This window comes from Micromonospora sp. CNZ309 (assembly GCF_002846525.1).
This window is the reverse complement of sequence record NZ_PJNG01000001.1, coordinates 5171775-5286097: the sequence shown is the minus strand read 5'-3', so window position 1 is coordinate 5286097 and position 114323 is coordinate 5171775. Positions and strand designations below refer to the sequence as shown.

The window sequence follows — 114323 nt, the reverse complement described above, 5'->3', positions numbered from 1 at the left end:
TCCAGGCCGGCAGCCTGGACCGCGAGCGGCAGCAACGAGGTCTCGGTCATTCCCGGCGAGACGTTGACCTCCAGCACGTGCGGCTGCCCTGCCGAGTCCACGATCAGGTCGACGCGGCTGAGGTCGCGCAGGCCCAGTGCGGTGTGCGCGGCCAGCGCGACGTCGGCCACCGCGCCGGCCACCTCCGGTGCCAGCCGTGCGGGAGTGTGCCAGGTCGTCCGGCCGGCGGTGTAGCGGGCCGCGTAGTCGTACACCCCGTTGCGGGGCACGATCTCCACCGCCGGCAGGGCGCGCGGCCCGTCGCCCAGGTCGACCACGGAGACCGCCACGTCCATGCCGGGCACGTACCGCTCGACCAGCGCCGTCGAGTCGTACGCGAAGCAGCCGACCATCGCGGCCGGTAGGGACGCGGCGTCCCGGACCACGGCGGCGCCCAGCCCCGAACCGCCCTGCGTGGGCTTCACCATGAGCGGCAGCCCCAGCCGCTCGACGATCCGGTCCAGCACCGCCACGGCACCCAGCTCGGAGAACCGGTCGTGCGGCAGGGCGACCCAGTCGGGGGTCGGGATGCCCGCCTCACGGAGCACCGCCTTGGCCGACGGCTTGTCCCACGCCAGCCGCGACGCGCGGGCGTCGCACCCCACGTACGGGATGCCGCAGAGGTCCAGCACGCCGCGCAGCGACCCGTCCTCGCCGGTGGCGCCGTGCAGGGCGATCACGACGGCGTCCGGCGGGTCGGCGTCCAGGGCCGGCAGCAGCGCCACGTCGGCGTCCCGCATCTCGGCGTCCATGCCGACGGCCCGAAGTGCGTCCAGCACCCGGCGCCCGGACCGCAGCGAGACGTCACGCTCGTAGGAGAGCCCGCCGGCGAGCACCAGCACCCGCAGGTCGGCGGTGGCGGCGGGGTCGGTCACGAGGGAACGCTCGGCAGCGGTGGGAACCATGCCGGAATCATGCCAAGTCGGGTCCCGGCGTGTCCGAGCCGGCCTGCCCGCGTCGCGCCCCGGGACGGCCGACCGCGCCGAAGACCCGCCGCATGGCGATGTCCTGCTCCATCACGCCGGCCAGTCGGCGTACGCCTTCGCGGATCCGTTCCGGCGAGGGGAACGAGAAGTTGAGCCGCATGTTGCCGGTGCCGGTGCCGTCGGCGTAGAAGCCGGTGCCCGGCACGTACGCCACCCGGGCGGCGATGGCCCGGGGCATCATCGCCTTGGAGTCGAGACCGTCGGGCAGGGTCGCCCAGACGAAGAGGCCGCCGGCCGGCGTCGTCCAGGTCGTGCCGGCGGGCATCAGGTCGTCCAACGCGGTGAGCATCGCATCGCGTCGTTCCCGGTAGACCTCGCGGTAGACCTTGAGCTGTTCCCGCCAGGGCATGGTGCCGAGGTAGGTGGAGACGGCCGCCTGCGCGTAGCCGCTCGGGCAGAGGATCTGCGCCTCGCTGGCGATGACCAGCTTGTCGCGGACGGCGTGCGGCGCGAGGATCCAGCCGACCCGCAGGCCGGGAGCGAAGGTCTTGGAGAAGGTACTGAGGTAGAAGACCCCGTCACGGCGCCGCGCGCGCAGCGGCGCGGGCGCGTCCCCGGCGAAACCCAGCTGACCGTACGGGTCGTCCTCGACCACGAGCAGGCCGGCGCGCTCGCAGATGTCGAGCACCCGCTCGCGCCGTTCCTCGGTCAGCGTCACGCCGGTCGGGTTCTGGTAGGTCGGGATGGTGTAGAGGAACTTGACCCGCCGGCCGGCGCGCGCCTGCTCGGCGATGGCCGCCTCCAGCGCCTCCGGGACCAGCCCGTCGTCGTCCATCGGCACGTGCACGACCTGCGCCTGGGCGGCCTGGAACACGCCGAGCGCGCCGACGTAGGTCGGGCCCTCGGCGAGCACCACGTCCCCGGGGTCGAGGAAGAGCCGGGCCACCAGGTCGAGGGCCTGCTGACCGCCCACGGTGACCACCACGTCGTCCGGGGAGGCGCCGCACGCGGCGTCGATGCCGGAGAGCGCCATCACCTCGCAGATCCGTTCGCGCAGCTCCAGGGTGCCCTGGCCGATGCCGTACTGGAGGGTGGTGGCGCCGTGCTCGGCACCGAGCCGGCCGAGCATCTCGCCGACCGCGTCGAGCGGCAGCGCCGCGATGTAGGGGGCGCCGCCGGCGAGCGAGACCACCTCCGGGCGACTGGCCACCGCGAAGAGCGCGCGGATCTCCGAGGCGGTCATGCCCCGCACGCGACGGGCGTACCGGTCGGTGTAGTCGTCGAGCGTCGTGCCGGTCATGACATCACCTCGATGGCTGCTCGGGTGGCTCCCACCCCGGCGTACCCGGGACACCGACGACCATGGCGACGCGGGACGCCGGGTGTCGATCCTAGTCGCCGCCTCCCAGGATGCCACCGTGACGGCGGTCGGCGTCCACATCGCGGACCCGGCGGGCGCCCCGACCGGAGGGGCATTCGCGCGTCCCCTCCCGCCGCGTCCGTTTGCGGCGTACGATCGCTCGTCGGGGGCAGGAAAAGCGGCGTCGTCGTTCCGTGCCGGTCTCACCTCCGAGCCTAATGTGGGGATGCACCAATGTCGCGACGTCTGGTCAGCTTGACCCTGGACACCCTGGAGGACCTGCCCCGTCCGTGCCGGCAGTGCGTCTACTGGGAGCTTGATCCGGTCTCGGCGGACCGGGCCTGCGCGGCAGGCGACCCGGGGCTGGAGAAGGAGGCCTGGGTCTCGCAGACCCTGCTGGAGTGGGGCTCCTGCGGCAAGCTCGTCTACGTCGACGGCATGCCGGCCGGGTTCGTCCTCTACGCCCCGCCGGCCTACGTGCCGCGCTCGATGGCCTTCCCCACCTCCCCGGTCTCCGCCGACGCCGCGCTGCTGATGACGGCCAACGTGGTGCCCGCCTTCGCCGGTGGCGGGCTGGGCCGGATGTTGGTCCAGGGCGTCGCCCGGGACCTCACCAAGCGCGGCATCAAGGCGATCGAGGCGTTCGGCGACGCCAAGTTCGGCGACGCGGCCGACCCCGCCGGCGCCTGCGTCGCCCCGGCCGACTTCTTCCTCTCCGTGGGCTTCAAGACCGTCCGCCCGCACCCGCGCTACCCCCGGCTGCGATTGGAGCTGCGTACGGCGCTGAGCTGGAAGTCCGACGTCGAGTACGCGCTGGAGAAGCTGCTCGGCTCGATGAGCCCCGAGACGCTGCTCCGCCCCGTCCGCCCGGCCCCGGCGACCCGCTCCACCGCCGGCTGACCCCGCAACGGGCGGCGGCGGGCTCAGTCCACCACCGTGCCGGCGGCCACCACCGCCCGCAGCTCGCTCACGTCGATCGAGCCGGTGGGGACGTCCCGCTCGACGGGGATGTACATCCGCTGCACGGCGGCGACGATGGCCTCCGCCACCCGGTCCCGGAACCGGGGGTCGACCAGTCGGCTCCGGTCGGCGGGCGAGGTGAGGTAGCCGACCTCGACGCGTACGGCCGGCATCCGGGTCAGCCGGAGCAGGTCCCACGCCTTCGCGTGCGTACGGCAGTCGCGCAGCCCGGTGCGGGCGACGATCTCGCGCTGCACCAGCCCGGCCAGCCGCTCCCCGGTCGCCGAGGTCACCCCGTTGTCGGTGCCGTAGTGGTAGGTCGCCACCCCCTCGGCCTCCGGGTTGGCGTGCCCGTCGACGTGCAGCGAGATGAACACGTCTGCGCCGAGGGAGTTGGCCAGCTCCGCGCGGTCGACGTCCGGCAGGCACTCCTCCGGGGCCGGCCCGCGGGTGAGCTGTACGCGGACGCCGGAGGCGGCGAGCCTGCCCTCCAACCGGCTGGCAAGGTCGTGCACGAGATCCGCCTCGGTCCACCGCAGCGACCCGTCCGGCACCAGCACGCCGGGGTCGGTGCCCCCGTGCCCGGGGTCGATGACGACGGTCCGTCCCACCAGCGTCGGGCCGGACTGCCGGATGGCGTCGGACTCGCGGAGCCACTGCGGGCGCCCGCCGACGACCTTGCGGCCGAGCCGGCGCAACGCGTTCATGGTGTGCGGGCCGCACGAGCCGTCGGGCGTCAGCCCGACCTCCCGCTGGAACTGGGCGACCGCCCGGGAGGTCCGTACGCCGTAGATGGCGTCCGCGCGCCCTACGTCGTACCCCATCTCCAGCAGCCGTTCCTGGAGCGAGCGGACGTCCTCGCCGGTGAGCGGCTCCGGTACGGCGTGGTAGAGGGTGCGGGCGCCCAGCCGCCAGCGGGCGGCGTCCAGGGCCCGCCAGGTCTCGGCGCCGACGCGGCCGTCCACGCTGAGCCCCCGGGACTGCTGGAAGGCCCGCACGGCGCGTTCGGTGTGCGTGTCGAACTCGTCGGCGTCAGGTGCCGTCGGGGTGAGAAGGTCGAGGCCGGTGAGCACCGTACGGATCTCCGTCACCGCGGGTCCACGGTCACCGGGTCGGATCGGACGCACGCACGACCCCCTCTGCACGGACGGTTGCTGGCCGGGCGGCCCCGGGTTGAGGTTATGCGCTCCGGGGGCTCCGGGGCCCCACGTCGGGAAAAACGCGTCGACCCCGTGCCCGGCGGACCGGGTACGGGGTCGACGCGTGTCGGTGCTGCTCAGAGCGCCGATTCGATGAGCTTGACGAGCTCGCCCTTCGGCTTGGCGCCGGCGATCGACTGCACCGGCTCGCCGTTCTTGAAGACGGTGAGGGTCGGGACCGACATCACCCGGTAGGCGCGGGCGGTCTCCGGGTTCTCGTCGATGTTGAGCTTGACGATGGTGACCTGGTCGCCCATCTCGCCGGCGATCTCCTCCAGCAGCGGCGACACCTTGCGGCACGGGCCGCACCACTCGGCCCAGAAGTCCACCAGAACCGGCTTGTCGGACTTCAGCACGTCGACGGCGAAACTCGCGTCGGTGACCGACTTCGTTGCTCCCACTATGACCCTCCTCCGGAATGTGTTTCGGTTGTTCAGCCCTGCAACGTGGCGATGAAGCGCTCGGCGTCCAGCGCGGCGGCACAGCCCGTGCCGGCGGCGGTGATCGCCTGCCGGTAGGTGTGGTCCACCAGGTCGCCGGCGGCGAAGACGCCGGGCACGCTGGTGCGGGTGCTGGGCGCCTCGACCTTCACGTAGCCCTCGTCGTCCATCTCCACCTGGCCCCGGAACAGCTCGCTGCGCGGGTCGTGGCCGATGGCCACGAAGACGCCGGTGACGTCGAGGACCTTGGACTCGCCGGTGTGCGTGTTGCGTACCCGCACCCCGCTGACCTTGCCGTCGTCGCCGAGGATCTCCTCGACCACGGTGTTCCACTCGACCTTGATCTTGTCGTTGCTCAGTGCCCGCTCGGCCATGATCTTGCTGGCCCGGAAGGAGTCCCGGCGGTGGAGGATGGTGACCGAGTCGGCGAACCGGGTGAGGAAGCTCGCCTCCTCCATCGCCGAGTCACCGCCACCGACGACCACGATGTGCTGGTTGCGGAAGAAGAAGCCGTCGCAGGTCGCGCAGGACGAGACGCCGTGGCCCAGGTACTCCTGCTCGCCGGGCACGCCGAGCGGACGCCACGCGGAGCCGGTGGCGAGGATGACCGCCCTGGCCCGGTACGCGGTCTGGCCCACCCACACGGTGCTCACGGCGTCGGAGCCCACGCTGCCGGTGTCCTTCAGCTCGACCCGCGTCACGTCGTCGGTGAGGAACTCCGCGCCGAACCGCTCGGCCTGCTTGCGCATGTTGTCCATCAGCTCGGGGCCGAGGATGCCGTCGGCGAAGCCGGGGAAGTTCTCCACCTCGGTCGTCGTCATCAGCGCACCGCCGGACTGCACGCCCTCGATGATGAGCGGTTTGAGGTTGGCGCGCGCCGCGTAGACCGCCGCCGTGTAACCGGCCGGCCCGGAGCCGATGATGATCAGGTTGCGGACCTCGTCCACTGCCGTCTCCCGATTCGTGTTGTTCGTCATCGGCGCGCACCGATGCCGATCCGATGCCGACGCCCCCCGGTGCCGGCACTTCGATGTGCAGAACGTCATCGTACGAACCGGGGATTCCCGAGCCGGTCATCCGGTGGGTCAGGTCACGTGGACGGTCAAACGTCCGGTGGCCGCGAATTCACCCTACCCGCGTGCGGTAGCGGCTGTCCGAGCCGGACCCGGGGACCCCGCATTCCGGGCCGCTGGCCCAGGCCCAGCCCGCCCCCGTGGCGTCGGTGAAGCGCACGATCAGCGCCGGGCGCCCCTGGAAACGGGCGTAGTCGACCACGTCGACCACCAGCGGACCGTTGCCGTGCTCGGCCTTGATCGCGCCGATGCAGGCGCCCAGCGCGGCGGGGTCGGTGAGCCGCTCGAGGCCGAGGGCGGAACTGGGCAGCCGCCCGCCCTCCGCCTGGACGCCGGGCTGCTCCCCGGGCGGTCCGCCGGTGAACGGCCGTGCCTTCGGCGACGACGGGAAGGCGGCCAGCGACTCCGGCGTGTAGTCCGTGCCGCTGCGTACCGACGGCTCGCCGGAGATTCGGAACGGCGTGGCGGTGGCCGGGCCGGCTGCCTCCTCGCGGTGGGCGGAGCCGGGCAACGCCGTGTCCGCGGCACCGCCGGTCTGCTGACCCCTGGTGAACTGGTTGACGCCGAGGCCGACCGCCGCGATCGACACCGCGGCCAGCGCGACAGGCCCCGCCAGCCGGCCCCAGCGGCGCCTCCGTCGGCCGGGCCCGGTGGCCCCGCCGCGACCCGGTTCGGAGCGGGGTACGCCCGCCGGACGCCTGCCGGAACCGCCGAGCGGCTGCGTGGGCACCGCGCCGGCGCCGATCCTGACCCCCGGCTGCGCCCCGGCGTGTTCTGCTCCCGCGCCGCCAGCCGAAGGACCCGGCTCGACGTCGTCAGACCCCGAAGAACCGGGCCCCGCAAGGACCGGCTCGGAGTCGCTGCCCGGCCCGTAGGACGCGGCGCCGGTGGCGGTGGCGTGGGCCAGCACGGCGGCGATCCGGTCGGCGACGTCAGCCGGCATCTCGGGTGCGGCGGTGCCCCAGGCGGCCAGGTCCGCCCGGACGTCCGCCACGGCGGGGGCCAGCAGCGCGTACGCCTGCGCCCAGCCGGCGTCCTCGTCGACCAGGCGGGCGACGAGTTCCTCCTCCGGGGTGCCGTCCAGCGCCCCGCCGAGGTAGTCGGCGAGCAGGTCGTGGTCGACCTCCCTGAACCCCCCGGCCGTCACGCGTCCTCCTGGTGGGCATCCCGCCGGGGCCGTCCCGACCCCGATCGGACGCCCTCGGACGACTGCGGGTTCCCTCGGGTGACGGCCGGCACGTTCGGACCCGCCGTCGGGGCCGGCTCGGCCCGCTGCGGGGTGGACCGCTCCTCGGCCCGCTGCGGGGCGGGGCGGGGGCGCAGGTGGCCGAGCTGCGTCGCCAGGCGGGCCCGTCCCCGGGCGCAGCGGCTCTTGACCGTGCCCTCGGCCACGCCGAGGATCCGGGCCACCTCGGCGACGGGATAGCCCTGCACGTCGACCAGGATCAGCGCCGCCCGCTGCTCGGCCGGCAGTTCGGCGAGCGCCTGCCGGACCACGAGCGCCGTGTCGTGGTCCTGCGCGGGTGCCGCCGGCTCGACGCCCCCGGTGCCGGAGTCGGTGTCGCGGACCCCGTCCGGCAGCGGCACCGTGGGGTGCGCCTGGCGGCGGCGGATCCGGTCCAGACAGGCGTTCACCACGATCCGGTGCAGCCAGGTGGTGACCGCCGAGTCGCCCCGGAACCGGCCGGCCGCCCGGTGGGCGGACAGCAGGGCGTCCTGGAGTGCGTCGGCGGCCTCCTCGCGGTCGCCGAGCGTACGCAGGGCCACCGCCCAGAGCCGGTCGCGGTGCCGGTGGAAGAGCTCGGCGAAGGCGTGCGGGTCGCCGGCAACGTGGGCGTGCAGGAGATCGAGGTCGGCAGCCCCGGCCGGCGGCGCCGACGACGAGACCGGTGGACCCACCGGTCCACCGGTCGCTCGTTCCCCGCGTACGCCCATCACCACGTCCGGCGGATGCGGTGCCCGGAGCGCGGTGGCCGACTCACGATCCCTGGACCGTGATCTCCTGGACGCCGAGCTTGTAGCCGCCGTCGCTCGACGGCAGCTCGGTGATCCAGAACAGCAGGTAGCGGTACTTCTGGTCGGCGTTGAAGCCGTTGAAGGTCATCTTGGTGCCCTCGTGCTCCTCGAACGGCTGGCCGATCGCGGTCTTCTTGTAGTCCGCGAAGAGCTGCGCGTCCCCGGAGGACGACGACGGCCGGTCGGTGGTGCCGGCGTAGAGCTGGGCGGAGGCGCCCCGGGCGGACAGGAGGACCTGGACGGACTTGACGGTGTGCTCGCCGCCGAGGTCGATCCAGACGCCCATGCCCTTCTTGAGGTTGCCGAAGTTGGCCCGCCCCCGGTAGGTCTGGGTCTCCCAGCCCTCGTCCTCGTTGCCGTCGAAGACCCTGTCGGCGTTGCGGACCTCGGTCCGGTCGCCCTCCGGGTCGATGATCCGGGCGGCGCTGATCTTCAGCGGCCCGGCCGTGACGGCGGCCGGGGTCGCATCGTCGCCGGGCGCGCTCGACGAGGGCGCGGCGACCGGGTTCGTCTGGGGGTCGTCGTCACCGCCGCGCAGGGTGGTGATGCCGATCAGTAGGCCGACGAGGGCGACCGCCAGCAGGCCGGCGATGCCGATCGCGACCTTGCGCCCGCCGGCGGCGGCCAGCGGCGACGGCTCCTCGCCGGTGTCGGCCGTGAAGCGCAGCGGGCCGGCGTTGTCGAGGAACTGCTCGTCGGCCGGCACGTCCAGCCGGGCCAGCTCGGCCGCGAGAACGTCCGACGAGGGCGGCTCGATCTCGGCGTCGAGCAGGTCCATGGTGAGGTCGTCGAGGTACGCCGGCACGCCCGCCCGGACCTGCCGGGGCGCGGCGAGCGCACCCCCCGCGTCGCGTACGGCGTCGGGGATGGCGGCCCGGCCGTGGCCGGCGGTGGCGCCCCGCAGCGGGGCCTCAGCGTGCGGCCAGTGCCCGGTCAGGGCGAAGTAGAGGACCCCGCCGATCGCCCGGACGTCGCTTTGCTGGCTGTCGGCGCCGTCGGTGCGCGCGTCGGCCAGCACCACCCGGCCGTCGTCGCTGATCATCACCGTGCCGGGGTGGACGTTGCCGTGCACCATGCCGGTGGCGTGCACCGCGGCGAGGGCGCTGGCGACCGCGTTGCCGATGGTGGTGGCGCGCGCCGGGTCCAGCGGGCCGTCGACGACCAGTTCGCGCAGCGACTGCCCGTCGACCCACTCCCGCACCACGTACGCCCGCTCGGCCTCGTCGATCGCGTCGTAGACGCCGACCAGGTTGGGGTGGATGACGCGGCTGGCCGCGACGGCGCCCTGGAGCATCTCGGTGGCCGAGTCGCCACCCGGGTAGCGCAGCACGACCGCGACGGGACGGCGCAGGATGACGTCGACCCCGCGCCAGACCAGCCGACCCGCGCTGTCGTTGTTGATGTGCTCGACCAACTCGTAACGCTCGGCGAGGATCTCACCGGCCGTGGGAGCACCGAAGGTCATGACCTGAGGAGCGCTCTCCTCCGCCTCCTGACCTTCGCCGACCTGGGTCACCCGTCCTCCCTCGGTGATCGTGTCGATCGATGGACCCGCGCTGCTGGGCATGTGGCTTCCCGCTCTGCCTTCGAAGGAACCGGTCGACCGGTGTCGACGCGGAGCGTCGGCGCCTGCCGTACCCGTCGAGAGCGACCTTACCCGGGTTGGCCGTCTCCCCGACATGTCATCTTCGCGCCGCTCCCGGGCTGTGCTGCCGGCAGGCGGCCGGCTTGTCCGGTTGCGCCCGTTGTCGGCCACGTTGCTGGCACATGTACTGGCCAATCTAGAGGTTGACCGCAAGCACCCGCAGAGAGGGGGCCGGCCGGTGCGGCGATCGCGCCGACGCCGCCGGGTTCCCCCCCGACCGGCCCGTCATGCTCATCCGTACGGTTGGTTATCCACAGGCCGATCCGGTGGCTGAGCGGTGAATCGCGGAGTTATCCACAGGCGCATCCCCAGGCTGGTGATCCTCGTTCACAGAGAGTGGAGTCCGCGCGCAGGACGGCCGCCGGCCGGGGAGTCGGGGATCGGTCAGCGGCCCAACCGGCGCCGGACCATGCCCACGACCTCGGTGATCTCGCCGATCCGCAGGACCATGGCCAGCCCGAGGTACGTCCCGCCGATCACCACGCCGCCGACCACCAGCTGCACGATGGCCTCCAGGCGGCTCGGCGTGTCGTCGCCGGGCAGCAACTTGACCACGATCAGGCCGACGACCGCCGCGCCGAGCGCCGCGACCAGGACCCGGCCGCCGGTCCGCATGATCTCGCCGAGGCCGATCCGGCCCACCCGGGGGCGCAGCAACCAGGCCGAGGCGACGGCGGCGGCCAGGTAGGAGACGGCGTTGCCGATCATCATGCCGGCACCCACGAAGCTCGCCGAGAAGGCCACGTAGAGCACGACCTGCACCCCGATACGCAGCGCCACCACCGGAATGTTGATCAGCGCCGGGGTACGGGTGTCCGGCAGCGCGTAGAAGGCGAAGGTGAACAGCTGGCTCACCGCGAACGGCACCAGGGCGAGCGCGGCGGCGAGCAGCACCACGGAGGTGGCGGCGGCGTTGTCCGCGGTGAAGGCGCCGTGCCGGAACAGGGTGAACGCGATCGGGGTGGCGAGGACGGCGTAGCAGACGGCGATCGGCGCGAGCACCGCGGTGACGGTCCGGGTGCCCCGGGACAGGTCGGCGGCCACGTCGGCGTACCGGCCGTCGGCGGCGGCGGCGCTCATCCGGGGCATCAGCGCGGTGATGATCGAGACGGCGATGATGCCGTGGGCCGTCATCAGCAGCAGGAAGACGTTGTTGTAGATCAGCGGGCCGGCGGCGCTCTCCCGGCCGGCCCGGTTCAGCAGGTTGAACAGCACGATCAGGCCGATCTGGCTGACCGCGACGTAGCAGAACATCCAGGCTCCGAGCCGGCCCAGCTCGCGCAGGCCCAGCTCGCGGAAGTCGAAGCGCAGCTTCCAGCGGAAGCCGACCTTGCGCAGCGCCGGCAGCAGGCCGGCGGCCTGAACGGCGACGCCGAGCAGGGTGCCACCGCCGATCAGCAGGACCCGCCCGGTCGTCATCTCGTCCGGCTTGATGATCTCCGCACCGAAGATCGCGATGTAGAGGCCGGCGGTGGCGATCACGACCAGGTTGTTCAGGATCGGCGCCCACATCGGGGCGGCGAAGTGGCCCCGGGTGTTGAGCACCGCGCTGATCAGCGCGCTGAGGCCCGAGAAGAAGATCATCGGAAGCATCAGGCGACTCAGCGCTGTGACCAGCTGCGAGTAGTCGCCGGTCGACTCGCCGCTGCCGTACAGCCAGGTCAGCCACGATGCCGCCAGCACCGCCAACACCGCGGCCACGCCGAGCGCCAGCACCGCCAGGGTGAGCAGCCGCTGGGCGTACGCCTGGCCGCCGTCCGCGTCGGACTTGCGCCGCCGCACCAGCACCGGGATCAGCACGCTGGTGAGCACGCCGCCGAGCAGGAACTCGTAGACCATCCCGGGCAGGATCTGTGCGGTCGTGTACGCGTCGCCCACCAGCGCGCCGCCGAGCGCCGCCGCGATCACCAGGTTGCGCAGGAAGCCCGTACCCCGGCTGACGAGGCTGCCGATCGCCATCACCGCGCTGTTGGTCGCGGCGCTGGCCTCGGCCACCTGCTCCTGCGGCGGCGCGGTCGACTCCAGGGCCGGCTGGTTGAGCGGCTCGGCGGAGATGAACGTGGCGCCGTCCGACGGCCGGCCGGGCGCGGCGCCGCCCTGGGCGGCATTCGCGCTGCGGTAGAGACCGCCGCTCATCTTGTCGCCTCCAAGGCAGAGAGGTACGTCGCAGCCGGGGCCCGGCCCGCACGTCACAGACGATAGTCAACGGCCACCCGTTACCCGCGCCCGGCGGACCACATCGCCGCCGGGACCGATAGGCTGGCGCTCCCATGTCCGACGCCTCCGCTCCCCACGCCGCCGACCGCCGCGAACTCACCGCCGCGCAGCGCAACGCCGTCGCCGAACTCCTCCGGGTCTCCCCGGTCGCCGACGAGTTGGGCCGCCGGTTCGCGCGGGCCGGCCACGAGCTGCACCTGGTGGGCGGTTCGGTACGCGACGCCCTGCTCGGCCGCCTCGGCGACGACCTCGACTTCTGCACCGACGCGCACCCCGACGAGACCCTGCGCGTCGTGCGCGGCTGGGCCGAGTCGATCTGGGAGACCGGCCGCGAGTTCGGCACCATCGGGTGCCAGCGCGACGGGCTGCGGCTGGAGATCACCACCTTCCGCGCCGAGTCGTACGACCAGGTCAGCCGCAACCCGGTCGTCGAGTACGGCACCGACCTCGCCGAGGACCTGCGGCGGCGCGACTTCACCATCAACGCGATGGCGGTCAGCCTGCCCGAGCACCGGTTCACCGACCCGCACGGCGGGCTGGACGACCTGGCCGCAAAGGTGATCCGCACCCCGGGCACCCCGGCGGAGTCCTTCGGCGACGACCCGCTGCGGATGCTGCGCGCGGCCCGCTTCGCCGCCCAGCTGCGCTTCGCGGTGCACCCCGACGCGTACGCGGCGATGACCCGGATGGCCGGCGACCTGGACCGGATCACGGCCGAGCGGATCCGCGACGAGTTCACCAAGCTGCTCTGCGGCGCGGACCCGCTCACCGGGCTGCGGCTGCTGGTCGACACCGGGCTCGCCGAGCGCTTCCTGCCGGAGCTGACCGGGCTGAAGCTGGAGATCGACGAGCACGCCCAGCACAAGGACGTCTACGAGCACACCCTCACCGTGGTGAGCAACGCCGTCTCGTACGAGACCGAGGGGCCGGACTTCGTCCTGCGGATGGCCGCGCTGATGCACGACGTCGGGAAGCCGGCGACGAAGGCGGTGGGTCAGGACGGCAGGGTCAGCTTCCACCACCACGAGGTGGTGGGCGCCCGGCTCACCAAGGCCCGGATGAAGGCGCTGCGCTACCCGAAGGAGACCACCGCCAAGGTCACCGCGCTGGTGGCGCTGCACCTGCGCTTCTACGGCTACGGGCGAGGCGAGTGGACCGACTCGGCGGTGCGCCGCTACGTCGCCGACGCCGGGGACCTGCTGCCGCGTCTGCACAAGCTGACCCGGTCGGACTGCACGACCCGCAACCGGCGCAAGGCGGCCCAGCTCGCCGCCGACTACGACGCGCTGGAGGAGCGGATCGCCCGGATCGCCGCCGAGGAGGACCTGGCGCGGGTCCGGCCCGACCTGGACGGCAACGCCATCATGGAGCTGCTGGGCGTACCGCCGGGGCCGGTTGTCGGGCAGGCCTGGAAGCACCTCAAGGAGCTGCGCCTGGAGCGCGGCCCGCTGGACCGCGACGAGGCCGAGGCGGAGCTGCTGCGCTGGGCCCGCGACGAGGGCATCGTCGGATAGCTCGCACGAGAAGGGCGCCGCCCCCTGCCGGGGACGGCGCCCTGCCGCGCTCAGCGGCCCGACCGCTGTGCGGCTGGGGTCAGCGGGTCTCGACGGCCGTGCCGTCGACCGGCGGCTTGCCGTTGCCGGTGGTCGCCGCCGCCGAGCCGAGCTTGCCCAGCAGGCCGGCCAGGTCGATGCCGGTCAGGTCGCTGCCGAGCTGGAGCCCCTGGGCGACGTTGCCCGCCACCGACTTCGTCAGGGACGAGGCGCCGTCGGTGGAGATGACGGTCATCTTGTCGATCGCGCCGATCGGGGCGCTGGCCGCCTCGACCACCTGCGGCAGCACCTTGACCAGCAGGTCCAGCACGGCGGCCTCGCCGTACGCCGCGAAGGCCTCGGCCTTGCGGGCCATCGCGTCGGCCTCGGCCTGGCCCTTGGCCAGGATGGCGGCGGCTTCGGCCGCACCCTCCCGCTCGACCGCCTCGGCGATGGCGGAGCGGCGGCGCTGCTCGGCCTCACCCTCCTTGGCGCCCTCGATCGCGTTTGCCTCGGCCAGCGCGGCCCGGCGGGCCCGCTCGCCCTCACCGGTGAGCCGGGCCTGCTCGGCGGCGGCCTGGGCGGCGGCGATGACGGCCTGGCGCTGCGCGTCGGCGTTCAGCACGGCCGCGTTGCGGGACGCCTCGGCCTCCTGCTCCACCTTGTATCGGGCGGCGTCGGCCGGCTTGCGCACCTCGGTGTCGAGCTGGCGCTGCTTGAGCTCGGCGTTGCGCTCGGCGACCTTCTGCTGCTCGGAGAGGATCGCCTGGTCCCGTTCGGCCTGGGCCAGCGGCCCGGCGGCGGCGGACTTCGCCTTGGCCGCGTCGATCTCCGCCTGGATGGCGGCCTGCTTGAGCGACAGGTTCCGGTTGGCCTCGGCGATGGCCTCCTCGGCGAGCAGCCGCTCCTGCTCGGCCTGCTGGCGGGCCCGCGCCTCGGCGATGGCGGCGTCCTTGAGCACCCGGGCGGCCTCCGGCCGGCCCAGGTCCTGGAGGTAGGAGCCCTCGGCCAGGATGTCCTGGAGCTGGAAGGTGTCCAGCACCAGGCCCTGGTTGGTCATCGAGTGCTCGGCCTCCTCGGCGACCGCGCTGGCGAACGCCGCCCGGTCCCGGATGACCTCCTCGACGGTGAGTCGGCCGACGATCGAGCGCAGCGCGCCGGCCAGCACCTCCCGGGTGAAGTCCTCGATCTCGTCCTGCTGGTGCAGGAAGCGCTGCGCGGCGGCGCGGATGGCGTCCTCGGTGCCGCCGACCTTGACGATCGCGACGCCGTGCAGGTCGGCGCGGATGCCCTGCTTGCTGACGGCGCCCTTGATGCCGACGTCGATCCGCCGGCTGGACAGGTCGAGCGACTGGAGCTTCTGCACCACGGGCAGGACGAAGACGGACGCGCCGAGCACGACCTTCTGCCCGGAGTTGTCGGTCGACCGGCCGCCGTCGGCGGTCTGGGTGGTGCGGCCCTTGCGGCCGGTGACGATGAACGCCTCGTTCGGCCCGGCCACCTTGATGCGGGAGAGCACGAAGAGCACGAGCACGAGGACGAGGAGGACCGCGCCGCCGATGGCGATGAGAAGGGGCATGTGACCGTCCTGTTTTCTATGAGGGGGTTCAGTAGGTCTCGACGTGCACGCTGGTCTCGCTCAGCGCCTCGACCACGAAGATCTGGGCGCCGACCGGGATCGGTCGGTCGGCGCGGGCGTTGAGCTTGACCGGCTGGCCGGCCACCCGGACCCGGACCTCGCCGTAGCCGTCGGCGGGCACGGGGGTGACCACCAGGCCGAGCGCGCCGACCAGGTGGTGGCGGGTGGGGGTGGGATCGGTGCGCATGTCGCGGGCCGCCCGGCTCAGCCGGGCCGCGGCCCAGGCGGTGGGCACGGCCGCGACGACACCGCCGGCCAGGGCCACGGCGATCATCCCGGGCGTACGCCCACCGACCAGCTCGTTGACGATCGCGGCGCCGAAGCCGAGCGCTCCGGTGAACCCGGCGACCGCCTCCACCGACACCGGACCGTCGAAGTCCGGGTTGCCGAAGTGGAGCAGCTCGCCGCCGAGCAGGGCGAGCGCCAGCACCGCGACGCCCGCGCCGCCGATGATGAGGAAGATCAGCGTCCCCGTGGCCACGGCCTGCACGGTATCGGTGGCCCGCAAACGTCGACCGGGGCGTCGGCGGCTCGGGCGGGAGACCGTGTCGGGGGCGCGGGGGACAATGGCGGGATGCGCTGGACCGTGCTCGACTCCCCGATCGGCGAGTTCTCCGTCGCCACCGACGGGACCCACGTGTGCCGAGCCCACTTCGGCCGGGCTGCCGGAGCGGCCGAGGAGCCGTACGACGAGGCGGCCCGGCAGGCGCTGGCGGAGCTGCGGGCGTACTTCGCGGGCGAGCTGACCGCCTTCACCGTGCCGCTGGCGGCGCCGGGTGGCTCCGACTTCGAGCGGGGTGTCTGGCGCGAGATGACCCTCATCCCGTACGGGGAGACGCTCACCTACGGCGAGGTGGCCCGGCGGCTGGGCGACCAGGGCGCCGCGCGCGCGGTCGGGGTGGCCTGCAACCGCAACCCGATCCCCGTGCTCGTGCCGTGCCACCGGATCGTCGGCGCGGGCGGCAAGCTGGTCGGCTTCGGCGGCGGCCTGGACCGCAAGGTGACGCTGCTGGAGTTGGAGGCGGGGGTGGCCCTGCGGCGCGCCTGGTCCTGACGCGCCGCGAGGCGGACCCCTGCGCGTACGACTGGGCAGGCCGGACGCGTCGAGGGCCGGGTCCCCGCGGACCCGGCCCTCGACGGTGCTGCTGTCGGCGCGTCAGCGCTCGACGTCACCGGTGATGAACGCCTCGACGGCGGCGTGCGCGTCGTGGTCGGCGTACTGCACCGGCGGGGACTTCATGAAGTACGACGAGGCCGACAGGATCGGGCCGCCGATCTTCCGGTCCAGCGCGATCTTCGCGGCGCGGACGGCGTCGATGATGACGCCGGCCGAGTTCGGCGAGTCCCACACCTCGAGCTTGAGCTCGGCGTTGAGCGGGGTGTCGCCGAAGGAGCGACCCTCCAGGCGGATGTACGCCCACTTACGGTCGTCCAGCCACGGCACGTGGTCCGACGGGCCGATGTGCACGTCGCTCTTGCTCATCTCGTGCGGGATCTGGGAGGTGACCGACTGGGTCTTCGAGATCTTCTTCGAGACCAGGCGGTTGCGCTCCAGCATGTTCATGAAGTCCATGTTGCCGCCGAAGTTGAGCTGGTACGTGCGCAGCAGCTCGACGCCCCGGTCCTCGAACAGCTTCGCCAGCGCGCGGTGCACGATGGTGGCACCGACCTGGCTCTTGATGTCGTCACCGACGATCGGCAGGCCCGCGTCCTCGAACTTCTTGGCCCACTCCGGGTCGGAGGCGATGAAGACCGGGAGCGCGTTGACGAACGCGCAGCCGGCGTCGATCGCGGCCTGGGCGTAGAACTTGTCGGCCTGCTCGGAGCCGACCGGCAGGTACGAGACCACGACGTCGACCTGCGCCTCGCGCAGCGCCTGGGCGACGTCGACCGGCGTGGCGTCGGACTCCTCGACGATCTCGCGGTAGTACTGGCCCAGACCGTCGAAGGTCGGACCGCGCTGCACGGTGACGCCGGTCGGCGGCACGTCGCAGAGCTTGATGGTGTTGTTCTCGCTGGCGACGATCGCCTCGGCGAGGTCCATGCCCACCTTCTTGGCGTCCACGTCGAACGCCGCGACGAACTGCACGTCCGAGACGTGGTAGTCGCCGAAGGTGACGTGCATGAGACCCGGGACGCGGTCGTTCGGGTCGGCGTTCCGGTAGTACTCCACGCCCTGCACGAGGGACGAGGCGCAGTTACCCACACCGACGATGGCGACGCGGACGGAGCCCATAGCGTCTGCCTCCTTCTTCTTCATCACGGCCGCTCATTCCTGGACTCTCCAGGCGGAGGCGGGCTGTTGTCTTCTCGTCGACCGCCGGCCGTCCCGGTTGACGGGATGGTCGGGGCACGGCCGGAGCGCTCGTTGGCGATGAGCTCCTCCAGCCAGCGGACCTCGCGCTCACAGGCGTCCAGGCCGTGGCGCTGCAGTTCCAGCGTGTAGGCGTCGAGGCGTTCGGCCGCGCGGCCGAGCACGTCACGAAGCCCCTCGCGGCGTTCCTCGATCTTCCGCCGGCGACCCTCGAGGATGCGGAGTCGGGTCGCCTGGTCGGTCCGGGCGAAGAACGCGAAGTGCACGCCGAAGCCCGTGTCGTCGTACGTCTCCGGCCCGGTCTGTGCGATCAGCTGGGCGAAGCGTTCCTTGCCCTCCGCGGTGATTTCGTAGACCACCCGGCCTCGCCGGCTGGTCAGCGCGGGAACCTCCTCGGCGGTGGCGGGTGCGTCGGCGGCCTCGGTGATCCACCCCGCCGCCTGGAGGCGGCGCAGGGTCGGGTAGAGCGAGCCGTAGCTGATCGCCGCCCTGATGGCACCGAGCTTGGCGGTCAGCTCCTTGCGCAGCTCATAGCCGTGCATCGGAGACTCCTGCAGGAGGCCGAGGATGGCGAGCTCGAGCACGGGCCATCCTCTCTGTACCCTCTACGCGGAGCGGTAACCGCCGCGATGTATCGGACCGATACATCGCACGCTAGCGGATCACCGTGATCAGGGCAAACCCTCGTCTCTGCGGTTCCGTGGTCACGCATCGTCACCGTGGTCGCCCCGTCCGACGAGACCGCGTACCCTTCTCCGCATGCGTACGCAGCGCCAGGTGGTCGACTACTCGCTTCGGAAGCGAGCGGTGCTGCGTGAACTCCTCGCGGGCCGGGTCGGCACGTACGACGTCTGCGACGCCTCGCCCTACCTGAAGAACGCCGCCCGCTTCCACGGTGAGCCGACCGACGAGCGGTGTCCGATCTGCCGGAGCGAGAACCTGACCCACGTCCACTACATTTACGGCGACGAACTCAAGCAGTCGGCCGGGCAGGCCCGGACACTGGCCGAGTTGCCGATGCTGGCGATGACGGTGCGTGAGTTCCAGGTCTTCGTGGTGGAGGTGTGTCTCGGCTGTGACTGGAACCATCTCGTCGAGCAGTACCTGCTCGGCCGGGACGGGCTGACCGGCAGCCCGGAGGGCGGGCCGGATCAGGACGCGGTGGGCGGCGCGGCCGCCATGGGCAACGGTGCGGGTGGTCGACGGAGGCGAGAGGCGCAACGGTGATCTTCGCTCGATCGGCCGACCCCGGCCGCACGCACGCCCGGGGAGACCGACGGATCGTTGGTCTGATTGGCCCGATTGATTCGCAAGTGGCACCGGTCGACCGGCACGTACGTGCCGCCCTCGACGGGTGTCCCATCTCACGGCAAACCGGTGGCGGCGCAGCCGCGTCCCACCGCGACGGCAGGGTGTGAGGAATGAACTCGTACGGCGATTCCAGTTCCCCGCGCGGGCGGGCCCAGATTCCGGGCCAGCACGGTGACCCCGGCGGTGACGCCCGCGGGGGCGGCTGGTCGGCGGCACAGGAGGGTACGGCACCCGCGGGCCGCGCTTCGGTAGCGCCCCGGGCCGCCGGTGCCGGGCGGGCCTCGGTCGGCGGCTCGGCGTCCGTGCCGCAGCGCGGCGCTCCGGCCTCCGGTTCGGCGTCGGCGGCCGTCCCGCCGCGTGGCGGTTCCGCCGCCGGTTCGGCCTCGGTGGGTTCCGCCTCCGTGGGGCGGGCGGGGCCGGGCCGGGCCTCCGTGCCTGTCTCGCCGGCACCGGCCGCCGGCCGGGCGGCCGGAGCGGGTCGCGCGTCGGTGCCGGTCCCACCGGCCGCCAGCGGGTCGGCCGGTCGCGCCACGGTCGGTACGGCTGCCGTGGGCGCCGCCCCGGCCGGGCGGGCCAGTGTCGGGTCGGCGGCGGTCGGTGGCGTCAGTGGCCGGGCCACGGCGCGGGCGAGCGTCTCGCCGGCCCCGGGTGGACCGGGTGGGCCCGGCGGGCCGACCGGCCCCGGCCGACGCGCCCGGGGAGCGGGCGACCCGGCCGGCGCGGCGCGGGCGAAGAAGCGCAAGCGGATGAACCTGCTGATCGCCAGCTTCGCCGTCTTCATCATGCTCGCCGGGCTCGGCGTGGTCGGCTTCACCTACTACTCGACCAACGTCGTCCTCCCGGAGGAGGTCCCGCTGCCACTCTCCACCTCGGTCTACGCCAGCGATGGCAAGACCCTGGTGGCCCGGCTGGGCAACGAGAACCGCACCTTCGTCACGATCGATCAGATCCCCGAGCACGTCCAGCACGCCGTGGCGGCGGCCGAGGACCGCAACTTCTACAAGCACTCGGGCGTGGACTACAAGGGCATCGCGCGGGCGGCCTGGAACAACGTCAGTGGCGGCGACAAGCAGGGCGCCTCGACGATCACCCAGCAGTACGCCCGCAACGCGATCGAGAACCTGAAGGACGACACCTACGCCCGGAAGGTCAAGGAGGCGATCTTCGCCTCCAAGCTGAACGAGAAGTACACCAAGCCGCAGATCATGCAGCACTACCTCAACGTGATCTACTTCGGGCGCGGCGCGTACGGCATCGAGGCTGCCGCGCAGACCTACTTCCGCAAGCCGGCGATCAAGCTCACGGTCGCCGAGGGCGCGGTGCTCGCCTCGCTGATCAAGCAGCCCGTGCCCAGCACGACCCACAAGGGCTACGACCCCGCCGTCAACCCCGTTCAGGCCAAGGAGCGGTGGGAGTACGTGATCGGCGGCATGGTCGAGGAGGGCTGGCTGAACGCTGCGGAGCGGCCCACCGCGTACCCGGAGGTGCCGGCGCCGGCGAAGAACGGCAACGGGTTCGGTGTGGCGAGCCCTCGGGGCAACGTCGTCAACTACGTCCGCCAGGAGATGGAGAAGTGGGGCCTCTGCTCCGACTCGGGCGCGCCGGGCAAGCCGACCTGCGTGGACGAGCTGCGGACCGGCGGTTACAAGATCACGACCACGATCAACGCCAAGATGCAGACGGCACTGGAGAAGGCGGCCCAGCCCGACCGGAAGGGGTCGGTGCTCTACGGGCAGCCGAAGAACCTGATGGCGGCGGTGGTCTCCATCGAGCCGAAGTCCGGCAAGGTGCTCGCCTACTACGGCGGTGACAGCGGCGCCGACTTCGACTACGCGGGCAAGAACGTCGACTCGAACGGTGACATCGTCGGTGGCCACCCGCCGGGCTCCTCCTTCAAGGTCTACACCCTGGCGGCGGCGATCGACGCCGGGATCTCGGTCAAGTCGCTCTGGGACGCCACCCCGTTCAAGCCGAAGGGCTCCGACACGGAGATCGGCAATGCCAACCGTGGCGCGGGCGTCTGCGGAAAGTCCTGCACGCTCCACGAGTCGACCGTCCGCTCGTACAACGTGCCCTTCTACTGGGTGACCGACAAGATCGGCGCCGCCAAGGTTGTCGACATGGCGAAGCGGGCCGGCGTGACCACCATGTGGACCGTCGACCCTCGCCAGGAGTACGACCTGGTCAAGACGCCGGCCGAGAAGATCGCTCCCTCGAAATTCGACAACTGGACCGGTTTCGGCAAGTACCCGGTCACCGTTCTCGACCATGCGAACGGGCTCGCCACGTTGGCCAATGACGGCAAGTACAACAAGGCGTACTTCGTCAGCAAGGTGGAAAAGCAGAACAAGGCCACCGGTAAGTGGATGAAGGTGCCGGGCACCGGTGCGAAGCTCAACCCGCAGCAGCGCATCAAGAAGGAGGTCGCCGAGGAGGTGACCGCGGTGCTGAAGGAGATCCCGGAGAAGAACAACGCCGGACTGGATGGTAGGGACGCCGCCGGCAAGACCGGCACCTGGGAGCACGCCGGCACCCCTCGTAACGCGCACGCCTGGATGGTCGGCTACGACGACAATCTCGCCACTGCGGTCTGGGTCGGCAGTCGCGACAGTAGGAAGCCGACCATCGTTGACAAGAACAAGAAGGACATCGGCGGTAGCGGCTTCCCGGCCGAACTCTGGAAGCGATACATGGACGACGCCCTGAAGGGCGAAAAGAAGTCGGAACTACCGAATGTCACCGGCATCGGTGACGACAAGGCAGGCAACGGCGAAGAGCCGCCGCCCCCGCCGCCCCCGTCGGGACCGCCGAACTGCGGTCCACTCGAGCTGTTCTGCCCGCCGGGCGGTGGAAACAACGGCGGTGGAAACAACGGCGGTGGCAATCCTCCGGGCGGCCCGACCGCCCCCACCAACCCCACCAACCCGACCGAACCGCGGCCGGGTGGCGGAGGCGGACTTCTACCGACCAGCACACCTCGTATCCGCGACTGAGTTCCTCATTGCCGAAGGCCGCCGGACAATTGTCCGGCGGCCTTCGGCGTTCTAGATCCCTACGACGGTCCTGTCCTGCCTGACGGGGTCAGACCGACAGATCAGTACCAGCCGGTGCAGTAGAGGTTGTACGGCCCGCTCGGCTGGACACAGGCGCGCGCCTGCAGGTCGGCGTCGTCCAGCATCACGGTGTAGTTGCCCACGTATTCGGTGACGGTCGTACGGTGGCTGCCGCTCAGGTATCGACTGTCCGCCTTGATGTACGAGTTCGCAGAGTAGTTGCTCTTGGCCCACGCCGTCCTGCAACGAGGGCTGTACCGGATCATGATGGAGATGATCGGATCCTGGTGCTTCAACTTGTCTTCCGCGTCGTCCGCGCACTTGTAGTAGCAGTTCGAGCAGTCGTCGTAGAAGACGCGAAAACTGGCTGGATCCTTGTAGTCACACAGGGAACGACAGCCGTAGGTCGCCAGGGTGCCGGCGCTGATGAAGATCGCTTGATCGGGATCGGCGAGGGCGCTGACCACCTCTGGATTCCTGAGCGTGCGCTTGGTGAAGCCATCGTCGACCGCAGCGGTCGCAGTGGGCTTCTGCGCGCTGTCCGGGGCAGCGACCGCGGGCCCGGCTCCGACGCCGACGAGGGCGGTGGTCAGCATGACCGCCGAGGCGGCCAGCCGAGCCAGCTTCGATCGAACCGTCGATCTGTCCTTCATGTGCACGACCTTTCGGAACGGCGCCGCTCAGCGAGACGAGTGGCGCGGTGACTGAGCCGACTATCTGGGCCCGCGCCACCACCTCGTCATCGCCGTGCCCCGCATGCGTGGGATCCGGTAGGCCGAACGATGATCAGGAGGTGCCCGTGCCTTGTAGGTTGAGCCGCGAGCTGAGTGGACCGGAGAGGACTGGACCATGGCCTGGTCACGGGTGCGGAGGTGGTAGCGGTCGCCGCGCCTGCCCTTGGCGAGATACTGGCCCACCCTGCGTCTGCACAAGGGTGGGCCGTACGCACAGCGGGACCGCGCACGAGGGCTGTCCCGGTCCTAACCGTTGCAGGACAGCCGGATCACCTGGTGGAACACGCCGACTCAGTAGCTCGCGATGGCGTTGCTGAGTACTTTGAGAGCCTGCGTCGTCTCGGTCAGCGCACGGTGAATGGCCTCAGCGGCTTGGCGTTTCAGTTGAGCAGACTCATCCGCCTCGGCCACGTCGGCGCCGAGGAGCCGGCGGTGGAGACCGTGTACGCCGGTTCCGGCGTTGATGCCGAGTTCGCGCGCCAACCGGAGCTTGAGTTGGTGCAGCACGTGCACCGCCTCGGCTGTCCGTGATCCCGCGTGCAGCGCCTCGGCGAGGGAGCAGTGCAGGCCTTCGTGGTAGGGATAGTGCTGCACCCAGGAGTAGAGGTCGGTCGTCATCGCACTGTGCCGCTGGCGGCTGAACTCCACAGCCACCACTGCCTCGATCGCCCTGAGCCGGGCCTCTTCCCACCTGACGATGTCGCCCCGCAAGGCCGGTGAGTCGATGCCCTGAATGGTCGAACCGCGCCACAGCGTCAGGCCGGCGTGCAGGAGGCTGGCTGCCCGGTCAAGCTGACCCGCGCATCTCGCCTGCTCCGCCTGTGTACAGAGCTGCCGGAACCTGAGCCCGTCGATCTGTTTCTCGCTGACCTCGAGGGCGTAGCTGTTGCCGGTGCGGGTGATCCGTTGCCCGCCCGTGAGGAGCAGGGCCCGAAGCCTGCCCAATCGGTTCTGGATCTGTTGACGGGCGGTGCCAGGCGGGCGATGGTCCCAGACGACATCGATGAGCCGCTCGACGGAGACAGGCTGATTGGAGTTGAGCAGTAGAGCCGCGAAGAGCTTCTGACTGCGCTCGCCCGATAGGTAGACTGAGGTGGCCCCTGATCTAATAGTCAGTGGGCCTAGAAAATAGAACTCCAAGATGTATCCCCCGTGTTACGCCTGCTGCCCGACCCTTGTCGGGCCGTGCTCAGCATAGCCGGTACTCAATGTTCGTCAAGATTGATCACTGGTTGACATAAGCGACGAAAGTGGATACTTAGTATCTTTTCGTTGGCGCTTCGGGGTTTGGATGTCACTATTAACCATACAGGGGCTACGTAGTGTAGTTGTGGCGCGGAGTGCAGTAGCGCAAGGCGCACGCCACTATTTGTTTGAGTGCGGCGCTCCGAATTGCTCTTGTAAGGTGCGTCATTCGACTGACTGAAAATTGATGTAGGAACGGGAGTCCGGCGGCTGGATGTGCGCCTCTTTTGTGCCTGGGATCGAGGCTGGGACGCCTCCTCGCCCGACGGGCCGCAGGCAGTACCGGCGGCCCCGGGTGCGACGGCAGCCGTAGCAAGGTTCTCGTGAGAGGGCGCGACATAGGGCAGGATGCCATCCCATGAGCACCGAGTCGACGCCCCGCAGCGACGGCACAGCCGCCAGCGACCATCCTTCACGCTCGGACGGGTTCGTCCGCGGGGTGTCCGGCCTGATCGGCGGCCCGCTCGGTGATCACGCCGTCGCACTGGACCAACCCCCGGGGCGGGAAAGTCGATTCTGGACGGCGACCCGCATCGTCCTGGCCATGGTCTGCCTGACCCTGGCGCTGCACTGGGTGCAGAAGTCGCCCTGCCAGGACGGCGCCTGGCAGAACAACGTGCAGTACACCCGGTTCTGCTACACCGACGTGCTGGCGCTCTACTACGCCGAGCGGCTCAACGAGGGCGCGGTCCCCTACCAGGACCACCCCGTCGAGTACCCGGTGCTCACCGGGTACTTCATGGGTGCCCTCGGCCTGCCCGTGCACGCCCTCGGCCAGAACGACCCGGGGCTCAACCAGGGCATGTGGTTCTACAACCTGAACGCCCTGGTGCTCGGCGCGCTGGCGGTCGCCACGGTGGCGGTGCTCCTCGCCCTACGCCGCCGCCGACCCTGGGACGCCGCGCTCTTCGCGCTCGCCCCCGCGCTGATGCTCACCGCCACGGTCAACTGGGACCTGCTCGCCATCGGTCTGGCCGCGTTCGGCCTGTTCGCCTGGGCGCGCAGCCGACCACTGGCGGCCGGCGTCCTGCTCGGTCTCGCCGGGGCGGCCAAGATGTGGCCGCTGTTCATCCTCGGTCCGATCCTGGTGTTGGCGCTGCGCGCCGGGCGGCTCCGCGCCGCCCTCACCGCCTTCGGCGCCGCCCTGGTCTCCCTGGTGCTGGTGAACCTTCCGGTCGCCATCCCGTACCGGGAGAACTGGGACCGCTTCTTCGAGCTGAACTCGACCCGGCCCATCGACTGGGGCACCCTCTGGTACATCGGGCGCTACCTGGACGGCAAGTTCGGCAGCGCCAACCCCGCCGACCTCGGGCCGTTCGAGTGGCTGAACGTCAACATCCCCACCCTGAACACCCTGTCGTACGCCCTCTTCGGGCTGGCCTGCCTCGGGGTGGCCGCGCTGGGGCTGCTGGCCCCGCGCCGGCCCCGGCTCGCCCAGCTCGCGTTCCTGGTGGTCGCCGCCTTCCTGATCTTCAGCAAGGTGTGGTCGCAGCAGTTCGTGCTCTGGCTACTGCCGCTGGTGGTGCTCGCCCGCCCGAAGTGGGGCGCCTTCCTGGCCTGGCAGGTGGCCGAGGTCTGCTACTTCGTGGCCTTCTACGGCGAGCTGCTCGGCGCGGCGACCAGCAAGCCGGTCTTTCCGGAGGGCGTCTTCGTGCTGGCGTCGACGCTGCGGCTGGCCACCGTGGTGGTGCTCTGCGTACTGGTCGTCCGGGAGATCCTGCGGCCGGAACTCGACCCGGTGCGGCGGACCTACGCCGACGACCCGGACGGCGGGCTGCTCGACGGCGCCCCCGACGCACCCTGGCTCGACCGCTGGCGACGCCGGTCCGTGGCGTCCGACGAGGGAGCCGCGACGAGCGCGGGGGCTCCGGCGCGAGGGCTGTTCACGTGAACGGCCCTCGCGCCGGAGGCCTACCGGCAGGTGGCGCTCAGTAGCGTGCCGTGCAATACATGATCCGACGGTTGCCAGCCTCGTAGTCCCACTCGGTGTCGTACTGGTAGAAGCACGCCCGTGCGGTCATGCCCTTGTCGTTGACCATCAGCGACCAGGAGCCCGACGACCCGGTGTCGTCGACCGTCATGCGCAGCGTCCCGTTGGAGTTGTAGCTCTGGACCAGTACTCCGGAGAGCCAGCCGAAGCTGCCGGTCTGCCGTGCCCACGCAGTTCGGCAGAACGGGCTGTACCGCAACTCGACGTAGGTCGCGCTGTAGGGGGTCTCCACGTCGATGAAGTTGCACCGCATGGTCTTCCCGTCCACCGTCGCGAAGTAAGTGTCCGGGTCCTTGCGATCGCACACTGAGCCGCAGCCCGAGGTCGCCGCCATCGCCGGTGCCTGGAAGCCCATGACGATAGCGACTCCCATGGCCATCACCACCATGAGCCTGGAGCGCCACGCGTGCCTGTCGGGGCGTGCGCCGAGACGGGACATCTGAGTACGAGCCATTCTCTCTCCTCGCGAGGTAGGGCAACCATTCGAACGGGTCACGGCGTAGGACCCGGGCTACGGGAGGAAAGTTTGAGGCGCCTTCTCATCGAGGTATCACCGCCACGTCACGGTGACGGTCCGGGTGGCGAGTTGGTCACCAGCGCCAGGGCGGTACCGCCAGCGGGGTGCGCCGGCGGTACCGCCGGCGCACCCCGCTCACGTCTTTCAGACGCCGCCGGGCACGAAAGCCATCGCATCCATGCTGATGGTCTTCTCGCTGGCGCCCGGACGCATCGAGTCGAGCTTGACGTTCGCGTTGGCCCCTAGCTGGTAGTTGCCCAGGAACACCCACTTGCCGCGATGAGCATCCTGATCCACCTTCACCAGACGGACCCGTCCGTCCCCGGTGTTCACCTCGTAGATGGCGTCGTTGACCCGGCCACCGGAGGGTGGGATGTAGACGTAGACGCCGGTACGCCCGGTGTGGCCGACGGGCGGTCGCCAGGTCGCTACCACCTGGAACCGGAACGAACCACGGGCTCGGGTGAACCAGTGATGGCCGCCAAAGCCGTTGTCGAGCTGGTGGGTGTCGATCTTCGACGTGTACTCACCCGGCCAGCCCTCCGCGAACTGCATGACGAAGGACCCGTCGTTGCGGGAGGCGTTGCCACACCGCGGCATCGTGTTGTTCAAGGAGATGCTGTCGACGATCAGCGCGTTGGACGGAAGCCCGACCGGCGTGCACTGCGGCGGGTTGTGCGTGCCGTCGGTGGGCTCGGCGTAGTTGTCCGGCACGTCGTACCGGATTCCTTCGAAGCCGCAGCTCTCGTCGCAGTCGCCCTTCCACGCCACCGGCCCGTGGTACCAGCATTTCAGGTCGTACTGTCCGGCGCTGTTCTGATGTACGCAGGGCCCGGGCGGCTCCAGCTCCATGCCAGGCTCGTTGGGCTGGACCCGCGCCAGCGGGTCACAGGTGTTGGAGGCATTGCAGAAGAGGCTTGCTTCCGGCTTCTGCTTGGTCCGCCGTAGCCGTGCCTCCAGCGGATCGCCGATCCAGAAGGCGGTGCGGAAACCCACCCCGTCGTCGCCGGTGTCGATCGACTGGGCTGCCCACCCGATGACCTTCTCCTGGTACGGCCAGTCCTGCGGGTGCGCGGCGTCGCTGAACACCGGGACATTGTCATCGAGGTCGAACGGATCACGGACGTCCAGGAACGGGTGACGTGTCGGGTCGTACCGGGGGTTGATCGGGTTGTTGCTCCAGCCGACACCCCACGGCGAACCGTCGCCCTTCGAGGGGTAGAAGCCGCTGTTGTAGGCCCACGCCGCGAAGTACCAGTTCTCGATCTTCGTCGGGTCGCCGTTGTTGATGATGAGGCCGTTGGAGTAGGTCTGGTTCCACTTGTCCTGAAGGATCTGCAGGGACGCGGCAATGTTGGCCGCGTAGTCCAACGCGATGGCACGCTGGTGGGTCGCCGGCCGGGCCACCTCGCCTGGCTTCTCCCGGCCCGCCTTGCGCATGCCGTCAGTCACCTGCCCGACGCCGTAACCGCAGTCGGCCTCGTCCCAGTGGATCCGCCAATCGTCGCTGGTGTCCGCGTCGTAGTACTTGCGGCCGTAGTAGTTGCCGATCAGCGGGTTTCCGTACTCACCTGATTCGGTCTGCGACGACTGCCAGAGGTTGGACTCCTGAGCCAGGATCCCCAGCATGACCTGGGCCGCGACGTGCCCACCGCCCACAAGTTGGCGCGGCGGGAACAGCCCCTGCGGCGAGTAGGCAGGCAGCCCGAACTTCTTGAAGTTCGCCGGCCGGGGCTGCGTGAGCGCGCCGAAGATCGCGTAGTCGACCGCCCATTCGATCTGCCGAGGGCGAGGGTGATAGGCGAGCGTGGTGATGTCGTTGCGGGGCACCGCGCACCAGGGATCCGGGTCTTTCGGGTTGTACGGCGTGGTCACGTCGTCCATGGTCTTGCCGCTGGGGGTGACCGTCCGGCTGGTCCTGCTACCGCGGGGTGCCGTGGCTGGATTCGACGAGCCCAGCGCCGGACTGTCGGCGGCCCCCGCAATGGCCTCCGCACGCGGCGGGGCCACCTGGAAGGTGACCGAGCGCCCGGTCTGGGGGACCACCGCACTGAGCCGGACCGGTGATCCGGCAGCGGGTGGCGTCGCTCCAGGCAGCGTCTCCTCGGCAGTCATCGTCCGATGGAAGGCCAACTGACCTGTGGTCGAGACCTCCGCCGAGGCCGGTACATCGAGCCGACTGACGGCGGCTGGCAACAACTTGACGCTGGCCGGCTTCCCCGTCAGGAAGACCCGCCCGCCGGCCCCGCGTTCCAGCCCGAAGGCGCCCTGGCCACCCTCCGCCAGGGTGACCGTGCGCTTGCCGGTCAATCGACGTGCCCGCATGTCGGCGCCATCGACCTCAAGGTAGTTGACGCCGCCGTCGCGGTCGGGACGGATGGCGAACGGCACGTTGCCGGCCTGGCCCAGAGTGGTCGTGCCACCCTTGGTATCGACCCGCGTCAGATGAGCGCCCAAGGCGCCGACGAAATCGTCCCCGACCGGAACGGCCGACGTGAGCTGGCCCTTGACCAACACCTTGGTGCCCAGCGTTCCCCGTTCGGCATCGAGACGCAGCAGCCGGGTTCCGGGCCGGGTCTCGTCCCCCTCCTGGGTCAGCGCCACAGCCTCTCCGGTGCCGCACCCCGGGTTGAAGTAGGCCAGACTCGTGGTGACCGGGAGCTTCGTCACGGCACCCGTGTCCAGGTCGACGACAGCCGTGAAGCCACCCCGCGCACTCAACTCGAATTTGTTCGTGAAGTTGCGGGGCGCGTACACGACCACGGCGCGGCGGCCGGATGCGGTGACGCAGGCGTTGCCGATCCAGCGGTCCGTGTCGAAACCACCCTCCCGGAGGGTGGCGGCGGTGCGCCAGGTGTATCCGCTCGCGGCATCGGCGACCAGGACGTGGAAGCCCTCAGCGTCACCGGCGGTGGTCCACGCCCGGTCCTGCGACGACTGCCAGCCCTTCCCCATCACCCTGTCGCGGTCGGCCGGGCTGACCGTATCGGCGGCAGCCGGCGCGGGTGCCGGCTGTGGCTTCGCCTGCGCCACCGCACCCCACATGACGGGGAGGCCGACCACAGCAGCCGCGAGCAGTGCGAACGGCTTGATGGCACGGCGTCCAGCACCGCCGGTAGAACTCATCGTGGTCATCTCCACCCTCACGGTTGGTCGTTCGCGCTGGTCAGCGGAGAGACGATGTACGTGGCTCTGATCTTGTCCACGCCGACCATGTGGTACGAGTTCGGGTTCTGACCGTCTCCGTCGTGTTGATGGACGAGAATTCCCTTGATGATCACGCCTGTCTGGGTGCCGGTGGCAGGCACGGTGTAAAGGGGGGCGCCGATGTCGCCGCGGCCGAGCGGAACGGCGAGGCAGCCCTGCTCGTCGACGTCCCGGAGGAACTCGAACCCGTTGCAGGGAGTGCCGTCGGCCAGTCGGTAGGCCCGTCGGTTGGGCCATACCGGCCCGTTGTGTACGTGGGTGTGGACGTTGGTCATGTTCCGGGTCTCGTTGGAGTCACCCTGTGAGTTCGAGATCAAAGCGGTCTGCGTGCCGACCTCGTCGCCGATCGTGGCGTCGCAGAAGTTCCCGGTCTCGGCGCCGGCGACGCAGACGCTCTGGCCGGCGACAGGAGCCTCCCAACCGGCGATCTGCCAGCCCGTCTGGCTCCATCCGTCCCCGTCGTAGATGAACGGCTCGGCACCACCTTTCGGAACAGTCATCGAGATGCCGGAGAACGGATCGACCGCGATACCGTTCGTGGGTATGTTCACCACGTCACCGCTCGGGTCCACGAAGGTGCGGTGAGGACCGCCGCAGCTCAGCGCCCCGACCATGGCCTCCTCGGTGGTGCCGTTCAGCTGGACCGGAAATCCGGATGTGCAGTGGTACTTGTTGTCGACGTACACCACCTCGCCGGTGCCCTCGACCCGGGTCTTCCAGCCGTTGTTACCGCCCGTCGCGTTGGCGTTGATGACGTGCGCGCCACCCCAGGCGGGAGTTGCATCATCCTGCCGGCTCGGGTTCGGCCATCCCCCCACAGCCGTCGTGCCGGTGGTACGAGAGCCGCTGTCGGCGGGGCGGGCGGCCTTGTTCCGCTCGGACCCGGGGATGCTCGGCGTCCTCTGCCGACCGGTCGAGGCGGCCGTCTCCGGCACCCGAACCACCTTCACCGATACCTTCACGTCCGCGAGGGCGGGCGGTGTCTTCGCACCCGCCACCGTGGCCGTGATGCCGGTTCCAGTGACGGGGTAGCCGACCGAGACGACCGAGCGGTCGCTCAGGACGCGCATCTTCCTGGTGAGCTCGTCGGCGGCTCGGGCCAGCTCCTCGGCCGAGTACGCGGCCTTCTGGACCGCGACTGGCACCTTGGCCGACTCCTGATCGATTGCCTTCCGGATATCCGGAGGCACCGCGCCCTTCCAGTAGACGGTCACGGTGCCGGTTCGCAGGGCCACCCCGGCGAAACCGCTCGCCTTCGCGGTCTGGGCGGCGGCGCGGATCCGAAGGGCCGCTTGGACCAGCGGTTCCTCGGCAGCCATCCGGGCCCGCTGGGCGGGTGTGACGCTGTGCCCGTCGGACTCCTGCGTCGTCTGCGGGCTCGGCCCGGCCGGCTTCGACTCGGGTTGTCGTCCGGCCTCGGCACTGACCGGAGCGGGCTGGAGAGTCAGGACGGTGGCGGCGAGTGTGGCCGCCACCATCCATCTCCTGCCATGTGCACGTTGCATGACCTGATCCCTTCTCAGAGATCGGTTGCGCCGCGACGTGCGGTATGTCGGCGGCGCCACCGGTGGGCACGCAGCATCGCCGGAGGCGCCATTACGCGATCACCGTCGCCACATCGCCGCCCACGGGGATGCCAGGCGATGGTGCGGAGGTGGGTCAGAGCCGGTAGACCACCACGTCGCCGATCTCCTCGCGGGTGATGCCGAGCCCGTCGACCGGTGCGTCGACGGTGACCTCCCACGGCGTGCCGGCGATCTGGTCGCGCATCAGCAGCACGTTGCGGATTCCGAGGACGCGCAGGTAGTCGACGCTGGCCTGGTCGGGGAAGGAGAGCGTCACCCGGCGTACGTCGTCGAGCTGCCGCGGCGTGAAGCCGCTCCCTCCGTTCACCACGTCCTGGAACTTGGTCGTGGACCAGAGCATCACCGGCTGGTCGAGGCTCTGGTTGCTGGGCAGCACCAGCAGCGGCCCGTCCACGGTCCGCATCGCGGCCGGCTGGGGCGGCACGACCGGGTGCGGCGTGGAGTTCAACCCCTCGCCGATCACCAGCACCAGCGGCAGCAGCGTGGCCAGCCGCAGCCACGGGCTCGGCCAGGAGGGGATCCGCTCGGCGGAGATCTCCCGGACCCGGGTGGCGAACGCGCTGACCGCGCCCGCCGCGAGAAGCCCGAGCAGCAGCGTCGTCCAGAGCATCAGCCGCCCCGGCGTACGCAGGCCGTTCCAACCGGGCAGGTATTCGAACAGCGGCACGTAGGTGAAGGTGCCGTCGAAGAACCGGGTGCCCATGGCGAGCACCATCGTCACCACCACCCCGGCGAGCAGCAGCAGCCGGTGGCGCAGCTTCCACACCGAGAAGAAGAGGCCGCCGGCCGCGAGCGCGTAGAGCACGAAGCCGGGCAGCAGGGTCATCTCCGGGTGCCAGGGCAGCAACGCCCTCGCCCCCTCGTGCAGCCCGCCCCAGACCCGCGACTCGGCTGGCGCGGTGAAGAAGCCGCTCGCCGGCGGGGAGTAGATGGCGATGTCGCCGATTGAGCGCTTCGCGTTCGGGTGGGCCTCCGCCACCGTGAAGAACGGGATGGCCAGCAGCGCGCCGACGCCGGCGAAGAGCAGGCCGCCGACCAGGTCCGCGATGAACAGCCGGCGGCCGAACGGGCGCTTGACCGGCCGGACGACCCACCGCCGCAGGAACCAGGTCACGGCTGCGACCAGCACGGTCCCGGCAAGGAAGTACGCGAACGGCAACCCGATGCCGAAGCCGAGACTGAGTTGCCAGGCCGCCACCAACCAGCCGGCGTAGACCCAGCCGTCGTGCCGGCGCTCCGGACGGTACCCGTGTCGCAACGACCAGCCGTGCCCCCGGGCGAGCATCGCCAACGCCAGCGGGATGCCGCCGTTCGAGATCACGTGCAGGTGCCCGGCCTGGGCCAGCAGCCAGGGCGCGTACGCGAAGCTCACCCCGGCCACCGCGGAGCCGATCCGGCCCGCGCCGAGCTGCCGGGCCAGCGCGTACGCCCCGAGCGTGGCGAGCGCGTGGGCCAGCACGAACATGATGTTGTAGCGGAGCACGGCGGCCTCGGGGCCGGTGCCGAGCATGCCCGCCGGGGCGTACCCGAGCAGGGTGTCGGAGAAGGCGAAGCTCCACGGCTCGGGGAAGAAGGTGTTCGACTGCCACAGCTGCGCGGGGTTGGTCAGCAGGATGTGCCCCGACCAGGCCATCTGCCACGCCTGGAGGCTGGGGTCCCAGTAGTCCTGCGGCAGGGTGTGCCGCGGGTAGCGCAGGGTCGGCCAGGTCAGCAGCACCGCCAACGCCAGCGAGGCCAGCGAGGCCAGCGTCCACTCGTGCACCAGCAGGCGGCCGACCGCCCGGGTGGCGCGCCCGAGCCGCGACGGCACCGGTTCGGGCGCGGACGCGAAGGCCTCCCAACGGTCGGGCTTCCCGTCCTCGGCCTTGCCGCTCCCGTTCTCGGCCTTGTCGCTCCCGTTCTCGGCCTTGCCGGTGGCAGCCTTGCCGCCGTCCCCACCGGCGCCCTCGGCACCGGCCGTACCGGCTGCGCCTGCCTTGCCGGTCGCATCCGTCTTGTCCGAGGCGCGGGTCTCGGCCTCTTTCTTGCCGGTCGTGCCTGCCATGGCTGCGTCCGCCTTGCCGGCCGCGTCCGCCATGGCGCCCGTCCCGATGGTCGCGCCAGCCTCGGCGGCGTCCTTGCCGGTCTTCCCGGCGGTGTCCGTCTTCCCGGCGGTGCCGGAGGCCTCGGCCTCCGTCCTGCCGGTGATGCCGGCGGCGTCCGCCTTCCCGGCGGCGTCCGCCTTCCCGGCGGCGTCCGCCTTCCCGGCGGTGTCGGCGTTCCCGGCGGTGTCGGCGTTCCCGGCGGCGTCGGGACGGGGGCTGCCGGTGGCGGACTGCTCGGTCGTCATGCCGCAGGGCTCCCCGCGCCCAGCCGGTCACGCAGGAAGGCGATGTCGGCACCCTGACCGTCGACCCCGCCGGGGGTTTCGACGATGACGGGCGCGCCGGCAGCGCGGATCACCGCCACCACCAGCTCCGGGTCGATCGTGCCGCCGTCGAGGTTGTCGTGCCGGTCCTGCCCGGAGTTGAACGCGCCCTTGGAGTTGTTGGCGTGCACCAGGTCGATGCGCCCGGTGATCGCCTTGATCCGGTCGACGAGGCCGAGCAGCTCCTCGCCGCCGGCGTGCGCGTGGCAGGTGTCCAGGCAGAAGCCCACCTCGTGGTCGCCCACGGCGTCCCAGAGGCGGGCGAGCGCGTCGAGCCGCCGGGCGCAGGCGTTGTCGCCGCCGGCGGTGTTCTCGATCAGGACCGGCACGTCGAAGCCGCCGGAGTCCGCCGCGTACGCGAAGGTCTTGCGCCAGTTGTCGAAGCCGACGGCCAGGTCGTCGCCGGCGTTGACGTGCCCGCCGTGCACGATCAGGCCCTTCGCGCCGATGGCGGCGGCCGCCTTGGCGTGCCCGAGCAGCAGCTTGCGGCTGGGGATCCGGATCCGGTTGTTGAGGGTCGCGACGTTGATGACGTACGGCGCGTGCACGTAGAGGTCGACGTCCGCGGCCCGCAGCCGGTCCGCGTCCTCCCGCGGCTTCGGTGCCTTCCACCCCTGCGGGTCGGAGAGGAAGAACTGCACGGCCTCGGCCCCTCGGGCGGTCGCCTCCGCCATCGGGTCGGTCGAATCGACGTGGGCTCCGATACGCATGCAGGGGAGCCTACGTCGCGTCTCCGACAGCCGGGATGACGGCGGTGGCGGACTCGCCGGCCCCGCGCGTCACCTCCCGGCATGGGCGGTCGTTGATGCGAGTGGGATCCACGGTTGCCGCAGCCGGCCCGGAACGGCCGCTGGTCGGCCGACCGGACGTACGCGTGAAACCGCCCGTAAGGCAGGGGCACCCCCGTCCGCGCGGCCCGGCGCGGCGGGGGCCCGCCCTGACGGAAGCGGGATCATCGGGAAATTTGTCGGAGAATTCCGCCATTTCCCCCGACAAGGGGCAAGAGCCGTTGTAACGTCAGGTAACAACACGATAAAGCTCCGCGGGGCGTCCCCGGTCCAACCTCATCGGTGTGGTCGTTCCTCCCCAGGTCCCACCCAAGGAATGCGGACGGGACGCCCCGCGGCCTCGTGTACGGGGGCTCGCATCGACAGCGACGTCGAGGCGGGCCCCCGTCGCTTCGCCCGGCGGACCACCCCGCCGACCGCCCCGGGCATGATCGTCGGGACCGGGTATCCTGGTCCGGTTGTCCGCGTCCGGCCGGGTCCCCCCGGAACCGGCGTGGGCCACGACGCAGACCTCCTGCCACGGAAGGACCGTGGCCGCTTAGCCCACAGGAGGTGAGCACGTCTTGCGTCATTACGAAGTAATGGTGATCCTCGACCCCAGTCTCGAGGAGCGCACCGTCGCCCCGTCGCTCGACACGTACCTGAACGTGATCCGGACCGCGGGTGGCTCGGTGGAGAAGACCGACGTGTGGGGCCGCCGGCGCCTCGCGTACGAGATCAACAAGAAGGCCGAAGGCATCTACGCCGTCGTCGACCTGCAGGCGACGCCCGCGGCGGTGGCCGAGCTGGACCGTCAGCTGCGGCTCAACGAGTCCGTGCTGCGCACCAAGGTCATCCGGCCGGAGATGCGCTAAAAGCATTCAACCCGGTTCACCCGGATCAGCCTCATCGGCGCTGTCGGAGGGCTCTGAGAGCCTGTACGGCAGAACAGATGAGTGCGCGAGGAGATGGTCATGGCAGGAGACACCACCATCACGGTCATCGGCAACCTGACCGATGACCCCGAGTTGCGGTTCACCCCCTCCGGTGCGGCGGTCGCCAAGTTCCGGGTCGCTTCGACGCCCCGGTTCATGGACAAGGCCTCCGGCGAGTGGAAGGACGGCGAGCCGCTCTTCCTGGCGTGCACCGTGTGGCGGCAGGCGGCGGAGCACGTCGCCGAGTCGCTCCAGCGGGGCGCCCGCGTGATCGTCTCGGGCCGGCTGCGTCAGCGGTCGTACGAGACGCGCGAGGGCGAGAAGCGCACCGTCATCGAGCTCGAGGTCGACGAGATCGGCCCGTCGCTGCGCTACGCCACGGCGAAGGTGCAGAAGATGTCCCGCTCCGGCGGCGGTGGCGGCGGCTTCGGCGGCGGTGGTGGAGGTGGCCAGGGCGGCGGCGGAGGCAACTTCGACGACCCCTGGGCCTCGGCTGCACCGGCACCCTCGCGCGGTGGTTCGGGTGGCGGCAACTTCGACGAGGAGCCCCCGTTCTAATGGCGCCGAGCGCCCGCGATCGCAAACCAGGAGCACGAGCAATGGCCAAGGCCGCTGCACTTCGCAAACCGAAGAAGAAGGTGAACCCGCTCGACAAGGACGGGATCACCTACATCGATTACAAGGACACCGCGCTGCTGCGCAAGTTCATCTCCGACCGCGGCAAGATCCGCGCTCGGCGGGTGACCGGCGTGACCTCGCAGCAGCAGCGGCAGATCGCCCGTGCGGTCAAGAACGCCCGTGAGATGGCGCTCCTGCCGTACACGGCCACGGCCCGCTGAGAGGAGGCACCGATATGAAGATCATCCTGACTCAGGAGGTGTCCGGCCTCGGTGCCCCGGGCGACATCGTCGAGGTCAAGAACGGCTACGGCCGTAACTACCTGCTGCCGCAGGGCTTCGCGATCGCCTGGACCAAGGGTGCGGAGAAGCAGGTCACGGTCATCAAGCGGGCCCGTTCGGCCCGGGAGATCCGCGACCTCGGCCACGCCAACGAGGTCAAGGGCCAGCTCGAGGGCCTCAAGGTCAACCTGAAGGCCCGCGCCGGCGACGGCGGTCGGCTCTTCGGCTCGGTCACCCCGGCCGAGATCGTCGACGCCGTCAAGGCCGCCGGTGGCCCGGTCCTCGACCGTCGTCGGCTGGAGCTGTCCGGTCCGATCAAGTCGACCGGCTCCTACCCGGTGCAGATCAAGCTGCACCCCGAGGTGACCGCCAAGTTCGACCTCAACGTCGTCCAGGGCTGACACCTCACCCCGCACCACGACACAGGGCCCGCACCGACCGGTGCGGGCCCTGTCCGTCGTACGGCCGCTCCTGCCGCTTCCCGGCGGGCCTTTACCGCCCCCGGCCCGGGGTGCCAACCTCGACCGTTCAGCCGATCGGCTGCCCGGTCACCGCGCTGATCATCACCGTGGACAGGCCACCGCCGACCACTGCCGCCGCCAGCGCGACGCTGGTCGAACGCCACGTCGTACCGACCCGACGCAGCAGCAGCGCCACGACCAGGCTGCTGGCCAGCGCCAACCCGAAGCGCGGCAGGCCCGACGCCACCGAGCCGAGCGCCCGCGACCTCGGTGAGTCGCAACCCCCTCCGCTGATGTCCGTGACGCACCCCGCCGGCACCTGCCCGTCCAGCGTCAGCAACCAGACGAAGATCAGCACCGCCGGCACCAGATAGCAGGCGACCGTGTAGAGCAACGACCGCCACGGCCCACCCGGATCGGGATCGAGCAGGTCGTCCTCGATGCGGCGGATCCGGACCCCCGGCCGGGCGGTCCCGGACGATCGGCGTACGGCTGCCCCAGTGGCACCGACCGGCTGCGCCGCCCTCGCCGTCGGTGCCGCCACCCGCCGGCGCGGCGCGGTGTAGGGCGTGACCGGTGACCGGGGTGCCGCCGTCGACGGACCCGCCCACCGGGGATCGTCGCCCGCGAGGCGCGTGTCGGACCAGAAGCCCTCCTCGCGGTCCTCTTGCCCCGGCCAGGGCCAGCCCTCCGCCGTGGTGCCGGAACCGGGCGCGGTCCGGTCCCACCCCCCGCCGTCGGCATACCGCTCCCACTGGCCGGTGTCGTCGGTGCGGTCCCAGCGGTCGGTGTCGTCGGACCGGTCCCAGCGGTCGGAGCCCGCGTGCTCCCAGCGGTCGACCTCCCCGGCCGAACGCCACGCCTGCACACCCGAGGCGTCCCACGCCTGCACACCCGAGGCGTCCCACGCGTCCACGGTCGGAGTGCGGGAGGGCGGGATCTCGGACGCGTCGGAAAGCGCTCCCCGGTCCCAGGGACCGACGGCGGGCCGGTCCTCCGCCGCCCACCGACCCCGGCGGGTCTCCCGGTCCGGTACGGGACCGGCCGCCTCCGCCTCCTCCAGCCCGGACCAGACGACCTGCGGGGGGTGCGACGGCGAGCGCCTCGGCCGGCTCGGCGGTGCCGCTCCCGAGACGGGATCGTCCTCGGCCCGCCGGCGCCCGGAGTAGCCCCGCTCCCGCAGGTGGTCGAACGTCCACTCCCCGGTGTGCTCCGACTCCGTCGCCGCGCCGGACGCCGGAGCGGTACGCCAGCTCGTCTCGCTGACCCGGCGCCAACTGCTCGTGGTCTCGGTGGTCCGCCAGGCGGCACCGGAATACGGTCGGTCGGCCTCGACCCGGACCTCGTCGTCGGGCGCGGCGTGTCGTCCGCCGCCGTCCGCGCTGCGGATTCCCGACTCCAGCGCCCAACGGGGCAGGTAGCTGTCGACCGGCTCCCCCTGGCCGCGTTCGGCGGCCCGCCGCCGGCTCGGCGTGCGGTGCCGAGCGGGTGCGCGCTCGTAGGGACCGGCCGGTGCGGGGTCGGCGGGATCGTGCCAGGGGGCTACCGGCCGTCGCTCGCGCGGCACATCCTCCCCGCGTCCCCAGTCCCGGTTACTCACGGCGGGAGCGTGACCCTTCTCAACCGATGGCGCAATCCGCTGTCCAGGTGTAGCCGTTCGCTGGAGATAGTACGGGACGTTCGACCGGGCGATTCGACCGAAAACTTGTCGTCCACAGGCTGGGGATTGCGTTTCTGCAGTTCACGGACGTGCGGTGGAGAATTCCCCAGGCGTTGTCCACAGGTTGTGCACACCCTACGCACATGCTCGTCCCCCGGCGTCCACAGGTTGTCCCGAGGCTCGTCCACCGACGTGGTTGAGGGGCTGACCTCGGGTTCCGTATGGTTGGCCCCCGACCGGCCGTGCGATGACCCCCGATCGACCGGCAGGTCGAGGTTGTCGTACCCCGGCGATACGGCTGGATCCGGATCCGACGCAGTGGAGGGGGGACCCGTGTCGGTCACCGACGACATGCGGGCGGACTCGCGAGCGGGTGGGGGGCAGGCGTCCCCGCCGCCGCAGCGCGACGGCCAGTTCGACAAGACCCCGCCCCAGGACGTCGCCGCCGAGCAGTGCGTGCTCGGCGGCATGCTGCTGTCCAAGGACGCCATCGCCGACGTCGTCGAGATCCTGAAGACCAACGACTTCTACCGGCCGGTGCACGCCACCATCTTCGACACCATCCTGGAGATCTACGGCCGCGGCGAGCCGGCCGACTCCATCACCGTGGCGGCGGCCCTGGCCGACTCCGGCGATCTCGTACGCATCGGCGGCGCCCCCTACCTGCACACGCTGATCGCCAGCGTGCCCACCGCCGCGAACGCGGCGTACTACGCCCGGATCGTCAGCGAGCGGGCGGTCCTGCGGCGCCTCGTCGAGGCCGGCACCAAGATCGTGCAACTGGGCTACGGCACGGGCCAGGGCGGCAGCCGCGACGTCGACGACATCGTGGACCTCGCCCAGCAGGCGGTCTACGACGTCACGGAGCGCCGCGTCAGCGAGGACTTCGCCGTACTCGCCGACATGCTCCAGCCGACGCTGGACGAGATCGAGGCGGTGGGCGCCCAGGGCGGCGTCATGACCGGCGTCCCCACCGGCTTCACCGACCTGGACCGGCTGCTCAACGGCCTGCACGCGGGGCAGCTGGTGATCGTCGCCGGACGCCCCGGGTTGGGCAAATCGACAGCAAGTATGGATTTCGCCCGAAACGCGGCAATTCGGGCAAATCAAGCGTCGGCCATCTTCTCGCTGGAAATGAGCAAGGTCGAGATCGTCATGCGGCTGCTGTCGGCCGAGGCGCGCGTGCCCCTGCACGTCCTGCGCAGCGGGCAGCTCTCCGACGACGACTGGACCAAGCTCGCCCGCTGCATGGGCGAGATCAGTGAGGCGCCGCTCTTCGTCGACGACACGCCGAGCATGAACCTGATGGAGATCCGGGCCAAGGCGCGCCGGCTCAAGCAGCGGCACGACCTCAAGCTGATCGTGGTCGACTATCTCCAGCTGATGACCTCTCCGAAGCGCACCGAGAGCCGGCAGCAGGAGGTCGCGGACCTCTCCCGTGGTCTCAAGCTGCTCGCCAAGGAGGTGGAGTGCCCGGTGATTGCGGTCAGTCAGCTGAACCGTGGCCCGGAGCAGCGCACCGACAAGCGACCGCAGCTGTCCGATCTGCGCGAATCCGGTTGCCTGACGGCGGAGACACGGTTGATCCGGGCCGACAACAACTCTGAAGTCACCCTCGGCGAGCTGCTTGCCGAGGGTGCCAGGGAAATCCCGGTATGGGCGCTCGACGAGACTCTTCGCTACACCCCGCGAACGATGACGCACGTATTTCCGAGCGGCAATCGGGAAGTGTTCCGCATGACGCTGGCATCGGGCAAGCAGATCGACGCGACGTCGAACCATCCCTTCCTCACCTTCGCTGGATGGGTGCCGCTCGGAGAGTTGACGCCGGGAATGCGCCTTGCCACACCCCGGCATGTGCCACCTCCATTCGCGATCCGACCGTGGGCGGAGGCCGAGCTCGTCCTGCTGGCACACCTTCTGGGCGACGGCTCGTTCGTACGCCGTCAGCCGATTCGGTACGCGAGCCGCGACGAGGACAACCTGCAGGCCGTGGCGGAGGCAGCCAAGCATTTCGGCATAACCGCCATTCGTGACGACTACGAAGCGGCCAGAGTCACTACCTTGCGGCTTCCCGCTCCCTACCGTCTCGCTCGCGGCCGGCGCAATCCGGTCGCCGAGTGGTTGGACGGTCTGGGGCTGTTCGGCCTGCGGTCGCACGAGAAGTTCATCCCGGCGTCGGTCTTCGGCATGCCCAAGGAGCAGATCACCCTCTTCCTTCGGCACCTGTGGGCTACAGACGGCTCGGTGAGCGTGAACAAGTCCGGCCGCGGTGGTCGTGTCTACTTCTCGTCGACAAGCCGCCGGATGCTTGAGGACATCTCCCGGCTGCTGCTGAGGTACGGCATCACCGCCCGCCTCAGGACGGTGCCTGTCGAACGTCACCGACCTCAGTACACGCTCGACGTCTGCGGACGGGATGACCAGTTGCGGTTCCTTCGGGAGATCGGCGTGCACGGCGACAGGGCGCGCAACTGCGCCGACCTGCTCGCATCCCTCGCGGCGATGCAAAGCAACACCAACGTCGACACGGTGCCGCGCGAGGTGTGGAGTCGGGTCCGGGAGATTCTGGCGGAGAACGGCATGACATACCGGGAGTTCGCGGCGGCGATCGGTTCCCAGTTCTGTGGCAGCGCCCTGTGGAAGCACGCACCCAGTCGATCCAGGCTTGCGAAGATCGCTTCGGTTCTCGACGCCGCCGATCTGGACCTGCACGCCACGAACGACATCTTCTGGGATGAGATCGAGTCGATCGAGTCGATCGGCGAGCAGGATGTCTTCGACGCCACTGTCCTCGGCACCCACAACTTCATCGCCAACGGCATCGCCACCCACAACTCGATCGAGCAGGACGCCGACGTCGTCATCCTGCTGCACCGCGACGACTACTACGACAAGGAGTCGCCGCGGGCCGGGGAGGCGGATTTCATTGTCGCCAAGCACAGAAATGGTCCGACCGACACGGTGACGGTGGCCGCGCAACTCCACCTGTCGCGCTTCGTGGACATGGCCATCGTCTGAGGCCGGCCGCGCCGATCAGCCCAGCAGCGGGAACCGGTCAGGCCAGCAGCGGGAACCAGCCGGCGACCTCGCCGAGTTCGAGCTGGTCGCGGTCGGTGAGCGGCATTCGCCCGGTGGCCTTGAGCAGGTACTCCGCGTCGCTCCACGCGGCCGGCCGGACGGCGTCGTCGCTGAGCAGGCCGTCCATCGTGGTCACGGCGACCCGCGTGGCCAGCACCCCGGGCAGGGGCGCGTCGGGCAGGTCGAGGACCAGGTCCAGGTGGTGCACGACGGCCTCGGTGGTCAGGGTGGCGAGCAGGTCCGGCACCCGCAGCACGTGCCCCTGGGTGGTGACGTGGCCGTCGGGGTCGGCCGCGCCGGCGGCGCGTACGGCGGCGGGGGCGGTGTCGGTCCAGAGCCGGACGATGGCGCCGGGCCGGTCGAAGGCGGCGGCGGAGCGGCGGGCCCACCAGGCGTGCCGTGCGCCGTCCCCGTCCCCGTCGGACGGGAACGCGCGCCAGTAGCTCACGTCGTCCACGTCGGGCGGGCCGTCGGCGGGGCTGGCCAGGGCGACGAGGGCCCGTTGGGCGTCGCAGAGCACGTGGAACAGCAGGTCCGCGACGAGCCAGCCCCGGCACCGGGTGGGCCGTTGCAGGTCGGCGTCGTCGAGGTCGGCGACGACCCGGGTGATCCCGTCGTACGCCTGCGCCAGCGGATGGTGCAGCGTCATCAGGGCAGCGTCGCACGACCGCCGTCGGCCGGCACGGTGAGCGGCGCGGGCGGGAGGCACGGAGCCACGGGTGACCGGGCCGGTCGAGGCGCCGGCCCGGTCGACGGGGTGGCTCAGCCGAACATCTCGTCCAGGAAGCTCTTGTGCTTCTTGCGCTTGTAGTGCCCGTGGTAGCCGTGGTGCTGGTGGCCGTAGGCGGGGGCCGGCGGGTAGCCGTGGGCCGGCGGGGGCGGCGGCGGGACGGCGCCGTAGCCCGGCTGGTGCGGGGCGGGGGCGGGCGGCGGCGGGGGCGGCGGGGGCGCGTAGCCGCCCTGCTGGTGGCTCGGCTGGCCGGGGTAGCCGCCCTGCTGCTGGGCGGGCTGCGCCGGGGCCGGACCGCCCTGCTGGCGGTTCCAGTTGGCCTCCGCCTCGAACAGCTTCTCCAGCTCGCCGCGGTCGAGGAAGATCCCCCGGCACTCGCCGCACTGGTCGATGACGACGCCGCTGCGCTCGTACTGGCGCATTTCTCCGTGACACTTGGGACAGGTCAGGCTCATCCTCCGACCGTACCCGGTCCGGTCATGCGGTCGCTGTGAGCGCTTGCGTGACTTCGGAGTCGGAAACCTCGTGGAAGTCCTCGTAGTAGGCGCTCACCGCCATGAACTCCGGCGGGTGCTGGGCGCAGACGACCTGGTCGGCCTCGGCGGCCAGCATCTCGTACGCCTCCTGCGAGCCGACGGGGACGGCCACCACGACCCGGCGGGCGCCGAGGTGGCGGGCGACCTGGACGGCGGCGCGGGCGGTGGCACCGGTGGCGAGGCCGTCGTCGACGATCACGGCCGTGCGGCCGGTCAGGTCGAGCGGCGGCCGGCCGGCGCGGTAGAGCCGCTCGCGGCGTTCCAACTCGGCCTGCTCGCGGCGGACGACCTCGGCGACGTCGCCCTCGGTGAGCCGGCTGGCCACGACGTCGTTGAGGACGCGTACGTTGCCGGGGCCGAGCGCGCCGAAGGCCACCTCGGGTGCCCACGGCATGCCGAGCTTGCGGACGACGAGCACGTCCATGGGCGCGCCGAGACGCTCGGCGACCACCCGGGCGACGGGCACGCCGCCGCGTACCAGCCCGAGCACGATGACGTCGGGTTCACCGATGAGGGCGGTGAGCCGGTCGGCGAGCGTCCGGCCCGCCTCTTCGCGGTCGCGGTAGGTGGTCATGCCTCAGGTCTACGCCGTGTCGCCGGCCTCCGCCCGGCAGTTCGCGGAAACCGGGGGGCGTAGGGCGGGGGCCCACGCCAGGAGGGCGAGCGGATAGAGCAGGTAGCCGAAGCGGGTCGTGGGCATCAGCAGGATCGCGGCGAGCAGGCCGTACCCGCAGGTCAGTGCGGTGGCGACGGCGGTGCGGGGCGGATGGCGGGCGAGCCGGACGGCGATGGCCAGCCCGGCGGCGAGCAGCAGGGCGGCGGCGACGGCGCGGCCGGCGGGCAGCGCGGTGGCGATCAGGTGGCCGGGGAACGGGGATTGCGCGGGGCTGGTGACCAGGCCGTGCCCGAGCGGGAAGCGGAGCACGTTCTCGACCAGTGCGTCGCGGTCGACGAGGAGGGCCGGCAGCAGGGCGGCGGCGGGCAGGCCGATCGCGCCCGCGGCGACCCGCAGGCCGGCGCGTCGGGTCAGGCCCCAGATGATCAGTACGAGGGCGACCGGCCAGGCGAAGAGCTTGAGTGCCCCGGCCAGGCCGACGGCGAGGCCGGCCCGGCCCGGTCGGCCGGCGGCGGCGAGGGCGAGGGCGAGCAGGCAGAGCGCGAGTACGGGCAGGTCGTCGCCGCCGGTGGCCAGGGTGAGTGCGCAGATCGGGAGGACCGTGGCGGCCTGTACGCCGCGCAGGAGGGCGGCCCGGGTGTGGTCGTCGGCGGCGCGGCGGGCGCCGCGGGTGAGGGCGCGGACCGCCAGGGCGAGGGCCAGCGCGGTGCCGACGGCGAACCAGACGCGGGCGTCGGTCCACCAGGCGTCGACGGCGGCCCGGGGCAGCCCGAACAGGGCCATTCCCGGCTGGTAGGGGGTGTAGCCGAGCAGTTGTTCGCCGGGTGGCAGGGCGGCGATCGCGTCGTGCCCGAGGTACGGGGTGCCGGTGTCGGCCAGCCGCTGGCCGGACTCCTCGACGACCAGCACCTCCTCCTGCGCCCGGTCGGTGCGTCCGCCGGCCCGTTGGATGCTCTGCCAGGCCAGCGGCAGCAGGGCGGTGGCGAACCAGGCGAAGCCGGTGACGGCCCAGCGGGCCCGCAGTCCGGCCAACGGCGAGGCGGGGTCGCGGCGGCGGGCCAGGAGCTGGCCGGTCGCGGCGAGGGCGGCGAGGAGGTAGCCGACGGCGGCGACGGCGCCCCAGGCGCGGTGCGGGACCAGGGTGGAGGTGGCGGCGGTGATCGCGGCGAACGCGGCCGACGCGGCGTACAGGCCGAGGTCGAGGGCGAGTCCGCCGGCGGCGGAGTCGAGGCGCTGCCAGCCGGGGCGGCGGGTGGTCGGGGCGGCGGTCACGCGGGCCAGTCTGGCAGCAGGCGCGTGCCGCCGCGTCAGGCGGGCAGGTGGCGGTCGGTCCGGCCGCGCCCGCCCTGCCGGCGGCCGGGGGCGAACCGGATGACGGCTCCCGCGTCGTGCAGTGGGGGCGCGAGCGTGCCGGGGCTGCCCCCGGAGCCGCGCCGGAACGCCGCGAGGAGGGTGCCGGCGGGCATCGGCCGGGCGAAGAGGTGTCCCTGGCCGGCCGTGCAGCCCAGCTCCCAGAGGGCCCGGCGCTGCGGCTCGCTCTCCACGCCCTCGGCCACCACGTCGAGCCCGAGGCTGCGCCCGAGGTCGAGGGTGGAGCGGATGACGGCGGCGGCCTCGGCGGAGCTTTCCATGGCGGTCACGAAACTGCGGTCGATCTTCAGCTCGTGCACGGGGATGCGGGAGAGCAGCGACAGGGAGGAGTAGCCGGTGCCGAAGTCGTCGAGCGCCAGGCGTACGCCCTCGTCGCGCAGCCGGCTGAGCACCCGGTCGACCACGTCGAGCTGGCTGAGGGTGAGCGTCTCGGTCAGCTCGAGGACCAGCCGGTCGGGGGGCAGGTCGTGGGCCCGTAGGCGGGCCAGCACGGAGCCGGGGAAGCGGGCGTCGAGGAGGCTGCGCGGCGACACGTTGACCGCCACCGGCACGTCGAAGCCGGCGTCGCGCCAGCTGCCCGCCGCGATGAGGGCCTGGTCGAGGATCGCCTCGGCGAAGGCGGGGAGCAGGCCCGAGCGTTCCACGGCCTCCAGGAAGCGCAGCGGGTCGATCATGCCGTGGGTGGGGTGGTGCCAGCGGGCGAGGGCCTCCGCGCCGGTGACCCGGCCGGTGCCCAGGTCGACGATGGGCTGGAAGTTGACGGTGAACTCGTGGTCGGCGACGGCGCGCGGCAGTTCGCCGCCGAGGGTGAGCCGGCCGAGGTCGGCGGTGTCGCGGCTCGGGGCGTACGTCGAGGTGCGCTGCCCGGCCCGCTTGGCCTGGTACATCGCGACGTCGGCGCGGCGCAGCAGCTCCGGCATGCCGCCGGTGGCGGGTGCGGCGGCGATCCCGCCGCTGGCCTCGACGCTGATCCGCATGCCGTCGAGGTCGAACGGTTCGTGCAGCGCGGCGAGCAGGGTTTCCGCGCGGTGTGCGGCCACCGCCGGGGCCGGCAGACCCCGCAGGAGTACGGCGAACTCGTCGCCGCCGAGGCGGGCCACCAGGTCGCCGTCCTGGGCGGCGCCGCTCAGCCGCTCGGCGACCTGTACCAGCACCTGGTCGCCGGCGGCGTGCCCGAGGGTGTCGTTGACCTCCTTGAAGTGGTTGAGGTCGATCAGCACCAGGGCGGTCACGCCGTCGGCGTGGCGGGTGCCGAGGTGTTCGCTGCCCTGTTCGAGCAGGTGCCGGCGGTTGGCGAGCCCGGTCAGCGCGTCGTGGGTGGCGGCGTACGCGTGCTCGTCGGCGACGCGGGCCAGCTCGGCGTACGCCTGCGCGTTGCGGACGGCGGTGCAGAGCGCCGAGGCGAAGGTGCGCAGCGTGTACTGCTCCCGCTCGGAGAGCGCCACGGGACCACGGAACCGTAGTCGCAGGATGCCCACGTCGACCGTCCGGTCGTGCCCTTCCAGCGGGGTGGGGACCACGGTGCCGTCCGTCGGGGCCGGCTCGCCGGCGGGCCCGTCGTACGTGATGGCGACCGCGCCGCCGCGCACGGTCCGGCCGCCGTCGCGAAGCTCGATCTCCACCTCGTCGGCGGAGAACAGCTCGGCGGCCTGGGTGACGGCGGTGGTGAGGACCTTGTCCAGGTCGACCACGTTCAGCGCGTCGGTGGTGCGGGCGAGGCGCTGCCACGCCTGCTGCTCGGTGCGGGCCTTGACCCGGTTGGAGTAGAGCAGGTGGAGGCTGAGCACCAGGGGCGGCACCGCGAGCAGGAGCCGGGGGTCCGCGTGGAGGATGAACAGCGTGGTGACGATGAGGACGAAGCGCGCCAGCGCGCTGGTCAGGCGCAGCCCGAGGTCCTCGCGGAAGAGCTGCCGGAGCCGGGTGCCGGTGGCGAGTGCGATGACCGGGAGGGTCAGCAGCTCGTCGAGGATCACCGCGACGGCGTAGGCGAGGCCGATCGGGCCGAGGACCTGCCAGAGGTCGGTGATCGGCGGTGACCCGCCGGCGGCGTGCAGGGCTGCCCCGCCGCCCACCGCCAGGAGCATGGTCTTGGCCACTCCGAACGCGGCCTTCAGCGGTGGGAGCCTGGCGAAGTACTGGGCCATTGCCGCTCCGATCCCGGTGGTCAGGATGACCAGGGGGGTCGGAGCGACCGCCAGGCTCAGGATGATGGCGGTCTCGCTCCAGGAGATCGCGTGCACCGTCGCGCGGATCCGGATCCGCCACTTGATCGTCATGCCCAGGAAGGCCAGGCAGATCAGGGCGAGGGAGAGGGTCAGGTGACTACGGGACCAGTCCAGCCGGGTCAGCTCGCGCAGGCACAGGGCGGCCGCGATGGCGGCCACAACGCAGACGAGGCCGACGTGCAGCGTGAGCCGCCGCTCGGCCTCTGTCTTGCCCACGTCCGGTCGTGTCACCGCGTCCCGACTGCTCTCGCCTGCGAAGCACGCCAAGATTACCCGCGGTCACGCGCCAGCCACAATGCTCAGTTCCACTCGTGTGCCGACATCGCTATCCCTCCCCGGTCTCGCGTTGGCCCTTGCGCCGCTGTGTTCCGCGACGCCGACAGCCTAAGTGCGGTTCGGCCAATTATGGAGGGATATATGTAACTATGGGCAATGGATGAGAAGCGCGCCCGCTGGCGTGACTTTCTGCTTCTGGGCGGGAACTCAGTGCTGTGTTTCTATCGACTTCCGGTTAACGCTAGATAATGGACCGGTGGAGGCCTTCACGGCATCGGACACGACGGTGCAGTTTGCAGCGGGTGGCGGCTGCGGCACCGGCCCGTGAGCCGGCCCCCGGGCGCATCGGGTGGCCGAGGCGCCGCTTCCGCGCCGGTACGCCCCGTCCGCCGGGCGGTTCCGTCGGCGTGGCCACCCGCCCACGGGCCCGGGCGTCGTCACGGAATGACAGAGAGCAAGATGCACTCCGTATGTTGCCCGTCGCCGCCGGATCGACCGGCAGTGGGTAATTCCCCGCCGACGATGATCGCTTGTCGGGTCGGTGAAGGGCCAATGACGTCACGCGGTTACCGGACGACATCCCGGTCCAGCGTCGCGCTGGGGAGGACGACTATCGGACCGGCCCGTGGAAGCGGGGTGGAAACGGTCGTGGCGCAACGAGCCGGAAACGCGTTCCCTCTCCCGGTCAATTCGCGACAGGATGGTGCCACCCGCCGGATAGGCTCGCGACCGTGACCGATCCCGCGCAGCTCACCCATGTCGATCCGGCGGGCGCGGCCCGCATGGTCGACGTCTCCATGAAGGCGGTCTCCGGCCGCCTTGCCGTCGCCGCCGGCCGGCTCCGCACCACCAGGGAGGTCGTCGAGCTGCTGCGCCGCGACGGGCTGCCCAAGGGCGACGCGCTGGCGGTCGGGCGCCTCGCCGGCATCATGGGCGCGAAGCGCACCCCCGAGCTGATCCCGCTCTGCCACCCCATCGCGCTGCACGGCGTCACGGTCGACCTGACCCTCACCGACGACACCGTCGAGATCACCGCCACCGCGCGGACGGCCGACCGCACGGGCGTGGAGATGGAGGCGCTGACGGCGGTGGCCGTCGCCGGGCTGGCGCTGATCGACATGGTCAAGGCGGTCGACCCGGCGGCCAGCGTCGACGCGGTCCGGGTGCTGCGCAAGGAGGGCGGCAAGACCGGCCTGTGGGTGCGCCCGCAGGAGCGGTCGTGATCCGCGCGCGGGTGGTCGTGGCGTCGAACCGGGCCGCCGCCGGTGTGTACGCGGACACCAGCGGTCCCCTGCTCGTGGCCGGCCTGCGCGACCTCGGCTGCGAGGTGGACGGGCCGGTGGTGGTGCCCGACGGCGCGCCCGTGGGCGAGGCGCTGCGGGCCGCCCTGGCCGACGGGATCGACGTCGTGCTGACCAGCGGCGGCACGGGGATCAACCCCTCCGACCGCACGCCCGAGGTGACCCGGGCGCTGCTCGACCACGAGGTCCCCGGCATCGCCGAGGCGATCCGGGCGCACAGCCGCCACAAGGTCCCCGCCGCCGCGCTCTCCCGGGGGCTCGCCGGCGTCGTCGGCCGGATGCTGGTGGTCAACCTGCCCGGCTCGACCGGCGGGGCCAGGGACGGTCTCGCCGTACTCGGGCCGATCCTCAGCCACGCCGTCGACCAGCTCCGCGGCGGCGACCACTGACGACCGCCCCGGGTGACGGCCAACCGGCGGGCGTGGCGCCGCTGACGGCGCGACCGTCGTGTCCCACCGCTAGGCTCGGCCGGTGAGCACGGAAACCGCACCGGCCGCCGAGCCGGTCAGCGCGCCCCCGCCCGCCGGCTGGGAGGAGGCCCGGTCCCGGGTGTACGCCGTCGGCCTGGCCGCCGCGCTGCCCGCCGTCAGCCGGCCGCTCGCCGAGACCGACGGGCACACCCTCGCCGAGCCGCTGGCCACCCGTACGGACCTGCCCGCCTTTCCCACCTCCAGCGTCGACGGCTGGGCGGTGCGGGGTGCCGGGCCGTGGCGACCGGTCGGGCGGGTGCTGGCGGGCGGCACCCCCGCCCCGCTGGCAGACGACGGGACGACCGTCGAGATCGCCACCGGCGCGATGGTGCCGGAGGGCGCCACGGCCGTGCTGCGGGTGGAGGAGTCCCGCCGTACGCCGGAGGGGCTCGTCGACGGCACGCCCCGACCGGCGCCGGAGTGGCGGGAGCCGGGCGAGGAGGCGTACGCCGGGGAGGAACTCGTGCCCGCCGGCACGCCGGTGGACCCGGCGGTGATCGGCCTGGCGGCCTCCTGCGGGCACGACCGGCTGCTGGTACGGCGCCAACCCCGCGCCGCGCTGCTGGTCTTCGGCGACGAACTGCTGACCGCCGGCCCGCCCGGCGCCGGGCGGGTGCGCGACGCGCTCGGGCCGGCGGTGCCGGCGTGGCTGCGCCGCTACGGCTGCCTCGTCCGCCCCTCGGACGTGGTGGGCCCGGTCGCGGACACGCTCCCCGCGCACGTGGCGGCGCTGCGCGCCGCGCTGGGCACCGCCGACCTGGTGTGTACGACCGGCGGCACGATGCACGGGCCGGTCGACCACCTGCATCCGGCGCTGGAGGCGCTCGGCGCCGACTACGTGGTCAACACGGTGGCGGTGCGGCCCGGTTTCCCGATGCTGCTGGCGCGGCTGGCCGACGCCGACGGCCGGGTCCGGTTCGTCGCCGGGCTGCCCGGCAACCCGCAGTCGGCCATCGTCGCCCTGGTCTCGCTGGTCGCTCCGCTGCTGGCCGGCCTGGCGGGTCGCCCGATGCCGGTGCTGCCGCACGTCACGCTCGCCGAGCCGGTGCGCGGCCGGGGCGCGTACACGCACCTGGCGCTGGTGCGGGTGGACCGGGCCGCCGGCACCGCCCAGCCGGTCCGGCACGTCGGCTCGGCGATGCTGCGCGGGTTGGCCGGCGCCGACGGGTTCGCCGTCATCCGCCCCGGCACCTCCGGCGAGCCGGGCGACCGGGTGCCGGTCGTACCGCTGCCGCTGCTGCCCGGGGAGCGTGCGTGGTGACCGCGCCGACGGCCGACGCGTCGGGCCGGCCCGCGGCCCGCCAGCCCGCGACGTTCGGTGAGGTCACCGAGCGGCCGCTCGACCTCGCCGCGCACGAGGCGGCGGTCGCGGACCGCCGGGCCGGCGCGGTGGTCTCGTTCCAGGGGGTGGTCCGCGACCACGACCACGGGCGCGCGGTGACCAGCCTGGAGTACGAGGGCCACCCGAGCGCCGAGCGGATCCTGCGCGAGGTGGCGGCCGAGGTGGCCGCCGACCCGGACGTGTACGCGGTCGCGGTGTCGCACCGGGTCGGCCCGCTCGCCATCGGCGACGTGGCGCTGGTGGCGGCCGTCAGCACCGCCCACCGGGCCGCCGCGTTCGCGGCCTGCGCCCGGCTGGTCGACGAGGTCAAGGCGCGGCTGCCGATCTGGAAGCGGCAGGTCTTCGCCGACGGCACCGAGGAGTGGGTGAACTGCCCCTGAGCGGGGCGGCTCCATCCCGTCAGCGGCGGACGCCCGGCACGGTCTGGCGGCCGAACCGGTCGCCGTAGAAGGCCGGCTCGGCGCCGGGGCGCCACGGCAGCGCGGCGACGAGCAGGATCAGGGCCAGCGCCAGCGAGTTCTCCATCAGGGCGCCGAAGAGGCCGTCCTGGTAGTGCGACACCTCGGGGAGCTGGTGCTCGTACGGCCAGATCGGGGAGATCAGGAAGAGCAGGTAGAGCCCGATCGCGGCGGCGCCGTGCCGTAGCCCGGTCAACGTCGGGTACCAGATCGGTGGGCGCAGCCCGGTCACCCCCGGCGGGCCGCCGTAACCGCCCTGGCCGGACCGCTGGGCCAGCCCACGACTGGCGTCGCGGCGGCGTACGGCGGCGTCGGCGAGCACGATGATCGCCGGGATCACCCAGACCAGGTGGTGCGTCCAGGAGATCGGGCTGATCACGTTGGCGGTGAGGCCGACCAGGGTGAACGCGGTCAGCTCGTCGCCGTCGGCGCGGGCGTTGACGGCCCGGGAGAGGCCGACCGCCAGCATCAGCACCGAGAACGCCAGCCAGAGCAGGCCGGGCGTCTCGATCGAGTCGTACAGGCGGGCCAGCAGCCCCGCCAGCGACTGGTTGGGCGTCATGTCGGCGGCCCCGACCCGCTCGGTCTGCCAGAGCACGCCGCCGAAGTAGGCGCGCGACTCCGTGCCGACGACCGCGAAGGAGCCGAGGGTCACGGCGATCACCGTGCCGATGGCGGTGGTGGCGGCGCGCCACTGCCGCGTGATCATCAGGTAGGCGATGAACAGCGCCGGGGTCAGCTTGACGGCCGTGGCCAGGCCGATGCCCACGCCGGCCCAGGCGCCGCTGTAGACGAAGCGCAGCAGCGGCCCGTCGCCCGGTGCGATGTGGGTGCCCCGGCGCGACCGCCAGCGCAGGCCGATCAGGTCGGCCATGATCAGGGCGAAGAGGAGCAGGTTCACCTGGCCGTAGCCGAGGGTCTCCCGGGCCGGCTCGATGGCGACCGCCAGCGGCGTCGCGACGCCCACGGTGAACCAGAGGGGCCAGCCCAGCCGGTCGACGATCGGGCGGAGCAGCCCGGCCAGCACGACGGCCAGGGCCGCGACGCTGGCGAGCGCGTTGACGATGCCGGCCAGCTCGACCGGCAGGTGCGCCATCGGGAGCATCACCAGACCGCCGAACGGCGGGTAGGTGAAGCCCAGGGTGGTGCCGGGTGCGATGAACTCGTAGAGCTCGTGACCGCTCGCCCACCACACCACCGCGCCGTGGTAGATCTTCATGTCGAAGAAGTTGTACGGCCGCCCGAAAGCACCGATGGCGAGCCATGCGGCATAGGCGACGGCGGCCACGATGCCGGTCCGTACGACTGTCCTACGATCGATCCCACGCGTTACGCGGCGGACTGGGGCGAGGCGGTCCACCCGTCTTCCGACGGTCGCCGGCATGGCGTGGCCACCCCCGTACCAAGGTCGTCCTACCCGTCCAGGTCCTGCACGGAGCCTAGAACGGCGCCTCACGTTAATGCCTCCCGCGTTATGCGACCGTGTCCGATCCCACACATGTTTTTGACATTTCCACCGCGTTAACGCCTGTCGGGTGGTTCAGGTGATTCGCGGCGTTGGCACGTGAGGGGTCGGCCGGGGGAAGGTATCGACGCAGGTCAGCCGGGCAGTCGTCGGGCCGTCGCTGCCGATCGTACGGCGATCCGGGCCTCCCTGCGGGCGGTACGGACGGCTCGCTGCACCGAACGTCGGGAGTGGCCGATCCGGTGACCCGTCCGCCAGCGCAGCCCCGGCTTGCCGCCGGTGTCCGCCGCGGCGAGCAGCAGCCCGCCGAGGAGGCCGAGGTTCTTCAGGAAGTGGATCTGGTTGTTGTGCCGCGTCGCCGGGTCGTCGTTGTTCCAGAAGGGATGCCCGGCGAGGGTCACCGGGACCAGCGTGCCGGCGAGGACGAGCGCCGCGGGCCGGGCGAACCGGCCGGTGGCGAGCATCAGCCCGGCGCCCACCTGCACCGCCGCGTTGGCGCGGATCAGCGTCTCGGTGTCGGTGGGGATGCGGGGATCGGCCTTCTCCAGCAGCGGGGTCACCCGGTCCGTCACGGGCTTCGCGGCCGGGACCAGCCGCCCGGGGTTGCGGAGGTTGGTGAACCCGCTGACCACGAAGATGCCGCTCAGCATGGCGCGGGCGAGGGAACGCACGGGTTTCATGGGTCAGTCATACCCCGTCGCCGGCCCCGCTACCCCCGCAACCGCCGATCCGGATCGGCGGACGTGCACGTCGCGCCACGCCGATTCGAGCGACCGTCGCTGATGGACCGCCTGTGAGGGGTAACGTGCCCGGCGTGACGACGCTGCGGTTGCGACCTGAGGACCCGGCCGACACCGGCGCGGTCCGCCGGGTGCTCGCCGCCGCGTTCGCCCGCCCCGACGTGACCACGCCGCCGGAGGTCGGGCTGGTCGACGAACTGCGCGGCAGCGACGCCTGGGTACCGGAGCTGGCGATGGTCGCCGAGTACGGCGGCGAGGTCGTCGGTTACGCCCTGCTCACCCGGGTGCGGGTGAAGTCCGACGACCACGTCGCGCCGGCGCTGGCGCTCGGCCCGGTGGCGGTCGCGCCGCACCGGCGCCGGATCGGGCTCGGCACGGCGGTGGTGCAGGCCGCCATCGAGGCGGCCACCGAGCTGGGCGAGCGGCTGGTGGTGGTGCTCGGCGACCCGGGCTACTACCACCGGTTCGGCTTCGGTCGGGCCGACCGGATGGGCCTGACCAGTCCCTGGTCGGGTCTCGGCGACCCCTGGCAGGCGCTGGTGCTGCCGCCGGCCACGAGCGGCGAGGGCCCGCCGCCGCGCGGCGAGGTGCTCTTCCCGCCCCCCTGGTCCAAGGTCTGACGCCCCGCGGGCCCGACGCCCGCGCCGCGTCGGCCCCGCGCCGCGGTGATCGGCGTGGCGGCCGTCGCGGTCCGTGGCAGCCGGTCAGGCCGGTTGGGTACGCAGGTAGCGGCCGAAGTGGGGGACGGTGAAGGCGACCGTGCCGCGTTCCCCGGAGTAGATCAGCCCCTTCTTGATCAGCGCGTCCCGGGCCGGGGAGAGGCTGGCCGGCTTGCGCCCCAGGGCGCGGGCGATCTCCGCCGTCGGCACCGCGGCGTCCATGTCGTCCCGGCCCCCGCCGTCGATCTCGCCCTCCACCAGGGACAGCGTGGCCATGGCCCGCATGTACTCGCGTTCGGCCGGGGTGGCCCGCTCGAAGCGGGAACCGAAGAAGCCCACGGCCAGCTCGGCCTCGGCCTCCGGCGCGGCGACCCGTACGTCGGCGGCGGTGATCGGCGAGCGGGGCGCGTGGTCCCAGGTCGCCTTCCCGTACGCCTGGACGAAGTACGGGTAGCCGCCCGACTTCTCGTAGAGCAGGTCGAGCGCCTTCTGCTCGTACTCGACCTCCTCGCGCTCGGCCGGCGCGCAGAGCGCCTGGTCGGCGGCGATCCGGTCGAGCCGGTCGATGCGCTGGTAGCGGAAGAGCCGCTCGGAGTACGACTTGGCCGCGCTGAGAACGGCCGGCAGGTGCGGCAGCCCGGCGCCGACCACGATCAGCGGCGCGCCGAGCTGGGACAGCTCGTGGCAGGCGGCGCAGAGCGCGGAGACGTCCTCCGGGCCGAGGTCCTGCATCTCGTCGATGAAGACCGCGATGCCCGTGCCGACGTCGGCGGCCACCGCCGCGGCGTCGGTGAGCAGCTCGACCAGGTCGATCTCGATGTCGCCGGAGTCGGCACGACCACTGGCGGCGGGCACGTCGATGCCGGGCTGCCACCGGTCGCGCAGCTTCGGGGCGGCGTTGCCGCGACCGGTCGGCGCGGTGCGCTGGGCGAACGCCTTGAGCACGCCGAGGAAGGCGTCGATCCGGTCGGGGGCGCGGTGGCGGGGCGCCAGCTCCCGGACGGCCATGTGCAGGGCGGCGGCGATCGGGCGGCGCAGCGACTGGTCCGGCCGGGCCTCGATCTTGCCGCTGCCCCAGAGGTGGTTGATGGCCTGGGAGCGGAGGGTGTTGAGCAGCACCGTCTTGCCGACCCCGCGCAGCCCGGTGAGCATCAGGCTGCGTTCGGGCCGGCCCCGGGCGATGCGCTCCAGCACGACGTCGAAGACGTCCAGCTCGCGCCCCCGCCCGGCGAGCTCGGGCGGGCGCTGGCCGGCGCCCGGGGCGTACGGGTTGCGGACCGGATCCACGCATCGCACAGTATCGGGCCGTCTAGCTGCGGAACTAGACATGCGTAGATGAGGCAACCGGCGTGTCGGGGTGTCGGAAGCCTCTCGACACAAAACTAGGGCTGTCTAGCGTCCATGCTAGACAGCCCTAGTTTTGGTAATCAGCGCTTCTTCAGGCAGAGCACGTAGTCGAGGAAGTCGATCGAGTTGTCGTGCACGTAGTTCGCGGTCGCCTCCGGAGCCCGGGTCTTGCACCGGTCGCCGTCCGCCGTGCCCGGGATCCGCAGCAGCACCTCGTACGTGTTGGGGCCGCAGGGCACCTTCCGGAGCTCGGCGTCGGTGGCCGTACCGTCGTTGACGACGCAGTCGCCCTTGGCGAAGTCCCTCCTGCTGGGGCTCGGTTTGGCGGAGGTCGGCGCGGCGCTGGGCTCATCCGTGGGCTTGCTCGTCGGCCGGCCCGTCGGCTGGCCGCTCGGGTTCACCGGAGCGCTCACCGTCGGGGTCGCGATCGGGTCGTCGTCCTCGCCGGCCTGGTAGAACCCCCAGCCGACGAGGGCGAGGCACGGGCAGAGCAGGAGGACCACGACCAGGCCGATGATCAACGCGACCTTGCCGGCGCCGCTCTTCGCCGGCGGAGCGGCCGGCGGCATCCCGTACGCACCGGGGTTCGGCGGCGGGGCGCCCCACTGGTTGCCCGGGGCGGGGGTCGGCCCGGCCGGCGGATACGGCCCGGCCGTCGGGTAGCCGCCCTGGTCCGCCGGCGACGGGTAGCCGGCGCCGGAGCTGGGCGACGGATAGCCCGCGCCGGAACTGGGCGGCGGGTAGCCGGCGCCGGAGCTGGGCGGCGGGTAGCCGGCCCCGGAGGTCGGTGGCGGGTAGGCCGGCTCCGGGGTCGGCGGCTGCGGCTGGTTCCACATCGGGTCCGGCTGCCCCCACTGCGGGGCGGCCGGTGCCTCACCACCGGACGGCGGCTGGCCCCACTGCGGCTCGCTGCCGGGCTGCTGCTGGCCCCACTGCGGTTCACCCCCCGGCTGCTGCTGGCCCCACTGCCCGGCGGCCGGCGGCTGACCCCACTCGGGCAGCGTCGGGTCGATGGGTGGCGGGCCGCCCGGGGTGCCGGGTGGGCGCTGGTAGGGGTCCTCCGGCTGCGCGGGTGATCCGTAGGTCGTCATCTCTTCCTCAGGGGTGCGGGTGGATCAGGGGTGCGTGGTCCAGGGTGCGGTGCTCAGGGGGTGCGGATGGTGCCGTGCGCGGCGCTCAGCGCTGCTTCAGGCAGAGCACGAAGTCGAGGGTGTCCAGCTCGCTGTCGAAGAAGTACCAGTTGGTGTAGCCGTCGACCTTCGCGCACTTCGCGGCGGCGTCCTTCTCGCCGCTGGTCGCCCCGTCGATGCGGCGCAGCACCTCGTACGTCTGCGGGGCACAGTCGCTGATCAGCAGCTTGGGCTTGCCGCCGGCGGGGCCGTCGTTGCGGACGCACTGGCCCGCCTTCACGAAGCGCGGATCGGCCGAGGACTCGGGGGCGGGCGGCGTGCCCGGGGCGGCGGTGGCCGCGCCCGTCGTCGGCGTCGGCAGGTCGGTCTTCGCCGCGGGTGCGGGCTCGCTCGGCGTGGCGACCGGCGTGTCGTCGCCCTGCCCGAGCAGGTAGAGCACGGCGGCGCCGCCGACGACCAGCAGGGCCACCGTCGCCAGCACCGCGACGACCGGACCAGCCCGCCCGCGCCGGCGCTGCGGGGGCGGGGGCGGGGCGGGGCTTCCCGCGTACGGGGCCTCCCCGCCGCCCCACCCGCCGGCCGGCCGGCCGTACGACTCGTCGGGGCGTCGCCCGTGCCACGGGTCCGGGTCCCCGTGACCCGGTGCTCCGTAGTTCGCCATGCACGCCTCCCGTGCGAGTGGTGAGAGGCCGGCCACCAACGAGGGACGCCGACGCCGAGGTCACCGTAGCGTGTCCACCGATGAGCCCACCTCCACCGAGTGCACCGCCGCCGGCCGACGCTGGCACCCGAACGGGCCCGGGGGCCGGGACCGTTCGTACGGCTGCCGCCAGGCCGGCGCTGCTCTGGACCGCCCTGCTGCTGGTCTACGTCCTCTGGGGCTCCACCTACCTGGGCATCCGGATCGCGGTGGAGTCCATGCCGCCGCTCGGTTCCGCCGCCGCCCGGTTCGCCGCCGCCGCCCTGGTGCTGGCGATCGTGCTCCGGGTGCGGCGGGGGCGGGGCGCGCTGCGGGTCGACCGCCGGCAACTCGCCTCGGCAGCGCTGGTCGGCGTGCTCCTGCTGGCCGGCGGCAACGGGCTGGTGGTGCTCGCCGAAACCGGGCCGCCGGGGGTCGCGGTGCCCTCGGGGATCGCCGCGCTGCTGGTGGCCACCGTTCCGCTGCTGGTGGTGCTGCTGCGTACGGTCACCGGTGACCGACCCCGGTCGTGGACGCTGGCCGGGGTGACGCTGGGCTTCGTCGGGCTGGTGCTACTGGTGCTGCCGACCGGCGGGACGGGTGCCGTGCCGCTCGCCGGGGCGTCGACCGTGGTCGTCGGCGCCACCTGCTGGTCGGTCGGCTCCTTCCTCTCCGGGCGCCTCCGGATGCCCGCCGATCCGTTCGTCGCCACCGTCTACGAGATGCTCGCCGGGGCGGCGGCACTCGCCGTTCTCTCGGTGGGCCGGGGCGAGCTGCGCGGCTTCGACCCGGGCACGGTGACGACCCGGTCGTGGCTCGCGCTCGCGTACCTGACGGTGGCCGGCTCGCTGGTGGCGTTCACCGCGTACGTCTGGCTGCTGCACCACGCCCCGATCTCGCTGGCCTCCACGTACGCCTACGTCAACCCGGTGGTCGCGGTGGCGCTCGGCGCGTTGTTCGTGGCCGAGCCGGTCACCGCGCGGGTGGTGCTCGGCGGCGCGGTCATCGTCGCCGGGGTGGCCCTCGTGGTGAGCACCGAGAGACCGCGACGTCCCGCACCGGGGACCGTGCCGGAGCCGTCGCGGCGGTAGCGTCCGCAGCGTGTCGACGGGGCTGCTGGCGTGCGTGACGCTGCTCGGCGCCATGGCCGGCCTCGCCGCTCCCCGGGCCGCCCGTCACTTCACCGCCCCGCCCGCCGCAGGTGTCGTCAGGGCCGTGCCGGGTGCGGCCGCTGGGGCGGTCGTGTTCGCCGGGCTCGCGGCGGCGCTGGGGGCCGACCCCGTCCTGCCCGTCCTCCTCGTGCTGGCAGCGGTCGGGCTGGTGCTCGCCCTGGTCGACCTGGCCTGCCTACGGCTGCCCGACCCGCTGGTCGGCGCCGCCGCGCTGGTCGCCGCCGTCGGCCTGGCCGGCGCGGCGCTGGGCTCCGGCAGCCCCGGGCGGCTGCTCGGGGCGGCGGCCGGGGCCGCGCTCTGCTTCGCCTGCCACGTGGTGCTGGCGGTGCTGCCCGGTTCCCGGCTGGGCTTCGGCGACGTGAAGCTCGCCGCCGTCCTGGGCCTGCCGCTCGGCTGGCTCGGCGGCTCGTCCGTGGCGCTCGGGCTGCTCCTGCCGCACCTGCTGCACGGCGCGGTGGTGCTCGCCCTGCTGGCCGCCGGCAGGGTGCGCCGCGACACCCCGCTCCCGCTGGGCCCGGCCCTGCTCACCGGCGCCTGGCTGGCCGCCCTGACCGCCTGAGGCCGTCGCGCGGGTACCGGGCCCGCTTGAGGCTGCCGCGCCGGTACCGGGCCGCCGCGCCGGTAGGTGCGCCGGGCCGCCCCGACCGCCTGAGCGTTCATCCGCGCCACCCCGGACCGGGGCCCGGAAGGGCCTACGGCCCGAGCGCGGGTGGCTCAGATCAGGCGGAGCTGGCGGTCGCGGGGGCGGCGGGGCTCGGCCTCGCCGAAGCGCTCGAACAGGCCCGGGTCGATGGCGTCGAGGAACGGCGTCGGGCGGCACTCGCGTTCGGTGCCGTGTCTGGTGCGACGGGCGGCGTGGGTGACGTACAGCCGGTCCTGGGCGCGGGTCAGCCCGACGAAGAAGAGCCGCCGCTCCTCGGCGATCGCGTCGTCGTCGGGCGTGCTGCCGGGCCAGCGCAGCGGGAGCAGCCCGTCCTCGGCGCCGACCAGGAAGACCACCGGGAACTCCAGCCCCTTGGCGGCGTGCAGGGTGAGCAGGATGACCGCCTCGGCGCGGGGGTCGAGCGCGTCGACCTCCGCGCCGGTGGCGAGCTGGGAGAGGAACAGCGGCAGGTCGTCGCCGCAGCGGCGGGCCAGCGGGGTGAGCAGGTCGACGGCCGAGCGGACGTCCTCCGGGCGTACCGCGCCGGAGCCGTCCAGCGTGGGCACCGCGAAGCGCTCCGCCAGCACCTGACCGGCCAGCCGGACCCGGGCGGCCAGCGAACCGTCGAGCCCGTCGGCGTGGCGCAGCTCGCGGGCGATGGCGGACACCCCGGGCCGGTCCCGCAGCCGGTCGTGCGAGCGCTTCTGCACGGGGACGTTCGCCCGGGCGAGGGCGTCCACGATCGGTGCGGCCTGGGCGTCGGTGCGGTAGAGCACCGCGATGTCGGAGAACGACAGCGAGGTGGACCGGCCGTCGATCCGCCCCGAGTCCAGCGACCGGTGGGAGAGGCCGCCGACCAGCTCGTCGATGGTGCGTACGACGAAGTCGGCCTCGTCGGCGACGGAGGCCGCCGGGTAGCGACCCACCAGCGGGGCCTCCGGGTCGAGCCGGGCCGGGTCGAGCCGGCGGCCCCGCACCAGCGACGACGGCGCGATGGCCTGCACGGCGGCGGCCAGGATGGGCGCGGAGGACCGATAGTTGCGGTTCAGCCGGACCAGCCGGGCGTCGGTGAAGTCCTGCGAGAAGCGCAGGAAGTAGCCGACGTCGGCGCCGCGGAAGGAGTAGATCGCCTGGTCCGGGTCGCCGATCGCGCAGAGGTTGCCGTCGGCGGGGCTGAGCAGGCGCAGCAGCTCGTACTGCACCTCGTCGACGTCCTGGTACTCGTCGACGAAGATCCAGCGCCAGCGCTCCCGGTACCGCTGCACCAGCTTCTTGTCGGCCTTCAGCAGCGCGACCGGCAGGGTCAGCAGCTCGTCCAGGTCCACCAGGTCCTGCTTGCGCAGCAGCGCCGCGTAGGCGGTGTCGTCGTCGCCGGCCTCGGCGCGGGCCTCCGCCCGCTGGGCGTCGTCGGCGATCCGGAAGTCCGCCGGCAGGCCGACGGCGTCGGCGTTCTCCCGCAGGATCGTCAGGCCCAGCGAGTGGAAGGTGCCGACGGTGACGTCCTCGGCGACCGGGCCGAGCAGGCCGTCGAGGCGGTGCCGCAGCTCCTCGGCGGCCCGTCGGGTGAACGTGATCGCCAGGCACTGCTCGGGGAAGACGTTCAGCTCCGCGCAGAGGTAGGCGATCCGGTGGGTCAACGTCCGGGTCTTGCCGGTGCCCGGCCCGGCCACGATGAGCAGCGGACCGCCCGGCGCGGAGGCGGCCACGCGCTGCATGGCGTCCAGGCGGTCCAGCAGGCCGGTGCCGACCTCCTCCATCCCGGCGAGCATCGGCTCGAACGGCTCGTGCGGTGAGGGCGTCGGCGCGATCGGGGGCGGCGGCGCGGGCGGCGCGGCCTTGCGCTTGGGCTCGGCCCTGGCCGCCGTCGGCCGCTTGGCCCGGGGCTTCGGCGCCGGCTCCGCGGGGGTGCGCTGCGCCGGCACGGGTACGTCGAAGAGGGTCTCCTGCGCCGTACCGGCGTCGCCGCCCAGCTCGGCCGGGTCGAAGAGGGTGATGACGCCGTACTCGCCGTCGTAGCCGGGGACGCGGCGCACGTCGCCCCGGCGCAGCCGGCCGATGCCCTCGGCGAGCAGTTCCCCGCCGACGCGGCCGATCTCGTCGAGCGGCGTGGTGGTGAGGATCTCCAGCTCGGGGCCGAGCGCGGCGATCAGCTCGTTCAGCTTCCCCTCGACCCGCTTGGACCGGGCGCCCACCTTGTTGAGCTCGCCGAGGATCTCGGCCAGCGGCACCAGGTGGGTGACGTCGCGGGCGTGCGCGGGGCGGTGCCCCGACGGGCGGTCGGCCAGCTCCTCGACCCGGCTGAGCACGCCGACGGTCAGCGGCTTGCCGCACTCCGGGCAGCGGCCGTCGGCGGCCCGGGTCTGCTCGGGCGACCAGTTGACCCCGCAGAGGCGGTGCCCGTCCGCGTGGTACTTGCCCTCCTCGGGGAAGAACTCGATGGTCCCGGCCAGCCCGTCGCCCGTACGCAGGGCGTCCCGGATGGCGAAGTAGTCGCGGGCGGTGGCGAAGACGGTGGCCTCCCGGGCCAGCGCCGGCGGCGAGTGCGCGTCGGAGTTGGACACCAGTCGGTAGCCGTCCAGGCTGCCGACGCGCCAGTTCATCGCGGGGTCGGAGGAGAGGCCGGTCTCCACCGCGAAGATGTGCTCGGCGAGGTCGGCGTAGCAGTCGGCGATCGCGTCGAAGCCCGACTTGGAGCCCAGCGCGGAGAACCACGGGGTCCAGATGTGCGCCGGCACCAGGTAGCCGTCCGCGCTGGCCTCCAGCGTGATCTCCAGCAGGTCCCGGGAGTCCAGGCCGAGGATCGGCCGCCCGTCCGAGCCGAGGTTGCCGATCCGCCCGAGCGCGGCGTTGAACCGGGCCACCGCGTCCAGGTCGGGCAGGTAGATCAGGTGGTGCACCTTGCGGGTGCGGTCGTCCCGCTTGTAGATCGTGGAGATCTCCACGCTGAGCATGAACCGGACCGGGTCCGCCTCCGCCTCGCTGGCCAGCCGGGGCGGCAGCCGCCGGGCGATGTCCCGCTCCGTCTCCGGGCTGAGCCGGTGCAGGCCGGGCTCGGCCGGGTGCAGCGTCTCGCGGAGGTGGTCGTACCAGGCGGGGTGGGTGAAGTCGCCGGTGCCGAGCACCCCGATGCCCTTGCGCCGTGCCCACCAGCCGAGGTTGGGCAGGGTCAGGTCGCGGCTGCACGCGCGCGAGTACTTCGAGTGGATGTGCAGATCCGCGACGAACGGCGAAGGGCCGCCGGGGGGTGCGGGACTGAACGGAGGCACGCCGCATCCTGTCACGACCGCGCCATTACCCACCCGTCGCCACGCACACCCGTGACCTGAGCATCCGGTGCTGGACAACGCCGGCCGCCCGCGCTATGGGTCAGCGGGAGCGCAGCTCCACCAGGGTGATCTGGGGTTCGGCGCCGACGCGCACCGGCGGGCCCCAGAAGCCGGCGCCGTTGGTGACGTAGACCTTGGTGCCGTCGACCTCGCCCAGGCCGGAGACCACCGGCTGCTGGAGCTTCACCAGCAGGTTGAACGGGACCATCTGGCCGCCGTGGGTGTGCCCGGAGAGCTGGAGGTCGACGCCGAACTTCGCCGCCTCGACCGCCGCCACCGGCTGGTGGGCGAGCAGCACCACGGGGCGGTTCGGGTCGCGGTCGCCGAGCGCCGCCGCGTAGTCCGCCGGAGCGGCCAGGCCGGTGCCGGCGGCCGTGACGTCGTTCACCCCGGCCAGGTCGAGTACGCCGCCCCGGGCCTGGATCTCCGTCCGCTCGTTCTGCATGACCCGCAGGCCGAGGCGGTCCAGCTCCTGGACCCACTCCTCGACGCCCGAGTAGTACTCGTGGTTGCCGGTGACGAAGTAGCTGCCGTGCCGGGACCGCAGCCTGCGCAGCGGCTCGGCGGCCTCGCCCAGCTCCGCGACCGAGCCGTCGACCAGGTCGCCGACGACGGCGACGATGTCGGCGTCCAGGCGGTTGATCGCGGCGACGATCCGCTCGGTGTGCGCCCGGCCGCGCAGCGGGCCGAGGTGGATGTCGGAGACGGTGGCGATCCGCAGGCCGTCCATGCTGCGGGGGAGCTTGGCCAGCGGGATCTGCACCCGGTCGAGCTGCGGCGGGCCGAGGGCGGTGCGGATGCCGTACCCCGTGAGACCGGTCGCCGTGAGCCCGGCGAAGATCGCCGCCCCACGGGCGAGCAGCAACCGGCGGGCCGGGTCGTGGTCGGGCTGCCCGACGGCGGCGGCGGCCGGCGGGTCGGCCGCCGTGCCCACCGTGGAGGGCTCGGGCGCGGCGGCGACCATGGCGGGCTCGGGCGCGGCGGCGGTGGGTTCCGCGGCGGCGACCTGGCGACGCAGCACGAGCTTCGTCACCGCCATCGGCACTTCCAGCGCCACGAGCAGGACGAGCAGGTAGAACATGACGGCGAGCCAGAGGTAGCCCGGCCACGCGAGCCAGTAGAGGCCCGCCTGGGTGCCGACCATGGTCGCCGGTACGAGCAGCGCGAGCACCAGGGCGGTGATTCCGCCGATCCGCCGCCAGCGCCCCGGGGTGGTGGTGTCCCGCACCAGGCGCTTCCACAGGTAGAGGTGGATCAGGCCGGTGACCAGCCCTATGGTGGCGACGAACGCCAGTGCCGCCAGCATGTGTGCGCCTCCCTCAGCCGCCCGCGAAGGGCGGCAGGACGTCGATGGTGGCCCCGGCCGGTAGCGGTGCCCGCCGATCATGACAGGTCACGCCGTCGACGAGGAAACTCGCCACCTTCAGCACGGCGGCGAGCCGTTCGCCGTGCCGTTCGGTCAACTCGACGAGGAGTTCGTCCAGGGACCGGCCGCCGGATGCGGTCTCCTCGGACCGACCGGCGGCGGCCCGCGCCCCGGCGAAGTAGCGGACGGTCACCGGTGCCCCGGCGCCGGCCGCCCCGGCGTGTTCTGCCACGGTCAGCCTCCGATCGCGGACATCGGCCGGGCGGGCTGGAGGAAGGCAGGGTCGTCGATGCCGTGCCCGGCCCGTTTTCCCCACATCGCGGTGCGCCAGCGCCGGGCCAGCTCGTCGTCGTCCGCTCCGGCCCGCAGGGCGCCGCGCAGGTCGGACTCCTCGGTGGCGAAGAGGCAGGCGCGGACCTGCCCGTCGGCGGTGAGCCGGGTGCGGTCGCAGTCGCCGCAGAACGGCCGGGTGACGCTGGCGATCACGCCGACCCGGGCGGGGCCGCCGCCGACCAGCCAGGTCTCGGCCGGCGCCGCGCCGCGCTCCGCCGGGTCGGGGGTCAGGTCGAACTCCCCGCGCAGGGAGGCCAGGATCTCGTCAGCGGTGATCATGGTGTCGCGGTTCCAACCGTGCTGGGCGTCCAGCGGCATCTGCTCGATGAACCGCAGCTCGTAGCCGTGCGCGAGGGCGAAGCGGAGCAGCAGTGGCGCCTCGTCGTCGTTGATGCCGCGCATCAGCACCGAATTGATCTTGACGGGGGTGAGTCCGGCGGCGGCGGCCCCGGCCAGCCCGGCGAGCACGTCCGACAGGCGGGGGCGCCGGGTCAGCCGGGCGAACCGCTCCGCATCCAGGGTGTCCAGCGAGACGTTCACCCGGTCCAGCCCGGCGGCGCGCAGCGCGGGGGCGAGCCGGTCCAGCCCGATGCCGTTGGTCGTCAGCGAGATCCGGGGGCGCGGCTCCAGCGCCGCCACGGCGGCCACGATGCCGACGAGACCGGGCCGGATCAGCGGCTCCCCGCCGGTGAACCGCACCTCGGTCACGCCGAGCAGGCGCACCGCGACCCCGACCAGCCGGGCGATCTCGTCGTCGCCGAGCAGTTGCGGGCCGGGCAGCCAGGCCAGCCCCTCGGCCGGCATGCAGTAGGTGCAGCGCAGGTTGCACTTGTCGGTCAGGGAGACGCGCAGGTCCCGGGCGACGCGGCCGTACCGGTCGGCGAGGACGCCGGCGGTCGGCGGGGCGGCGGTCACCCGTCGACGGTAGCGCGCCCGAGCCCGGCCAGCGCCGACCGGGCGGTACGGGCGACCGCATCGCGGTACGCCCCACCGAACAGGGCGGCGTGCACCAGCATCAGGTGGAGCTGGTGCAGCGGCACCCGCTCCCGCCACCCGTCGGCCAGCGGCCACTCCTGCGCGTACGCGGCGAGGATCCGGTCGAGGTGCGGCGCGCCCCCGAAGAGAGCCAGCTGAGCCAGGTCGGTCTCCCGGTGCCCGCCGTGCGCCGCCGGGTCGACCAGCCAGACCCGGTCGTCCGCGCCCCAGAGCGCGTTGCCCGGCCAGAGGTCGCCGTGGACCCGGGCCGGCGGCTCGTCCCCGCCGAACTCGCCGATCCGCTCGACGACCTGCTCGACCAGCACGGCCTCGACGTCGGTGAGCCCGCCGCCGGCCACCGCACGGCGCAGGTGGGGCAGCAGCCGGCACCGGGCGAACCAGCGCGACCAGGGGCCGTCGTCCGGCCTGTTGTCCTGCGGGAGGGACCCGACGAAGCCGGCCCAGTCGGCCCCGAACGCGGGCGCGCCGGCCCGATGCAGGGCCGCCAGCTCGCGACCGAACCGCTCGGCCGCCTCGGGTGTGGGCTCGCCGGGCTCGATCCACTCCAGCGCGAGCAGCCCGGGCAGCGCCACGACCACCTCCGGTACGGCGACCGTCCCGGCCTCGCGCAGCCACCGCAGGCCGGCGGCCTCGGCGGCGAAGAAGCCCTCGGGCACCGGTCCTCCGGCGGTCTCCGGCCAGGTCTTGGCGAAGACCGAGTGCCCGTCGTCCAGCGTGAGCCGGGACGCGGCGCAGATGTCGCCGCCGGCGACGGGCGTCTCCCGGATCCGCTGGTGGGTCAGGAAGGTCGGCAGGTGCTCCGGGTGCGCCCGCAGGTACGCCAGATCCATCTGGGCAAGGTAACCCCTCCCGCCGGCCGTACGGGTGCCGGCCGCACGATGTCGCCTGCCCTCGGGGCTCGGTGCGCGGCGTGCCCGCCGGGGCTGGCGTTTGCAGGACGAGAATTGGCTTGAGCTGCATAGATACTCTCCGTGTCTGTGGACAACCCGCGTGTCGTCCACAGGGGCCAGCGGCCGCCCCGCCCCCGCCGCAGGCTGCCAGCCATGACCCCGACCGACCGCCCCCGACTCGCCGTCCGTTCCCCCGCCGACCTCATCGCCGCCGTGCCCTTCCTGCTCGGCTTCCACCCGACCGACAGCGTCGTCGTGGTGGCGATGCGGGGCCGCCGGATCACCTTCGCCGCCCGCGCGGACCTGCCTGACCTCGCCGACCCGCGGGACCCCGCCGGCCACCTCGCCGGCGTCGTCGCCCGGCAGCACGCCGAGACCGCCACGGTCCTCGGCTACGGTCCGGCGCCGCTGGTCACCCCGGCGGTCGACGCCGTGCGCGCCGCGCTCACCACCGCCGGGCTCCCCGTGCTCGACGCCCTGCGCGTCACCGAGGGCCGCTACTGGTCGTACCTCTGCACAGAGCCGGCGTGCTGCCCGCCCGACGGCACCCCCTACGACGCCGGCGCGAGCGAGGTCAGCGCGGCGGCCGTCTTCGCCGGCCAGGTCGCGCTGCCCGACCGCGCCGCCCTGGTCGCGCAGGTCGCCCCGGTGACCGGTCAGGCCCGTTCGGCCGTACGCCGGGCCACCGCCCGCGCCGAGCGACGCCTCGCCGCCCTGCTCGACCGGGAGCCCACGACCGACCCGCGCGGCGGGCGGGCGGTCCGCGCGGCGGGGACGGCGGCCGTACGATCCGCGCTGCGCCGGCAGCGGCGGGGGCAGCGCCTCAGCGACGACGAGGTCGCCTGGCTGAGCGTGCTGCTGACCCACGTGCCGGTACGCGACCACGCCTGGGAGCGCACCGACGGACGGGACGAGGACATCGCCCTCTGGACCGACGTGCTGCGCCGGGCCGAGCCGGAGCTGATCGCCGTGCCGGCCGCGCTGCTGGCGTTCGCGGCCTGGCGGGCGGGGCAGGGTGCGCTGGCGGCCGTGGCCCTGGAACGGGCCCTGGCCGAGCACCCCGGCCACTCGATGGCGTTGCTCCTCGACGACCTGCTGCGCCGGGGCGTGCCGCCGTCGGAGCTGGACGGCTGGCCGGCGGTGGGAACGCCCGGGGTGCTACGCCGCCGACGCCGCCGACGTGGCCCCCGCTGACTCCCGCCAGAGCGTCCCGAGCGCGGCGCCGACTCCCGTCAGAGCATCCCGAGCGCGGCGCCGATGACGGCCTGAGCGGTGCGGCTGAGCTCCTCACCCTTGGCGTCGGTCCCGGTGATCGAGTACTGCGTCCGGAACCGGCCGTCGCGGGTGGACGCCACGCCGGTCAGGTAGCCGAACCGGGAGCCCGTCTTGATCCACAGGACTTCGCCTCCGGGCAGCGGGAACGCGGTGAGCCCGGCGCTGTAGCGGGCCGGACCACCGGAGACGTCGGGGACGGCGGGCAGGGTGAACATCTCGGCCAGCTGGGCCGGCGGCACGACCCGGCCGGCGAAGAGCGCGGTGACGAAAGTGTCGAGGTCGGCGAGGCTGGAGATGACGTTGCCGGAGGCCGGGGTGAAGGTCTGGCTCTAGGTCGTGGCGTCCACCAGCTCGGTGGCTCCGTCGCGTACGACGGCCTGGTATCCGTGTGCGTGCGGACCGAGGATGCGCGGGTCGTCGCCGGGGGCGTACGTGTCCCGCAGGCGGAGCGGGCGGGCGATCCGCCGGTCCAGCTCCCGCGCGTACGCGTGGCCGGTGACCTTCTCCACCAGCAGGCCGGCGACGATGTAGCCCATGTTGGTGTAGTGCTGCTTCGTCCCGGGTTCGAACTGCCTGGGGTTGCGCAGGCCGAGTCGCACGATCTGCTCCGGGGTCCACCTGTCGTACCGGTGCGCGAGCTGCCACTCGATGCCGTCCGGCATGGTCGGGCTGGGGATGCCGTTGGTGTGGTCGAGCAGTTGGCGGACGGTGACGGTCGGGTAATCGGCGGGCAGCAGCCCGGGCAGGTGACGCTGCACCGAATCGGCTAGGTCGATGCGGCCCTCGGCGACCAGTTGCAGCACCAGCGCGGCGGTGAAGACCTTGGTGACGCTGCCGATCCGGAAGCGTGCGTGCGGCGGCACGGCGGCCTGACTGCGCAGGTCCCGGACACCGGTGGCGCCGGTCCAGCAGCCGTCCGGGGTGATGATCCGGACCTGGGCGCTGGTGGCGTCGGAGTTGGGTAATCCGGCGATCGCCTGTCGGAGTGGGCCGGGGTCGAGGGTGCCGGGGCGGCAGTCGGCGGCGGAGCGGGCCGGGGGTGCGGCGGTGACCGCGCCGGGGGCCACGACGGTCAGCACGGTGGCGAGCGCCGTCGCGACGAGGGCGGTCCGGCCGTTCATGATTGTCATGACGTCGAGCCTTGTCTCCCGGTGCCGGCCGGGCATCGGGGAGATTCCCCTGGCGCACCCGGATCGGACGACCGGGGAGAACCCGGTCATCCGTGGCGGCGGCCCGACCTCGGCGACACCGACGTGGCAGGCGAGCGTGGCCGGGCGGCAGACCAGGTCCGGCGACGTCCTGTCACACCCCGTCCTCCTCGCGCGTGGCCCGCTGTCGGTAGGCGCTCAGGGAGAGGCCGAGCACCGACCGGAACTCGTTGGCGAGGTGGGCGTGGTCGCTGTAGCCGAGGTCGGCGGCGACCGCGGCCAGGGTCGTGTCCGGGTCGGTACGCAGGCGTTCGGCCGCCTCCTGTAGCCGACGCCGACGGATCATCGTCGACGGCGGCAGCCCGACGTACCGTCCCGCGAGCCGCTGCAACGAGCGGGCGGACAGGCGCACGCGTACGGCGGCATCCTCGACCGTCCGGATCGTCGGATCCGTGTCGATGGCCTCGGCCATCGCGTTGGCCAGCAGCGCCTCGTCGTTCGGCGGTGGGACCGCCTCGCTGAGCCATCCCGCGAAGGCGTCGACGGCCCGGCGGTGCCGGGCCTGCCGCTCGCCCGGCCCGGTCATCTCGCGGTGCACCCGCTCGTGCAGGACGGGCAGGTCCACGGCCTCGTAACGGTCCCGCAGGGCCGCCGGGTCCGCGACGAGATGGGGTACGGCCGCCGGCCGCAGCAGGGCGCCGACCGCCCAGCCGGTACCGGTGAGGTCACGGTACGAACTGCCGGTCGTCGGCCCGGAGATGCCGACCGCGTCCGGTTCGACGACGAGGTTGCAGGCGGGAAAGGCGATCAGCTGCTGCCGGGAGGACCGCCCCGGCTGGATCTGCCACTCCGGGATCCAGAACCACCGCACCAGCTGCCGCACCGCGTCCGGCGGCGGGAGCCGGTCGAACGTGGGCAGCCGCGCCGGGTAGAGGACACCCCGTGGGCTCGCCGCACCCGGGTCGGCCGCCTGGCGCGAATCTTCAAGCCGGCCCACGCCCGCCATTCCTACGATCGGTCACATGACTGCAACGAGCCGAGCCGCCGACGGTGAGCACACCACGAACGGTACGCCGCACGGCGCCACCAGCCTGACCCCCTTCCTGGCGATCCCTGACGCACGCGGCGCCATCGACTTCTACCGGGACATCTTCGGCGCCCGGGTGGTCGACGTGACCGAGATGGGCGGAGCCGTGGCCCACGCCGTCCTCGACTTCGGCCACGGGCTGCTGCAACTCGGGGAGCCGATGCCCGACTACGGCCTCGTCGCGGCACCCGAAGGGGACCAGGACTGCTACTCGATGGGCCTCTACTGCCCGGACGTGGACGCCGTCGTCGCCCGGGCCGAGGCGGCCGGCGCCGTCGTCCGTGAGGCGCCGTCCACCTTCGTGTCCGGCGACCGGTTCGCCAGCATCAGGGACCCCTTCGGCGTACGGTGGTCGGTCATGACCCGGGTGGAGGACCTCTCCGAGAAGGAGAGCGCGCGACGGGTCGCCGAATGGGCCGAGCAGCAGAACCAGGCGAGCTGACACGGGGCAACAGCGCCGGCCGCTCGCGTGATGTCCAGCCGCCTGCGACCGCGTGGACGAACGTCACTTCCTCAGCGTGCGTACCGCGGTCGACGACATCGCGGCCAGTTCGGGCTGCGCGGGCAGGAACACCGTGGGGACACCGAGCGACTCGTTCATCGCGGCGAGCCGGTACTCGCTCTGAAGGTCGGTGGTGTTGCGCAAGCCGCGGACGATCACCCCCACCCCTTGGCGCCGGCAGTAGGCGGAGGTCAGCCCGCTCCAGGCCGCGACGCTGACGGAGGTCCACCCCGCCGGCAGGATGGCACGGACCGCAGCCGCTCGCTCCTCTTCGTCGGTGCCTGGATTCTTGAGGCTGTTGACCGCGACGAGCACGACCACCTCGTCGAAGAGGCGGCGTGCCCGGTCCACCACGTTCAGATGCCCGGGAGTGAAGGGGTCGAAGCTGCCGGGGTAGACCGCTCGCACGCCTCTGCCGGTGCCCATGGCCCGACTGTAGGCGTCGGCCATGCCCTGAGCAGAATCGCTCGCCTCCCGCTCCGTGCTGCGGGCAGGCTGTCGAGATGAGAGCGAGCTTCAGCGGTGAGGTGGCGACGTACTACGCGAGGCACCGGCGGGGTTACCCGCCCGAGGTGCTCGATGCCCTCGTCGGAGCGTTCGGCCTCGACGCCGACGACACGGTGGTCGACCTCGGCTGCGGCACCGGCCAGTTGAGCCTCCCGCTCGCCGCCCGGGTCGGGGCCGTCGTCGGCGTGGACCCGGAGCCGGACATGCTGGTTCTGGCCCGCCAGGCCGCCCTCGACGCCGCGACGGTCAACTCCACGTGGCTGCTCGGCAGCGACAGTGACCTGCCCGCGCTGGGTCGGCTACTCGGCGAACGGACGATCGGCGCGCTGACCGCCGCCGTCGCCATCCACTTCATGGACCGCGACGCGCTGTTCAGGGCCGCCCGGCCGCTGCTGCGTCCCGGCGGCGGCGTCGCCGTCGTCACCAACGGGGCGCCGCTGTGGCTCCAGGACGCCGATTGGTCCAGGGCGCTGCGCGAATGCCTGGAACGGCTGCTCGGGCACCCCGTCACAGCTACCTGCCAGACCGACGAGGCCGGCCGCCTACGCAACCGGGACGCCCTCGTTCGCGTCGGCTACCGGTACGCGGAGACGTCGGTGCGGTACGACGCGCCGCTCACCGTCGATGACATGGTCGGCGGCGTCTTCTCCGCAATGTCCGCCGATCGGCTGCCCTCCACGCAAGGCCGGACCGCGTTCGCCGCAGAGGTCCGCGACGCCCTCGGCGGACGCGACGAGGTCACCGAGCGGGTCCGCGTCTGGCTCCAGTTCGGTACGCCCGACTGAGAGCCGCGCCTCTCTCAGCTACAGCCTCCCCTTGCCACACCCCGCCGGCAGCGGAGCGCGCCCCGATTGGTCAGGCCCGCTCGGCCAGCTCGGCGACGAACGCGCGCCACGCCGCCGGGGCGAAGGCGCTGGACCACGCCACGACACCGGCCGGGCTGACCGCCCGCTTCACCGCCTGGGCCCGCCCGCGCTGACCACCGCCGAAGGCACCGCCCCCGGGAACGCAACTACCGGGAGGACCGCCCCCCCGGGAACGCCACTACCGGAGCGACGGCACGGCGTCCGTCGAAAGATGTAGGGGACGTTCGTTCCACGGGGCGAGTCGGCGGGTACGACGCCGGCACAGAATGGTTCCGTGCCCCAACCCACCGCAAGCACCGCATGAGCGTCGGACTGCTGCTGACGCTCGCCGGCCTGGCCCTGGTCGACAGCACGAGCATCGGCACGCTCTTCATCCCCGTCTGGCTGCTGCTCGCACCCGGGCCGGTCAACGCCCGCCGGATCCTCGGCTACCTCGGCACCATCGTCGTCTTCTACTTCGGCGTCGGGCTGCTGCTCGCCCTCGGTGGCAGCCGGCTGGCCGACGTCCTCGGCGGGGCGATGGACAACCGGCCGGTGCTCTGGGCCCAACTCGTCCTCGGGGTCGGGCTGTTCGTGCTGAGCTTCCGGTACGACGGCAAGCGGCGTCCGCGCGGCGGAGGTGTGCTGCGCTGGCGGGACCGGGCCACCGCCGGCGACTCCTCGGCGCGGTGGCTGGTGGGGCTGGCGCTGCTCGCCGCGCTCGCGGAGGTGGCCACGATGCTGCCGTACCTCGGCGCGGTCGGCCTGCTGACCACCTCGGGTCTCGGCGCGGCCGAGATGGTGGGGCTGCTCGCCGGCTACTGCCTGGTCATGGTGCTGCCGGCCGTGCTGCTGCTGGCGGCCCGGGTGACCCTGCCGAGGCTGATCGAGCCGGTGCTGGCCCGGCTCAACGCCTGGATCATGCGGACCTCCGGCAGCATGCTCGGCTGGATCCTCGGCATCGCCGGCTTCCTGCTGGCCCGCGACGCCGCGTTCCGGCTGGGGCTGTTCGACTAGGGGCGCATTTCAGTGGCACGAGGCCTGGCGAACCACTGCCGCCGGAACGCTGATACCTGTGGGGCATGAATATGCCTGTGTGGTATCGAGACGACAGGACCACACCGCCGGCGCCGAGCCCCTGCACACGACGCGGGGATCAGGTGGTCACGCGGTCGGGGCGGGCGTAGACGTTCATCGCGTCGCCGCGCAGGAAGCCGACCAGGGTCAGCCCGGCCTCCTCGGCCAGCTCCACCGCCAGGGTGCTCGGCGCGGAGACCGCCGCGAGCAACGGCACGCCCGCCATCCACGCCTTCTGGGTCAGCTCGAAGCTGGCCCGCCCCGAGACCAGCAGGACGTGCCCGGCCAGCGGTAGCCGCCGCTCGCGGACCGCCCAGCCGACCACCTTGTCGACGGCGTTGTGTCGGCCCACGTCCTCCCGCAGCATCACCAGGTCGCCGTCGGCGGTGAACAGACCCGCCGCGTGCAGGCCGCCCGTGCGGTCGAAGCCGCGCTGCGCCGCGCGCAGCCGGTCCGGCAGCGCCGTCAGGACCGCCGCCGGCACGGTCAGCGGGTCGTCGCCCACCGCGAAGACCGATCGGGTACGCACGGCGTCGATGCTCGCCTTGCCGCACACCCCGCAGGAGCTGGTGGTGTAGAAGTTCCGCGCCGGATCGACGGCGGGTTCGGGCACGCCGGGCGACAGCACCACGTCCACCACGTTGTACGTGTTGGGTGTCTCCGCGCCGGCGCAGAGCTGCGCGGTGCGTACGTCGTCGGCGGTGCGGATCAGCCCCTCGGTCAGCAGGAAGCCGATCGCCAGGTCGAGATCGTCGCCGGGCGTACGCATGGTCACCGCGAGCGGCCGTCGCCGCCCGGGGCCGGCCGCACCGACCCGGATCTCCAGCGGTTCCTCCACGGCCAGGCTGTCCTGCCGGCGTACCGAGGTGCGGCCGGTGGTCGCCGCGTCGAGGTCGATGCGGAGCACGCCGCGCCGGTCAGTCGCCCGTCCCATCCCGCCATCCTGCACCCCGGCCCGGGCCGCCGCGCAGCTACCGTGGCCGGGTGGACGCGTACGCGGCGGTGGTGCTGGCGGGCGGGGCCGCGCGGCGGATGGGGGGCGTCGACAAGCCGGCCCGGACGGTCGGCGGCCTGCCCATGCGGGAGCGTGTGCTCGCGGCGGTCGCCGACGCCGCGCCGCGCATCCTGGTCGGCCCGTCCGGACCGGTGCCCGCGGGGGTGCGGCTGACCCGGGAGGATCCGCCGGGCGGCGGTCCCGTCGCCGCCGCCGCGGCCGGGCTGGCCCTGCTCGACCCCGGTACGCCGGTGGTCGCCCTGCTCGCCGCCGACCTGCCCCTGCTCACCCGCGCGGCGGTCGGGGAGCTGCTCGACCACCTCGACGCCGGCCACGACGGCGCCTGCTACGTCGACGCCGACGGCCGGCGGCAGACCCTCTGCGGCGTGTGGCGGGTGGCCCCGCTGCGCGCCGCCCTGGACCGCCTCGCCACCGAGCGCGCCCTCAGGCCCGCCAGGCCCGCCGAGGTCGCCACCAGGCCCGATGAGGCCGCCCCCGGGCCCCCCGACGGGGGTGCGGGGCGCGCTGGCGGGCACCTCGGCAGCTTCGTCGCGTCGCTGGCCGGGGCACCGATCAGGGCGCTGCTCGCCGGGCTGCGGGTGCGCGAGGTGCCGTGGGCCGGTGGTGGCCCGCCGCCCTGGTTCGACTGCGACACTGACGAGGACGTACGCCGGGCGGAGGAGTGGACGCGATGACGGTCATGGACGACTGGGTGACGGCGGCCTGCGCCGAGCTGGACCTCGACCCCGCCCAGGTGCCGGTGCCGGCCGTGCTCGACCTGGCCAAGGACGTGGCGCACCAGGTGCTGCGCCCGGGCGCGCCCGTCAGCGCGTACCTTCTCGGGCTCGCGGTCGGGCGGGGCGCGGACCCGGCCGGCGCCGCGGCCCGGCTCAGCGCGCTGGCCGCCCAGTGGCCGGTGGGGCTCGACGCCGAGCGTCCGGGCGGGACATCCGCCTGACCTCCGCTGTCCGATCACGGTCGGGCTGATTCGCCTCCCCCTTCCCGTGGGTAGGGTGACCTTGACGGACGGAGGCGATCATGACGGCAGACCACCCCTCGGCGCCGAGCGGCGACTCGCCCGGCACCCTGCCGGCGCACCACGAGCCGATCCTGCTCGACGAGCCCAGCACGGCCGACCTGCGGGCCAAGGTCACCCAGGCCTGGCACGAGTTCGCCCGCGCGCTGGCCGGGCGGTTGGCGGCGCTGCCCACGGGCACGCACGTGGAGCTGACCCTCGACCCGACGGCCTCCGGCACCGGCGACGCGGTCTACTCGGTCAGCATCGACGTGCGCGAGGAGGGCCAGTTGGCCGCCCGCGCGGTCGGCAACGCGACCCTGCCGGAGGGCTACCGGCTCGACCGGGCCGCCGTGGCGGACATGATCGCGCTCGGCTGGTCGCCGCCCGGCGTGGTGCCGGGCTCCGGGGAGTACTTCGGGCTGGACAGCGGCACCGCCGAGGCCACCCGGCTGGCGGCCCTGCTCACCCGCACGCTGCGCGACGTCTACGGCGCCCCGCACCCCGCCTTCCTCGTCTATCTCATCCACGACGCCGAGGGCGAAGCGCTGCCGGTGGAGCCGCTGGGCACCGCGCGCAGCGAGTTCGGCCCCGACCGCAACGTGGAGGCCGACCTGGACGAGGCGCTCGCGGCGGCCGCCGCCGCCCAGGCGCCCGAGCACGACACTGCCGCGCTCGCCGAGCAGGTCCGCACCGTCGTCTCGACCATGCTCAAGTCGGAGCCGGACCGGTTGCAGGTCGACTCCGACGGCGACATCAACATCCGCGCCGGTTCGGCGATGGTCTTCGTCCGGGTCCGGGACAACCCGCCGCTGGTGGACGTCTTCTCCCCGGTGCTCACCGAGGTCGAGCCGACCGAGCGGCTCTACGTGAAGCTCTCCGAGCTGACCAACCGGATGCCGATCGGCCGGCTCTACTGCGCCGACGACACCGTGTGGGCGTCCATCCCCGTCTTCGGCCGCAACTTCCAGGCCACCCACCTCATGTTGGCGGTCCAGGTGATGACCGGGCTGGCGGACGAGCTGGACGACCGCCTGCACGGCGAGTTCGGCGGCAAGCGCTTCTTCGGCGAGGGCGACAAGCCCGTCAAGCGGGACCAGGGCGAACACCGCACCGGCATGTACCTCTGATCCACGCCCCGCCACCGGTGGGCGACGGGGTGGAGCCCGGACCGGTGGTGGCGGGTGGAGCCCGGAACCCCGAGAAACCGGGCCCCACCCGCCGGGGAGGGAGGATCAGGTCACGGGGAGCCAGTCGAGGTTCCGGGCGGTGGCCGGGTCGGTGGCCCGCAGGCCGGCGGCGGAGACGGTCCAGAGCACGTCCCCGACCAGCAGCGACCGCAGCACCGGGCCCGACGCTCCGGTGTGGGAGACCGTGCCGACCTCACCGATGTCGGTCCCGGACACCCGCAGCAGGCGTACGTCGTCGCCGACCGGCAACGCCACCAGGCCCGTCTCCGGGTGGTGCAGGAAGGCGTGCGTGTCGTGCTCCAACGCGGAGTACGCCCTCGGCACGTGCCACTGGTCGAGTCGGCTCGGACGGGCCGGATCGCGGACGTCGAACAGCGACACCTGGAGCCCCTGCGTCCGCCCCCGCCGGTCGGCCTCCTGGCCCACCCCGAGCAGCCGGCCCTCCGGCAGGGGGTGCAGGTACGCCGAGTAACCGGTGATCTTCAGCTCGCCGGTGACCCGGGGCGCGGTCGGGTCGGTCAGGTCGACCGCGTAGAGCGGGTCGGTGAGCCGGAACGTGACCACGTACGCGGAGCCGCCGAGGAAGCGCACGGAGTAGATCCGCTCGCCGGGGCCGAGGCCGGTGACCGCGCCCGTGCGGACCAGCGCGCCCCCGTCGGGGCGCAGCACGTGGACGGCCGACTCGGAGGTGGGGCGGGCGCCCCACGTCTCGCCGGTGGTGGTGGCCACCCGCAGGTGCCCCTGCCACTCCGAGAGCGCGTACTGGTTGACGAGCGAGCCGGGCACCGAGCCGGAGGCCACGTAGCGGGGACGCCCGGGCGCGCCGGTGTCGAACCGGTGGATCTCGGTGACCTGCGGCCCGCGCCGCCGGACGCCCCCGCCGGGCGGGCCGGGCCGGGTCGTCTCCGGCCGTTCCCCGGCGAGGTAGAGGCTGGTCCCGGTGCCGTAGACGGTGGTCGCGTCGGCGGCGACGCTGACCGGATCGCCGTCACCGAGGCGGTCGCGGCCGAGGTCGAAGCTGAGCACCGTCAGCATCGTCGTGCCGGACCAGGCGGGCGGCCGGCTCAGCCGGTCGCAGCCGACCCGGCCGGCGTGCCGCTCCGCCCCGGCCGTCCACTCGTACGCGGGCAGCCACGCCTCCACCCCGGCGGCGGCGATCACCGCGCGGTTGGCGGCGGTCCGCGTCGCGTCGGTGCCCCGTTCGGCGTACGGGAAGGCCAGCCGGGGGCCGGTGCGGACCACGACGCGTGCGGTGGACCCGGTCTGCCGGGCGTCGATGAGGTTGCCGTCCATCCGGTAGGTGCCGAGCACCCGTGGCGTGCCCGCGAGGTCGACCAGGATCAGGCGCGGGGTGGTGCGGGGCCGCCCGCCACGGGTCGCCGGCTGCATCTCCGGGCCGACCTGCGTCAGCACCAGCGCCCGGTCGCCGTGCAGCAGCAGGCTGGCCTGTTCCCCCCAGCTCAGCTCCGGCATCGTCCGCGTGAGGTCGAGGCGGCCGGTCTCCCGCCGGGCGGCCGGGTCCACCACCCGCAGGACGCCCCGGGTGACGGTCACGATCCGCCGCCCGTCGGTCTTGACGAGGTCCGGCTCGTCGGCGCCGGCCTCGTGCACGTTGGTCGTGGAGTGCTCCTGCGCGGGCTGGGCGGACTGGACCGACGCCCGGGACCCGGATGCGCCCTTCGCGGCCGCGCTGAAGGCGGCCCCCGTACGCCAGCCGTCACCGAAGCCCCACGGGCCGACGGAGGCCGTGGCGGCGGCGCGGAGCCCGGCCAGCGCCTCGGCGCAGGAGTCGTAGGAGACCAGAACGGGCGCGGCCGTCGGCTGCCTGGGGCCCGGTGGATCGGGCGGCACCGCCGGGATCGCGCTGCCGCCGAGCAGGGTGAGGGCGGCCAGCGTGCCGACCGCGAAGATGGGGGCTCCCCGTGTCATGGGCGGTTCGACGCGCCCGGCCGCCGGGCGGTTCCGGCCTTCCTCCGCCCTTCCGCGCCGCTTCTCCCGGGGTGCCGTCTCGCCGGCGGCCCGCGCGGGTCAGCGGGGGGAGGGACCGACGCCGGGGGACTCGACCAGCCGGGAGAGCACGATGGTGCTCCGGGTCGAGGTCACGAAGGGCTCGGCCCGCAGCCGCTCCAACGCCGCCTCCAGGTGCGCGATGTCGGCGGCCCGCAGGTGTACGAGCGCGTCGGCCTCGCCCGAGACGGTGTACGCGCCCACCACCTCGGGGTGCCGGCGGGTGGCCACCCCGATCTGCGCCGGCGTGGTCCGCCCGGCGCAGAACAACTCGACGAACGCCTCCGTGGTCCAGCCGACGGCGGCGGGGTCGACGACGGCGGTGAAGCCCCGGATCACGCCGGCCGACCGCAGCCGGTCGACCCGCCGCTTGACCGCCGGGGCGGAGAGCGACACCCGCTGGCCGATGTCCGCGTACGAGGCGCGGGCGTCCGCGACGAGCAACGCAATGATCCGCTGGTCTACGGCATCTATCTGCAACGTTCCGCCTCTGGGAAGCAACGGTTGTGGCTGTTACCAAAGTTCGAGGGTACCTACCCTTGGTCACCGTGAACCAGCAGCGAGTCCCGCGAAAGCGGACATATCTCATGTGCTCGCCCGAGCACTTCGCGGTCGAGTACGCGATCAACCCGTGGATGGACGTGTCCACCCCGGTCGACTCGGAGCTTGCGGTCAAGCAGTGGGACCGGCTGCGGGAGACCCTGGTCGGCCTCGGCCACGAGGTGCACCTGCTGACGCCCGAGCGGGGCCTGCCCGACATGGTCTACGCGGCCAACGGGGCGTTCGTGGTCGACGGCACGGTCTACGGCGCGCAGTTCAAGCACGAGCAGCGGGCCGCCGAGGCCGCCGCCCACCGGGCCTTCTACGAGTCGCGGGGCTGGCGGTTCATCGCGCCGATCGAGACCAACGAGGGCGAGGGTGACTTCGCGTACCTGCCGGAGGCGCACGGTGGGCTGATCCTCGCCGGGCACGGCTTCCGTACCGAGCTGCCGGCGCACGCGGAGGCGCAGGAGGCGCTGGGCCGCCCCGTGGTGTCGCTGCGCCTGGTCGACCCGCGCTTCTACCACCTGGACGTCGCGCTCGCCTCCATCGACGACGAGAACGTCGTCTACTACCCGGGCGCCTTCTCCGCCGCCAGCCAGCGGGTGCTCACCCAGCTCTTCCCCGACGCGGTGGTCGCCGACGCCGAGGACGCCCTGACCTTCGGCCTCAACCTGGTCAGCGACGGGCTCAACGTGGTGCTCAACAGCGAGGCGACCCGGCTGGCCGGGAAGCTGAAGGCGGCCGGCTACCACCCGGTCCCGGTCGAGCTGGCCGAGCTGAAGAAGGGCGGCGGCAGCGTGAAGTGCTGCATCGCCGAACTCCGCCCCTGACCCGCTTCCGCCGTGCCGCCCCACCCGCCCACCCACGGTGGGTGGGATCAGCCCAGGGTGGCCAGCTCGGTCACCAGGACGTTCGAGAGGACCTGGCCGTCGAGCTGCACCTCGCGCAGGTACCACTTCTGCTGCGGCGTACGGGGCTGGTTGAACTGCCACAGCCCGCGCGGGCTGTCGATCTGGCCGATCTTGCCGAGGGCCAGGTTGACCTGCTGCGGGTTGGGTGAACCGCCCGCGATCCGGATCGCCTGGTCGAGCACCTGCGCGGCGTCGTACGAGGCCATCGCGTAGGTGGTGGGCGAGGTGCCGTGCTTCTTGCGGTACGCGGAGGCGAACCGGCGGTTGGCCGTGTTGTTCAGGTCGGACGAGTAGTTGAGGGCCGTCTGGATGCCCAGCGCGTCCTCGGCCTTGACGCTGCCGAGCACCGCGCCCTCGGTGAGGAAGCCGGGGGCGTACACCTTGCCGGTGAACCCCTCGATGCGCAGCTGCTTGATGAACTCGACGGCCGCCGGCCCGGCGAAGAAGCAGAACACCGCCGACGGGTTCCGGCCCAGCGCCGTGCGGATGTCGGCCCGGTACGCGGACTTCGACGGGTTGGTGTGGACGCCCGTGGAGACCGTGGCGTCCTTGATCCGGGGGTCGGACTCGCCGAACTCCTGCCGGAAGCCCCGGATGACGTCCTGGGCGGGGACGCTGTCCGGCGCGATGATCGCCAGCCGTGCCGAGTCCGGCAGCTGTTCGCGCAGGTAGCGACCCAGTGCCCGGCCCGCCTCGTCCAGCACGTACGACGTCCGCCAGATGTAGACGACGCTCTGGAGGCTGGACGGCGAGGCGTTGGAGCCGATCAGCGGCACGCGGGCCTGCTCGACGGTGTCCCGGATGCCGGACATGACGTTCGCGTCGACCACGCCGGTGAGGGCGAGTACGCCCTGCTTGAGCAGCCCTTCGACGGCCGCCTTGCCGGTCTTGACGCTCTCGCCCTCGTCGGCGGTGAGCAGGGTGGTCGGGTGCCCGCCCAGCAGCTTCTCGTTGAGGTCGAGGAAGAGCTGGAAGCCGTTGGTGATCTCATCGCCGATCGCCTTGAGGCCGCCGCTGGTCGGCGCCACGAGGCCGATCTTGATGGGGCTTCCGGGGCTGGCCGACTCGCCGTCGGCGTCGTCGGTGCCGCATCCGGCGACCAGTCCGGCCGTACCGAGAGCGGCCAGGAGTTGGAGGGCCCGCCTGCGGTTCATCTGCGACACCGAGTTCCTTCCGGGGGAGCGTTGCAGGGCGGATCACGCCCCCTCGGCGTTCTACCCGGTCAGCGACGCTGCGTCAATGCCTAACGATCTTCCTGGAGCGATCGGAAAGCAGCCGTGATCTGCGGCCATGTCACCGACTCCGGATCGATGAGCCCGAAATGTTCGCATTCTGGCAGTTCAAGAAGGGCGATATCGCCACCCGCGGCGCGACCGGCCGCAACGAACTCCCGGCTCATCGCGATGGGCACCTGCTGATCCAGTGCGCCATGCGCGACTACTGTGCGTGTTGGTGCTGGCACCGACGATCGTGGATCCGCCTCGGCGTACCGCTCGGGGTGCTCCGCCGGTCCGCCGCCGAGCAGCGCGGCCACCGCCCCCTCGTCCAGATCCAGCCGGTACGCCTCCGCGAGGTCCGACACCGGGGCCAGCGCCAGCACGCCGCCGACGGCGGCCGGGGCGGTCGTGGCCACGTACAACGCCAGGTGTCCCCCGGCCGAGTGGCCCACCAGCAGCGGCGGCCCGGCGGCGACGCGGCCGGGCAGCGCCTCGGCCGCGAGCCGGGGCAGCTCCGTCACGCCGGTCAGCACGTCGGTCAGCGTCGCCGGCCAGCCGCCGCCCGGCTGCCCCGTCCGCCGGTACTCCACCTGGGCCACCGGGTGGCCCAGCGCGGCCAGCCCGACGGCCAGCGGGTCGGTGTGCCGGCGGTCGTACTCGGCCCGCCAGAAGCCGCCGTGCACCACCACGACCAGCCGTCGGGCCGGGCCCGACCCGGAGGGAAGACGCAGGTCGGCGACCTGGTCCGGATGGTCGCCGTAGGAGACGGTGACGTCGGGGGCCGCAGTGGGCCGGCTGAGCACGTCGCGGGGGTCGGCGGGCATGGCGCGACCGTAGCGCGGATCACGTGCGGATCCGAGGTCGGGGATCGGTCCCCGGACGCATGGGCGCTCGCGGCTGGGTAAAGATGGTTCCCATGACCGAAGCGCACTCCGCTGGACAGAACGACGAGCCGGGCCAGGATGGCACCGGTCGCTCCGGAACGGTGGTGGTGGTGGGCCCGGACGGGCGGCCCGTCGGCACCGTGCAGACCGACGAGGCACACGGCGAGGACCCGACCCGACTGGTCGAGCAGCCGGCCAAGGTGATGCGGATCGGCAGCATGATCAAGCAGCTGCTGGAGGAGGTCAAGGCCGCCCCGCTCGACGACGCCAGCCGGCACCGGATGCGGGAGATCCACGAGCGGTCGATCGTCGAGCTGAAGGAGGGGCTCGCCCCCGAGCTGCGCGAGGAGCTGGAGCGCATCTCGCTGCCCTTCACCGAGGAGAAGGCGCCCAGCGAGGGCGAGCTGCGCATCGCTCACGCCCAGCTCGTCGGCTGGCTGGAGGGCCTGTTCCACGGCATCCAGGCGGCCCTGGTCGCGCAGCAGATGGCCGCCCGCGTGCAGCTGGAGCAGATGCGCTCCGGCCGGCAGGCGCTGCCGAGCGGCCCGGGCGCCGGCATGCTGCCCGGCATGCCGGGGATGGGCCAGCCGCCGCAGGGCGGCGAGGGCCACAGCACCGGCCAGTACCTCTGATCGTCCGGCCGGCCGGGGACCCCGGCCGGCCGCTCACCCCACCCCGAAGACCTTCTCCAGGTACGCGGCCACGCCGTCCGCCGAGTTCGCCGCCGTGACCTCGTCGGCGATCTCCAGGACGGCGCGGTGCGCGTTCGCCACGGCCACTCCCCGCCCGGCCCAGGTCAGCATGGGTACGTCGTTCGGCATGTCGCCGAAGGCGAGCACGTCCCGGGCGTCGATGCCCAGCCGCGCGCAGTACCACGCCAGACCGGCCGCCTTCGTCACGCCGGACGCGGAGATCTCCACCAGCCCCGAGTACGACGAGTGGGTCGCCTCCGCCAGCCCTTCCAGGGCGGCGGCCACCAGCGCGACGAACGCGTCGGGATCCTGCTCCGCCGAGCGGGCCAGCAGCTTCACCGCCGGCGCCGCCAGCAGCTCCTCGGGGGTCTCGACCGCCCGGATCGCGTCGTGGTCGGCGTCCCAGCGCAGCGGGTAGTGCGCCTCGTGCCGCATCTGCCGGCTGTCGACGATCTCGACCGCGAAGCTGACCTCGGGCACCTCGGCGCGCAGCCGCCGGGCCACCTCGGCGAGGTGCTGCGGGGCGAGCGGGTCGGCCCGCAGCACCTCGTCGGCGACCGGGTCGTAGACCACCGCGCCGTTGGCGCAGATCGCCGGCAGCGGCTCGGCGAGCTGCTCGTACACCATCTTCAGCCAGCGGATGGGACGGCCGGTGACCAGCACGACCGGCGTGCCCCGCGCGGAGAGCCGGGCCAGCACCTCGGCGGTGTGCGGGCTGAGCGTGCGGTCGTCCCGGAGCAGGGTGCCGTCGATGTCGGTGGCGATCAGCCGTGGTGCCTCTCCCATCAGCGGGACAGTAGCCGATCGAGGTACACCGCCACCCCGTCGTCGTCGTTGCGCAGGGTCACCTCGTCGGCGAGGGACCGGACCAAGGGGTGGGCGTTGGACACCGCGACCCGGGCCCAGCCGGCCCACTCGAACATCGGCAGGTCGTTGGGCATGTCACCGAAGACCAGCACCTCGGCCGGGTCGACGCCGAGGCGCTGCGCCACCACGGTCAGCCCGGTGGACTTGTCCACCCCCGGCGGGCAGATCTCGACGAAGTCGAGCCCGGCCTGGGTGAGGGTGGCCACCTCCGGCGGGACGATCCGCCGGGCCACCTCGAGCAGTTCGTCGACGTGGTGGTCGGCGGTCCGGACGAAGGCCTTGATCACGTCGCAGGAGAGACAGTCGGCGCGGCTGCGCGTCTCGAACTCGTTCTGGTAGGGCCAGCTCGCGTGGTAGTCGCCCCAGAGCGGGGCGCCGTGCTCGTCCGACGCCTCGACCATCACCGTCAGCGGCCCGACGGTCGCCTCCAGGTCGGCCAGCAGCGTGGCCAGCACCTCGGCGGAGAGGCGCTCGTCGCGCAGCACCACCGGCCCGGCCGGGTCGCTCTGGTCGACCACCCGGCCGCCGCCGGCCATCACCAGGAAGTCCGCGGCGCGGATGTCGTTGCGGGTCATCTCGGCCAGCCGGGGCCCGCGACCGGTGGCACCGACCACCGGGATCCCAGCGGCCCGCACCCGGTCGAGCACCTCATGGGTGTACGCGGAGACGGTGTCGTCGCTGCGGACGAGCGTCCCGTCGAGATCCGTGGCGATCAGCTTGGGCAGTCCCGGGCGGGTCATCGTTCCTCCTTCGCCCGCCGCCGTCGCAGCCAGCCGTCTCGGTCCTCGGTGCCTCGACCCCGAGTGACGGCGGGCAGCAAACGTACCTCGCGGGAGGGGCACCGGCCATGGCGTTCCGGCGAATGCCGTGCCAACGGACGACGGCCCGCCGATGTCCCCGTCCGGGACCCTCCACCGGGCCGGCGGTCCGGTCCGGGCCTCGCCGGGCGGGCGGGCGCGCTGGGCCGGGCCGGGCGGGCGGGAGCGGAGCCGGGTCAGTCCTGGAGCTCGGGGCGGGCGAAGGGGATGGCCGGCCCGACGGTGAGGTCGGCCGGCGCGGGCGGGCCGTCGTCCGCCACGTCCCGCGCCCTGCGGCGACGCCAGCCCACCGGCTCCGGGTCGTCGGCGTCGTCCGCCTCACGCCCCTCGTCCGCCTTCCCGGCGGGCGGGGCGGCGCCGGCCGGGGCCAGCTTCAGCGCCGCCGCGAACAGGGCACAGGCCACGAACGCCGTCACCAGGCCCCGGCCGTACTCGACCTGGAACCCGTCGTCCGTGGAGTAGAAGAAGACCCGCTGCGCGGCCTCGTCCAGCGAGGCGGCGGCCGCGACCAGCAGCCCCAGCAGCGCCACGGCCAGGGCCAGCCCGGCGAGCCGGGCGTTCGGACGTACCGCGCCAGTGCCGCGCAGCGCGAGCACCACCGCGCAGACCAGGGCGAACAGCCCGACCAGGTAGCCCACCCCGAAGCCGCCGATGTCGGACACCCCGCCCGGCACCCGCAGCGGCGTGTTGCCCTGCGGCCCGCCGTTGGGGATCGTCATGATCTGCCACTCGCCGAGCATCGAGGCGAGGGCGGCCACCGCGCCGAGCCCCGCGAGCAACACCGGCAGTCGGCGGTCCCGGCCCAGGCCGGAGAACGTACGCCCGAACCGGCGCGGCCCGGCCGGCTCCGCTGTGCCCCACTCCAGGACGGCCGCACCGTCGGACCGGTGTTCCTGCCGGGGAATGGGGGAATCCTGGGACATCGGCCACCCTTCCGCGTTCGCGGGCCTGCCCCGAATCATGACACAGTACGCACCCCGCGACGCGGAGCGTGAACGGTCGCCGGCCCGTGGCCGGTGGGCTAGCGTCGGGTGCATGCCTATCCGTACCGCTTCCGCACAGTGGCAGGGCAACCTCACCGAGGGGTCCGGCACGATCCGCACCGGCAAGGGCGGGTTGCAGGGGAACTACTCCTTCAAGTCCCGTTTCGAGGAGGGCGAGGGCACCAACCCCGAGGAGTTGATCGGGGCGGCCCACGCCGGCTGCTTCTCGATGGCGTTCTCCAAGGCGCTCGCCGAGGCCGGCTCTCCCCCCACCTCCGTGGAGACCACCGCCAAGGTCCACCTCGACAAGACCGACGCCGGAATGACGGTGACCCGCATCGAGCTGGACACCGTCGGCCAGGTGCCCGGCATCGACGAGGCGCAGTTCACCAAGCTCGCGGAGAGCGCCAAGGAGAACTGCCCGATCTCCCGCCTGCTCTCCCCGGGCGCCCAGATCAGCCTGACCGCCCGCCTCGCCTCCTGACCGTCCCACCCTCGGCGTCGACCGCCACGGGAGGCACGTTCCCGTGGCGGTCCGCCCTCCCGACCGGCGCGGGCGGGCCGGGTCGTCGGGCAGAATGGGCGGGGTGCCGGTGGAGATGAGTCGCGAGCGCTTCGAGGAGCTGGTCGGCGACGCGCTCGACGAGGTGCCCGAGGAACTCCTCGCCCTGATGAGCAACGTCGTGATCCTGGTGGAGGACGACCCGCCCCCCGGCGAGGACCTGCTCGGCCTCTACGAGGGGCACGCCCTCACCGAACGGGGCTGGGACTACGCCGGCGTGCTGCCGGACCGCATCCTGATCTACCGCAACCCGATCCTGCGCATCTGCGACGACGACGAGGACGTCGTCGACGAGGTCGCGGTGACGGTGGTGCACGAGATCGCCCACCACTTCGGCATCGACGACGCCCGCCTGCACGAGCTGGGCTGGGGCTGACGGGGCGTGGCAGGGCCGGTCGGCCGGTGGTCGGCGGTTGCCACGGTCGCCTACCGTCGGTCCAGGTACCACGAACTCAGGAGGCACTTCCATGCGCAGCGAGCTGTTCTCGGCGGAGAACCTTGAGAAGGAGTCCGCGCAGCCCGGCATGCGGCTGCAGAACTCCAAGATGCTGAAGATCGAACTCAACGGCGAGGCGATGGCCCGGGTCGGGTCGATGGTCGCCTACCAGGGGCAGGTGCAGTTCCAGGCGCTCGGCTCCGGCGGGCTCGGCAAGTTCCTGAAGCAGAAGCTGACCGGCGAGGGCGTCCCGCTGATGAAGGTCTCCGGCCGGGGTGACGTCTTCCTCGCCGACTTCGCCAAGGACGTGCACGTCATCGACCTCGAGCCCGGCGACGCGCTCTCGATCAACGGTTCCAGCGTGCTGGCCTTCGACTCCACCCTCCAGTACGACATCCGGATGGTCGGCGGGGCCGGCATGGCGTCCTCGTCGGGCCTGTTCAACTGCGTCTTCAGCGGGCACGGGCGGATCGCCATCACCACCAAGGGCACCCCGGTGGTGCTCAGCGTCGACGCGCCCACCTACGTGGACCCGCAGGCCGCGGTCTGCTGGTCGGCCAACCTCCAGACCGGCTACCACCGCGCCGAGCAGCTCGGCCTCGGCACGCTGCTCGGTCGGCGCACCGGCGAGTCGTTCACGATGAGCTTCGCCGGGCAGGGCTTCGTCGTCGTCCAGCCCTCCGAGGAGCCGCCGATCATGGGCAGCGGCTCCCAGGAGCAGCAGGGCGGTCTGCTCGGCGGCCTGCTGAGCTGACCCGCACCACCCGCCACCGCCCCCGCACCGCGCTCGCCCGGCCCCGCCGGACCCGACGCCGCCGGGGGCGGTGCCGTTGCGGGCCCGCCGTCGGTGGCGCGGGTCGTGCCGGTTCCGGGCCCGGCACCGGTGGTGAGGGTCGCGCCGGGCCGTGCCGTGCTTGCCGTCGACGGTGCGGGTCGCGTCGTTTCCGGACCGCTGTCGGCGGCGAGAAGCGTGACCGGGGCCGCGCTCAGTTCAGGTCGCCGGCGCGGAGGCGGGCCAGCCAGGCGGCGGCGTCGGCATAGTCGGCGTCCGAGAGGCCGGCCGGGGCCGGGATCGGGCGGTCGCCCGCCCCGGGGAACCTCTGCCGGGGGTACGAGCCCAGGAAACGCACGTCGGCGCAGACCCGGCGCAGCCCCTGCAACGCCTCGCCGAGCCGGACGTCCGCCACATGGCCGGCGCAGTCGAGGAAGAAGACGTAGCGGCCGAGGGCCTCGCCGGTCGGACGGGACTCGATCCGGCTCATGTTGACCCCCCGGACGGCCAGCTCCATCAGCACCGACAGCAACGCGCCCACCCGGTCGTGCGCGATGTAGACCGCCAGGGACGTCACGTCGTCGCCGGTCGGTGGCGGGGGCGGCCCGGGACGGGACACCAGTGCGAAGCGGGTCACCGCGTCCGGGTGGTCGGCGATCTTGTCGGCGAGCACGTCGAGCCGGTGCCGGCCGGCACCGATCGGGGCGCAGATCGCCGCGTCGTACTCGTCGGCGGCGGCTCCGGCGGCGGCCGCGCCGTTGGAGAGCACGTCGACCACGACGGCGTCGGGCAGGTGCGTGCGCAGCCAGCCACGGCACTGGGTGGACGCCTGCGGGTGGGCGGCGACGCTGCGCACGTGCGGAAGGGCCGTGCCGGGCCGCGCGGCGAGCACGAACTCGACCGGCAGGACCACCTCGCGGGTGATCACCAGGGGTTCGCCCTCGGCGAGTTCGTCCAGGGTGACCCCGACCGCGCCGCCGATCGAGTTCTCCAGCGGCACCAGGGCCGCGTCGGCCTCCCCGGCCCGTACGCTCTCCAGCGCCTCCGGCACGCTGCGCGCCGGCGTGCGGCTGCCCCGCTCGGCGGCGGGGATGCTGTTCAACGCCTGCTCGGCGAAGGTGCCCTCCGGCCCGAGGTAGACGAAGCGCGTCGGCGGTGTTCCCGGCATGGCGACAGCCTACGCACCAGGTACGCCGAGCGACCCGGCGTCGCACACACGCGTCCGGATGCCGGGCGGCCCGGCGGCACGGACCTCGGCGGTGCAGACGTCGGTGCCGGCGGTGACCAGCCGCGGAGCGCCCGGCCGGCCCTGCGTGACCACCTGGAGCGTCTCGTGCCCGGTCACGTCGAGCACGGTGTAGTGCCACTCGCCGGCGCAGAGCGGCCCGGTGCGCACCCGGACCCGGACGCCGTTCGGCAGCACGCCGCCCCGGCCCCGCACCAGGTCCACGATCCGCGCCCCGGAGGGGCCGTCGGGGCAGGGGACCGCCACCAGGCCGGAGTCGGGCGTGGGGGTGACCGCCCCGGTGTCCGGCAGGCCGGTGGGGGGCAGGGAAGTCGGTGGGGCGCTGGGCGTCGCGGGGACCGCGGAGCGGGTCGGGGCGGTGGTCGACGCGGGCTCGCGCAACTCCGGCGGGATGCCGCAGCCGGCCAGTGGCACCGCGACCAGCAGCGCGACGGCCGCGAGCCGTCGGGCGTGCGGCATGGCCGGGGTCCGGCGGGCGTACGGCGGCGGGGCCGGCCGGTCGGGGTGCGGGCGCGACCGATCCGCTCCGGGCCCGGCGGCGGGGCCGAGTGGTCGGGCGGAGGTGTCGTGGCGCGAGGGGGTGGGCGGCACGGCCGATCCTCGGGACATCGGGGAGCGTCACTGCGGCCGGGAGGCCGAGCCCATCCTAGGAGCAACCGGCGGCCGGGTGAAGATCAGCCGAGGACGCGATGGCCGGCGCGTTCCAGCGCGGCGGTCGCCTCGCGGAGCCGTACGGCGGGAACCAGCAGGTAGTCGGTGTCGTAGGTGGAGAAGGCGACCACGCTGACCCGGGCCGCGGCGAGCGGCTCCACCAGCGCGGCGAGGGTGCCGCTGACCGCCAGGTCGAGCGGCTCGGCGACCCGCAGGCAGCGCCAGGCGGTCTCCCCGTCGGCCTGCTCGGGCGCCCGGTCGGCGGGGCAGATCAGCGAGATCCCGTCGGCCGTCCAGCTCACCGTGACGACGTCGCCGTCGCTCAGCCCGCCCGACAACTCGGGCGGCAGGGCGGAGCCGGCGGCCAGGCGGCAGACGGCGTACTTCCCCGGCAGCAGAGCGATATCGAGCATGAGGGCACCTTACGGCCTCGGTACGGGCCCGCCCCAGATTCGCCGCGTGCGGCGAACGCCACATCCCGCCGCTGGTCAGACCGGGGAGAAGAACGTGAGCGAACCGGCGACCGTCCCCCTGGTGAACACCGGGGTGGAGATCGCGTCGACGGTCGAGTCCGGCGCGTCGGCCGACGCGCCCTGGACCCGCAGCAGCCCCCGGGCCAGGCGCCCGGAGGAGAGGGCGAGCAGCGGCGGGATCTTGTCGATCTCGGGCTCGGTCAGCTCGCAACGGTTGGCGGTGAAGTCGAGCAGCCGTAGCCCGCCGTCGAGCAGCGGCAGCCCGGTCACGTCCTCCGGGTCGCCCAGGCAGAGCAGTTCGCAACCGGCGTCGGAGACGGCGACGACCCTCGTTCCGGCGTCGATGAGCAGGCACGGCTCGGCGGCGCTGGAGACGGTCGACGACCACCGACCGAGGTTGTCGAACTCCTGCTCTGTCGATGTTCCCGCCGCGGGCACGAACACGTCAGAGAGCGAGAGTTCGACGTGGGCCACCGCGCCTCCTATGTACACCGACGGTCCGTCCACGCTAGCCGGTCGTCGCGGGTGTCGCCGACCGCGCGGGGTCGCCGGGCCGCCGGTGGGTGAGGGAATGCCCTGACCAGGCGGCCGGCGACGGCGCGGCCGACGGGTGCCGACCGGCGCCCGGGTGCGTGGCGTCGCCGGTGACGTTACCGTCGGTTGGCCGGCTTGTCAGCGGCCGTTCGGCCGTCCTCGTACCACCGGTAGTCGGCGGCCGGACGGTACGCGCCGTTCAGCCAGGTCTCCGGGTGCTGCGCGACCCGGGACAGCTTCTCGGCCGTGGCCGGGCTGATCCGGCTCCCCCCGGCGACGAGCAGGCGGTCCAGCTCGCGGTGGGTGGCCATGAGGCAGTCCTTCGGCAGGCCGTAGACGCTGATGACGCCGGAGCCGACGAAGGTCAGCACCGGCGTCACCGGGATCGGCAGCCCCACCGCGTCGGAGAGGGCCTTGCTGGCGCGCTTGGCGTCGCGGCGGGCCTCGGCCACGTAGGGCGGCCGCTTCCCGTTGATCTGGACCACGTCGCCCGCGACCAGCACCCGGGCGCGGCCGTGGTCGGCGATGGTGACCGCGAAGAGCCCGCTCGGACCGATGGCGAGGAAGCCTGCGCGTTCGTCGCGTTCGTGGTCGAGCAGGAGGTCGGTCGCGTCCGTGCGAGGCCACTCGATGACGTGCCACGCGGGCCCGAGATGGTCGAGCCGGCCGAGCGCCCGTGCCCCGGCCGCCTCCAGCCGCCGGGCGCCCCGCTCCGCGCGACGGCGGCGGGCCCACTCCAACGGGGACGGACGGACGGGCGCGAGCACCCCCGGCGACTCCACGCGGGGGTGTGGCACCGCTGCGGGCGGCAGTGCCCGACTGGACGGTACGGCTCGACGAGTGGGAAAGACAGTCATCGCGACCTCCGGCAAAAGGTCCCTCGAAGTTATGTCCTCACTACCCTACGTTGCCAGTCCCCCGTGTCGGCAAGTTGGAACGCCGGAGTGAGTGCGGATGAATGCCATATTCATCCACCCCTGTTTTATCGGATGCCGCCAAACCCTGCCCTACGCTGCGAGGGTGACCCACTACGTGGACAGCGAAGTCGGTCGGCTCGGTACGGTGCTTTTGCACCGCCCCGGCCCCGAACTCGCCCGGCTCACCCCCCGCAACAACGACTCGCTCCTGTTCGACGCGATCCCCTGGGTCGGACGCGCCCAGGAGGAGCACGACGCCTTCGCCGCCGCCCTGCGCGAGCGCGGCGTCGAGGTGCTCTACCTCGCCACCCTCCTCGCCGAGACGCTCGCCGTCGCCGACGCGCGGGCCGAACTCACCGAGCAGGTGCTCCGCTCGCCGAGGCTCGGCGACTCGCTGCGGGCCCGGGTCGCCGAGCACCTCGCGTACCTCGACCCGGTGGCGCTCGCCGACGTGCTCATCGCCGGGCTGGCCCACGAGGAGCTGCGGGTCAGCCGGGAACGGCCGGGCGGTCTCGTCTACTCCCTGATGGACCGGCACGACTTCGTCATCGACCCGCTGCCGAACCTGCTGTTCACCCGGGACTCCTCGTTCTGGGTCGGCGACCGGGTCGGGGTGACCAGCCTGGCGATGCCGGCGCGGCGGCGCGAGACCACGCTGACCGACGCCATCTACCGGCACCACCCGCGCTTCGCCGGCACGGAACTCGTCTACCAGCCCGGCCTGGAGCACCTGGAGGGCGGCGACGTGCTGCTCCTCGCGCCGGGGGTGCTGGCCGTCGGCGTGGGTGAGCGGACCACCCCGGCCGGCGCGGAGCGCCTCGCGCGGCAGGTCTTCGCCGCCGGGCTCGCGCACACGATCCTCGTCGTGCCGATCGCCCAGGAGCGGGCGACCATGCACCTGGACACCGTCTGCACGATGGTGGACGTCGACGCGGTGCTGATGTACCCGAACATCGCCCACACCCTGTCGGCGTACACCGTCATCGCCGGCGCGGACGGCGCGGACCCGCGGGTCGACGGCCCGGCGCCGTTCCTGCGGGCCGCCGCCGACGCGATGGACCTGCCCCAGCTCCGGGTCATCGACACCGGCCTGGACCCGGTCACCGCGGAACGCGAGCAGTGGGACGACGGCAACAACACCCTGGCGATCGCGCCCCGGCTCTGCGTGGGCTACGAGCGCAACACCGAGACCAACGCGCAGCTGGAGCGGGCCGGCATCGAGGTCATCCCGATCGCCAGCTCGGAGCTGGGCTCGGGCCGGGGCGGGCCGCGCTGCATGTCCTGTCCCCTGGTCCGCGAGCCGCTGGGCGGGGCGGGAACGCCCCCTGCCGGCCGCCCGTAGCCGTACCGGTGCGGACCAGGAGGCCGCCGGGCCGGGCCCGGTGCCCCCGCCGCGACGGCGGGGGCACCCGGCTCAGCGCAGGGTGAGCTGGCGGCCGAGCAGGCCGTGGCGGGCCCGCCGGCCCGCGGCGTCCAGCGGGGCCGGCTCGGCGAGGGCCTCCGCGTACCGCTTGGCGAAGTCGGCGACCGGCTGCTCCCAGTCGGCGGCCGGGACGTCCTCCGGCAGGTCCCAGACGGGCACCAGCCGGCCGTGGGCCCGGAACATGCCCGCGAACCGGGTGTTCCCGCCGAGGACCAGCGTGCCGGCCACGCTCAGCCGGGCCAGCGCGTCCAGCGCGGCGTCCTCGTCGTCGGGCAGCACCCAGCGCACGTGCGCCTTCTCCGGCACCTGGCACCAGTACGCCGCGCGGGCGGCGGTGAGCCGGACGGTCGGGTAGATGGCGGCGTTCGCCCGCTCCAGGGACGCCTGCACGTTCGGGTCGTCGCCGGCCCCCGGGTCGAGCCAGAACTCGAACCCGTCGTGCATGCTGACCTCCAGCGGGCCGTCGACCAGGACGTCCTGCAACCGGGGGCCGGGGCCGGGCAGCGGCGGCACGGCCACGGGGCGCCCCGGCTCGGTCCGCAGCGCGCAGAGCAGCGCCTCGGCCAGGTCCCGGGAGACGTCGCCCGACTGGATGTGGCGCTGGAGCCCGATGAGGACCCGCCCGTCGGGCTTGGTCATGGCCGGGGTGGCCATCGGCAGCACGGTGGCCAGGACGGCCTCCCGGTCGCCGAACTCCTCCACCAGGGCGGGAGCCAGCCGCAGCGGCGCCGAGGCGGCCGGCACCAGTTCCCGCAGGGCGATCCACTCCGGCTCGTCGGTCAGCCCCTCGAACGGTCGGGGCACGAAGATGTCCCGCACCTTCTCCCGCTTGGGGGTGGCTTCGGCGGCCCGCTGGCTCTTTCGACGCTTGCTCACGGCGACACAGCCTAGAGGCCCCGGCCGGGCGGCGGGGGCAGGACCCGCCCTCGCGGTCGGTCAGCCGGCCACGGCCAGGTCCGACCGGGTGATCTCCGTCGGGTCGAACTCGGCCCACACGCTCTGGCCCAGGCCGTCGCGCTCGACTCCCCAGCGGTCGGCCAGCCCCGAGACGATGTGCAGCCCCCGGCCGTCGGCGGCGTCGGTGTCGGCGACCCGCATGGTGGGGCCCGCGGCGGCGCCGCCGTCGGTCACCCGGAGCTGCACCTGTTGCCCGCCCAGTGCGGCGCGTAGCCGCCAGGCCACCCGGACCACCCCGCCGGGCAGGGGGTCCGCGTGCCGGACCGCGTTGCCCACCAGCTCGGCCAGGACCGCGACGAGGTCGGCCAGGAGCGGCGGGGGTACGACGTCGGTCAGTTCCTCGGCGAGCCGCCGCCGCGCCAGCCGTGCCCCAGCGGGGTGGTGAGGCACCACCACGCACCATGCCCGATCGGCAGCTCCCGTCGACACCTTCGCCCCTTCACGCCCCCGTTGCCCGTCGCCGTCACCCGCGGGGCAGCCGCACCTCTGCGACCGTACCGCCACCGGCCCTCGGCCGTAGGGATACCCATCCGTTCTGCTGTTCAACGATCCGACGGACGAGATAGAGGCCGAGTCCGGCCCCGGGATAGCGGCGACGGTCGCCCGACTCGCCCTGCCAGAACCGGTCGAAGGCCCGCTCCACGTGCTCCGGCCGGATGCCGACGCCCCGGTCGCCGACCTGGAAGAAGACCGTCGACCCGTCGGCCCCGGCGGTGATCTCGACGGGCGAGTCCGGCGCGGAGTACTTGCCGGCGTTCGTGCACAGCTCCGTGAGCATGGTGGCCAGGCTCGGCCGGTGACCGAGCGCCTTCGGCAGGTCGGTGGGGAGGCGCAGGACGATCCGCTGCCGCAGCTCCGCCGGCAGGTCGGCCGCCGCCGTGCGCAGCGCGTCCCCGAGGTCGTACGGGGCGGGGGGATCGTCGCCCGGCCCCGCCTCGGCGGCGGAGGAGAGCAGCCGGTCCACCAGCCGGGCCAGCTCGTTGGCGCGTTGCCCGATCACCCGGGCGGCCTGCCGCCGGTCGTTCTCGGTCAGCGACTCCCAGTGGTCGGTGAGCGTGTCCGCGTAGCCCTTGATGACGGTCACCGGCGTACGCAGCTCGTGGCTGGTCACCGCGACGAAGAGGTCCCGGTCGTGGTCGCGGCGCTGCTGGTCGGTGATGTCGCGGAAGGTGACCACCCGCAGGGTGCCGGGACCGGGCAGCTCACCCGAGGTGATCTTCAGCCAGCGCCCGTCCGGCAGCCGGTGGTCGAGCACCCGCCCGGAGGGGGGCAGCGGGAAGGGCAGCGGCCGGTTGAGCGCCTGGTCCGTGGGGCGGCCGGTGACCCGGGCGGCGGCCGGGTTCCAGAGCCGGACGTGACCGTCGCGGTCGACCACGGCCAGGCCGTCCGCCAGCGCCGCCACCACCGGCCCGTCGCCGTGCACGGGCAGCCCGGTCTGGTCGCCGTACATGTGGGCGATGCAGGAGGCGACGTAGCCCACCACGACGTGCTGCTCGGCGTCCAGCCGGTCGGCGCCGTCCGGGTAGAGCACGTGCAGACTGCCGACAGTCAGGCCGCCGACCTCCGCGCGGGAGACCACCATCCGCCGCAGGCCCCGTTCGGCGAGCTCGCCGCAGAGCCCGCCGGTGAGCTCGTCCGTGCGGGCCTGGCGTACGCGGGCGCCGGAGAGCAGGCAGACGGTGGCGGGGTCGTCGGCCGGCACGGGGCGGCCGACGGCCCACTCGGCGGCGCCGGTCGCGGCGATCACCCGGCCACCGGTCGGCGCGAACTCGACGAACGCCGTACCCGCCGCACCGAGCGCCGCCTGGGCCACGTCGAGCAGGTGGATGAGCACCGGCAGGCCGGTGCCGCCCGAGTTGATCATTTCGATCACCGTGGTGTGGCCGGCGATGAGAGCGGAGAAATCGGTGCGCTCCGGCATGCTCCGAGTGTGCCCCGCCGGCCCGTCCCGGGACACCCCTGCCCGGCGCTCGGCACGACCGGCCCGCGCGGGCTGCCGCCCGGCGGCCGCCTGCCCGACCGGTCCGCCGCCCGGTGCCACGCCGGTCAGCGGCCCAGGCGGGCCAGCGTGTGCGCCGGCCGGTCGGTGATGATGCCGTCCACCTCGGCGGCCAGGACGAGGTCCAGGTCGGCCGGCTCGTTGACGGTCCACACGTAGACCTGGTTGCCCGCCGCCCGCAGCGCGGGCACCAGCTGCGGGCGGGCCCGCACCAGGGCGACGCCGGGGCCGGCGGTCCGGATGCCGAACGGCAGCCGCCCAAGCCGCACCCAGCGCGGCAGCACGTCCAGCAGCAGCACCGTGGGCAGCGCGGGGGCCAGCCCCCGGATCCGGCGTACGGCCAGCGGGGAGAACGACATCACGGTGACGCGTACCGGATCGTCCGGTTTCGGCTCGGCCAGGCCGTAGCGGCGCAGCAGCGCGACGAGCCGGCGCTCGACGTTGCCGCCGTACCGGGAGGGGTGCTTGGTCTCCACCAGCAGCCGCACCGGCCGGCCGGCGGCCAGCACCGCCTCCAGCAGCCGTTCGAGGGTGAGCAGCCGGGTGTGCGACTCGTCCAGCACCTCGTCGCCGTCGGCGGGCGCGCAGCCGGGGTGCCAGGAGCCGAAGTCCAGCGCCTCCAGCTCCGCGAGGGTACGCGCGCTGACCAGCCCCTGGCCGTTGCTGGTGCGGTCGAGCCGACGGTCGTGCACGCAGACCAGGTGACCGTCGCGGGTCAGCCGGACGTCGCACTCCAGCCCGTCCGCGCCCTCGTCGAGGGCACGCAGGTAGGCCGCGAGGGTGTGCTCGGGCAGGTCGTGGGAGGCGCCGCGGTGGGCGAAGACGAGAGGGGCGTCCATCCCGCCCGTCCTAGAGGACCCGGCCCGGCTGTCCGTCCTCGCCGACCACCGGTCGCCCGGCGGCGGCCCACTCGCCCATCCCGCCCTCGACGTTGCGCACCTGGTCCCAACCGTTGCGCATGAGGTAGGTGACGACCTGCGCGGAGCGCCCGCCGGAGCGGCAGATGACGGCGACGTCGCGGTCGGTCGGCACCTCGGCGATGCGGGCCGGCAGCTCCATCATCGGCAGGTGGTGCGCGCCGGGGGCGTGGCCGGCGTTCCACTCGTCGTCCTCCCGGACGTCGAGCAGGTACGCGTCGTCGGCGATCTCGGTCACGGTCACGGTGGGAACCTGGGATCCGAACACGGGCCAAGCCTAGATCCTCGCCCGGCCGGCCGTCGGCGGGCCGGTCCCCGGCGTCACAGTCGGGTGACCCAGCGCGGGTTGGTCCGCGCCCAGTCCGGTACGCGGGTGCCGCGTACCGCCTCGAAGAGGCCGTTCCCGCCGTTGTCGAGGACCACGTACGACACCTGGTCGATGGTCTGTGGGTGGGAGGGGACCTGCACACCGCGCAGCGCGTCGGCCGGCAGGTCGCGCAGCGCGAGGACCAGTTCCTCCAGCGGTACGCCGTTGGTGTCCACGGTCAATGAGCCGCCGACGGCGCGGATCACCTGGTCCAGCTTGACCGGGTTGGTCCGCAGCGACGTCTCGCTCGTGCGCTCCAGTACGGCCCGGAGCAGTTGCTGCTGGTGGGTCTGCCGGTCGTAGTCGCCGCCCGGCAGGTCGTAGCGCTGCCGGACGTAGTCCAGCGCCTCACCGCCGTCCATCTGCTGACAGCCGGGTGGGAAGACGCGATCGGTGTGGATCGAGCGGACCTCGGTGTCGACGCACATGCGTACGCCGCCGAGCAGGTCGATGACCTTGCGGAAGCCGGAGAAGTCGATCAGGGCCGCGCCGTCGAAGCGGATGCCGGTCAGCCGGGCCAGGGTGGCCGAGAGCAGCCGGGTGCCGGGCTGGCCGCCCCCGCCGTGTTCGTACGCCGCGTTGATCTTGTCCTGGCCGCCGCCGTAGCCGTTGCCGGCGGGGATGGCGACGAGCAGGTCCCGGGGCACGGAGACCAGGTACGCCTCGCGCCCGCCGGCCGGGACGTGCACGATGAGGATGGTGTCCGAGCGGCGGTCCGCCGCGCTGCCGCTCTGCCACCGGTCGGTCCCCACCAGCAGGTAGTTCAGGGGCCCGTCGGGGTCGGTGCGCTCCTGGCGGGCGGTGGGGTCGAGCAGTTGCTCCCGCACGACGCTGCGCTCGTAGCGGTCGGTCAGGGTGCGCAGGCCCGCCACGGCGAGCCCGGCCAGCAGCACCAGGGCCACGCCCAGGCCGAGCAGCAGCCGGGGCCAGCGGACGCGGCGCGGCCGGGCGGCCCGGTGAGCGACCCCCCGGCTCCGGCCGTCGTCCGCCGATCTGGACGTGACGCCTCCCCGCGACCCGTACGTGAACTCTTCTCACGTCAGGCTACGAGGCGACCGGGGCGACCCGGGCCGCTTCGCCGACATTGCCCGGCCCGGGCCGCTTCGCCGACATTGCCCGGCCCGCCAGCCGGGACCCCGCGTGCCGCGACCTGCCGGGGCGGCGTCCCCGCGTGCGGCGGCGACCCCCGCCGGGGCGGCATCCCCGGTCGGGCCCGGCTACTCGCGGTTGGAGACCACCTCGGGGTTGGCGAAGACGAACTCGGCCAGCTTGTCCTGCTTCGCCGCGCGGAACATGTCCAGCGTCTGCGCGCTGAGCGTCTCGCGGGTGCCGTCGCTGTGGAAGGTGCCGCCGTTGGTCTTCAGCATCACCAGGTCGTTGCCGGTGACCCCACGCATGGTGAAGACGAAGTCGGCGACCGGCACGCCGCCGGTGTCGAGGATGAACGCCTTGCCGGCCGCGTCCATCAGCTTGTTCAGCTTGATCGGGTTGGTCAGCGTCCCGTCCTGGGTGGCCTTCCTCGCCATCGCCTTGATCAGCTGCTGCTGGTTCTGCTGCCGGTCGTAGTCGCCGTTCTTGAGGCTCTTGCGCTGCCGGGAGTAGTCCAGCGCCGCCCAGCCCTCCATCTCGCGGCAGCCCTTCTTGTGCACCACGGGCGTCCGCTGCTTGCCGGTCTTCTTCGCGTCGGCGTTCCACATCGGCTTGCCGTCCACGTACGACATGTGGATCGACTCGACCTCCTGCTTCACGCAGATGCGCACCGTGCCGAGGGCGTCGATGACGTTCTTGAAGCCGCCGAAGTTGATGATCGCCGCGCCGTCGAAGCTGATGCCGGTCATCTTCTTGATCGTCTGCGCCATCAGCTGGGCGCCGCCCTCCCAGCCGCCGCCGTTGCGGGCGCCGGCCTGGAACGCTGCGTTGATCTTGTCGGTGCCGCCCGAGTAGCCGCTCTTCTTGAACGCCGGGATCTGGGCCTCGGTGTCCCGGGGGATCGAGATCAGGTACGCCTGGTCGTGCGTCGCCGGGATGTGCAGCACGATGATGCTGTCCGCCCGCACGTCGTCGGCGGCCCACCGCTCCCGGGCGTCCACGCCGAGCAGCAGCATGTCGATCGGGCCGTCCAGGCTGGCGCCACCCTCGGCGTCGGTCTTGCCCGCGTCACCGAGGAGATTGCGCTGGGCGATGTTGCCGGTGGCGCTGCTGATCAGGGCCTTGCTGCCGACGATCGCCGCGCCGCTGGCCACCATCAGCACGGCGCCGAAGATCAGGGTGAGTCGGGCCCAGAGCGGGTCCTTGCGGCGTGCCCGCTTCCTCGCGGACCCGCCACCGGGCTTGCCGCCCTTGACGGGCTGCTTCGGGATGCTCGTGGAGGCCCGGACCGGGCCACGGGGGGACTCCAGCGCCGGAGGGCGACGGCTGGTCTGAACCGGCATGCGTGCTCCAGCTCGCGTTGTCAGGGGGCGGGATCACTTTACGGACGCTTTCCCGTCCTGGCGAGGTCGTCCGACCGTCAAATACCGTTCGTACGGCCGTCATCCAGGAGAACTGACCGAACGGACAGATCGATACGGCTGGTCGGCGGTTGGCTCACAGGAAGCGGTCGGCCGGCCCTCCGAATCGTGATGACGTTCGTCGATCACGGGAGGGCCGGCCGGCTGGAGCTGGTCAGTTTCCGGTGCCGTCCTTCTTCTGGTTGGCCTCGACCCAGGCCGTCATGGTGTCGGCCGACATCGCCTTGTACATGGTCAGCGCCTTCTCCTTGTCGGACACCACCACCGACTCCCCGTTGATGGTCTGGCTGCCGACGTGCGGGCTGGTCACGAAGGTCAGGTTCTCGCCGCGCAGGTTGCGGAACTGCACCCCCATGTCGACCAGCGAGAAACCCTGGTCGACGGTGACCGCGGCGGTCACCGACTTGAGGAAGTCGTTCAGCTTCTTCGGATTGGTCAGCGTGCCCGTGCTCGCCGCCTTGTCCATCAGGGCGCGCAGGAATTCCTGCTGGTGGCGCATCCGGGCGAAGTCGCCGTCCGGGAACTGCTTGCGCTGCCGGATCCAGTCCAGCGCCTCGGCGCCGTCCATGTGGTTGGTGCCCTTGGTGAACGTCCGGTACGGCTTGTGGATCGAGGTGACGGTCCGCTCGACCTTGAGGTCGACGCCGCCGAGCGCGTCGGTGACCTGCTTGAAGCCGGCGAAGTCGATCGCCATCACGTGGTCGAGCCGCACGTCCGTGAAGCACTCGACCGTCCGGACGGCCAGCGGCAGCCCGCCGAAGGCGAAGGCCCCGTTGATCTTCCCCCGCTGCCCGGAGCCGCAGTCCGCGCTGGCGCTCTCCGGGATCGGCACGTAGAGGTCGCGGGGGATGGAGACCAGGTAGGCCTTCTGGTGGTCCGACGGGATGTGCATCACGATGATCGTGTCGGCCCGCCACTTGCTGGACTTGTCCACCGGGGCGTCCGGGTCCCGGGAGTCGCTGCCGACCAGCAGGATGTTCAGCGCACCGTCCACCGCCTTGGCCGGGCGGCCCCCGGTGATCTCCGAGAACGGGTCGGTGCGGGCCAGGTCGTCGTTGAGGCCGCGGGCGTAGAACCACGCGCCCGCGCCGCCGAGCAGCGCGAGCACCAGCACCGCCACGCCGGCCACCAGGGCGATGCGGCCCCAACGGGGGCGGACGCCGCGGCGGCCCGGCCGGTCCGGTCCGCCGGGGCCGCTTGGTCCGCCGGGGCCGGCCGGTCCGCCCGGTCCCGCGGGACCGCCCGGGCCGCCGGCCCGTGGCTCGTCTGCCGTCGGGGACCAGCGGGCCTCGGCCGGCCGGGCGCGGCCGGCGTCCCGGCCGGAGCCGGGCACCGAGGCGCGCCCGGCGCTGCGGTGCAGGTGCGGGAGGGGAACTCCGGCGGGCATGGTCGCTGACATGTAACTCAGGGTACGTACGCGCGGCCACCATCGCCCTGAAGCGCCGCCGACGTGTGCGCCGACGGCTGGCACGCCCGCTAGACCATCCGCTCGCGGAAGTACTCGATGGTGCGGCGCAGGCCGTCCTCGGGCGCCACGGTCGGCTCGTACCCGAGCAGCTCGCGGGCGAGGGTCAGGTCCGGCCGGCGCATCTCCGGGTCGTCGGCGCTGCGGGTGATGTACGTCACCTCGGAGGCGCTGCCGGTGAGCATCACGATCGTCTCGGCCAGCTCCCGCATGCTCATCTCGTGCTCGGTGCCGCAGTTGATCGGCCCCGTCTCGCGCGAGTCGAGCAGCAGCAGGATGCCGCGCACCAGGTCGGAGACGTAGCAGATCGAGCGGGTCTGGTTGCCGGTGCCGTGCACCGTGATCGGCTCGTCGCGCAGTGCCTGGGAGATGAAGGTCGGGATGGCCCGGCCGTCGTCCGGGCGCATCCGCGGGCCGTACGTGTTGAAGATCCGGACGATGGCCGTGTCCAGCCCACGGCTGCGGTGGTAGGCCATGGCGGCCGCCTCGGAGAAGCGCTTCGCCTCGTCGTAGACGCTGCGGATGCCGATCGGGTTGACGTTGCCCCAGTACGACTCGCGCTGCGGGTGCTCCTTCGGGTCCCCGTACGCCTCGGAGGTGGAGGCCATCAGGAAGCGGGCGCCGTCGGCGACCGCGCGGTCCAGCAGGTGCAGGGTGGCCACCGAGCCGACGCGGAGGATCTCCACCGGGAGCTTCTCGAAGTCGGTCGGGCTCGCCGGCGAGGCCATGTGCAGGATGGCGTCGAACCGCTCGGCCAGCGCCGGGTGGGTCGGCAGGCCGTCGGAGATGTCGGCCTCGACCAGGGTGAAGTTCGGCTCGTCCAGCAGGTGGGCGACGTTCTCCTTCGACCCGGTGACGAAGTTGTCGAGCGCGACCACGGTGCAGCCGCGGGCCATCAGGGCGTCCACCAGATGCGACGGTACGAAGCCGGCGCCGCCCGTGACGAGGATGCGGTGACCGGGTCCGAAACGGGCGACAGCGTTCATGCCGGTCAGCCTACCGAGTGCCCGGGGCCGTCCCGGCGCAAGGAAGGGGCCCCCGTCGCCGAGGGCCCCTTCCGCACCGCTGTCGGCCGTCAGTGGGCGCCGGCGCCGGTCACGGCGCGCACCTCCAGCTCCGCGTACTTCTCCTCGTCGTGCTCCTTGGAGATCACGGTGCCGATCCAGCCGCACAGGAAGCCGAACGGGATCGACAGGATGCCCGGGTTGGACAGCGGGAACCACTGCCAGTCCTGCTCGGGGAACATCGAGGTGGGCGCGCCGGAGACCACCGGCGAGAAGAACACCAGCAGTACGGCGGAGAGCAGGCCGCCGTAGATGGCCCACACCGCGCCCGAGGTGTTGAACCGCCGCCAGAACAGGCTGTAGAGGATCGCCGGCAGGTTGCCCGAGGCGGCCACCGCGAAGGCCAGCGCCACCAGGAAGGCCACGTTCAGGTTCTGCGCGTAGATCGACAGCACGATCGAGATCGCGCCGATCACCAGGGCGGAGACCCGGGCGACCTTGACCTCCTGCCGCTCGGACGCCTTCCCGTCCTTGATCACGTTGGCGTAGAAGTCGTGCGCCAGGCTGGACGAGGAGGCCAGGGTCAGGCCGGCCACCACCGCCAGGATGGTGGCGAAGGCGACCGCCGCGATGATGGCGAGCAGGGTGGCGCCGCCCAGGTCGCCGCCGAGGAAGTCGATGCCGAGCGCCTCGGCGAGCTGCGGCGCGGCCGTGTTGCCGGCCTTGTCCTGCGCGGTGATCGCCTCACTGCCGACCAGGGCCGCCGCGCCGAAACCGAGGGCCAGGGTGAGCAGGTAGAAGGTGCCGATGATGCCGATCGCCCAGAGCACGCTCTTGCGGGCCGCCTTCGCCGTCGGGACGGTGTAGAAGCGGATCAGGATGTGCGGCAGGCCGGCGGTGCCGAGCACCAGCGCGATGCCGAGCGACAGCAGGTCTACCTTGTTGTAGAAGGTCTGCGTCGGGTTGCCGGCCACCTCCTGGCAGTAGCGCAGACACGGTTCGAGGAAGGCGTCCCCCTTGCCGGAGGCGGCGGCCGCGTCGCCGAGCAGCGACGACAGGTTGAACTTGTACTTCGCCAGCACCAGCAGGGTCATCACCAGCGCGCCGCCCATCAGCAGGAACGCCTTGACGATCTGCACGTACGTGGTGCCCTTCATGCCGCCCACCGTGACGTAGACGATCATGAGGGCGCCGACCATGATGATGGTGGCGACCTTGGCGGTGTCGGCGTCCATGCCGAGGAAGGTCGTGCCCGGCTTGATGCCGAGCAGCAGCGCGACCAGCGCGCCCGCGCCGACCATCTGCGCCAGCAGGTAGAAGATCGACACCGTGATGGTGGAGACGGCCGCGGCGGTCCGCACCGGGCGCTGGCGCATCCGGAAGGCCAGCACGTCGGCCATCGTGTAGCGGCCGGAGTTGCGCAGCAGCTCCGCGACCAGCAGCAGCGCCACCAGCCAGGCGACCAGGAAGCCGATCGAGTAGAGGAAGCCGTCGTAGCCGTACAGGGCGATCATGCCGGCGATGCCGAGGAAGGACGCGGCCGACATGTAGTCGCCGCCGATGGCCATGCCGTTCTGGAAGCCGGAGAAGGAGCGCCCGCCGGCGTAGAAGTCGGTGGCCGTCTTGGTCTGCCGGCTGGCCCAGATGGTGATGGCCAGCGTCACCGCCACGAAGACCAGGAACAGCGCGATGGTGAGGTTGCGGGCGGTGGTGTCGCCCGCCTCAGCCGCGAGGACCGTGTTCATGGCCCACCTCCCCGATCTCGGCGCGGATCCGGTCGGCGACCGGATCGATCTTCCGGTCGGCGAACCGGGAGTAGAGCCAGGCGATGAGGAAGGTGGAGACGAACTGGAGCAGGCCGAAGACGAGGGCGACGTTGATGTTGCTGCCGAAGAGCTTCGTGCCCATGAAGTCCCGCGCGTACGCGGACAGGATCACGTAGAGCGCGTACCACAGGAAGAACGCGACGGTCATGGGGAAGATGAAGCCGCGCAGCGTGCGTCGCAACCCGGCGAACTCGTCCGACCGCTGTACGGCCAGGTACCGCTCCGCCGCCGAGGCCGACGGCGTGGACGCGGGTGTGTCCGTGGACATTTGTGGATCACCACCTTCACAGGCGTGGGGAGTTTCGCGCACGGTAGAAAGCGCGCTCCCCGCCGGGGAAGGGCGAGATCGACGTCGGTCGGCGGCTGCGCCGAACGGCACGGTGGGTGCGCCGAGTGACCCAGCTCACTCCGTTCACCGGTAGCGGGCGCGGTGCCGACCCGCCGAGCGGTCGCCCGGCCGTCGGGATGCGGTGCCGCCGTCAGGCCGGCCCGGAGCCGCCGTCGTCAGGTCAGCTCGCGGTAGCGGCCCCGGTAGTGCAGCAGCGGGTCCGTCTCCCCGGCCAGCTCGACCGCCTCGATGCTGGCCTCCACCAGCAGGCCCCAGCCGTACTCGCGGGCGGAGTCGAGCCGGCACCCCGCCCAGCCGCCGGCATCGGCCGGCACCGGACCGTAGGGGGTGTCGGTCCACGCGCCGGTGGCGAACAGGCCGCCGGGGGACGGGAAGAGGCCCGCGAACCGGTCGGCGAGCTGCCGGTGCGCCGGGCCGAGCGGGGTCACCGCGAAGCGGCCGGCGGACTCGACCGCCGCCCACAGGTCGGACTCCGGGTCGACCAGGCCGAGCAGCCGGTCCGGCTCACCCTCCGCGACCAGCGTGGAGGAGACCGTCAGGCCCGCCGGCTCGGGCGCCGTCCAGAGCGTCACCGGCGACGCCAGCCGACCCCGCAGCCGGCGTACGGGCGAGCGCTGGCCGGCGGGCACGGCGAACGGGTCGGTGTGGTGGATCTCGGCACCCGGCTCATGATTCACGTGAAACATTGTGCGGCCTGCCCCGCCCCGACGGGCCCGGATGTGGCCCCCGGCGAGTGGAAGTTCGCAGTGCGGCTCACCCGCTGACCTACCGACACGGACCCCCCTCAGGTCGGCTGGTTTGATCTTGGACGTTCTGCGCCCCTCCAGGGGCCGTTTCCTTCGGTCTCGTCGGGGTGCGCTGGAGGGGTCAGTCGTCGGCGGCCAGGGAGCGGCGGGCGGCGGCCAGCACCTCCGGGTCCGTGCAGCCGGCGGCGTACCCGGCGATCCGGCGGCGGATGTCGCGGCCGAGCAGCCAGGAGCCGATCCGCTCCGCGACCGGGCGCAGGAACGCGGGCCGGCAGCGGAAGCTGTACCGCCAGGTGGCGACGGTGGAGCCGGGCTCCGGGGCGGGCGCGAAGCGCCAGCCGCCGGCGAACATCTCGAAGAACCACGGCCCGCGCACCATCTTCATGCCGACGTGGCTGGGCGGCGCCCAGGAGACGTACTCGCTGACCATCGCCAGGCCGTGCCGGGACCGGGTGAAGGTGCGCACGCCCTTGCCGGGCCGGGTCGCCCCGTCGGTGAAGTGCTGCTCGCGGACGAACGGGTCCCACCGGTAGCGCACCGGCGCCGTGGTCTGGGAGACCACGAAGGCCAGCTCGGGCGGGACCGGCACGGTGACCACCGCTTCGACGACGGGCATCAGGCCATTGTGCCGCCGACCGGCAACCACCGCGTCCGGAGTGCGCCGGCCCGCCTTCCGCGCCCGCCGGGCTGGCGAACGTCGCCGGCGCCGGCCCGCCGTCAGCGGCGCGGGGTCACGGTGGCGAGCAGCTCCGGCATCCGGCGGTCCAGCACGTCGCCCGCCAGGTACGCGCCGAGCAGCGCCGCACCCAGGCCATACGCGGCCCCGAGCGGCAGGGCCAGCCAGAGCCAGACGTCGCCGAGCAGCCCGGCGGCCACCACCATCGGCACCGCCGCCACCGCCGTGGCGAGCATCGCCAGCAGGGTGAGGAAGCTCTTCGCGATGCCGGCACCGGTGTTCAACGCGAACGGGTTGCTCGTCTCCGGCAGCGAGTACGCCCCCAGCACCGAGACGAAGCAGTTCACCGCCAGCCCCGCGCCGTACGTGGCGAACAGGGTGCCCGCCATCAGCCCGATCCAGCCAGGCTCGCCGAGGACCACCGCGACGACCACGGAGATCACCACCAGCATCGGCAGGACGTAGAGCGAGAACGCGGCCATCCGGGCCCGCAGCTCCTGCTGGCCGGAGACGCCCGCGACCACGTTCGCCGCGTACGCGCTGCCGTCGAAACCGAACTGGTTGGCCACGGTGACGGCGGCGAGCAGCCCGACGAAGAGCATCGACACGCTCGACAGCAGCGGGGACGGGTCGAGACTGGCGTTGAACCCCTCGGCGCTGTCGATGGTGAAGCCCGAGCCGCCCACGTTGACCATGACCGGTACGAAGAGACCGACGACCGCGACGGTGATCAGGTTGGCCCGGCGTCGGGCGTCCCGCCACCAGTAGCGGGCCTCCCGGGCGACGAGGGCGCCGAACCGGTCCCGCCGGGCCCAGCCGACCGCCCTCGGGAAGAGCTGTGCGACCGCCCCGCCGGTCGTACCGCGCTGGGCGCGGACCGGCCCGGCACTGGCGGCACCCACCATGGCGGACTCCAGGGAGCGGGACCACCAGGCCAGCAGCGCGACGATCGTCGCCGCCGTGATCAGCAGCTTCACCGGCGCGGCCCAGAGGCGGCCCTCGGCCATGTCGATGCCGGCCGTCCAGGGCGCCCCGAACGGGGTCCAGCCGACCACCTCGGCCACCCCGTCGAGCCGGTCCCAGTCGGCGTCGCCGAGGGCGGCGACGCCGAGGAGCTGCAACGGCCCGATCAGCGCCGCGAGTACGGCGAGCAGCACGGCGGCCAGGTCACGGACCCGGCGGGACCGCAGGGCGGTGGCGAAGGCGCTGGTCACGGCCCGTGCCGCCGCCACGCATAGCAGCAGCCCGGCGACCACCCCGACGAGGGCGACCACGGCGGCCGACCAGCCGCCCAGCGCTCCGGCCGTGACCACCAGGCCGCACAGGGCCAGCAGCACCGCGATCGTGGGGACGCTGACGAAGGCGGCGGCGAAGAGCCCGGTGACGAGCGTGCGGCGGGGCAACGGCAGCAGCGCGAACCTCGCCGGGTCCAGCGTCTCGTCCACCCCGAAGAAGACCAGCGGCAGCAGCAGCCAGCCGAGCACCGTCAGGCCACCGCCGAAGGCGGCCACCATGAGCGCGTAGCGGCTCTCGCCGGCCAGCCCGGGCGCGGCGAAGAGGAAGAAGCCGGTGGCGGCGAACCAGAGCCCGAACACCGCGCCGCCCACGAAGAGCGCCACCCGCCAGGCCTGCCCCCGGAAGTTGTTGCCCATCACCCGCAGCTTGAGCCGGACGAAGTGCCGGGCCGAGACCGGCCGGGCGGGCGCGGCGGAGACGGTCGGTCCACTCACTGCGACAGCCACGCCAACTCCTCGCCGGTCGCCGTGCGGCCGCCGACCACCTCGACGAAGACCTCCTCCAACGAGCGGCCGTTGCGCACCTCGGCGATGGGGCCGACCCGCTTGATGGTGCCCGCCGCGAGGATCGCCACGTGCGAGCAGAGCCGCTCGACGACCTCCATCACGTGGCTGGAGAAGACGACCGTGCCGCCCCCGGTCACGTACCGGTGCAGGATGTCGCGGATCAGCGCGGCCGAGACCGGGTCGACCGCCTCGAAGGGCTCGTCCAGCACCAGCAGCCGGGGCCCGTGCAGCAGCGCGCAGGCCAGGCCGATCTTCTTCTTCATGCCCGCCGAGTAGTCGACCACCAGGGTCCGGCCGGCGTCGCCGAGCGCGAGCACGTCCAGCAGCTCCGCGGCCCGCTGGTCGACCACCGCCGGGTCCATCCCCCGCAGCAGGCCGTGGTACGCGAGTAGTTCCGCGCCGCTGAGGCGGTCGAAGAGCCGTACGCCGTCGGGCATCACGCCGAGCAGTTGCTTCGCCCGTACCGGGTCGGCCCAGACGTCGTGACCGAGCACCCACGCGCCGCCGGCATCCGGCCGGAGCAGCCCGACCGCCATCGACAGGGTGGTGGTCTTCCCCGCGCCGTTCGGGCCGAGCAGGCCGTAGAAGGAACCGGCCGGCACGTCGAGGTCGACACCGGCCACCGCGACCTTGCCGTCGAACTGTTTCGCCAGGCCACGCAGGGAGAGCGCCGGGTGCTCAGCAGTCATGCGTCGACCGTATCCGGCCCGGACCAGCCGGCGCTCCGGCCGCAGGATGATCCCCGGTCATCCCCGAGTCGTACCCGGGTCCGACCGGCGCGCTACAGCCGCAGCGCCTCCGGGGCGTGCAGGCGGAGCATGGTCGCGCCGACGTCGGCCGGCGCCCGGCGGCGGGTCGCCACCGAGACCGCCACCATCACGGTGAAGGCGAGCGGCACCGTCCAGGCGGCCGGCTGCGCGGTGAGCGTCGCGGGCCAGCCGGACAGTGGCGGACCGAGCACCGTGACCAGCACCGCCGCGACCGCCGCGCCGCCCCCGACCAGGATCCCGGCGGCGGCGCCGAGGTCGGTCAGGCCCCGCCACCAGATGCCGAGCACCAGCAGGGGGCAGAAGCTGGACGCGGCGACCGCGAAGGCCAGCCCGACCACCTGCGACACGTCCAGGTCGGCGAGGTTGAGGGCGAGGACCGCCGGCACGGCCCCGGCGATCACCGTGGCGAGGCGGAAGCCGCGTACCGAGCCCCGCCCCAGCACGTCCGTCGAGATCACCCCGGCGACGCTGGTGAGCAGCCCCGACGAGGTGGAGAGAAAGGCCGCGAACGCGCCGGCCGCGACCAGCGCGGCGAGCAGCCGGCCGGTGGTGCCGTCGCCGAGCGCGGCGCCGGGCAGCAGCACCACCACCGCGTCGGTCTGCCCGGTCACCAGCAGTTGCGGGGTGTAGATCCGGCCGAGCACCCCGTAGATGGTGGGCAGCAGGTAGAACGCCCCGACGAGGGCGAGCACCACCAGCGTGGTGCGGCGGGCGGCGGCGCCGTCCGGGTTGGTGTAGAAGCGCACGAGCACGTGCGGCAGCCCCATGGTTCCCAGGAACGTCGCCAGGATCAGCGAGTAGGTGGCGAACAGACCACGGTCGTCGTCCCCGGCGGTGCTGGGCAGCAGCCAGTCGGCGGCATCCGTGGCCACCCCGGGGACCTCCGGCACCGGGTCGCCGGCGGCGAAGGACAGCTCGTCGCCGGGGCGTACCTCCTGGATCCGGCCGTCGGGCAGGGTGAGGGTCGCGCGGTGCTCGACCACGACGGTGGTCGCGGTCCGGAACGTCGGCCCGTCGGGCGGGGTCACCGCCGGGCGGGCGTCGGCCTGCCACTGCAACGCCAGGAAGATCGCCGGTACGGCCAGCGCGGTCAGCTTCAGCCAGTACTGGAAGGCCTGGACGAAGGTGATCGCGCGCATGCCGCCGAGCGCGACGTTCGCGGTGACCACCACGGCCACCAGCAGGGCCCCCAACGGGTACGGCGAGCCGGTCACCGTGGCCAGCGTCAGCCCCGCCCCCTGCAACTGCGGCACGAGGTAGAGCCAGCCGATGAAGATCACGAAGACGGTGGCCAGGACGCGCAGCCGACGCGACCCGAGCCGCAGCTCGCAGAAGTCCGGCAGGGTGAACGCGCCGGAGCGGCGCAGCGGCGCGGCCACGAAGAGCAGCAGGGCCAGGTAGCCGGCGGCGAAGCCGACGGGATACCAGAGCACGTCGACGCCGTACTTGAGGATCAGCCCCGCGACCCCCAGGAAGCTCGCCGCCGACAGGTACTCCCCGCCGATCGCGGCGGCGTTCCAGGTCGGGCTGATCACCCGTGAGGCGACCAGGAAGTCGGAGGTGGTACGCGCCAGCCGCAGCCCGTAGAAGCCGATGCCGACGGTGACCAGGGTGACCGCCACGATCGCCGGTACGACGAAGCCGTTGCCCACCCTCAGCGCTCCGGCCGCTGGACCAGGTCGGTGAAGTCCTGCTCGTTACGTTCGGCCAGCCGCACGTACGCCCACCCGACGGCGATCAGGAACGGGAACGACACCACCCCGAGCAGCAGCCAGGGCAGGTGGACGCCGAACACGGTCACCCGGCCCACGGCGGGGGCGACGGCGAAGAGCCACGGCAGCCCGCCGAGCCCGATCGCCACCACCAGGGAGAGCCGCAGGGCCAGCGCGAACTGGGCCCGGACCAGCCCCCGGACGAGGGCGTCGCCGACGCGGGTCTGCTCGGCCAGCTCGGCGCGGGTGCGTTCCGCGCGGTCCTCCCGGCGGGACACCTCGGCCAGCACGATCCGCGCCCGGGGCTGGGGTGGCGTGGGCTGCCCCGGCGCCCCGGGCCGGCCCGCGTGCTCCGGCGCCCCGGGCCGGCTCGACCGGGGCGTCGGGACGGGATCGTCGGCAGCGGCCACCCCGGCAGTCTCGCCCGATCGCCGTGATTGTCAAGGGCGCTGCGTCGGCGTCGCGCCGGTGGGGCGGGCCCCGCCGGACCCACCCCATCCGGGCCTGTGGACAACCTGTGGAGAACGAGTCACCCCTGTGGATAACTCTGTGGGAACCGGTGACCGACCTGCCGGCCACCCCGCCCCGACGCTCACTCCGCGCCGGCGTGCTCCAGCCCGACGCGCTCGGGGCGGGCGGAGGCGGAGCCGAGCCAGGTGTGCGGGTTGCCGTACCAGCACCAGCCGAGCTTCGGCGCGTTCTGGCTGATCCAGAGCGCCGGCACCCGCTTGTCGCCGCAGCGGGAACCGACCAGAGAGAAGCACTTGTTCTTCGCCAGCGCCTCGGGGTGCAGGGTGACGAAGGCGAGCCCCTCGTCGATGGTGAGCGGCAGCCGGTCCTGGCCGGTGATCACCTCCATGGCGGCGGCGGGGGCCAGGTTCAGCGTCTCCTCGCCCCGGTCGACGTCGAAGAGCAGGTACGCGGGACCGGCCGGCACCTCCAGCTCCTTGATCGGGTCGAACTTCGGCAGCTCGCCCTCGGCGTAGTGCCGGTCGACGATGCCCGGCTTCCGCTTCCCGGCCAGCGTGGTGAGCGCGACGCGCTCCTCGACCGGCACCAGCTCACGGGTGATCACCAGCAGGAAGGGCACCCGCCCCTCCGTCGGCGCGGGCAGGCCCGCCGATCCGGCGACGGCCGCCGCGCGCAGCGGCGCGACCAGGTCACGGAAGGCGTCCTCGGTCAGCTCGGCCAGGGTTGGGTAGCCCAGCTCCACCAGCCGGTCGAGCTGGCGGTCGAATTCGGTCGCGGCGTCGAACAAGGCGGCCTCCATTTGTCGTACGGGGTACCGTACAGCGTACGACGACGCGTGCCTATTCCCGGCCCGCGAGGAAAACTGGGGACGACGTACCGGGATCCAGGCGCTGTCGAGCTGCCCCGTCCATGGGACCAGGAGGGCCCGAGCCTCTGGTCTCACGCATGGGGCAGCTCGACAGCGCCAAGCGGGCGATGCCCCGCCTCCGGAACCGGCAAGCACCGCGGCGACACGGGCCAGGCCCGTAGAAAGGAAACGACACGGGCCGGGCCGGTAGATGGCGAGAACGGCAGGGCCAGCCGGCGCAGGGCAGGGCGGCGCAGGGCAGGGCGGCGCAGGGCAGGGCGGCGCAGGGCAGGGCGGTGAAGGGCAGGGCGGTGAAGGGCAGGGCGGTGAAGGGCAGGGCGGTGAAGGGCAGGGTGGCGCGGGCCGGGGCCGGGCATATCAGCGGTTCCAGTCCTGCTTCGCCGCGCGGACCAGCTTGTCCTTCAGCTCGCGGGTGTGCCGGCGGCTGACCGGCAGCTCCGCCGAGTCGATCACCACGACGTAGCCGGAGTTGACCAGCCGCAGCTCCGCGATCAACTTCAACTGCACCAGGTACGAGCGGTGGATCCGGACGAACCCGGCATCCGCCCAGCGTTCCGCGAGCGTCGCCAGGGACACCCGCACCAGGTGCGAGCCGTCGGCGGTGTGCAGGCGGGCGTAGTCCCCCTGGGCCTCCACCCACCGCACCGCCGAGCGGGGCAGCATCCGCGTGGTGCCCGCCAGCTCGATGGGGATGGTGGGATCCTCCTCCGCCCGGGCCAGCGCCGCCGGGTGCGACGGCACCACCCGCGCGCCGATCACCCGGCGCAGCGACTCGGCGAGCCGCTCGGCGCGTACCGGCTTGCGGACGTAGTCGGTGGCGCCCAGGTCGAACGCGTCCACCGCCCCGTCGTCGTACGCGGTGACGAAGACGATCGCCGGTGGCCGGGCGAAGCGCCGCAGCACCCGGGCCAGCTCCATGCCGTCCAGCCCGGGCATCCGGATGTCGAGGAAGACCACGTCCACGTCGCCGTCGCGCAGCACCCGCAGCGCCTCCGTGGCGTCGCCCGCCGTGTGCAGCCGCGCCACCCGGGGATCGGCCCGCAGGTGGTACGCCAACTCGTCCAGCGCCGGCGGCTCGTCGTCGACCGCCAGCACCCGCAGGAACCCGGCCGCGCCCACCTCCGCGGTCCGCTCGATCACGAGCCGGCCCGTACGCCGGGGTGGAACTTCGGCACCCGCATGCTCACCTTCGTACCCGAGCCGAGGCCCGTCTCGACGACCAGGCCGAAGCCGTCGCCGAAGACCGACCGGAGCCGCTCGTCGACGTTGGAGAGCCCGACATGCTGGCCCGGGTCGTCTCCGACGCCGGCCAGTGCGGCATCGCCCGGGCCCCCGGCGGCGCCGGCCAGCTCGGCGATGCCGGCGGTCAGCGTGCTCGGATCCATCCCCACTCCGTCGTCCTCCACGGTGATGTGGCACTCGGTGCCCGCGTCCCGGGCCTCGATGCTCACCATGCCCGTGCCCGGCTTGCGGGACAACCCGTGCCGGACGGCGTTCTCCACCAGCGGTTGCAGGCAGAGGAAGGGCAGCGTCACGGGCAGCACCTCCGGGGCGATCTGGAGCCGCACCTGGAGCCGGTCGCCGAACCGGGCCCGCTCGATGGTCAGGTAGCGGTCGATCGAGCGCAGCTCCTCGGCCAGCGTGGTGAACTCGCCGTGCGCCCGGAACGAGTACCGCGTGAACTCGGCGAACTCCAGGATCAGCTCCCGGGCCCGGTCCGGGTCGGTGCGGACGAACGAGCCGATCGCGGTCAGCGCGTTGTAGATGAAGTGCGGGCTGATCTGGGCGCGCAGGGCGCGCACCTCGGCGCGGGCCAGCCGCTCCCGCGACGAGTCCAGCTCCGCCAGGGCCAACTGGTTGCCCGCCCAGTGCGCGGTCTCCAGGGTGGCCTGCACCAGGCCCGGCTCCGGCTGACCGTCGGCGACCGTGACCAGCGCCCCGACCCGACGCCCGTCCGCGCCGGTCAGCGGGGCCACGACCGCCCCGCGCACCGGGCAGTCCACCCGGTCGCAGCGCAGCTCCGGATCGCCGAGGACGGTCGAACGGCCCGACGCCACCGCCCGCCCGGCCGCCGCGACCAGTTGCGCCTCGTGGTGCCCGCCCCGCCCGTCGAGGGCGAGCACGCCCTCCCGGTCCGTCAGGGCCAGCCCGGCCGCCCCCACGAGCGCCCGCAGATGGCGTACGGCCTTCGCCGCGTTCGCGGCGCTCAGGCCCGCGCGCAGCGGCTCGGCGGCCAGCCCGGCGGTGTGCAGCACCTCGTACGTGGCCCGCTGGGTGGCCGTGGCGATGCCCCGCCGCGCGCGCAGCCGGACCACCGCGAACACGGCCGCCCCCAGCGCGGCGAGCAGCGAGACGACACCGAAGACGCCCGAGAGGTTGCCACCCACGCAGCGATCCTGGCCCCTGCCGGCCCGCACGCCAAGGGTCAGTACGCGCCCTTGCGGGCGAGCACCACCCCGACGGTGCGCCACAGGATGCTCAGGTCGTACGCCAGCGACCAGTTGTCGACGTAGTAGAGGTCGAGCCGGACCGCCTCGTCCCAGGACAGGTCGGAGCGGCCGGAGACCTGCCACAGCCCGGTCATGCCCGGCCGGACCAGCAGCCGGCGGCGCACGTCGCCGAGGAAGTCGCCGTCGTCGGCGGGCAGCGGGCGCGGCCCGACCAGCGACATCTCGCCCTTCAGCACGTTGATCAGCTGCGGCAGCTCGTCCAGCGACGAGGCCCGCAGGAAGCGGCCCACCGGGAAGACCCGGGGATCCTGCTTCATCTTGAACAGCATGCCGTCGGTCTCGTTGCGGTCGACGAGGCTGGCCAGCCGGTCCTCCGCGTCCACGTACATGGTGCGGAACTTCCAGACCCGGAAGGTGCGGCCCTCGTGGCCCACCCGGGGCTGGCGGAAGAAGACCGGACCGGGGTCGGAGAGCCGGATCGCCACCGCGATGGCCAGGAAGACCGGGGCCAGCAGCAGCAGGCCGAGCCCCGCGGCCACCCGGTCCATCAGGTTCTTGGCCAGCAGCGCCGGCCCGGAGAGGGTCGGCTCCTCGACGTGCAGCAGCGGCAGGCCCTCGATCGGGCGGATGTGCACCCGGGGGCCGGCGATGTCGGTGAGCTGCGGAGCGACGACCAGGTCGACGCCGGAGCCCTCAAGCTGCCAGGCCAGCCGGCGCAGCTCGCCCGGCTCCGAACTGGCCGAGCCGCAGACCGCGATCGTGTCGCCGCCGACCTCCCGCACCAGGGCTAGGACGTCGCGGCCCGCGTACACCGGGACGGGGGTCTCGATGCCCTTGGCCGCCGCGTAGCCGTCGGTGATGTGGATGGCGACCGGCATCAGCCCGGCGGCCGGGTTGCGGGTGACCGCCGTGTAGACCTCCAGGCACTCCGGCAGGGTGCCGATCAGCACCATCCGGTGGCCGGCCTGGCTGATGTTGCGCCGGACCACGTGCAGCACGAAGCGGCAGAGGATCCGGTTGAGCAGGATCAGCAGCAGCGCCGCGAGCAGGGCGGTGCCGACCGTGTAGCGGGACAGGTCGGTCTTGGTGGCGAAGGCGAGGAACGACACCGTCGCGGCGACGGCGACGCCGGCCCGGATCACCCGCTTGTACTCGTCCGGGCCCAGGCCGAGGTAGCGCCGGTCGTACGCGCGGTTGGCCCAGAGGCTGACGATCCAGCCGAGCGGCAGGAGCACGAACGCCACCGTGTGGAACCACGTGGGGTCCTGCTCGGCGTTGTAGAAGCCCGCGCGCGACTGGTCGAACGTCTCGATCGCGATCAGGCTGGCCACCGCGGCGGCTGCGAAGTCGAGCAGCAGCAGGAGGGTGATGTAGGGCCGGTGCCAGCGGGACACGCGGCGGCGGGCCCGAGCCCACGCGGACCGGGGTACGCCGTTGTGGGACGGCGGTGCCGGCGGCTGGATCTCGAAGCTGTCGACGTGCCGCACGAGTTTGCTCCGGCCTGTGTTGGTTACCGGGCGCTGGAGGCTTGTCGTCACCTCACCCATGTCCTCCCGCATGACACGGGCCGCTCACTCGCCGTGAGGGCCCGGTCGCCCACCGTCCCAGTCTCCCACGCGGGCGCCGACCCGCGCGCTGACCCGAGGGACAATGCGCCGGTGTGGTGCCGCCGGGCGCCTGGCCGGCTCCGCGCCATTTCAGAAGCCGGGGACCGAGCCACTATACCGATGGATGACGGGCCCGGTAGAGCCGCAACTCAGACCTTCGACGCGGGATGGCCGATTCCGTTCCGTAGTCGGCAGTGTCGTCACTCACCGTACAAGTCGAGAGAGCCGACGGTCAGCGAGCGGCTTCCCGCCGGTCTGGCAGGTCGCGCAGTACTGGAGGCTGGAATCGGCGAACGAGACCTCGCGGACGGTGTCCCCGCAGACCGGGCAGGGCTGCCCCGTGCGGGCGTGCACCTTCAGCCCCGAGCGCTTCTCGCCCTTCAGCTCGGCCGCCTTCTGCCCGACCGACCGGCGCACCGCGTCGCCGAGCACCTCCCGCGTCGCCGCGTGCAGGGTCGCCAGCTGGTCGTCGGTCAGCCGGTTGGTCAGCGCGAACGGCGACAGCCTCGCCGCGTGCAGGATCTCGTCGGAGTACGCGTTGCCGACCCCGGCCAGCACCGTCTGGTCGGTGAGTACGCCCTTGACCTGGCCCTTGCGGCTGCGCATCCGCTCGGCGAAGGTGGCCGCGTCGGCGGCGAGGGCGTCGGGGCCGAGCCGGGCCACCCCGGGCACCGCCGCCGGGTCCGTGACCAGGTAGACGGCGAGGCTCTTCTGGGTGCCGGCCTCGGTGAGGTCGAAGCCCGAGCCGTCGTCGAGGCGTACCCGCAGCGCGATCGGGCCCTTCCCGGGGCGCAGCGGGGCGGCGGATCCAAACGCCTCCCGGTAGTGCAGCCAGCCCGCCCGGGCCAGGTGGACCACCAGGTGCAGCTCGCCGTCGAGCACCACGTCGAGGAACTTGCCGTGCCGGCGGGCGTCCGTCACGCTCCGCCCGGCGGCGGCGGTCGGCGCCGGGTCGTACGTCTTCAGG

General features: G+C 72.9%; 105 protein-coding genes and 1 pseudogene (2 of these 106 cut by a window edge). 31 read left to right on the top strand and 75 right to left on the bottom strand.

Annotated features, from left to right (window positions below):
- Both CLT72_RS22345 and CLT72_RS22340 read right to left on the bottom strand, forming a co-directional pair.
- On the bottom strand, window positions 1–944 hold the 5' portion of the coding sequence (locus tag CLT72_RS22345; protein ID WP_101413447.1) for a D-alanine--D-alanine ligase family protein. The gene continues 55 nt to the left of window position 1, outside the view; 944 of the gene's 999 nt are visible here — the first part of the coding sequence; it begins with the start codon at window positions 942–944; its stop codon lies beyond the left edge, outside the window.
- Between the two features lie 7 nt (window positions 945–951).
- Window positions 952–2265, bottom strand: coding sequence for an aminotransferase-like domain-containing protein (locus tag CLT72_RS22340; protein ID WP_101413446.1), 1314 nt, complete (start codon window positions 2263–2265; stop codon window positions 952–954).
- Between the two features lie 294 nt (window positions 2266–2559).
- On the opposite strand from CLT72_RS22340, the gene CLT72_RS22335 reads away from it, so the two are divergent.
- Window positions 2560–3225, top strand: a complete 666-nt coding sequence (locus CLT72_RS22335; protein ID WP_101413445.1) for a GNAT family N-acetyltransferase — start codon at window positions 2560–2562, stop codon at window positions 3223–3225.
- Between the two features lie 23 nt (window positions 3226–3248).
- Here CLT72_RS22335 and CLT72_RS22330 read toward each other — a convergent pair whose 3' ends face one another.
- The 7 genes from CLT72_RS22330 to murJ form a co-directional block, all read right to left on the bottom strand.
- Window positions 3249–4412, bottom strand: coding sequence for an N-acetylmuramoyl-L-alanine amidase (locus CLT72_RS22330; protein WP_101413444.1), 1164 nt, complete (start codon window positions 4410–4412; stop codon window positions 3249–3251).
- Window positions 4413–4561: 149 nt separating this feature from the next.
- The gene (trxA, locus tag CLT72_RS22325) at window positions 4562–4885 is read right to left on the bottom strand and encodes a thioredoxin (RefSeq protein WP_089002804.1); all 324 of its coding nucleotides are present in this window, start codon (window positions 4883–4885) and stop codon (window positions 4562–4564) included.
- Between the two features lie 32 nt (window positions 4886–4917).
- Entirely contained in the window at window positions 4918–5871 is a 954-nt protein-coding gene (gene trxB / locus CLT72_RS22320; protein WP_101413443.1) for a thioredoxin-disulfide reductase, read from the bottom strand.
- Window positions 5872–6049: 178 nt separating this feature from the next.
- Window positions 6050–7144, bottom strand: a complete 1095-nt coding sequence (locus tag CLT72_RS22315) for a hypothetical protein (RefSeq protein ID WP_101413442.1) — start codon at window positions 7142–7144, stop codon at window positions 6050–6052.
- A complete protein-coding gene (gene sigM / locus CLT72_RS22310) occupies window positions 7141–7932 on the bottom strand; it encodes an RNA polymerase sigma factor SigM (RefSeq protein WP_101413441.1) in 792 nt (263 codons plus the stop codon). The genes CLT72_RS22315 and sigM overlap by 4 nt, the downstream gene beginning before the upstream one ends.
- A gap of 43 nt (window positions 7933–7975) precedes the next feature.
- Entirely contained in the window at window positions 7976–9580 is a 1605-nt protein-coding gene (locus tag CLT72_RS22305; RefSeq protein WP_101413440.1) for a protein kinase family protein, read from the bottom strand.
- A 462-nt stretch (window positions 9581–10042) separates the two neighbouring features.
- Entirely contained in the window at window positions 10043–11794 is a 1752-nt protein-coding gene (gene murJ, locus CLT72_RS22300) for a murein biosynthesis integral membrane protein MurJ (protein WP_101413439.1), read from the bottom strand.
- A gap of 134 nt (window positions 11795–11928) precedes the next feature.
- Here murJ and CLT72_RS22295 point away from each other — a divergent pair, with 134 nt between their 5' ends.
- Window positions 11929–13389: a CCA tRNA nucleotidyltransferase gene (locus CLT72_RS22295; RefSeq protein WP_101413438.1), complete on the top strand. Its 1461-nt coding sequence runs from the start codon at window positions 11929–11931 to the stop codon at window positions 13387–13389.
- Between the two features lie 79 nt (window positions 13390–13468).
- Here the strand turns inward: CLT72_RS22295 and CLT72_RS22290 are convergent, their stop codons facing one another.
- Window positions 13469–14986 carry a flotillin family protein gene (locus CLT72_RS22290; protein ID WP_101413437.1) on the bottom strand — a complete coding sequence of 506 codons (1518 nt, stop codon included), beginning with the start codon at window positions 14984–14986 and terminating at the stop codon, window positions 13469–13471.
- Window positions 14987–15014: 28 nt separating this feature from the next.
- Complete coding sequence (locus CLT72_RS22285) at window positions 15015–15536, bottom strand: hypothetical protein (protein WP_225852283.1); 522 nt, start codon at window positions 15534–15536, stop codon at window positions 15015–15017.
- A gap of 84 nt (window positions 15537–15620) precedes the next feature.
- Here CLT72_RS22285 and CLT72_RS22280 point away from each other — a divergent pair, with 84 nt between their 5' ends.
- Window positions 15621–16100: a methylated-DNA--[protein]-cysteine S-methyltransferase gene (locus CLT72_RS22280; RefSeq protein WP_101413435.1), complete on the top strand. Its 480-nt coding sequence runs from the start codon at window positions 15621–15623 to the stop codon at window positions 16098–16100.
- A gap of 102 nt (window positions 16101–16202) precedes the next feature.
- On the opposite strand, the gene CLT72_RS22275 is transcribed toward CLT72_RS22280, so the two are convergent.
- Window positions 16203–17282 (bottom strand): inositol-3-phosphate synthase, encoded by a 1080-nt coding sequence (locus CLT72_RS22275; RefSeq protein ID WP_101413434.1) that lies wholly within the window; start codon window positions 17280–17282, stop codon window positions 16203–16205.
- A gap of 23 nt (window positions 17283–17305) precedes the next feature.
- A complete protein-coding gene (locus CLT72_RS22270) occupies window positions 17306–17944 on the bottom strand; it encodes a PadR family transcriptional regulator (protein WP_101413433.1) in 639 nt (212 codons plus the stop codon).
- 175 nt (window positions 17945–18119) lie between these two features.
- On the opposite strand from CLT72_RS22270, the gene CLT72_RS22265 reads away from it, so the two are divergent.
- Both CLT72_RS22265 and CLT72_RS22260 read left to right on the top strand, forming a co-directional pair.
- On the top strand, window positions 18120–18587 hold the full coding sequence (locus CLT72_RS22265) for a DUF5318 domain-containing protein (protein ID WP_101413432.1): 468 nt from the start codon (window positions 18120–18122) through the stop codon (window positions 18585–18587).
- A gap of 194 nt (window positions 18588–18781) precedes the next feature.
- Window positions 18782–21664, top strand: a complete 2883-nt coding sequence (locus CLT72_RS22260) for a transglycosylase domain-containing protein (protein ID WP_101413431.1) — start codon at window positions 18782–18784, stop codon at window positions 21662–21664.
- Between the two features lie 101 nt (window positions 21665–21765).
- On the opposite strand, the gene CLT72_RS22255 is transcribed toward CLT72_RS22260, so the two are convergent.
- Together CLT72_RS22255 and CLT72_RS22250 are read right to left on the bottom strand one after the other, a co-directional pair.
- On the bottom strand, window positions 21766–22377 hold the full coding sequence (locus CLT72_RS22255) for a DUF2690 domain-containing protein (RefSeq protein WP_101413430.1): 612 nt from the start codon (window positions 22375–22377) through the stop codon (window positions 21766–21768).
- 372 nt (window positions 22378–22749) lie between these two features.
- On the bottom strand, window positions 22750–23598 hold the full coding sequence (locus CLT72_RS22250; protein ID WP_101413429.1) for an AfsR/SARP family transcriptional regulator: 849 nt from the start codon (window positions 23596–23598) through the stop codon (window positions 22750–22752).
- Between the two features lie 463 nt (window positions 23599–24061).
- Between CLT72_RS22250 and CLT72_RS22245 the strand changes: the two genes are divergently transcribed.
- A complete protein-coding gene (locus CLT72_RS22245; protein WP_101413428.1) occupies window positions 24062–25594 on the top strand; it encodes a glycosyltransferase family 87 protein in 1533 nt (510 codons plus the stop codon).
- Window positions 25595–25631: 37 nt separating this feature from the next.
- Here the strand turns inward: CLT72_RS22245 and CLT72_RS22240 are convergent, their stop codons facing one another.
- The 5 genes from CLT72_RS22240 to CLT72_RS22220 form a co-directional block, all read right to left on the bottom strand.
- A complete protein-coding gene (locus tag CLT72_RS22240; RefSeq protein ID WP_157747258.1) occupies window positions 25632–26066 on the bottom strand; it encodes a DUF2690 domain-containing protein in 435 nt (144 codons plus the stop codon).
- A gap of 288 nt (window positions 26067–26354) precedes the next feature.
- The gene (locus CLT72_RS22235) at window positions 26355–29345 is read right to left on the bottom strand and encodes a golvesin C-terminal-like domain-containing protein (RefSeq protein WP_144082309.1); all 2991 of its coding nucleotides are present in this window, start codon (window positions 29343–29345) and stop codon (window positions 26355–26357) included.
- A gap of 8 nt (window positions 29346–29353) precedes the next feature.
- A complete protein-coding gene (locus tag CLT72_RS22230; RefSeq protein WP_144082308.1) occupies window positions 29354–30892 on the bottom strand; it encodes a hypothetical protein in 1539 nt (512 codons plus the stop codon).
- Window positions 30893–31076: 184 nt separating this feature from the next.
- Window positions 31077–33332, bottom strand: a complete 2256-nt coding sequence (locus tag CLT72_RS22225; RefSeq protein WP_101413424.1) for a hypothetical protein — start codon at window positions 33330–33332, stop codon at window positions 31077–31079.
- Window positions 33329–34120, bottom strand: a complete 792-nt coding sequence (locus tag CLT72_RS22220; protein WP_089002824.1) for a deoxyribonuclease IV — start codon at window positions 34118–34120, stop codon at window positions 33329–33331. Before CLT72_RS22220 ends, CLT72_RS22225 begins: the two co-directional genes overlap by 4 nt.
- A 641-nt stretch (window positions 34121–34761) precedes the next feature.
- Here CLT72_RS22220 and rpsF point away from each other — a divergent pair.
- From rpsF to rplI, 4 genes are all read left to right on the top strand, one after another.
- Window positions 34762–35052, top strand: coding sequence for a 30S ribosomal protein S6 (gene rpsF / locus CLT72_RS22215; protein WP_074315517.1), 291 nt, complete (start codon window positions 34762–34764; stop codon window positions 35050–35052).
- Window positions 35053–35133: 81 nt separating this feature from the next.
- Entirely contained in the window at window positions 35134–35670 is a 537-nt protein-coding gene (locus tag CLT72_RS22210; RefSeq protein WP_172896610.1) for a single-stranded DNA-binding protein, read from the top strand.
- A gap of 41 nt (window positions 35671–35711) precedes the next feature.
- Entirely contained in the window at window positions 35712–35951 is a 240-nt protein-coding gene (rpsR, locus tag CLT72_RS22205; protein ID WP_007073789.1) for a 30S ribosomal protein S18, read from the top strand.
- Between the two features lie 14 nt (window positions 35952–35965).
- On the top strand, window positions 35966–36412 hold the full coding sequence (gene rplI / locus CLT72_RS22200; protein ID WP_101413423.1) for a 50S ribosomal protein L9: 447 nt from the start codon (window positions 35966–35968) through the stop codon (window positions 36410–36412).
- A gap of 127 nt (window positions 36413–36539) precedes the next feature.
- Here the strand turns inward: rplI and CLT72_RS22195 are convergent, their stop codons facing one another.
- Complete coding sequence (locus CLT72_RS22195) at window positions 36540–38072, bottom strand: hypothetical protein (RefSeq protein WP_101413422.1); 1533 nt, start codon at window positions 38070–38072, stop codon at window positions 36540–36542.
- A 378-nt stretch (window positions 38073–38450) separates the two neighbouring features.
- Here CLT72_RS22195 and CLT72_RS22190 point away from each other — a divergent pair, with 378 nt between their 5' ends.
- On the top strand, window positions 38451–41153 hold the full coding sequence (locus CLT72_RS22190; RefSeq protein ID WP_101413421.1) for a replicative DNA helicase: 2703 nt from the start codon (window positions 38451–38453) through the stop codon (window positions 41151–41153).
- A gap of 37 nt (window positions 41154–41190) precedes the next feature.
- Here the strand turns inward: CLT72_RS22190 and CLT72_RS22185 are convergent, their stop codons facing one another.
- The 5 genes from CLT72_RS22185 to CLT72_RS22165 form a co-directional block, all read right to left on the bottom strand.
- Window positions 41191–41862: a maleylpyruvate isomerase N-terminal domain-containing protein gene (locus tag CLT72_RS22185; protein ID WP_101413420.1), complete on the bottom strand. Its 672-nt coding sequence runs from the start codon at window positions 41860–41862 to the stop codon at window positions 41191–41193.
- A 113-nt stretch (window positions 41863–41975) separates the two neighbouring features.
- Window positions 41976–42398 carry a TFIIB-type zinc ribbon-containing protein gene (locus tag CLT72_RS22180; protein ID WP_101413419.1) on the bottom strand — a complete coding sequence of 141 codons (423 nt, stop codon included), beginning with the start codon at window positions 42396–42398 and terminating at the stop codon, window positions 41976–41978.
- Between the two features lie 22 nt (window positions 42399–42420).
- Window positions 42421–43053, bottom strand: coding sequence for a phosphoribosyltransferase (locus tag CLT72_RS22175; RefSeq protein WP_101413418.1), 633 nt, complete (start codon window positions 43051–43053; stop codon window positions 42421–42423).
- A 9-nt stretch (window positions 43054–43062) separates the two neighbouring features.
- Window positions 43063–44367, bottom strand: coding sequence for a glycosyltransferase 87 family protein (locus CLT72_RS22170; protein ID WP_101413417.1), 1305 nt, complete (start codon window positions 44365–44367; stop codon window positions 43063–43065).
- Window positions 44368–44402: 35 nt separating this feature from the next.
- Entirely contained in the window at window positions 44403–46907 is a 2505-nt protein-coding gene (locus CLT72_RS22165) for a putative bifunctional diguanylate cyclase/phosphodiesterase (protein WP_396802210.1), read from the bottom strand.
- A 791-nt stretch (window positions 46908–47698) separates the two neighbouring features.
- On the opposite strand from CLT72_RS22165, the gene moaC reads away from it, so the two are divergent.
- From moaC to CLT72_RS22145, 4 genes are all read left to right on the top strand, one after another.
- Window positions 47699–48190 carry a cyclic pyranopterin monophosphate synthase MoaC gene (gene moaC / locus CLT72_RS22160; protein ID WP_101413416.1) on the top strand — a complete coding sequence of 164 codons (492 nt, stop codon included), beginning with the start codon at window positions 47699–47701 and terminating at the stop codon, window positions 48188–48190.
- Complete coding sequence (locus tag CLT72_RS22155) at window positions 48187–48657, top strand: MogA/MoaB family molybdenum cofactor biosynthesis protein (protein WP_101413415.1); 471 nt, start codon at window positions 48187–48189, stop codon at window positions 48655–48657. Before moaC ends, CLT72_RS22155 begins: the two co-directional genes overlap by 4 nt.
- An 82-nt stretch (window positions 48658–48739) precedes the next feature.
- Window positions 48740–49999 (top strand): molybdopterin molybdotransferase MoeA, encoded by a 1260-nt coding sequence (locus tag CLT72_RS22150; RefSeq protein ID WP_101413414.1) that lies wholly within the window; start codon window positions 48740–48742, stop codon window positions 49997–49999.
- Complete coding sequence (locus CLT72_RS22145) at window positions 49996–50460, top strand: molybdenum cofactor biosynthesis protein MoaE (RefSeq protein ID WP_101415323.1); 465 nt, start codon at window positions 49996–49998, stop codon at window positions 50458–50460. Before CLT72_RS22150 ends, CLT72_RS22145 begins: the two co-directional genes overlap by 4 nt.
- 19 nt (window positions 50461–50479) lie before the next feature.
- On the opposite strand, the gene CLT72_RS22140 is transcribed toward CLT72_RS22145, so the two are convergent.
- Complete coding sequence (locus CLT72_RS22140) at window positions 50480–51922, bottom strand: glycosyltransferase 87 family protein (RefSeq protein ID WP_101413413.1); 1443 nt, start codon at window positions 51920–51922, stop codon at window positions 50480–50482.
- A gap of 215 nt (window positions 51923–52137) precedes the next feature.
- Window positions 52138–52683 (bottom strand): DoxX family protein, encoded by a 546-nt coding sequence (locus CLT72_RS22135; RefSeq protein ID WP_101413412.1) that lies wholly within the window; start codon window positions 52681–52683, stop codon window positions 52138–52140.
- A gap of 125 nt (window positions 52684–52808) precedes the next feature.
- Here CLT72_RS22135 and CLT72_RS22130 point away from each other — a divergent pair, with 125 nt between their 5' ends.
- Complete coding sequence (locus CLT72_RS22130; protein ID WP_101413411.1) at window positions 52809–53363, top strand: GNAT family N-acetyltransferase; 555 nt, start codon at window positions 52809–52811, stop codon at window positions 53361–53363.
- Window positions 53364–53447: 84 nt separating this feature from the next.
- Here CLT72_RS22130 and CLT72_RS22125 read toward each other — a convergent pair whose 3' ends face one another.
- From CLT72_RS22125 to CLT72_RS22115, 3 genes are all read right to left on the bottom strand, one after another.
- Window positions 53448–54689, bottom strand: coding sequence for an AAA family ATPase (locus CLT72_RS22125; RefSeq protein WP_101413410.1), 1242 nt, complete (start codon window positions 54687–54689; stop codon window positions 53448–53450).
- A 140-nt stretch (window positions 54690–54829) separates the two neighbouring features.
- The gene (locus CLT72_RS22120) at window positions 54830–55318 is read right to left on the bottom strand and encodes a PT domain-containing protein (RefSeq protein ID WP_486484387.1); all 489 of its coding nucleotides are present in this window, start codon (window positions 55316–55318) and stop codon (window positions 54830–54832) included.
- A gap of 607 nt (window positions 55319–55925) precedes the next feature.
- Window positions 55926–56540 carry an LppU/SCO3897 family protein gene (locus tag CLT72_RS22115; RefSeq protein WP_101413409.1) on the bottom strand — a complete coding sequence of 205 codons (615 nt, stop codon included), beginning with the start codon at window positions 56538–56540 and terminating at the stop codon, window positions 55926–55928.
- A gap of 80 nt (window positions 56541–56620) precedes the next feature.
- Between CLT72_RS22115 and CLT72_RS22110 the strand changes: the two genes are divergently transcribed.
- Together CLT72_RS22110 and CLT72_RS22105 are read left to right on the top strand one after the other, a co-directional pair.
- Window positions 56621–57649: an EamA family transporter gene (locus CLT72_RS22110; protein WP_199184622.1), complete on the top strand. Its 1029-nt coding sequence runs from the start codon at window positions 56621–56623 to the stop codon at window positions 57647–57649.
- 10 nt (window positions 57650–57659) lie between these two features.
- Window positions 57660–58289 carry a prepilin peptidase gene (locus CLT72_RS22105; protein WP_101413408.1) on the top strand — a complete coding sequence of 210 codons (630 nt, stop codon included), beginning with the start codon at window positions 57660–57662 and terminating at the stop codon, window positions 58287–58289.
- A 155-nt stretch (window positions 58290–58444) separates the two neighbouring features.
- Here CLT72_RS22105 and CLT72_RS22100 read toward each other — a convergent pair whose 3' ends face one another.
- The 5 genes from CLT72_RS22100 to CLT72_RS22080 all read right to left on the bottom strand — a co-directional run bounded on the left by CLT72_RS22100 (window position 58445) and on the right by CLT72_RS22080 (window position 65224).
- Window positions 58445–61639 (bottom strand): UvrD-helicase domain-containing protein, encoded by a 3195-nt coding sequence (locus tag CLT72_RS22100; protein ID WP_101413407.1) that lies wholly within the window; start codon window positions 61637–61639, stop codon window positions 58445–58447.
- Between the two features lie 100 nt (window positions 61640–61739).
- A complete protein-coding gene (locus CLT72_RS22095) occupies window positions 61740–63005 on the bottom strand; it encodes a metallophosphoesterase (RefSeq protein WP_101413406.1) in 1266 nt (421 codons plus the stop codon).
- Between the two features lie 13 nt (window positions 63006–63018).
- Window positions 63019–63297 carry a MoaD/ThiS family protein gene (locus CLT72_RS22090; protein WP_101413405.1) on the bottom strand — a complete coding sequence of 93 codons (279 nt, stop codon included), beginning with the start codon at window positions 63295–63297 and terminating at the stop codon, window positions 63019–63021.
- A 2-nt stretch (window positions 63298–63299) separates the two neighbouring features.
- Window positions 63300–64313 (bottom strand): GTP 3',8-cyclase MoaA, encoded by a 1014-nt coding sequence (gene moaA, locus CLT72_RS22085; RefSeq protein WP_101413404.1) that lies wholly within the window; start codon window positions 64311–64313, stop codon window positions 63300–63302.
- Window positions 64310–65224 (bottom strand): fructosamine kinase family protein, encoded by a 915-nt coding sequence (locus CLT72_RS22080; protein WP_101413403.1) that lies wholly within the window; start codon window positions 65222–65224, stop codon window positions 64310–64312. The genes moaA and CLT72_RS22080 overlap by 4 nt, the downstream gene beginning before the upstream one ends.
- A 213-nt stretch (window positions 65225–65437) precedes the next feature.
- Between CLT72_RS22080 and CLT72_RS22075 the strand changes: the two genes are divergently transcribed.
- Window positions 65438–66478, top strand: a complete 1041-nt coding sequence (locus CLT72_RS22075; protein WP_101413402.1) for a DUF4192 domain-containing protein — start codon at window positions 65438–65440, stop codon at window positions 66476–66478.
- Window positions 66479–66516: 38 nt separating this feature from the next.
- Here CLT72_RS22075 and CLT72_RS32380 read toward each other — a convergent pair whose 3' ends face one another.
- The 3 genes from CLT72_RS32380 to CLT72_RS22065 form a co-directional block, all read right to left on the bottom strand.
- Window positions 66517–66798 carry a hypothetical protein gene (locus CLT72_RS32380; RefSeq protein ID WP_199184621.1) on the bottom strand — a complete coding sequence of 94 codons (282 nt, stop codon included), beginning with the start codon at window positions 66796–66798 and terminating at the stop codon, window positions 66517–66519.
- Window positions 66799–66888: 90 nt separating this feature from the next.
- Window positions 66889–67689, bottom strand: coding sequence for a serine hydrolase domain-containing protein (locus CLT72_RS22070; protein WP_199184620.1), 801 nt, complete (start codon window positions 67687–67689; stop codon window positions 66889–66891).
- Between the two features lie 172 nt (window positions 67690–67861).
- Complete coding sequence (locus tag CLT72_RS22065) at window positions 67862–68704, bottom strand: helix-turn-helix domain-containing protein (RefSeq protein WP_486484307.1); 843 nt, start codon at window positions 68702–68704, stop codon at window positions 67862–67864.
- A 25-nt stretch (window positions 68705–68729) separates the two neighbouring features.
- On the opposite strand from CLT72_RS22065, the gene CLT72_RS22060 reads away from it, so the two are divergent.
- Complete coding sequence (locus CLT72_RS22060; protein WP_101413401.1) at window positions 68730–69236, top strand: VOC family protein; 507 nt, start codon at window positions 68730–68732, stop codon at window positions 69234–69236.
- A gap of 63 nt (window positions 69237–69299) precedes the next feature.
- On the opposite strand, the gene coaD is transcribed toward CLT72_RS22060, so the two are convergent.
- Complete coding sequence (gene coaD / locus CLT72_RS22055; protein ID WP_101413400.1) at window positions 69300–69746, bottom strand: pantetheine-phosphate adenylyltransferase; 447 nt, start codon at window positions 69744–69746, stop codon at window positions 69300–69302.
- A 53-nt stretch (window positions 69747–69799) separates the two neighbouring features.
- On the opposite strand from coaD, the gene CLT72_RS22050 reads away from it, so the two are divergent.
- Window positions 69800–70588, top strand: coding sequence for a class I SAM-dependent methyltransferase (locus CLT72_RS22050; RefSeq protein WP_101413399.1), 789 nt, complete (start codon window positions 69800–69802; stop codon window positions 70586–70588).
- Between the two features lie 381 nt (window positions 70589–70969).
- Window positions 70970–71665 (top strand): GAP family protein, encoded by a 696-nt coding sequence (locus CLT72_RS22045; RefSeq protein WP_101413398.1) that lies wholly within the window; start codon window positions 70970–70972, stop codon window positions 71663–71665.
- Window positions 71666–71804: 139 nt separating this feature from the next.
- Here CLT72_RS22045 and fdhD read toward each other — a convergent pair whose 3' ends face one another.
- Window positions 71805–72659 (bottom strand): formate dehydrogenase accessory sulfurtransferase FdhD, encoded by an 855-nt coding sequence (fdhD, locus tag CLT72_RS22040; RefSeq protein WP_101413397.1) that lies wholly within the window; start codon window positions 72657–72659, stop codon window positions 71805–71807.
- A 50-nt stretch (window positions 72660–72709) separates the two neighbouring features.
- On the opposite strand from fdhD, the gene mobA reads away from it, so the two are divergent.
- The 3 genes from mobA (at window position 72710) to CLT72_RS22025 (ending at window position 74864) form a co-directional block, all read left to right on the top strand.
- Window positions 72710–73414 carry a molybdenum cofactor guanylyltransferase gene (gene mobA / locus CLT72_RS22035; protein WP_101413396.1) on the top strand — a complete coding sequence of 235 codons (705 nt, stop codon included), beginning with the start codon at window positions 72710–72712 and terminating at the stop codon, window positions 73412–73414.
- Window positions 73411–73677 (top strand): DUF6457 domain-containing protein, encoded by a 267-nt coding sequence (locus tag CLT72_RS22030; RefSeq protein ID WP_101415319.1) that lies wholly within the window; start codon window positions 73411–73413, stop codon window positions 73675–73677. Before mobA ends, CLT72_RS22030 begins: the two co-directional genes overlap by 4 nt.
- Before the next feature lie 80 nt (window positions 73678–73757).
- Window positions 73758–74864 carry a T3SS (YopN, CesT) and YbjN peptide-binding chaperone 1 gene (locus CLT72_RS22025; protein WP_101413395.1) on the top strand — a complete coding sequence of 369 codons (1107 nt, stop codon included), beginning with the start codon at window positions 73758–73760 and terminating at the stop codon, window positions 74862–74864.
- 105 nt (window positions 74865–74969) lie between these two features.
- Here the strand turns inward: CLT72_RS22025 and CLT72_RS22020 are convergent, their stop codons facing one another.
- Together CLT72_RS22020 and CLT72_RS22015 are read right to left on the bottom strand one after the other, a co-directional pair.
- A complete protein-coding gene (locus tag CLT72_RS22020; RefSeq protein ID WP_101413394.1) occupies window positions 74970–76853 on the bottom strand; it encodes a beta-propeller domain-containing protein in 1884 nt (627 codons plus the stop codon).
- A 99-nt stretch (window positions 76854–76952) separates the two neighbouring features.
- Window positions 76953–77411, bottom strand: coding sequence for an Lrp/AsnC family transcriptional regulator (locus CLT72_RS22015; RefSeq protein ID WP_089002854.1), 459 nt, complete (start codon window positions 77409–77411; stop codon window positions 76953–76955).
- Window positions 77412–77470: 59 nt separating this feature from the next.
- Between CLT72_RS22015 and ddaH the strand changes: the two genes are divergently transcribed.
- Complete coding sequence (gene ddaH, locus CLT72_RS22010; RefSeq protein ID WP_350822656.1) at window positions 77471–78304, top strand: dimethylargininase; 834 nt, start codon at window positions 77471–77473, stop codon at window positions 78302–78304.
- 47 nt (window positions 78305–78351) lie between these two features.
- Here ddaH and CLT72_RS22005 read toward each other — a convergent pair whose 3' ends face one another.
- Together CLT72_RS22005 and CLT72_RS22000 are read right to left on the bottom strand one after the other, a co-directional pair.
- On the bottom strand, window positions 78352–79548 hold the full coding sequence (locus CLT72_RS22005) for an ABC transporter substrate-binding protein (RefSeq protein WP_101413392.1): 1197 nt from the start codon (window positions 79546–79548) through the stop codon (window positions 78352–78354).
- 80 nt (window positions 79549–79628) lie between these two features.
- On the bottom strand, window positions 79629–80426 hold the full coding sequence (locus CLT72_RS22000; RefSeq protein ID WP_101413391.1) for an alpha/beta hydrolase family protein: 798 nt from the start codon (window positions 80424–80426) through the stop codon (window positions 79629–79631).
- A gap of 83 nt (window positions 80427–80509) precedes the next feature.
- On the opposite strand from CLT72_RS22000, the gene CLT72_RS21995 reads away from it, so the two are divergent.
- Window positions 80510–81118, top strand: a complete 609-nt coding sequence (locus CLT72_RS21995) for a bacterial proteasome activator family protein (protein WP_089002858.1) — start codon at window positions 80510–80512, stop codon at window positions 81116–81118.
- Window positions 81119–81151: 33 nt separating this feature from the next.
- Here the strand turns inward: CLT72_RS21995 and CLT72_RS21990 are convergent, their stop codons facing one another.
- The 3 genes from CLT72_RS21990 to CLT72_RS21980 all read right to left on the bottom strand — a co-directional run bounded on the left by CLT72_RS21990 (window position 81152) and on the right by CLT72_RS21980 (window position 83786).
- Entirely contained in the window at window positions 81152–81964 is an 813-nt protein-coding gene (locus CLT72_RS21990; protein ID WP_101413390.1) for an HAD family hydrolase, read from the bottom strand.
- Complete coding sequence (locus CLT72_RS21985) at window positions 81964–82785, bottom strand: HAD family hydrolase (protein WP_101413389.1); 822 nt, start codon at window positions 82783–82785, stop codon at window positions 81964–81966. The genes CLT72_RS21990 and CLT72_RS21985 overlap by 1 nt, the downstream gene beginning before the upstream one ends.
- Before the next feature lie 254 nt (window positions 82786–83039).
- The gene (locus tag CLT72_RS21980) at window positions 83040–83786 is read right to left on the bottom strand and encodes a hypothetical protein (protein WP_101413388.1); all 747 of its coding nucleotides are present in this window, start codon (window positions 83784–83786) and stop codon (window positions 83040–83042) included.
- A gap of 112 nt (window positions 83787–83898) precedes the next feature.
- Here CLT72_RS21980 and CLT72_RS21975 point away from each other — a divergent pair, with 112 nt between their 5' ends.
- The 3 genes from CLT72_RS21975 to CLT72_RS21965 all read left to right on the top strand — a co-directional run bounded on the left by CLT72_RS21975 (window position 83899) and on the right by CLT72_RS21965 (window position 85598).
- Entirely contained in the window at window positions 83899–84330 is a 432-nt protein-coding gene (locus tag CLT72_RS21975) for an OsmC family protein (RefSeq protein WP_101413387.1), read from the top strand.
- Between the two features lie 109 nt (window positions 84331–84439).
- The gene (locus tag CLT72_RS21970; RefSeq protein ID WP_172896728.1) at window positions 84440–84784 is read left to right on the top strand and encodes a metallopeptidase family protein; all 345 of its coding nucleotides are present in this window, start codon (window positions 84440–84442) and stop codon (window positions 84782–84784) included.
- Window positions 84785–84875: 91 nt separating this feature from the next.
- Window positions 84876–85598: an AIM24 family protein gene (locus tag CLT72_RS21965; protein ID WP_101413386.1), complete on the top strand. Its 723-nt coding sequence runs from the start codon at window positions 84876–84878 to the stop codon at window positions 85596–85598.
- A 232-nt stretch (window positions 85599–85830) separates the two neighbouring features.
- On the opposite strand, the gene pheA is transcribed toward CLT72_RS21965, so the two are convergent.
- The 5 genes from pheA to CLT72_RS21940 form a co-directional block, all read right to left on the bottom strand.
- The gene (pheA, locus tag CLT72_RS21960) at window positions 85831–86784 is read right to left on the bottom strand and encodes a prephenate dehydratase (protein ID WP_101413385.1); all 954 of its coding nucleotides are present in this window, start codon (window positions 86782–86784) and stop codon (window positions 85831–85833) included.
- A gap of 9 nt (window positions 86785–86793) precedes the next feature.
- Window positions 86794–87321, bottom strand: a complete 528-nt coding sequence (locus CLT72_RS21955; RefSeq protein ID WP_101415318.1) for a hypothetical protein — start codon at window positions 87319–87321, stop codon at window positions 86794–86796.
- Between the two features lie 215 nt (window positions 87322–87536).
- Window positions 87537–87926, bottom strand: a complete 390-nt coding sequence (locus CLT72_RS21950; RefSeq protein WP_101413384.1) for an ACT domain-containing protein — start codon at window positions 87924–87926, stop codon at window positions 87537–87539.
- Window positions 87927–88001: 75 nt separating this feature from the next.
- Window positions 88002–88460 carry a hypothetical protein gene (locus CLT72_RS21945; RefSeq protein ID WP_089002866.1) on the bottom strand — a complete coding sequence of 153 codons (459 nt, stop codon included), beginning with the start codon at window positions 88458–88460 and terminating at the stop codon, window positions 88002–88004.
- A 176-nt stretch (window positions 88461–88636) separates the two neighbouring features.
- Complete coding sequence (locus CLT72_RS21940) at window positions 88637–89377, bottom strand: hypothetical protein (RefSeq protein WP_101413383.1); 741 nt, start codon at window positions 89375–89377, stop codon at window positions 88637–88639.
- A 163-nt stretch (window positions 89378–89540) separates the two neighbouring features.
- Here CLT72_RS21940 and CLT72_RS21935 point away from each other — a divergent pair, with 163 nt between their 5' ends.
- A complete protein-coding gene (locus tag CLT72_RS21935) occupies window positions 89541–90779 on the top strand; it encodes an arginine deiminase (protein WP_101413382.1) in 1239 nt (412 codons plus the stop codon).
- Between the two features lie 72 nt (window positions 90780–90851).
- Here CLT72_RS21935 and CLT72_RS21930 read toward each other — a convergent pair whose 3' ends face one another.
- The 22 genes and pseudogenes from CLT72_RS21930 to CLT72_RS21820 form a co-directional block, all read right to left on the bottom strand.
- Window positions 90852–91736 carry a DUF5926 family protein gene (locus tag CLT72_RS21930; protein WP_101413381.1) on the bottom strand — a complete coding sequence of 295 codons (885 nt, stop codon included), beginning with the start codon at window positions 91734–91736 and terminating at the stop codon, window positions 90852–90854.
- Window positions 91737–91796: 60 nt separating this feature from the next.
- Entirely contained in the window at window positions 91797–92213 is a 417-nt protein-coding gene (locus tag CLT72_RS21925; RefSeq protein WP_199184788.1) for an ATP-binding protein, read from the bottom strand.
- Window positions 92214–92280: 67 nt separating this feature from the next.
- The gene (locus tag CLT72_RS21920; protein WP_101413379.1) at window positions 92281–93738 is read right to left on the bottom strand and encodes a PAS domain-containing sensor histidine kinase; all 1458 of its coding nucleotides are present in this window, start codon (window positions 93736–93738) and stop codon (window positions 92281–92283) included.
- 125 nt (window positions 93739–93863) lie between these two features.
- Window positions 93864–94655, bottom strand: coding sequence for a glycerophosphodiester phosphodiesterase family protein (locus tag CLT72_RS21915; RefSeq protein ID WP_101413378.1), 792 nt, complete (start codon window positions 94653–94655; stop codon window positions 93864–93866).
- A gap of 10 nt (window positions 94656–94665) precedes the next feature.
- Window positions 94666–95001: a rhodanese-like domain-containing protein gene (locus tag CLT72_RS21910; protein ID WP_101413377.1), complete on the bottom strand. Its 336-nt coding sequence runs from the start codon at window positions 94999–95001 to the stop codon at window positions 94666–94668.
- A 53-nt stretch (window positions 95002–95054) separates the two neighbouring features.
- Entirely contained in the window at window positions 95055–96002 is a 948-nt protein-coding gene (locus CLT72_RS21905) for an LCP family protein (protein WP_434089807.1), read from the bottom strand.
- Between the two features lie 315 nt (window positions 96003–96317).
- Window positions 96318–97532: an LCP family protein gene (locus CLT72_RS21900; protein ID WP_101413376.1), complete on the bottom strand. Its 1215-nt coding sequence runs from the start codon at window positions 97530–97532 to the stop codon at window positions 96318–96320.
- A gap of 232 nt (window positions 97533–97764) precedes the next feature.
- The gene (locus CLT72_RS21895) at window positions 97765–99009 is read right to left on the bottom strand and encodes an LCP family protein (RefSeq protein WP_101413375.1); all 1245 of its coding nucleotides are present in this window, start codon (window positions 99007–99009) and stop codon (window positions 97765–97767) included.
- Between the two features lie 77 nt (window positions 99010–99086).
- Window positions 99087–100061, bottom strand: a complete 975-nt coding sequence (locus tag CLT72_RS21890) for a UDP-glucuronic acid decarboxylase family protein (RefSeq protein ID WP_101413374.1) — start codon at window positions 100059–100061, stop codon at window positions 99087–99089.
- Window positions 100062–100150: 89 nt separating this feature from the next.
- The gene (locus CLT72_RS21885) at window positions 100151–101824 is read right to left on the bottom strand and encodes a solute symporter family protein (protein ID WP_101413373.1); all 1674 of its coding nucleotides are present in this window, start codon (window positions 101822–101824) and stop codon (window positions 100151–100153) included.
- On the bottom strand, window positions 101802–102173 hold the full coding sequence (locus CLT72_RS21880) for a DUF485 domain-containing protein (RefSeq protein WP_101413372.1): 372 nt from the start codon (window positions 102171–102173) through the stop codon (window positions 101802–101804). The genes CLT72_RS21885 and CLT72_RS21880 overlap by 23 nt, the downstream gene beginning before the upstream one ends.
- 236 nt (window positions 102174–102409) lie before the next feature.
- Window positions 102410–102955: pseudogene (locus CLT72_RS21875) on the bottom strand (flavin reductase family protein); the annotation flags it as partial.
- A gap of 166 nt (window positions 102956–103121) precedes the next feature.
- A complete protein-coding gene (locus CLT72_RS21870) occupies window positions 103122–103616 on the bottom strand; it encodes an SRPBCC family protein (protein ID WP_101413370.1) in 495 nt (164 codons plus the stop codon).
- A 101-nt stretch (window positions 103617–103717) separates the two neighbouring features.
- Window positions 103718–105418: an ABC transporter permease gene (locus tag CLT72_RS21865; protein WP_101413369.1), complete on the bottom strand. Its 1701-nt coding sequence runs from the start codon at window positions 105416–105418 to the stop codon at window positions 103718–103720.
- On the bottom strand, window positions 105403–106167 hold the full coding sequence (locus CLT72_RS21860) for an ABC transporter ATP-binding protein (protein WP_101413368.1): 765 nt from the start codon (window positions 106165–106167) through the stop codon (window positions 105403–105405). The genes CLT72_RS21865 and CLT72_RS21860 overlap by 16 nt, the downstream gene beginning before the upstream one ends.
- Window positions 106168–106259: 92 nt before the next feature.
- Window positions 106260–107900, bottom strand: a complete 1641-nt coding sequence (locus CLT72_RS21855) for a sodium/solute symporter (protein ID WP_101413367.1) — start codon at window positions 107898–107900, stop codon at window positions 106260–106262.
- Between the two features lie 2 nt (window positions 107901–107902).
- Entirely contained in the window at window positions 107903–108253 is a 351-nt protein-coding gene (locus CLT72_RS21850; RefSeq protein ID WP_101415316.1) for a DUF485 domain-containing protein, read from the bottom strand.
- Window positions 108254–108552: 299 nt separating this feature from the next.
- Entirely contained in the window at window positions 108553–109230 is a 678-nt protein-coding gene (locus CLT72_RS21845) for a DUF5701 family protein (protein ID WP_101413366.1), read from the bottom strand.
- Window positions 109231–109656: 426 nt separating this feature from the next.
- A complete protein-coding gene (locus CLT72_RS21835; protein WP_101415315.1) occupies window positions 109657–110418 on the bottom strand; it encodes a LytR/AlgR family response regulator transcription factor in 762 nt (253 codons plus the stop codon).
- Between the two features lie 17 nt (window positions 110419–110435).
- Window positions 110436–111686: a sensor histidine kinase gene (locus CLT72_RS21830; RefSeq protein WP_101413364.1), complete on the bottom strand. Its 1251-nt coding sequence runs from the start codon at window positions 111684–111686 to the stop codon at window positions 110436–110438.
- A gap of 38 nt (window positions 111687–111724) precedes the next feature.
- Window positions 111725–113296 carry a sugar transferase gene (locus tag CLT72_RS21825; RefSeq protein ID WP_089002887.1) on the bottom strand — a complete coding sequence of 524 codons (1572 nt, stop codon included), beginning with the start codon at window positions 113294–113296 and terminating at the stop codon, window positions 111725–111727.
- A gap of 264 nt (window positions 113297–113560) precedes the next feature.
- Window positions 113561–114323: the 3' portion of a DNA-formamidopyrimidine glycosylase family protein gene (locus tag CLT72_RS21820; protein WP_101413363.1), read on the bottom strand. The gene runs 98 nt beyond the window's last position; only the last 763 of its 861 coding nucleotides appear in the window; its start codon lies beyond the right edge, outside the window — the gene reads right to left on this strand; its stop codon occupies window positions 113561–113563.

Coding starts and splice junctions, on each gene's coding strand:
- CLT72_RS21955 (WP_101415318.1), bottom strand. CDS start 87,321: ATGCCGCACGCCCGACGGCTCGCGGCCGTCGCGCTGCTGGTCGCGGTG.
- CLT72_RS21860 (WP_101413368.1), bottom strand. CDS start 106,167: ATGACTGCTGAGCACCCGGCGCTCTCCCTGCGTGGCCTGGCGAAACAG.
- CLT72_RS22305 (WP_101413440.1), bottom strand. CDS start 9,580: ATGCCCAGCAGCGCGGGTCCATCGATCGACACGATCACCGAGGGAGGA.
- CLT72_RS22335 (WP_101413445.1), top strand. CDS start 2,560: ATGTCGCGACGTCTGGTCAGCTTGACCCTGGACACCCTGGAGGACCTG.
- CLT72_RS21880 (WP_101413372.1), bottom strand. CDS start 102,173: ATGTCCACGGACACACCCGCGTCCACGCCGTCGGCCTCGGCGGCGGAG.
- pheA (WP_101413385.1), bottom strand. CDS start 86,784: ATGCCGGGAACACCGCCGACGCGCTTCGTCTACCTCGGGCCGGAGGGC.
- CLT72_RS21920 (WP_101413379.1), bottom strand. CDS start 93,738: ATGCCGGAGCGCACCGATTTCTCCGCTCTCATCGCCGGCCACACCACG.
- CLT72_RS22020 (WP_101413394.1), bottom strand. CDS start 76,853: ATGACACGGGGAGCCCCCATCTTCGCGGTCGGCACGCTGGCCGCCCTC.
- CLT72_RS21845 (WP_101413366.1), bottom strand. CDS start 109,230: ATGGAGGCCGCCTTGTTCGACGCCGCGACCGAATTCGACCGCCAGCTC.
- CLT72_RS22180 (WP_101413419.1), bottom strand. CDS start 42,398: ATGAGCCTGACCTGTCCCAAGTGTCACGGAGAAATGCGCCAGTACGAG.
- CLT72_RS22235 (WP_144082309.1), bottom strand. CDS start 29,345: ATGACCACGATGAGTTCTACCGGCGGTGCTGGACGCCGTGCCATCAAG.
- CLT72_RS22240 (WP_157747258.1), bottom strand. CDS start 26,066: ATGGGAGTCGCTATCGTCATGGGCTTCCAGGCACCGGCGATGGCGGCG.
- CLT72_RS21870 (WP_101413370.1), bottom strand. CDS start 103,616: ATGCCCGTCGTCGAAGCGGTGGTCACCGTGCCGGTCCCGCCCGAGCTG.
- CLT72_RS22280 (WP_101413435.1), top strand. CDS start 15,621: ATGCGCTGGACCGTGCTCGACTCCCCGATCGGCGAGTTCTCCGTCGCC.
- CLT72_RS22265 (WP_101413432.1), top strand. CDS start 18,120: ATGCGTACGCAGCGCCAGGTGGTCGACTACTCGCTTCGGAAGCGAGCG.
- CLT72_RS21965 (WP_101413386.1), top strand. CDS start 84,876: ATGCGCAGCGAGCTGTTCTCGGCGGAGAACCTTGAGAAGGAGTCCGCG.
- CLT72_RS22225 (WP_101413424.1), bottom strand. CDS start 33,332: ATGACGACCGAGCAGTCCGCCACCGGCAGCCCCCGTCCCGACGCCGCC.
- CLT72_RS22220 (WP_089002824.1), bottom strand. CDS start 34,120: ATGCGTATCGGAGCCCACGTCGATTCGACCGACCCGATGGCGGAGGCG.
- CLT72_RS22290 (WP_101413437.1), bottom strand. CDS start 14,986: ATGCCCCTTCTCATCGCCATCGGCGGCGCGGTCCTCCTCGTCCTCGTG.
- CLT72_RS22175 (WP_101413418.1), bottom strand. CDS start 43,053: ATGACCACCTACCGCGACCGCGAAGAGGCGGGCCGGACGCTCGCCGAC.
- CLT72_RS22030 (WP_101415319.1), top strand. CDS start 73,411: ATGACGGTCATGGACGACTGGGTGACGGCGGCCTGCGCCGAGCTGGAC.
- CLT72_RS22120 (WP_486484387.1), bottom strand. CDS start 55,318: ATGCCGCCGGCCGCTCCGCCGGCGAAGAGCGGCGCCGGCAAGGTCGCG.
- coaD (WP_101413400.1), bottom strand. CDS start 69,746: ATGGCCGACGCCTACAGTCGGGCCATGGGCACCGGCAGAGGCGTGCGA.
- CLT72_RS21940 (WP_101413383.1), bottom strand. CDS start 89,377: ATGACTGTCTTTCCCACTCGTCGAGCCGTACCGTCCAGTCGGGCACTG.
- CLT72_RS22025 (WP_101413395.1), top strand. CDS start 73,758: ATGACGGCAGACCACCCCTCGGCGCCGAGCGGCGACTCGCCCGGCACC.
- CLT72_RS21990 (WP_101413390.1), bottom strand. CDS start 81,964: ATGGGAGAGGCACCACGGCTGATCGCCACCGACATCGACGGCACCCTG.
- CLT72_RS21950 (WP_101413384.1), bottom strand. CDS start 87,926: ATGCTCGATATCGCTCTGCTGCCGGGGAAGTACGCCGTCTGCCGCCTG.
- CLT72_RS21985 (WP_101413389.1), bottom strand. CDS start 82,785: ATGACCCGCCCGGGACTGCCCAAGCTGATCGCCACGGATCTCGACGGG.
- CLT72_RS22245 (WP_101413428.1), top strand. CDS start 24,062: ATGAGCACCGAGTCGACGCCCCGCAGCGACGGCACAGCCGCCAGCGAC.
- CLT72_RS22045 (WP_101413398.1), top strand. CDS start 70,970: ATGAGCGTCGGACTGCTGCTGACGCTCGCCGGCCTGGCCCTGGTCGAC.
- CLT72_RS22000 (WP_101413391.1), bottom strand. CDS start 80,426: ATGCCCGCCGACCCCCGCGACGTGCTCAGCCGGCCCACTGCGGCCCCC.
- CLT72_RS22275 (WP_101413434.1), bottom strand. CDS start 17,282: ATGGGCTCCGTCCGCGTCGCCATCGTCGGTGTGGGTAACTGCGCCTCG.
- CLT72_RS21895 (WP_101413375.1), bottom strand. CDS start 99,009: ATGTCAGCGACCATGCCCGCCGGAGTTCCCCTCCCGCACCTGCACCGC.
- CLT72_RS22295 (WP_101413438.1), top strand. CDS start 11,929: ATGTCCGACGCCTCCGCTCCCCACGCCGCCGACCGCCGCGAACTCACC.
- CLT72_RS22060 (WP_101413401.1), top strand. CDS start 68,730: ATGACTGCAACGAGCCGAGCCGCCGACGGTGAGCACACCACGAACGGT.
- murJ (WP_101413439.1), bottom strand. CDS start 11,794: ATGAGCGGCGGTCTCTACCGCAGCGCGAATGCCGCCCAGGGCGGCGCC.
- CLT72_RS22095 (WP_101413406.1), bottom strand. CDS start 63,005: ATGCTGGCGGCACTGGCGTTCGTCGCCACCATAGGGCTGGTCACCGGC.
- fdhD (WP_101413397.1), bottom strand. CDS start 72,659: ATGGGACGGGCGACTGACCGGCGCGGCGTGCTCCGCATCGACCTCGAC.
- CLT72_RS22075 (WP_101413402.1), top strand. CDS start 65,438: ATGACCCCGACCGACCGCCCCCGACTCGCCGTCCGTTCCCCCGCCGAC.
- CLT72_RS22340 (WP_101413446.1), bottom strand. CDS start 2,265: ATGACCGGCACGACGCTCGACGACTACACCGACCGGTACGCCCGTCGC.
- CLT72_RS22080 (WP_101413403.1), bottom strand. CDS start 65,224: ATGGATCTGGCGTACCTGCGGGCGCACCCGGAGCACCTGCCGACCTTC.
- CLT72_RS21980 (WP_101413388.1), bottom strand. CDS start 83,786: ATGTCCCAGGATTCCCCCATTCCCCGGCAGGAACACCGGTCCGACGGT.
- CLT72_RS21915 (WP_101413378.1), bottom strand. CDS start 94,655: ATGGACGCCCCTCTCGTCTTCGCCCACCGCGGCGCCTCCCACGACCTG.
- CLT72_RS22255 (WP_101413430.1), bottom strand. CDS start 22,377: ATGAAGGACAGATCGACGGTTCGATCGAAGCTGGCTCGGCTGGCCGCC.
- CLT72_RS22110 (WP_199184622.1), top strand. CDS start 56,621: ATGAGCCCACCTCCACCGAGTGCACCGCCGCCGGCCGACGCTGGCACC.
- CLT72_RS21885 (WP_101413373.1), bottom strand. CDS start 101,824: ATGAACACGGTCCTCGCGGCTGAGGCGGGCGACACCACCGCCCGCAAC.
- CLT72_RS22115 (WP_101413409.1), bottom strand. CDS start 56,540: ATGGCGAACTACGGAGCACCGGGTCACGGGGACCCGGACCCGTGGCAC.
- CLT72_RS22050 (WP_101413399.1), top strand. CDS start 69,800: ATGAGAGCGAGCTTCAGCGGTGAGGTGGCGACGTACTACGCGAGGCAC.
- rpsR (WP_007073789.1), top strand. CDS start 35,712: ATGGCCAAGGCCGCTGCACTTCGCAAACCGAAGAAGAAGGTGAACCCG.
- CLT72_RS22135 (WP_101413412.1), bottom strand. CDS start 52,683: ATGAAACCCGTGCGTTCCCTCGCCCGCGCCATGCTGAGCGGCATCTTC.
- CLT72_RS22140 (WP_101413413.1), bottom strand. CDS start 51,922: ATGCCGGCGACCGTCGGAAGACGGGTGGACCGCCTCGCCCCAGTCCGC.
- CLT72_RS21975 (WP_101413387.1), top strand. CDS start 83,899: ATGCCTATCCGTACCGCTTCCGCACAGTGGCAGGGCAACCTCACCGAG.
- CLT72_RS21890 (WP_101413374.1), bottom strand. CDS start 100,061: ATGAACGCTGTCGCCCGTTTCGGACCCGGTCACCGCATCCTCGTCACG.
- rplI (WP_101413423.1), top strand. CDS start 35,966: ATGAAGATCATCCTGACTCAGGAGGTGTCCGGCCTCGGTGCCCCGGGC.
- CLT72_RS21995 (WP_089002858.1), top strand. CDS start 80,510: ATGGTTCCCATGACCGAAGCGCACTCCGCTGGACAGAACGACGAGCCG.
- CLT72_RS21900 (WP_101413376.1), bottom strand. CDS start 97,532: ATGCCGGTTCAGACCAGCCGTCGCCCTCCGGCGCTGGAGTCCCCCCGT.
- sigM (WP_101413441.1), bottom strand. CDS start 7,932: ATGGGCGTACGCGGGGAACGAGCGACCGGTGGACCGGTGGGTCCACCG.
- CLT72_RS22070 (WP_199184620.1), bottom strand. CDS start 67,689: ATGACAATCATGAACGGCCGGACCGCCCTCGTCGCGACGGCGCTCGCC.
- CLT72_RS21825 (WP_089002887.1), bottom strand. CDS start 113,296: ATGGGTGAGGTGACGACAAGCCTCCAGCGCCCGGTAACCAACACAGGC.
- CLT72_RS22260 (WP_101413431.1), top strand. CDS start 18,782: ATGAACTCGTACGGCGATTCCAGTTCCCCGCGCGGGCGGGCCCAGATT.
- CLT72_RS22185 (WP_101413420.1), bottom strand. CDS start 41,862: ATGACGCTGCACCATCCGCTGGCGCAGGCGTACGACGGGATCACCCGG.